This is a genomic window from Sporosarcina jiandibaonis (assembly GCF_013184495.1).
Lineage (GTDB): Bacteria > Bacillota > Bacilli > Bacillales_A > Planococcaceae > Sporosarcina > Sporosarcina jiandibaonis.
Genome location: NZ_JAAOIY010000004.1, coordinates 57672 through 173014 on the forward strand (window position 1 = coordinate 57672; position 115343 = coordinate 173014).

At 40.7% G+C, this 115343-nt stretch carries 110 protein-coding genes and 1 riboswitch (2 of these 111 cut by a window edge); of the genes, 98 read left to right on the forward strand and 12 right to left on the reverse strand.

The features are described 5' to 3' along the window. From glpX to murA, 26 genes are all read left to right on the forward strand, one after another. Positions 1-367, forward strand: the end of a protein-coding gene (glpX, locus tag G8782_RS11610) for a class II fructose-bisphosphatase (protein ID WP_172371335.1). Its footprint begins 599 nt before the window's first position; the window shows 367 of its 966 coding nt (coding positions 600-966); its start codon lies off the left edge, out of view; its stop codon occupies positions 365-367. 150 nt (positions 368-517) lie between these two features. Continuing rightward, positions 518-1801, forward strand: a complete 1284-nt coding sequence (rho, locus tag G8782_RS11615) for a transcription termination factor Rho (RefSeq protein WP_172371337.1) — start codon at positions 518-520, stop codon at positions 1799-1801. A gap of 573 nt (positions 1802-2374) precedes the next feature. Then, entirely contained in the window at positions 2375-2596 is a 222-nt protein-coding gene (rpmE, locus tag G8782_RS11620; RefSeq protein WP_172371339.1) for a 50S ribosomal protein L31, read from the forward strand. Positions 2597-2926: 330 nt separating this feature from the next. Next, the gene (locus G8782_RS11625) at positions 2927-3529 is read left to right on the forward strand and encodes a thymidine kinase (RefSeq protein WP_172371341.1); all 603 of its coding nucleotides are present in this window, start codon (positions 2927-2929) and stop codon (positions 3527-3529) included. A 144-nt stretch (positions 3530-3673) separates the two neighbouring features. Next, positions 3674-4750, forward strand: coding sequence for a peptide chain release factor 1 (gene prfA, locus G8782_RS11630; protein ID WP_172371343.1), 1077 nt, complete (start codon positions 3674-3676; stop codon positions 4748-4750). Then, positions 4743-5597 carry a peptide chain release factor N(5)-glutamine methyltransferase gene (gene prmC / locus G8782_RS11635; RefSeq protein WP_172371345.1) on the forward strand — a complete coding sequence of 285 codons (855 nt, stop codon included), beginning with the start codon at positions 4743-4745 and terminating at the stop codon, positions 5595-5597. Before prfA ends, prmC begins: the two co-directional genes overlap by 8 nt. Before the next feature lie 43 nt (positions 5598-5640). Continuing rightward, entirely contained in the window at positions 5641-6204 is a 564-nt protein-coding gene (locus G8782_RS11640) for a stage II sporulation protein R (RefSeq protein ID WP_172371347.1), read from the forward strand. 59 nt (positions 6205-6263) lie between these two features. After that, positions 6264-7292 carry an L-threonylcarbamoyladenylate synthase gene (locus G8782_RS11645; RefSeq protein ID WP_172371349.1) on the forward strand — a complete coding sequence of 343 codons (1029 nt, stop codon included), beginning with the start codon at positions 6264-6266 and terminating at the stop codon, positions 7290-7292. Between the two features lie 61 nt (positions 7293-7353). Next, positions 7354-7854 (forward strand): manganese efflux pump, encoded by a 501-nt coding sequence (locus tag G8782_RS11650; protein WP_172371351.1) that lies wholly within the window; start codon positions 7354-7356, stop codon positions 7852-7854. A 56-nt stretch (positions 7855-7910) separates the two neighbouring features. Then, entirely contained in the window at positions 7911-8360 is a 450-nt protein-coding gene (locus G8782_RS11655; RefSeq protein WP_172371353.1) for a low molecular weight protein arginine phosphatase, read from the forward strand. A gap of 280 nt (positions 8361-8640) precedes the next feature. Next, a complete protein-coding gene (rpiB, locus tag G8782_RS11660) occupies positions 8641-9078 on the forward strand; it encodes a ribose 5-phosphate isomerase B (protein WP_172371354.1) in 438 nt (145 codons plus the stop codon). Between the two features lie 19 nt (positions 9079-9097). Then, complete coding sequence (locus G8782_RS11665; RefSeq protein ID WP_172371355.1) at positions 9098-9676, forward strand: TIGR01440 family protein; 579 nt, start codon at positions 9098-9100, stop codon at positions 9674-9676. A gap of 15 nt (positions 9677-9691) precedes the next feature. Then, complete coding sequence (locus tag G8782_RS11670; RefSeq protein WP_172371356.1) at positions 9692-10960, forward strand: serine hydroxymethyltransferase; 1269 nt, start codon at positions 9692-9694, stop codon at positions 10958-10960. Positions 10961-11164: 204 nt separating this feature from the next. Beyond that, positions 11165-11794, forward strand: coding sequence for a uracil phosphoribosyltransferase (upp, locus tag G8782_RS11675; protein WP_172371357.1), 630 nt, complete (start codon positions 11165-11167; stop codon positions 11792-11794). 39 nt (positions 11795-11833) lie between these two features. Continuing rightward, on the forward strand, positions 11834-12934 hold the full coding sequence (gene wecB / locus G8782_RS11680) for a non-hydrolyzing UDP-N-acetylglucosamine 2-epimerase (protein ID WP_216667869.1): 1101 nt from the start codon (positions 11834-11836) through the stop codon (positions 12932-12934). A gap of 806 nt (positions 12935-13740) precedes the next feature. Beyond that, complete coding sequence (locus tag G8782_RS11685) at positions 13741-14112, forward strand: ATP synthase subunit I (protein ID WP_172371359.1); 372 nt, start codon at positions 13741-13743, stop codon at positions 14110-14112. A gap of 52 nt (positions 14113-14164) precedes the next feature. Further along, on the forward strand, positions 14165-14872 hold the full coding sequence (gene atpB, locus G8782_RS11690) for a F0F1 ATP synthase subunit A (RefSeq protein WP_172371360.1): 708 nt from the start codon (positions 14165-14167) through the stop codon (positions 14870-14872). Positions 14873-14961: 89 nt separating this feature from the next. After that, the gene (atpE, locus tag G8782_RS11695; RefSeq protein ID WP_172371361.1) at positions 14962-15174 is read left to right on the forward strand and encodes a F0F1 ATP synthase subunit C; all 213 of its coding nucleotides are present in this window, start codon (positions 14962-14964) and stop codon (positions 15172-15174) included. Positions 15175-15373: 199 nt separating this feature from the next. Next, complete coding sequence (atpF, locus tag G8782_RS11700; RefSeq protein ID WP_216667870.1) at positions 15374-15880, forward strand: F0F1 ATP synthase subunit B; 507 nt, start codon at positions 15374-15376, stop codon at positions 15878-15880. After that, a complete protein-coding gene (locus G8782_RS11705; RefSeq protein ID WP_172371365.1) occupies positions 15877-16416 on the forward strand; it encodes a F0F1 ATP synthase subunit delta in 540 nt (179 codons plus the stop codon). The genes atpF and G8782_RS11705 overlap by 4 nt, the downstream gene beginning before the upstream one ends. 25 nt (positions 16417-16441) lie before the next feature. Further along, positions 16442-17950, forward strand: a complete 1509-nt coding sequence (atpA, locus tag G8782_RS11710; RefSeq protein WP_172371367.1) for a F0F1 ATP synthase subunit alpha — start codon at positions 16442-16444, stop codon at positions 17948-17950. Between the two features lie 38 nt (positions 17951-17988). After that, positions 17989-18846: an ATP synthase F1 subunit gamma gene (atpG, locus tag G8782_RS11715; RefSeq protein WP_172371369.1), complete on the forward strand. Its 858-nt coding sequence runs from the start codon at positions 17989-17991 to the stop codon at positions 18844-18846. Positions 18847-18899: 53 nt separating this feature from the next. After that, positions 18900-20315, forward strand: a complete 1416-nt coding sequence (gene atpD, locus G8782_RS11720; RefSeq protein ID WP_172371371.1) for a F0F1 ATP synthase subunit beta — start codon at positions 18900-18902, stop codon at positions 20313-20315. 21 nt (positions 20316-20336) lie between these two features. Beyond that, complete coding sequence (locus G8782_RS11725) at positions 20337-20741, forward strand: F0F1 ATP synthase subunit epsilon (RefSeq protein WP_172371373.1); 405 nt, start codon at positions 20337-20339, stop codon at positions 20739-20741. Positions 20742-20820: 79 nt separating this feature from the next. Next, the gene (locus G8782_RS11730) at positions 20821-21060 is read left to right on the forward strand and encodes a DUF1146 family protein (RefSeq protein ID WP_172371375.1); all 240 of its coding nucleotides are present in this window, start codon (positions 20821-20823) and stop codon (positions 21058-21060) included. 361 nt (positions 21061-21421) lie between these two features. Further along, positions 21422-22726 carry a UDP-N-acetylglucosamine 1-carboxyvinyltransferase gene (gene murA / locus G8782_RS11735; protein ID WP_172371377.1) on the forward strand — a complete coding sequence of 435 codons (1305 nt, stop codon included), beginning with the start codon at positions 21422-21424 and terminating at the stop codon, positions 22724-22726. 36 nt (positions 22727-22762) lie between these two features. Here murA and G8782_RS11740 read toward each other — a convergent pair whose 3' ends face one another. Continuing rightward, positions 22763-22927 carry a hypothetical protein gene (locus tag G8782_RS11740; RefSeq protein WP_172371379.1) on the reverse strand — a complete coding sequence of 55 codons (165 nt, stop codon included), beginning with the start codon at positions 22925-22927 and terminating at the stop codon, positions 22763-22765. 77 nt (positions 22928-23004) lie between these two features. Between G8782_RS11740 and spoIID the strand changes: the two genes are divergently transcribed. The 7 genes from spoIID (at position 23005) to G8782_RS11775 (ending at position 27565) form a co-directional block, all read left to right on the forward strand. Continuing rightward, positions 23005-23961, forward strand: coding sequence for a stage II sporulation protein D (spoIID, locus tag G8782_RS11745; RefSeq protein WP_172371381.1), 957 nt, complete (start codon positions 23005-23007; stop codon positions 23959-23961). Between the two features lie 31 nt (positions 23962-23992). Next, positions 23993-24646, forward strand: a complete 654-nt coding sequence (locus G8782_RS11750; RefSeq protein ID WP_172371383.1) for a M23 family metallopeptidase — start codon at positions 23993-23995, stop codon at positions 24644-24646. A gap of 176 nt (positions 24647-24822) precedes the next feature. Next, positions 24823-25092, forward strand: coding sequence for a sporulation transcriptional regulator SpoIIID (locus G8782_RS11755; protein ID WP_172371384.1), 270 nt, complete (start codon positions 24823-24825; stop codon positions 25090-25092). Between the two features lie 185 nt (positions 25093-25277). Beyond that, positions 25278-26273 (forward strand): rod shape-determining protein, encoded by a 996-nt coding sequence (mreB, locus tag G8782_RS11760; protein ID WP_172371386.1) that lies wholly within the window; start codon positions 25278-25280, stop codon positions 26271-26273. Positions 26274-26332: 59 nt separating this feature from the next. Further along, the gene (locus tag G8782_RS11765; RefSeq protein ID WP_172371388.1) at positions 26333-26653 is read left to right on the forward strand and encodes a DNA-directed RNA polymerase subunit beta; all 321 of its coding nucleotides are present in this window, start codon (positions 26333-26335) and stop codon (positions 26651-26653) included. A gap of 21 nt (positions 26654-26674) precedes the next feature. Further along, on the forward strand, positions 26675-27112 hold the full coding sequence (fabZ, locus tag G8782_RS11770) for a 3-hydroxyacyl-ACP dehydratase FabZ (RefSeq protein WP_172371390.1): 438 nt from the start codon (positions 26675-26677) through the stop codon (positions 27110-27112). Positions 27113-27238: 126 nt separating this feature from the next. Continuing rightward, on the forward strand, positions 27239-27565 hold the full coding sequence (locus tag G8782_RS11775) for a hypothetical protein (protein WP_172371392.1): 327 nt from the start codon (positions 27239-27241) through the stop codon (positions 27563-27565). 296 nt (positions 27566-27861) lie between these two features. Here the strand turns inward: G8782_RS11775 and G8782_RS11780 are convergent, their stop codons facing one another. After that, the gene (locus tag G8782_RS11780) at positions 27862-28299 is read right to left on the reverse strand and encodes a YwpF family protein (protein WP_172371393.1); all 438 of its coding nucleotides are present in this window, start codon (positions 28297-28299) and stop codon (positions 27862-27864) included. 273 nt (positions 28300-28572) lie between these two features. On the opposite strand from G8782_RS11780, the gene G8782_RS11785 reads away from it, so the two are divergent. Both G8782_RS11785 and G8782_RS11790 read left to right on the forward strand, forming a co-directional pair. Beyond that, entirely contained in the window at positions 28573-29013 is a 441-nt protein-coding gene (locus tag G8782_RS11785) for a single-stranded DNA-binding protein (RefSeq protein ID WP_172371395.1), read from the forward strand. A gap of 240 nt (positions 29014-29253) precedes the next feature. Then, entirely contained in the window at positions 29254-29418 is a 165-nt protein-coding gene (locus G8782_RS11790) for a hypothetical protein (protein WP_172371397.1), read from the forward strand. 44 nt (positions 29419-29462) lie between these two features. Here G8782_RS11790 and G8782_RS11795 read toward each other — a convergent pair whose 3' ends face one another. Beyond that, complete coding sequence (locus G8782_RS11795) at positions 29463-32204, reverse strand: DEAD/DEAH box helicase (protein WP_172371399.1); 2742 nt, start codon at positions 32202-32204, stop codon at positions 29463-29465. Continuing rightward, a complete protein-coding gene (locus G8782_RS11800) occupies positions 32201-33781 on the reverse strand; it encodes an SWIM zinc finger family protein (RefSeq protein WP_172371401.1) in 1581 nt (526 codons plus the stop codon). Before G8782_RS11800 ends, G8782_RS11795 begins: the two co-directional genes overlap by 4 nt. Before the next feature lie 253 nt (positions 33782-34034). On the opposite strand from G8782_RS11800, the gene G8782_RS11805 reads away from it, so the two are divergent. From G8782_RS11805 to flgL, 25 genes are all read left to right on the forward strand, one after another. After that, complete coding sequence (locus G8782_RS11805) at positions 34035-34490, forward strand: transcriptional regulator (protein ID WP_172371403.1); 456 nt, start codon at positions 34035-34037, stop codon at positions 34488-34490. Between the two features lie 376 nt (positions 34491-34866). Further along, the gene (locus G8782_RS11810) at positions 34867-35589 is read left to right on the forward strand and encodes a hypothetical protein (protein WP_172371405.1); all 723 of its coding nucleotides are present in this window, start codon (positions 34867-34869) and stop codon (positions 35587-35589) included. Next, complete coding sequence (locus G8782_RS11815) at positions 35586-36890, forward strand: efflux RND transporter periplasmic adaptor subunit (RefSeq protein WP_172371407.1); 1305 nt, start codon at positions 35586-35588, stop codon at positions 36888-36890. The genes G8782_RS11810 and G8782_RS11815 overlap by 4 nt, the downstream gene beginning before the upstream one ends. A gap of 282 nt (positions 36891-37172) precedes the next feature. Then, a complete protein-coding gene (locus G8782_RS11820) occupies positions 37173-40790 on the forward strand; it encodes a S8 family serine peptidase (RefSeq protein WP_246231653.1) in 3618 nt (1205 codons plus the stop codon). Positions 40791-41212: 422 nt separating this feature from the next. Further along, positions 41213-44785, forward strand: a complete 3573-nt coding sequence (locus G8782_RS11825) for a S8 family serine peptidase (RefSeq protein ID WP_343035056.1) — start codon at positions 41213-41215, stop codon at positions 44783-44785. Positions 44786-45218: 433 nt separating this feature from the next. Next, positions 45219-46169, forward strand: a complete 951-nt coding sequence (locus tag G8782_RS11830; protein WP_172371408.1) for a nuclease-related domain-containing protein — start codon at positions 45219-45221, stop codon at positions 46167-46169. Positions 46170-46468: 299 nt separating this feature from the next. Then, positions 46469-48073 (forward strand): gamma-glutamyltransferase family protein, encoded by a 1605-nt coding sequence (locus G8782_RS11835; protein ID WP_172371410.1) that lies wholly within the window; start codon positions 46469-46471, stop codon positions 48071-48073. Further along, positions 48067-48345 (forward strand): YhdT family protein, encoded by a 279-nt coding sequence (locus tag G8782_RS11840; protein ID WP_172371412.1) that lies wholly within the window; start codon positions 48067-48069, stop codon positions 48343-48345. Before G8782_RS11835 ends, G8782_RS11840 begins: the two co-directional genes overlap by 7 nt. Then, on the forward strand, positions 48342-49784 hold the full coding sequence (gene panF / locus G8782_RS11845) for a sodium/pantothenate symporter (protein ID WP_172371414.1): 1443 nt from the start codon (positions 48342-48344) through the stop codon (positions 49782-49784). Before G8782_RS11840 ends, panF begins: the two co-directional genes overlap by 4 nt. Positions 49785-49800: 16 nt before the next feature. After that, positions 49801-50247 (forward strand): flagellar assembly protein FliW, encoded by a 447-nt coding sequence (gene fliW, locus G8782_RS11850; protein WP_172371415.1) that lies wholly within the window; start codon positions 49801-49803, stop codon positions 50245-50247. 3 nt (positions 50248-50250) lie between these two features. Beyond that, the gene (gene csrA, locus G8782_RS11855) at positions 50251-50475 is read left to right on the forward strand and encodes a carbon storage regulator CsrA (RefSeq protein ID WP_172371417.1); all 225 of its coding nucleotides are present in this window, start codon (positions 50251-50253) and stop codon (positions 50473-50475) included. 177 nt (positions 50476-50652) lie between these two features. Next, the gene (locus G8782_RS11860; protein WP_172371419.1) at positions 50653-51483 is read left to right on the forward strand and encodes a flagellin N-terminal helical domain-containing protein; all 831 of its coding nucleotides are present in this window, start codon (positions 50653-50655) and stop codon (positions 51481-51483) included. 134 nt (positions 51484-51617) lie between these two features. Continuing rightward, positions 51618-52328, forward strand: coding sequence for a glucosaminidase domain-containing protein (locus G8782_RS11865; protein WP_172371421.1), 711 nt, complete (start codon positions 51618-51620; stop codon positions 52326-52328). A 441-nt stretch (positions 52329-52769) separates the two neighbouring features. Further along, on the forward strand, positions 52770-53114 hold the full coding sequence (gene flaG / locus G8782_RS11870) for a flagellar protein FlaG (RefSeq protein ID WP_172371422.1): 345 nt from the start codon (positions 52770-52772) through the stop codon (positions 53112-53114). A gap of 28 nt (positions 53115-53142) precedes the next feature. Continuing rightward, positions 53143-54624: a flagellar filament capping protein FliD gene (fliD, locus tag G8782_RS11875; protein ID WP_172371424.1), complete on the forward strand. Its 1482-nt coding sequence runs from the start codon at positions 53143-53145 to the stop codon at positions 54622-54624. Next, complete coding sequence (gene fliT, locus G8782_RS11880) at positions 54624-55013, forward strand: flagellar protein FliT (protein WP_172371426.1); 390 nt, start codon at positions 54624-54626, stop codon at positions 55011-55013. Before fliD ends, fliT begins: the two co-directional genes overlap by 1 nt. A 16-nt stretch (positions 55014-55029) precedes the next feature. Next, on the forward strand, positions 55030-55410 hold the full coding sequence (gene fliS, locus G8782_RS11885; RefSeq protein WP_172371428.1) for a flagellar export chaperone FliS: 381 nt from the start codon (positions 55030-55032) through the stop codon (positions 55408-55410). A gap of 27 nt (positions 55411-55437) precedes the next feature. Next, positions 55438-56235 carry a flagellar motor stator protein MotA gene (motA, locus tag G8782_RS11890; protein ID WP_172371430.1) on the forward strand — a complete coding sequence of 266 codons (798 nt, stop codon included), beginning with the start codon at positions 55438-55440 and terminating at the stop codon, positions 56233-56235. Further along, positions 56222-56968: a flagellar motor protein MotB gene (gene motB / locus G8782_RS11895; RefSeq protein WP_172371431.1), complete on the forward strand. Its 747-nt coding sequence runs from the start codon at positions 56222-56224 to the stop codon at positions 56966-56968. Before motA ends, motB begins: the two co-directional genes overlap by 14 nt. A gap of 18 nt (positions 56969-56986) precedes the next feature. Further along, positions 56987-57409 (forward strand): flagellar basal body-associated FliL family protein, encoded by a 423-nt coding sequence (locus G8782_RS11900; RefSeq protein WP_172371433.1) that lies wholly within the window; start codon positions 56987-56989, stop codon positions 57407-57409. 66 nt (positions 57410-57475) lie between these two features. Continuing rightward, positions 57476-57904, forward strand: a complete 429-nt coding sequence (locus tag G8782_RS11905) for a flagellar protein (protein WP_172371775.1) — start codon at positions 57476-57478, stop codon at positions 57902-57904. Between the two features lie 19 nt (positions 57905-57923). Further along, a complete protein-coding gene (flgM, locus tag G8782_RS11910; RefSeq protein WP_172371443.1) occupies positions 57924-58190 on the forward strand; it encodes a flagellar biosynthesis anti-sigma factor FlgM in 267 nt (88 codons plus the stop codon). Positions 58191-58204: 14 nt separating this feature from the next. Further along, on the forward strand, positions 58205-58690 hold the full coding sequence (locus G8782_RS11915; RefSeq protein ID WP_172371445.1) for a flagellar export chaperone FlgN: 486 nt from the start codon (positions 58205-58207) through the stop codon (positions 58688-58690). A 25-nt stretch (positions 58691-58715) separates the two neighbouring features. After that, on the forward strand, positions 58716-59981 hold the full coding sequence (flgK, locus tag G8782_RS11920) for a flagellar hook-associated protein FlgK (RefSeq protein WP_172371447.1): 1266 nt from the start codon (positions 58716-58718) through the stop codon (positions 59979-59981). A gap of 26 nt (positions 59982-60007) precedes the next feature. Next, complete coding sequence (gene flgL / locus G8782_RS11925) at positions 60008-60889, forward strand: flagellar hook-associated protein FlgL (RefSeq protein ID WP_172371449.1); 882 nt, start codon at positions 60008-60010, stop codon at positions 60887-60889. Positions 60890-60935: 46 nt separating this feature from the next. Here the strand turns inward: flgL and G8782_RS11930 are convergent, their stop codons facing one another. Together G8782_RS11930 and G8782_RS11935 are read right to left on the reverse strand one after the other, a co-directional pair. Continuing rightward, positions 60936-61775 (reverse strand): flagellar hook-basal body protein, encoded by an 840-nt coding sequence (locus G8782_RS11930; RefSeq protein WP_172371451.1) that lies wholly within the window; start codon positions 61773-61775, stop codon positions 60936-60938. A 14-nt stretch (positions 61776-61789) separates the two neighbouring features. Further along, positions 61790-62626, reverse strand: a complete 837-nt coding sequence (locus G8782_RS11935) for a flagellar hook-basal body protein (RefSeq protein WP_172371453.1) — start codon at positions 62624-62626, stop codon at positions 61790-61792. Positions 62627-62886: 260 nt separating this feature from the next. Continuing rightward, a riboswitch (cyclic di-GMP riboswitch) is annotated at positions 62887-62972 on the forward strand. An 83-nt stretch (positions 62973-63055) separates the two neighbouring features. Between G8782_RS11935 and flgB the strand changes: the two genes are divergently transcribed. From flgB to G8782_RS18815, 32 genes are all read left to right on the forward strand, one after another. After that, the gene (gene flgB, locus G8782_RS11940; RefSeq protein WP_172371455.1) at positions 63056-63457 is read left to right on the forward strand and encodes a flagellar basal body rod protein FlgB; all 402 of its coding nucleotides are present in this window, start codon (positions 63056-63058) and stop codon (positions 63455-63457) included. Between the two features lie 5 nt (positions 63458-63462). Then, a complete protein-coding gene (gene flgC, locus G8782_RS11945) occupies positions 63463-63918 on the forward strand; it encodes a flagellar basal body rod protein FlgC (protein ID WP_172371457.1) in 456 nt (151 codons plus the stop codon). A 26-nt stretch (positions 63919-63944) separates the two neighbouring features. Further along, the gene (gene fliE / locus G8782_RS11950; RefSeq protein ID WP_172371459.1) at positions 63945-64241 is read left to right on the forward strand and encodes a flagellar hook-basal body complex protein FliE; all 297 of its coding nucleotides are present in this window, start codon (positions 63945-63947) and stop codon (positions 64239-64241) included. Between the two features lie 33 nt (positions 64242-64274). Then, positions 64275-65915 (forward strand): flagellar basal-body MS-ring/collar protein FliF, encoded by a 1641-nt coding sequence (gene fliF, locus G8782_RS11955; protein ID WP_172371461.1) that lies wholly within the window; start codon positions 64275-64277, stop codon positions 65913-65915. Between the two features lie 11 nt (positions 65916-65926). Further along, complete coding sequence (fliG, locus tag G8782_RS11960; protein WP_172371463.1) at positions 65927-66943, forward strand: flagellar motor switch protein FliG; 1017 nt, start codon at positions 65927-65929, stop codon at positions 66941-66943. Further along, positions 66927-67715, forward strand: coding sequence for a FliH/SctL family protein (locus G8782_RS11965; RefSeq protein ID WP_246231654.1), 789 nt, complete (start codon positions 66927-66929; stop codon positions 67713-67715). The genes fliG and G8782_RS11965 overlap by 17 nt, the downstream gene beginning before the upstream one ends. Next, positions 67712-69031: a flagellar protein export ATPase FliI gene (fliI, locus tag G8782_RS11970; RefSeq protein WP_172371465.1), complete on the forward strand. Its 1320-nt coding sequence runs from the start codon at positions 67712-67714 to the stop codon at positions 69029-69031. The genes G8782_RS11965 and fliI overlap by 4 nt, the downstream gene beginning before the upstream one ends. Before the next feature lie 3 nt (positions 69032-69034). Further along, on the forward strand, positions 69035-69502 hold the full coding sequence (fliJ, locus tag G8782_RS11975; protein ID WP_172371467.1) for a flagellar export protein FliJ: 468 nt from the start codon (positions 69035-69037) through the stop codon (positions 69500-69502). After that, complete coding sequence (locus G8782_RS18695) at positions 69499-70794, forward strand: flagellar hook-length control protein FliK (protein ID WP_172371469.1); 1296 nt, start codon at positions 69499-69501, stop codon at positions 70792-70794. Before fliJ ends, G8782_RS18695 begins: the two co-directional genes overlap by 4 nt. 20 nt (positions 70795-70814) lie before the next feature. Then, positions 70815-71252 carry a flagellar hook capping FlgD N-terminal domain-containing protein gene (locus tag G8782_RS11985; RefSeq protein ID WP_172371471.1) on the forward strand — a complete coding sequence of 146 codons (438 nt, stop codon included), beginning with the start codon at positions 70815-70817 and terminating at the stop codon, positions 71250-71252. Positions 71253-71306: 54 nt separating this feature from the next. Next, entirely contained in the window at positions 71307-72113 is an 807-nt protein-coding gene (locus tag G8782_RS11990) for a flagellar hook-basal body complex protein (protein WP_172371473.1), read from the forward strand. 47 nt (positions 72114-72160) lie between these two features. After that, on the forward strand, positions 72161-72379 hold the full coding sequence (locus tag G8782_RS11995; RefSeq protein WP_172371475.1) for a flagellar FlbD family protein: 219 nt from the start codon (positions 72161-72163) through the stop codon (positions 72377-72379). Between the two features lie 16 nt (positions 72380-72395). Further along, a complete protein-coding gene (gene fliM, locus G8782_RS12000) occupies positions 72396-73379 on the forward strand; it encodes a flagellar motor switch protein FliM (protein ID WP_172371476.1) in 984 nt (327 codons plus the stop codon). Next, on the forward strand, positions 73369-74424 hold the full coding sequence (gene fliY, locus G8782_RS12005; RefSeq protein WP_172371478.1) for a flagellar motor switch phosphatase FliY: 1056 nt from the start codon (positions 73369-73371) through the stop codon (positions 74422-74424). The genes fliM and fliY overlap by 11 nt, the downstream gene beginning before the upstream one ends. Positions 74425-74448: 24 nt before the next feature. Next, a complete protein-coding gene (gene fliO, locus G8782_RS12010; protein WP_172371480.1) occupies positions 74449-75090 on the forward strand; it encodes a flagellar biosynthetic protein FliO in 642 nt (213 codons plus the stop codon). Continuing rightward, a complete protein-coding gene (gene fliP, locus G8782_RS12015; protein WP_216667875.1) occupies positions 75090-75776 on the forward strand; it encodes a flagellar type III secretion system pore protein FliP in 687 nt (228 codons plus the stop codon). The genes fliO and fliP overlap by 1 nt, the downstream gene beginning before the upstream one ends. A 16-nt stretch (positions 75777-75792) precedes the next feature. Next, the gene (gene fliQ, locus G8782_RS12020) at positions 75793-76062 is read left to right on the forward strand and encodes a flagellar biosynthesis protein FliQ (RefSeq protein WP_172371484.1); all 270 of its coding nucleotides are present in this window, start codon (positions 75793-75795) and stop codon (positions 76060-76062) included. A gap of 9 nt (positions 76063-76071) precedes the next feature. Then, a complete protein-coding gene (gene fliR, locus G8782_RS12025; RefSeq protein ID WP_216667861.1) occupies positions 76072-76854 on the forward strand; it encodes a flagellar biosynthetic protein FliR in 783 nt (260 codons plus the stop codon). After that, the gene (gene flhB, locus G8782_RS12030) at positions 76855-77943 is read left to right on the forward strand and encodes a flagellar biosynthesis protein FlhB (protein WP_172371486.1); all 1089 of its coding nucleotides are present in this window, start codon (positions 76855-76857) and stop codon (positions 77941-77943) included. It abuts the gene before it with no gap. A 19-nt stretch (positions 77944-77962) separates the two neighbouring features. After that, positions 77963-80017, forward strand: coding sequence for a flagellar biosynthesis protein FlhA (gene flhA / locus G8782_RS12035; RefSeq protein WP_172371488.1), 2055 nt, complete (start codon positions 77963-77965; stop codon positions 80015-80017). A gap of 47 nt (positions 80018-80064) precedes the next feature. Further along, positions 80065-81120: a flagellar biosynthesis GTPase FlhF gene (gene flhF, locus G8782_RS12040; RefSeq protein ID WP_246231655.1), complete on the forward strand. Its 1056-nt coding sequence runs from the start codon at positions 80065-80067 to the stop codon at positions 81118-81120. Continuing rightward, positions 81113-81979, forward strand: coding sequence for a MinD/ParA family protein (locus G8782_RS12045; protein ID WP_172371491.1), 867 nt, complete (start codon positions 81113-81115; stop codon positions 81977-81979). The genes flhF and G8782_RS12045 overlap by 8 nt, the downstream gene beginning before the upstream one ends. A 30-nt stretch (positions 81980-82009) precedes the next feature. Next, entirely contained in the window at positions 82010-82771 is a 762-nt protein-coding gene (locus G8782_RS12050; protein WP_172371781.1) for a FliA/WhiG family RNA polymerase sigma factor, read from the forward strand. Between the two features lie 18 nt (positions 82772-82789). Continuing rightward, on the forward strand, positions 82790-83194 hold the full coding sequence (locus G8782_RS12055) for a DUF6115 domain-containing protein (RefSeq protein ID WP_172371493.1): 405 nt from the start codon (positions 82790-82792) through the stop codon (positions 83192-83194). Positions 83195-84186: 992 nt separating this feature from the next. After that, complete coding sequence (locus G8782_RS12060) at positions 84187-85131, forward strand: nuclease-related domain-containing protein (protein WP_172371495.1); 945 nt, start codon at positions 84187-84189, stop codon at positions 85129-85131. Between the two features lie 293 nt (positions 85132-85424). Further along, positions 85425-85847 carry a hypothetical protein gene (locus G8782_RS12065; protein ID WP_172371497.1) on the forward strand — a complete coding sequence of 141 codons (423 nt, stop codon included), beginning with the start codon at positions 85425-85427 and terminating at the stop codon, positions 85845-85847. 44 nt (positions 85848-85891) lie between these two features. Next, positions 85892-86620 (forward strand): hypothetical protein, encoded by a 729-nt coding sequence (locus G8782_RS12070; RefSeq protein ID WP_172371498.1) that lies wholly within the window; start codon positions 85892-85894, stop codon positions 86618-86620. 70 nt (positions 86621-86690) lie between these two features. Continuing rightward, the gene (locus G8782_RS12075) at positions 86691-87308 is read left to right on the forward strand and encodes a hypothetical protein (protein WP_172371500.1); all 618 of its coding nucleotides are present in this window, start codon (positions 86691-86693) and stop codon (positions 87306-87308) included. 197 nt (positions 87309-87505) lie between these two features. Further along, the gene (locus G8782_RS12080) at positions 87506-88702 is read left to right on the forward strand and encodes an aminotransferase class I/II-fold pyridoxal phosphate-dependent enzyme (RefSeq protein WP_172371502.1); all 1197 of its coding nucleotides are present in this window, start codon (positions 87506-87508) and stop codon (positions 88700-88702) included. 1014 nt (positions 88703-89716) lie between these two features. Further along, a complete protein-coding gene (locus G8782_RS12085) occupies positions 89717-95119 on the forward strand; it encodes a S8 family serine peptidase (RefSeq protein WP_172371504.1) in 5403 nt (1800 codons plus the stop codon). Between the two features lie 381 nt (positions 95120-95500). Next, positions 95501-96220: an N-acetylmuramoyl-L-alanine amidase gene (locus G8782_RS12090; RefSeq protein ID WP_172371506.1), complete on the forward strand. Its 720-nt coding sequence runs from the start codon at positions 95501-95503 to the stop codon at positions 96218-96220. A 48-nt stretch (positions 96221-96268) separates the two neighbouring features. Beyond that, entirely contained in the window at positions 96269-96391 is a 123-nt protein-coding gene (locus G8782_RS18815) for an LPXTG cell wall anchor domain-containing protein (protein WP_425505492.1), read from the forward strand. Between the two features lie 234 nt (positions 96392-96625). Here the strand turns inward: G8782_RS18815 and G8782_RS12100 are convergent, their stop codons facing one another. The 4 genes from G8782_RS12100 to G8782_RS12115 form a co-directional block, all read right to left on the reverse strand. After that, entirely contained in the window at positions 96626-97735 is a 1110-nt protein-coding gene (locus G8782_RS12100; RefSeq protein ID WP_172371507.1) for a C40 family peptidase, read from the reverse strand. 120 nt (positions 97736-97855) lie between these two features. After that, positions 97856-98947, reverse strand: coding sequence for a CapA family protein (locus G8782_RS12105; RefSeq protein ID WP_172371509.1), 1092 nt, complete (start codon positions 98945-98947; stop codon positions 97856-97858). A gap of 29 nt (positions 98948-98976) precedes the next feature. Next, a complete protein-coding gene (locus G8782_RS12110) occupies positions 98977-100134 on the reverse strand; it encodes a CDP-glycerol glycerophosphotransferase family protein (protein ID WP_172371511.1) in 1158 nt (385 codons plus the stop codon). Positions 100135-100279: 145 nt separating this feature from the next. Beyond that, the gene (locus G8782_RS12115; RefSeq protein WP_172371513.1) at positions 100280-102424 is read right to left on the reverse strand and encodes an N-acetylmuramoyl-L-alanine amidase family protein; all 2145 of its coding nucleotides are present in this window, start codon (positions 102422-102424) and stop codon (positions 100280-100282) included. 394 nt (positions 102425-102818) lie between these two features. On the opposite strand from G8782_RS12115, the gene G8782_RS12120 reads away from it, so the two are divergent. Then, on the forward strand, positions 102819-103847 hold the full coding sequence (locus G8782_RS12120; RefSeq protein WP_172371515.1) for a hypothetical protein: 1029 nt from the start codon (positions 102819-102821) through the stop codon (positions 103845-103847). A gap of 59 nt (positions 103848-103906) precedes the next feature. Here the strand turns inward: G8782_RS12120 and G8782_RS12125 are convergent, their stop codons facing one another. Together G8782_RS12125 and G8782_RS12130 are read right to left on the reverse strand one after the other, a co-directional pair. Then, complete coding sequence (locus tag G8782_RS12125; protein WP_172371516.1) at positions 103907-104662, reverse strand: O-antigen ligase family protein; 756 nt, start codon at positions 104660-104662, stop codon at positions 103907-103909. Between the two features lie 562 nt (positions 104663-105224). Continuing rightward, complete coding sequence (locus tag G8782_RS12130; protein WP_172371518.1) at positions 105225-107354, reverse strand: bifunctional glycosyltransferase/CDP-glycerol:glycerophosphate glycerophosphotransferase; 2130 nt, start codon at positions 107352-107354, stop codon at positions 105225-105227. A 204-nt stretch (positions 107355-107558) separates the two neighbouring features. On the opposite strand from G8782_RS12130, the gene G8782_RS12135 reads away from it, so the two are divergent. The 5 genes from G8782_RS12135 to G8782_RS12155 all read left to right on the forward strand — a co-directional run. After that, complete coding sequence (locus tag G8782_RS12135; RefSeq protein ID WP_172371520.1) at positions 107559-110495, forward strand: CDP-glycerol glycerophosphotransferase family protein; 2937 nt, start codon at positions 107559-107561, stop codon at positions 110493-110495. A 216-nt stretch (positions 110496-110711) separates the two neighbouring features. Next, positions 110712-111773 carry an acyltransferase family protein gene (locus G8782_RS12140; RefSeq protein WP_246231656.1) on the forward strand — a complete coding sequence of 354 codons (1062 nt, stop codon included), beginning with the start codon at positions 110712-110714 and terminating at the stop codon, positions 111771-111773. Between the two features lie 178 nt (positions 111774-111951). After that, on the forward strand, positions 111952-114345 hold the full coding sequence (locus G8782_RS12145) for an SH3 domain-containing protein (protein ID WP_246231657.1): 2394 nt from the start codon (positions 111952-111954) through the stop codon (positions 114343-114345). A 201-nt stretch (positions 114346-114546) separates the two neighbouring features. Beyond that, positions 114547-114951 (forward strand): glycerol-3-phosphate cytidylyltransferase, encoded by a 405-nt coding sequence (tagD, locus tag G8782_RS12150; RefSeq protein WP_172371524.1) that lies wholly within the window; start codon positions 114547-114549, stop codon positions 114949-114951. 156 nt (positions 114952-115107) lie between these two features. After that, a protein-coding gene (locus G8782_RS12155) for a CDP-glycerol glycerophosphotransferase family protein (RefSeq protein ID WP_343035059.1) crosses the window boundary here: on the forward strand, positions 115108-115343 show its 5' portion. Its footprint extends 961 nt past the window's final position; 236 of the gene's 1197 nt are visible here — the first part of the coding sequence; it begins with the start codon at positions 115108-115110; its stop codon lies off the right edge, out of view.

The following is a 115343-nucleotide window of genomic DNA, read 5'->3' on the forward strand; positions in this document are numbered from 1 at the left end:
GGGTGTCGATATTTTATTCGGCCATGGGGGAGCCCCGGAAGGTGTGATTTCGGCAGTCGCGCTGAAATGCCTCGGCGGCGAAATTCAAGGACGCCTTGTCCCTTCGAATGAAGCTGAAATTGATAGATGCAATAGAATGGGCATTGATCTGAAAAAAGTGCTTTACATGGATGACCTGGTGAAAGGCGACGATGCAATTTTCGCCGCGACAGGTGTAACAGATGGAGAGTTACTTCGTGGTGTTCGGTTCAAAGGTTCTTACAGTGAAACACACTCCGTTGTCATGCGTTCCAAATCAGGAACCGTACGCTTCGTAGAAGGACGTCATAGTATGAAGAAAAAACCTCACCTAGTTATGCAAAACTGATCTATCTTAATCTTGCATTTCATAGACTAGCTTCTGCCAGTGTGTCCCGCATTGGCAGAAGCCCCTAACTAAAAATGATTCAACATTGCTTTCCTTAAATAAAACCTCAAAATAATTAAACTCAAAAACTAAAAGAGTGGTGCCAATAAAATGAAAATATTAACGATGTCGGCGCTTGAAAATATGACTTTAAAAGAGTTATATGAACATGCCCGTGAATATAAAGTTGCTTATTATGCAAAAATGTCCAAAAAAGAACTGATTTTTGCTATTTTGAAATTAAGAGCAGAAAAAGAAGGCTTCTTCTTCATGGAAGGCGTTCTTGAAATCATTCAATCGGAAGGGTACGGATTCCTTCGTCCGATAAATTACTCATCAAGTTCCGAAGATATTTATATTTCCGCTTCGCAAATCCGTCGCTTCGACCTTCGAAATGGTGACAAAGTTGCAGGAAAAGTTAGACCGCCAAAAGAATCCGAACGCTATTACGGTTTACTGCAAGTTGAGGCAGTTAACGGAGAAGATCCGGAAGATTCCCGAAATCGAGTTCACTTCCCGGCACTAACCCCACTTTACCCAGATCGTCATATAAAACTAGAAACAGATCCAACAAAACTATCAACAAGAATCATGGATTTAGTCGCGCCTGTAGGTTTTGGTCAACGCGGACTGATTGTCGCCCCGCCGAAAGCCGGGAAAACACTACTCTTAAAAGAGATTGCAAACTCCATTGCAACTAATCATCCCGACACAGAACTCATTGTACTTTTGATAGATGAACGACCGGAAGAAGTGACGGACATTGAACGCTCTGTGAAAGCGGATGTCGTTAGCTCAACATTTGATGAGTTGCCAGAAAATCATATAAAAGTTGCAGAACTCGTTCTTGAACGTGCAATGCGACTCGTCGAACATAAAAAAGATGTCGTCATTCTCATGGACTCGATTACGAGACTAGCACGAGCGTATAACCTCGTAATTCCGCCAAGCGGCCGAACATTATCCGGAGGGATTGACCCAGCCGCATTCCACCGACCGAAACGCTTTTTCGGCGCTGCGCGAAACTTGGAAGAAGGCGGCAGTCTGACAATCTTAGCAACTGCGCTAATTGACACCGGCTCAAGAATGGACGATGTTATTTACGAAGAATTCAAAGGAACAGGTAACCTAGAGCTTCACCTTGACCGCAATCTCGCAGAACGCCGTATTTTCCCGGCACTCGATATTCGCCGTTCAGGAACACGAAAAGAAGAACTGCTCTTACCGAAGGACCAACTCGAAAAGTTCTGGGCCATCCGAAAAACATTCTCCGACGCACCAGACTTTGTCGAACGCTTCCTAAGAAAGCTTCGCCAAACAAAAACAAACGAAGAATTCTTCGAAAAACTAAACTCAGAAATGAAAGCCCATCGCAATGGGAAAGGCCTTTTATAAAACAAAAATGGCATCAGCTCACTAATATTTAGAGCTGATGCCGTTTTTTTTATTGATTGAAAATGCCATTATAGAAAATCTCGCCGTAAAAGTTGGCAACGTTGCGGACTTGCGAAAACGTTTCTTACTTTTAACAAAACGTTTCCTACTTTTGCAAAAACGTTTCCAACAATCGCCGGAACGTTTCCTTCTTCCGGCCAAACGTTTCCTACTCAGATAAACGTTTCTTACTTTGACCAAAACGTTTCCTACTTTTGCAAAAACGTTTCCAACAATCGCCGGAACGTTTCCTTCTTCCGGCCAAACGTTTCCTACTCAGGTAAACGTTTCTTACTTTGATCAAAACGTTTCCTTCTCTCGCAAAAATGTTTCCAACTATCGCTGGAACGTCGATTGCTTAGATTGAATGAAATTGATTCAAATAATAAAGTTGCACCGCTTCACCGGATTTGTTATACTCATTGAGGTATCATAAAAACGATCTGCTGCATATACGGCTGACTTACGGGCCGTGTAAGGCATCAGTCTAATATATTCTGTTCCGGATGGTTCAGAGCGAGAGGAGATAGACCGATGAAAGCAGGAATTCACCCAGAATACAAAACTGCGAAAGTTACTTGTTCATGTGGTAACACATTTGAAACAGGCTCAGTAAAAGAGGATATTCGCGTTGAAGTATGTTCAGAATGCCACCCATTCTACACTGGACGTCAGAAATTTGCTGCAGCGGACGGCCGTGTCGACCGCTTCAACAAAAAGTATGGCCTCAAAGAAGAAGGTCGCGAAGAAGAATAAGCTTTCGCAAAATACCCGTCATGGTGCAACAGCGCCGGGCGGGTATTTTTCTGTTTTTTGTTATTGGTCGTTTCGAGCCGCGCTTTGGTCGTTTTCGTACTTTCTTTAGTCGTTTCGACCGCGCTTTGGTCGTTTTCATACTCTCTTTAGTCGTTTCGCGACACTCTTTAGTCGCCCGCGCACTCACTTAAGTCGTTCCACCAAAAACCTCTAACATATTTCACGAATAAAATAAAGACGTCAAATTTAGTCGTTTTTCGGGTATGATAGAGATTCAAATAGAACTAAACGCAAGATACATAAAAAGCTTCATGAGAAAGGTGATTTACTATGTACCAAGCAGTACAAGGCGGATGGATTGAGGTCATCTGCGGAAGCATGTTTTCAGGAAAATCCGAAGAATTGATTCGCCGTGTCAAAAGGGCGCAATTCGCAAAACAAAAGATAGCCGTCTTCAAACCGGAAATCGATGACCGCTATAGCGATGAAGCTGTTGTGAGCCATAACGGCACCACGGTCATCGCGAATCCTGTCGCAAGCTCATCTCATATCGACGAATTCGACAAATCTTCATATGACATAATCGCTATTGATGAAGCCCAGTTTTTTGATGAAGGAATCGTCGAAATGGTCATGAAATTGGCAGATGAAGGATTCCGAGTCATCATCGCCGGTCTCGATCAAGACTTCCGCGGTGAACCATTCGGACCGATGCCGAGCCTCATGGCTGTCGCAGAACATGTCACAAAACTTCAAGCAGTTTGCACGAAATGCGGCTGCCCAGCGAGTCGAACGCAGCGGCTCATCAACGGCGTGCCCGCGGGCTACGATGATCCCATTATTCTTGTCGGCGCAAAAGAAGCGTATGAAGCAAGATGCCGCAAACATCATGAAGTACCACACGGCATTTCCCAAGCAGTCGCACAAAGTTAATAACACAAGAAAATGTGAGACGTGAAACTATGCGGATCACATTTTTTTATTCCCAAAACCGCGCCACTAGAGAAAAAACTGTATTTACCCATGAAATTCCCGTACAATGAACATACAAAATAGACGTAAAATGAGGTGTGCCCAATGTTTGAACGACTTCAAGCAGTAGAAGATCGATATGACCAATTAAATGAATTACTTAGTGATCCTGAAATTGTCAGCGACATATCAAAACTTCGCGATTATTCCAAAGAACAATCAGGTATACAAAAAACGGTTGAAGTATACCGTGAATACAAGGGAGTAATGGAAGAATATAAAGACGCAAAAGAGATGCTGAGCGAATCTCTTGATGACGAAATGAAAGAGCTCGTGAAACTCGAACTTTCGGAACTCGAAGACAAAGTGGAACAACTCGAAGCCCAGTTAAAAGTGCTGTTAATTCCCAAAGATCCTAATGATGATAAAAACGTCATCATGGAAATTCGCGGTGCAGCGGGCGGGGACGAAGCTGCTTTATTCGCGGGCAATTTGTTCCGCATGTACAGCCGTTATGCGGAGATGAACCACTGGAAAACGGAAGTAATTGATTCATCTCCCACGGAACTTGGCGGTTTTAAAGAAATTATTTTTCTTATCAATGGAAATGGTGCGTTTTCAAAATTGAAATTTGAAAATGGGGCCCACCGTGTACAACGAGTACCTGAAACTGAGTCAGGCGGAAGAACCCATACATCGACTGCGACAGTCGCAGTCTTACCGGAAGCCGAAGATGTCGATATTGAAATTCTCCGAGAAGATTTGAAAATCGATACGTACCGTTCAAGTGGTGCGGGTGGTCAGCATGTTAACACGACAGACTCTGCTGTTCGTATTACGCACCTACCGACGGGAATCGTCGTATCCATGCAAGATGAAAAATCACAAATTAAAAATCGTGATAAAGCGATGAAAGTATTAAAAGCTCGTGTCTATGATGCAGCACAACGAGAAGCGCAAGCAGAATATGCTGCGAGCCGTAAATCAGCAGTCGGTACAGGCGACCGTTCAGAAAGAATCCGAACGTACAATTTCCCGCAAAACCGTGTGACAGACCACCGCATCGGTTTGACCATCCAAAAACTCGATCAAATTATCGAAGGGAATCTCGATGAAATCATTGAAGCATTAACGCTTGAAGAACAAGCGCATCATCTTGAAAGTTTAAATTCAAATGACTGAACGAATTTTCGAAGCTCAAAATAGAGCGATAACTTTATTGGAGAAAAAAGGACTAGATTCCGGGGCGGTTCGAATCCTGATGGAATACGTAACAAACAAAAGCCACGCCGCATTACTTGCAAATCTCCGAGAACAACTGACCGAAGAACAACGAACAATCTTTTGGAATAAAATCGACGAACTCTTAGACGGAAAACCTGTTCAATACGTTTTAGGAACCGAAAGCTTTTACGGCAGACAATTCGAAGTGAATGAAAATGTGCTCATTCCGCGTCCCGAAACCGAGGAACTCATCTACGGCGCACTTGAACGCAGCAGAAATTTATTCGCGAATAAAACCATAAAAATGGCTGACATCGGCACGGGTAGCGGTGCGATCGCCATCACATTCAAAAAAGAGTGGGCAGAAGCAGCGGTGACGGCGACTGATATTAGTAAAAAAGCGCTCGAAGTCGCCAAGAGAAATGCCGAACGACTCGGTGGAGAAATCACTTTCAAAGAGGGCGATTTAACCGACCCGATCAAAAGTGAAACTTGGGACATCGTTTTATCCAATCCGCCCTATATCGCACGCGTTGAAGCCGAATCGATGTCGGAAACCGTTTTGGCCTTCGAACCGCATAGCGCTTTATTTGCAGAAGAAGATGGACTTTTCTTTTATAGAAAACTCGCAGAAAATCTGCCTGCACTTATGAACAAGCCGTCTCTCATCGGATTAGAAATCGGGCACCAGCAAGGCCCGGCTGTGCAGAAGTTGTTTACAGACGCATTTCCTGACGCCAAAGTCGAAATTTTAAAAGATATCAACGGAAAAAACCGAATACTATTTTGCAAGATTGATGAATAAAACATAGCTTCCCCGGCAACAATGCGTTTAAGGGGGAATCGATATGTTACCAGATTACGAGATTAAACAAAAACCATCTTCAATGGGACGAATTATACCGTACGCAGAATTTATTTTAATCTTAATTATCATCCAATGCATTCTCGGGTTATTCACAGGTGCGGAGTCAGCAGAAGAAACGATTCGTTTTAGACTGCTCGCACACTCGAACAGCACGACCGATCAGGCGATCAAAGAAGAAATTCAACTTAAAATCCAACCGCTTGTTGAAAATGCCGTCACAAATTCAACTTCAAAAGAAGAGCTCGCGGAGAATTTGGCCGCTCTAGAACCGACAATTCTTCAAATTGCAACGTCAATTGCGGGCGATAAAGCAGTTACTTTAGAACGCAAAAATGCTTTATTTCCAGCAAAAAGATCCGGGCTCGTTATTTATCCACAATCCGAATACGATGCCTATCTATTAACAATTGGAAGCGGACGTGGGGATAACTGGTGGTGCGCTCTATTCCCGAAAATTTGTTACCCGGAGGAAGAGAAGGAAACGCAAGAAGAGGAAAAAGTCACTTTTTTCCTTTGGGAGTGGATAACTGGACTGTTTTCGTAAGGTTGTTCACAATAATTGTGGATAAATCAAATAAACTGTGTATAAATGAGGTTTAATAGATGGAAACAACAATAATAGTTGTGGATAAAAATATGGATAACATAAAAAACTATAAACAAGCTGTGGACATATTGAAAAGTGGAGGAGTCGTCGCCTTTCCAACCGAAACGGTTTACGGACTCGGCGCAATCGCTACAGATGAAAAAGCGGTTGATAAAATCTTCAGAGCGAAAGGACGACCTTCCGATAATCCACTTATCGTACATATTGGAAACAAAGAAGAAGTAGCGAAATACGCGGCAGACATCCCGGAAAAAGCAAACAAGCTCATGGATTCATTTTGGCCGGGTCCATTAACCCTCATCTTTAACGCAATTCCGAACATCATCGCGCCAAATGTAACGCCCGGCGTAAAAACAGTAGGAATCCGGATGCCCGATCATCCGGTTGCGCTCGATCTGCTTCGCGAATTAAAAGCGCCACTCGCCGCACCTAGCGCAAATCGAAGCGGCAAACCGAGTCCCACTGAAGCGCAGCATGTTGAAGAAGATTTGAATGGACTCATCCCGCTTATTTTAGACGGAGGCCGCACGGGTGTCGGGCTTGAATCCACAGTAATTGACATGACAGTACAGCCGCCGATAATCCTAAGACCCGGCGGCGCAACACGAGAAATGATTGAAGAAGTAATCGGTCCAGTCGCGATAGCAGATGAAAAAGCGCCAGAAAATACTCCGCGCGCTCCGGGCATGAAATACCGACATTACGCACCGGAAGCCCCTTTATTCATCATCGAATCCGATAAGGAAAAAATCGAGAACGCCGTTAAAAAACTTCAAAAAGAACATAAAAAAACGGCCGTCATTGGTCCGGATAACTTGCGAGTTCAGAACGCAGACTGGTATTTCGCAATCGGCTCAAGCGACAGCGCCGAAGAAATGGCTGTGAATCTATATAAAGCGCTTCGTCAATGCGATTTGATCGACGCGGATGTTATTCTCGCAGTTGAAACGGACTTAGCTGGAGTGGGCGCAGCATTTATGAATCGGTTACTAAAAGCTTCAGACGGGAAACGATTTACCGAATAACTAGAATATGAAAATTTCTCTCGCATACGATTAATATATGCGGTATGCGGGAGGTTTTTGGGTGAATGAATTAATTGCTGCTAGTATCACGACACTCGACATTATAGTTGTGTATGCGTTACTGGACTTGAAGGAGGGGAAGTTTGCCTTAGCAATCTGGACTTCCTTCCTCAATATGTTGTTACCGCTCCTCGGATTCCTAACCGGGGAATTTTCAGCATACTTTTTTTCTAGCTTTAGTCATTTGCTGTCTGGAGTCCTTCTCGGGTTGATCGGCCTTCATATGATATTGGAAGATAACGATATGAAAACTTCAAGGAAACTTTCCCCCGCACTTATTGCATTTGCTGTAAGTATCGATGCGTTCTCAGTGAGTGTTTCATTCGGAATGATTCATTTAAATAAAACGATATATATTTTAGCGTCTGGAATTTTTGCTATCATATTTTCTTATGTTGCCCTTACATTTAAAAGACGCCTCGGAATCAAAAGCGGAAAACGAATCCGCCAATTTGCAGGGATTGTGCTAATTATTATGGGAATCATCTCAGCCATGCAATAAATTCGCCCGTTCTTCGAAAATCAGCTATTCTTATATAAGAAGGAGGGCGCCCACCTATGAATATTTATTTACTATGCACGGGTAATACATGTAGAAGTCCGATGGCAGAGGCAATTCTACGCTCAAAAAACATGGAAAATGTGTCCGTACGATCTGCCGGCATACATGCAATGGATGGACTTCATATTGCAGACAATGCAAGAACGCTTATCGAAGAAGCGGACATGCCTTACACGAATAAATCCAGATTGCTTACCCAAGAAGATGTTGAATGGGCAGATTACATATTTACAATGACCGAAGCGCATAAAAGCGTATTACTCCACTTATTCCCGCAACATCAAGAGAAAATATATACATTAAAAGGTTTTATATCCCCCTCTGCAAACGAAGACGTTCACGATCCTTACGGCGGCAGCCTCGAAACCTACCGCGAAACATTCAACGAACTGACGGAACTTATGAATCAGCTTGAGAAGAAATTGCTTGAGGAAGGCGAATCGTAAAGGGGTATAGTAGCCACTATAAAGTCAAAACTTGACCGAGTACTTGGACAATCAATTCGAGTACTCGTTTTTTATATGGTCGTTGATTCCGCTGGAGTCGCCGCCCGGCACTACAGTCAACTATTTTCACTATATAAAGTTACCTGCGGAAAACGGGCGGTCTCAAAGGTTTTCCATATATTGGACAAGTTAATTCCAAAAAATCATATTGCCATGATAACATTTTCAGTCGAAAACTGTTAGAATAAATAATGAATATAATAAGAAAAGAGGAGCGCCAATGAAAATCGCAATATCATCCGACCACGGAGGCAATCGTCTGCGCAAAGAAATTATGGATTTATTGTCCGAACGCGGTGTTGAATTTGAAGACTTCGGACCAAAAAATGATGACTCGGTCGATTATCCGGACTATGCTGCGCCTGTTTGTGAAGGTGTCGCGGATGGTCGATTTAATCGCGGAATCTTAATTTGCGGAACGGGGATCGGAATGTCGATCGCCGCAAACAAAACAAAAGGCATTCGCTGCGCACTCGTACATGACGTTTTCAGCGCAAAAGCAACACGAGGCCATAATGATACGAACGTTCTAGCAATGGGCGAACGTGTTGTCGGACCGGGGCATGCGAGAGAAATTGTTGCAGCATGGTTAGATACTTCTTTCGAAGGCGGTCGCCATGCAGTGCGAATCGAAAAACTGATGAAGCTAGAGGACTAAAACGATGGAGGGGAAGTAAGTGGACGCTCTAAATTTATGGAAACTTCAGTTGGAAGAACTATTATCCGAAATCTCCGAGCAAATACATCTTGAAAAAGGTGGATTTTTCGTTGTCGGTTGTTCTACTTCCGAGGTAGCTGGGAAGCGCATAGGAACGTCAGGGGCAATGGAAATCGGCGAAGTTATATACGAACCTCTAAAAAAGTTCGCTGATAAACACCACTTGCATCTCGCGTTTCAAGGATGCGAACATATTAACCGAGCCCTGACCATCGAAAGGGAGTCTGCAAAGATATTCAACCTTGAACCGGTAACGGTCATTCCATCGCCGAATGCAGGTGGTTCGATGTCAGCATACGCCTATGAGCAAATGTCCGATCCCGTCGTCGTTGAAGAAATCGAAGCACAAGCCGGTATCGATATTGGACAAACATTAATCGGCATGCATTTAAAGCGGGTGGCGATACCGGTTCGAACATCAATTGAGAAAGTGGGCAATGCAGTCGTCACAATTGCGACGACGCGTCCAAAACTAATCGGCGGAGAACGGGCCATTTATTCAAAAATAGAGCCTGAAGACGAAAATATTACAACCTAAAAAGGGGACTAACTAATGGGACACGTTAAAACGCAAACACTTACAGCTGAACTAAATCACGTGAAAGAAGACGAAGTAATTTACAACGCTATCATGGCAGAAAGACAGCGCCAGCAAGCGAATATCGAGCTAATCGCATCAGAAAACTTCGTCACTGAAGCAGTTATGGAAGCACAAGGTTCAGTATTGACCAATAAATATGCTGAAGGCTATCCAGGCCGACGCTACTATGGTGGTTGTGAGCATGTTGACATTGTTGAGGATGTTGCACGCGATCGTCTGAAAGAAATTTTTGGTGCTGAATATGCAAACGTTCAACCGCACTCCGGTGCACAAGCGAATATGGCAGTTTATTTTGCGGCATTAGAGCCGGGAGACACAATTCTTGGCATGAACCTTTCACACGGCGGTCATTTAACGCACGGTAGCCCAGTGAATTTCTCTGGAAAACTATACAACTTCGTTGAATACGGCGTCAGTAAAGAAGACGAGCATATCGACTATGAAGATGTACGTCAAAAAGCGCTTGAACATAAACCGAAAATGATTGTTGCGGGCGCGAGCGCGTACCCAAGAACAATCGACTTCGCGAAATTCCGTGAAATCGCTGATGAAGTCGGCGCTTACCTATTCGTTGACATGGCACATATCGCAGGTCTCGTTGCGGCGGGGGAACATCCAAACCCGGTTCCGCATGCGCACTTTGTAACATCAACAACTCATAAAACATTACGCGGACCTCGCGGCGGATTCATCCTGAGTACTGAAGAGTTTGGCAGAAAATTGAACTCATCCGTATTCCCTGGCGTTCAAGGCGGCCCGCTCATGCACGTAATTGCTGCAAAAGCAGTCGCATTCGGCGAAGCGCAAAAACCAGAATTTAAAGCATATGCGCAGCAAGTGAAGAAAAATGCTGCTGCACTAGGCGAAGCTCTGATGGCAGAAGGAATCGATATCGTTTCAGGCGGAACGGATAATCATTTACTTCTATTAAACCTTCGTTCACTTGGAATAACTGGGAAACTTGCAGAAGCGGTATTGGATGAAGTAGGAATTACAGTGAACAAAAACACAATTCCGTTCGATACAGAAGGTCCATTCATCACATCAGGCATCCGTATCGGTACGCCAGCAGTTACAACACGCGGATTTAAAGAAGAAGAGATGAAAGAAATCGCATCAATCATGGCGAGTCTCTTGAAAAATCACGAAGACGAAAACGTCAAAAAAGAAGCACAAGAACGTGTTACGGCATTGACAAATAAGTTCCCGCTATACGAATAAATAACAATGGGCCACTTTCCTGGAAAGTGGCCTGTTTTCCGTCTTTTAAAATTTGTTATATTTCGAATAAAACCTATGAATCAGCGCCAGTAAATAAAGTAGATACATTCGCACGAAGAAATATATCCCAGTTTCGATACTTATGTGTTAGGATTTAATCAATTCTGTTATACTAAATTGGATATTTCAAAAGGAGCGATTCAAATGCCAAAAGTACATGTTTTAGATCATCCATTAATTCAACACAAATTAACTTACATACGAGATATAAATACGGGAACAAAAGAATTTCGGGAGTTAGTCGATGAAGTTGCGACGCTCATGGCTTATGAAATCACTCGCGATCTTCCATTGATGGAAAAAGAAATTGAAACACCTGTCCGATTGGGGATGTCCAACGTGTTAGCCGGGAAAAAACTCGGGATTGTACCCATTTTACGTGCAGGTCTAGGCATGGTCGAAGGTATTTTGAACTTGATTCCAGCGGCGAAAGTTGGACATGTCGGACTTTACCGAGATCCAGAAACACTTCTTCCAGTCGAGTATTACGTGAAACTTCCTTCTGATATTTCAGAACGCGATTTAATTCTAGTAGACCCGATGTTAGCGACGGGCGGTTCTGCGATTGAAGCAGTCAACTCATTGAAAAAACGCGGCGCGAAAAGCATTCGTTTCATGTGTTTGATTGCAGCCCCTGAAGGCGTAGAAGCAATGACAGAAGCGCATCCTGATGTTGATATATACATGGCGGCACTTGATGAGAAGTTGGATGAAAAAGGCTATATCGTTCCAGGCCTCGGCGATGCGGGCGACAGATTATTTGGAACAAAGTAATGTGAATGGGGTGGCAATGTGAGTAAGAAATGGAAGGTCATGACCATTTTCGGCACGCGGCCGGAAGCGATCAAGATGGCTCCTCTCGTATTGGAACTTGAAAAACATCAAGAAGAAATCGAGTCCATTGTCACAGTGACAGCTCAGCATCGTGAAATGCTCGATCAAGTGCTTGAAACATTCAATATTGCGCCGGACTACGATTTAAATATCATGAAAGATCGCCAAACGCTTATAGACGTTGCAACGCGAGGGCTCGAAGGACTCGATGCGATTATGAAAGAAGCCCGGCCGGACATTGTCTTGGTTCACGGCGATACATCGACAACTTTCATCGGAAGTCTTGCAGCATTTTACAATCAAATTGCAGTCGGGCATGTTGAAGCCGGACTTCGCACATGGAATAAGCACTCGCCTTACCCAGAGGAGATGAACCGTCAACTGACTGGCGTATTGGCTGATTTGCATTTCTCACCTACCGAAAAATCGGCGGAAAACCTGTTAGCTGAAGGCAAACCGCAGGATCGAATTTACATTACTGGAAATACAGCAATCGATGCGCTTCAAACAACAGTGCGCGAAAACTATTCCCATCCGATCTTAGATAGCCTCGGTGACGATAAGTTGATTTTACTAACGGCCCACCGACGAGAAAATCTCGGGGAGCCGATGCGCAATATGTTCCGGGCGATCAATCGTTTGCTCGATAAGCATGAAGACATTCAAGTTGTATACCCGGTACATCTAAATCCGGTCGTTCGTGAAATCGCCGATGAAATACTAGGGGACAATCCACGCGTCCACCTCATAAAACCGCTTGAAGTCATTGATTTTCATAACTTCCAAGCGGCATCGCATATCATATTGACCGATTCAGGCGGAATCCAAGAGGAAGCACCATCACTCGGAAAACCCGTCATCGTACTTCGCGACACAACAGAACGCCCAGAAGGAATCGAAGCGAACACGCTGAAACTCGCAGGGACAGACGAAGAAACCATCTTTTCACTAACTGATGAACTACTCACAAACCCTGAAGAATACAACAAAATGGCAAAAGCCTCAAACCCATACGGCGACGGACACGCCTCCGAAAGAATCGTCGAAGCATTGAAAAAGTACTTAACTTCATTAGAATGAAAGAATAGAGGACAACTTCCAGTACTGGGGTTGTCTTCTTTTTTTATTCATTAAATATTGAAGCTAGTGGTTCGCTGAATTAATAGTGGGGTTTTGGGAAGCACGCAACGTTTTCTCGAAAGAACGCAACACTTTGCTAAAACAACGTAACGTCTATTACTAGCGCCGCAGGTTTGCGATCGAAAACGAAGCGTTTGGGATCACGGTTTTAGCGACGAGGAGACCCCGGTGATGCCCGCAGGAAAGCGTCCCCCGGAACGGAAATCAACGGGCTTGATAAAACAAGTACCTGATTACTGGATCATTCAAGTACCCAATCAAAAACCCTCTAACTCTACCATCATTTTCAATAGAAAAAACAACTAAACTGTCAGTTTAAAGTCGAAACTACGTGTAAAATGTATGAAAATGCAAGTTGCCGGTTACGCTATACGTATTAGTTTTTTAAATTTGTCTATTGTTTGACAAAGTGTTTTGTGAACCGATAAAACAACGGGAATCAATTGACATCAATTTTGGGCTACTGTATGATTGTTAAGGGTAAGAATGATAGTTGTTTCGTACATATAAAGCATGATTTATGGATATTTCGAAAGCGATTTCTATCATCTTTTCACCGATTTTTGAATGTTCAAACCAAATCATGAGTAAATGAGCGGTCATGGCAGTTCATACGCAACTTTAATAGGTTCCAACTTTTTCGGAGTCTACGCCGGTTAAAGGCAGGACCGCGAAACGGGAACCACCCCGCAATTTCAAGAGCTTATTCCAAATTTCAGTCAAACAAAACAGGAGATAAAACAGTTATGCAAACATTGCAGGAAATCCATAATAGGCAGAGAAGGGCTCTCTTTTTTTTGCTTGCTTTTTTCGTACTTGGATGGGCATTTACTGAATGGCAAACTGTATTCGCCGGACTAATTTTAGGTTCTTTGTTTGGACTGTATAATTTTTGGATACTCGTCCGCAGGTTCGAACAATTTGAACGAGCCGTCACGGAAGGGAAAAAGCGCATATCACTTGGGACTGCGATGCGTTTCGCATCTGGTATTGCGGTAGCGGCAATTGCAACTGCGATGCCTGAACAGTTCGACCTGATCAGTGCGGTAATAGGATTCGGAATACCGTACCTTCTACTATTAGGAGAAAGGATCATTTACCACGTAAGACATTATTAAAGCTTTTTGACTCGAAGCTTAATTCCGAATGGACAAGGGAGGTGAACGAAACATGGACCATGAAAACCCGTTATGGACTATTTTCGGCATAACATTCAATCTATCGAACGTCATGATGGTCTTTATAACATGTGTAATTGTTTTCTTAATCGCAATCCTCGCGACGCGTAATTTAAATGTTAAGCCGACGGGAATGCAAAACTTCTTTGAATGGATCATGGACTTCGTCAAAGGAATTATTAAGAGCAATATGGATTGGAAAACAGGTGGGCGGTTCCACGTATTAGGAATTACTCTCATTCTATTTCTTTTCGTATCTAACGTTCTTGGATTACCGTTTGCCGTCGTTTGGAAAGGCGAACTCTGGTGGAAATCACCTACAGCCGACCCGATGATCACGATGACACTCGCGGTAATGGTTATCACATTAACTCAATATTACGGGCTTAAAGCAAAAGGCGCTAAAGGTTACGGTAAAGATTATCTTCAACCGCTCGGCTTTTTACTTCCGCTGAATATTGTTGGTGAAGTTGCCAGCACGATGACACTCGGTCTTCGTCTCTACGGTAACATCTATGCAGGCGAGATTCTTATCGGACTGCTTGCAGGGCTCGCAACATCAGGCGTACTCGGATTTATAGGAGCAATAGTTCCTTCGATCGCATGGATGGGCTTCTCCATATTCGTTGGCGGAATCCAGTCGTTTATCTTCGTTATGTTAACAATGGTCTATATGTCTAACAAAGTTAGAACGGACTAGTAAACATATATAGCTTATTTGGCCGGAGACACGTTACTCTTGCCGTCAGTACCAAAAAAATAACAAGAAATTTTAGGAGGAAATATACTATGGGTCTATTAGCAGCAGCAATCGCAATCGGTTTAGGAGCACTTGGAGCAGGTTTAGGTGCAGGTCTAGTTGTTTCAAAAACACAAGAAGGAATCGCTCGTCAACCAGAAGCGCGCGGCGTTCTTCAAACAAACATGTTTATTGGTGTAGCACTTGTTGAAGTTGTTCCGATTTTCGCAGCAGTAGTTGCGTTCATCGTTATGAACCGCTAATTATAGTTCAATTACAATGGCGAAGTGCGGACAAAATACCTTCGCCATTCTCTTATGTCAATAAATAAATAACCAAATCAAAATAAATTGGATCGTAAAGTCCATATTCAAAGAGACAAGTGCTCTTGAAGGGAGTGAAACAATCGTGTTTTTTGATACCTTCATCCTCTTAGCTAACACGACAGCTGAAGCAGGATTTTTGCAGAAACTAAATAACCCCGATGGTCTAAACCTTGGTGATATAATTGCAACGGTTACAATGTTCCTTCTTCTCATGCTTCTACTAAAGAAGTTTGCATGGGGTCCACTTATGGGCGTCATGGATCAACGTGCCGAAATGATCGCAACTGAAATCGAAGCGGCTGAAAAAAGTCGTCTTGAATCACAAAGTCTTCTCGAAGAGCAGCGCAATCTGTTGAAAGAGGCACGCAATGACGCTCAGGCGATTGTTGAAAATGCCCGTGAACAAGGTGAATCGCAACGTGAAGAAATCGTCATCGCAGCGCGAAACGAAGTCGCACGCTTGAAAGAAGAGGCAGCACTCGAAATCGCTTCTGAGAAAGAAAAAGCTGTTGCAGCAGTCCGTGAAGAATTCGTATCACTCTCAGTTCTTGCAGCGTCCAAAGTACTTGGAAAAGAACTTTCCGAAGAAGATAACCGCGCATTGATTGAAGAGACGATTGCGAAGGCAGGCGATGCACAGTGAGTAAATCCATTGTAGCCAATCGCTATGCCGAAGCACTGTTTGAACTAGCAACAGAAAAGGGACAAACTTCAGTAATTCAAGATGAACTTCTTGAAATTAAAAAGGCGTTCCAAGCTAACCCGGATCTCGGAGAATTACTTGAAAATCCAAGATTCCCATTAGCAAAAAAGAAAGAGCTTCTTGCGACATTGTTCAAGGATGCAAATTCGCTTATCCAAGATACATTATTCGTATTGCTCGAAAAGAAACGCATAAACGAAATCATTAACTTCGTCGACGAATTCAGAGGATTTGTTAACGATGCAGCAGGAATCGCGGATGCGGATGTCTATTCGACACGTCCGCTAACCGATAGCGAAAGCGCGGCGATTTCATCCACTTTTGCAAGAAAAGTCGGAAAGCAATCACTGCGAATTAATAACATCATTGATCCAACTCTAATCGGGGGCATTCGTCTCCAAATTGGAAACCGTATCTTCGACAACAGCCTAGTGAATAAACTAGAGCGTTTGAAACGAGATATGATTGGGTCGTAAATTTGAAATTTGAGGGGTGACATACATGAGCATCAAAGCTGAAGAAATCAGCGTTCTCATAAAACAGCAGATTGAAAATTATCAATCTGAGATGGAAGTAAGTGACGTTGGTACAGTTATCGCAATCGGTGACGGTATCGCACGTGCTCATGGCCTCGATGACGTCATGGCTGGAGAACTATTAGAGTTCTCTAACGGTGTTATGGGTATGGCACAAAACTTGGAAGCGAACAACGTAGGTATCGTTATCCTTGGACCATATACAGACATTAAAGAAGGCGATGAAGTGCGTCGTACGGGCCGTATTATGGAAGTACCTGTTGGTGAAGAACTAATAGGCCGTGTTGTAAATCCATTAGGTCAGCCTGTGGATGGACTTGGTCCGATCGCGACAACTAAATCACGTCCAATCGAAAGCCCAGCACAAGGAGTCATGGCGCGTAAATCCGTTCATGAACCACTACAAACTGGTATTAAAGCCATTGACGCACTCGTTCCAATAGGTCGCGGACAGCGTGAGTTAATCATCGGTGACCGTCAAACAGGTAAAACAACTGTTGCAATCGACACGATTTTAAACCAAGCTGACCAGGATATGATTTGTATTTACGTTGCAATTGGACAAAAAGAATCAACAGTTCGTGGAGTAGTTGAAACTCTACGTAAAAATGGTGCACTTGATTACACAATCGTAGTAACAGCTTCGGCATCAGAGCCGGCTCCGTTACTTTACCTTGCACCTTATACAGGGATTACAATGGCAGAGGAATTCATGTTTGACGGAAAGCATGTACTAATTGTTTATGATGACTTGTCTAAGCAAGCAGCAGCATACCGTGAACTATCCTTGCTACTTCGTCGTCCTCCAGGTCGTGAAGCATACCCAGGTGACGTATTCTACTTGCACTCCCGTCTTCTAGAACGTGCAGCTAAGCTGAACGATTCACTTGGCGGAGGTTCAATTACGGCACTTCCATTCGTTGAAACACAAGCCGGAGATATTTCTGCTTATATTCCAACAAACGTAATTTCGATTACGGATGGACAAATTTTCTTGCAATCCGATTTATTCTTCTCAGGCGTACGTCCTGCGATTAACGCTGGATTATCCGTATCCCGAGTCGGCGGATCTGCACAAATTAAAGCAATGAAAAAAGTTGCGGGAACACTACGTCTCGACTTAGCTGCATACCGTGAACTTGAGGCATTCGCACAGTTCGGTTCATCTCTTGATGCGTCAACGCAAGCAAGACTTGACCGCGGTGTTCGTACAGTTGAAATTTTGAAACAAGATTTAAACAAACCGGTTCCAGTTGAAATCCAAGTTGTTGCACTTTATGCACTAACTCGCGGATTCCTAGACGATGTTCCTGTTAAAGATATTTTACGTTTCGAGTCTGAAATCGCAGCTTGGCTCGAGTCAAACCACACAAACGTTTTAGAGCATATTCGTCAAACGAAGGATCTTCCATCAGATGAAGAGATGGCAGCGGCTATCAACGAATTCAAATCGAAATTCGCAATTTCCGAGTAAGACGATTAACTATAAAACAAAAAGGTGGTGAATGACCAATGGGATCATTACGCGATATTGAAAACCGCATAAAATCTACGAAGAAAACGAGTCAAATAACACGGGCGATGCAAATGGTATCTGCCTCGAAACTAAACCGTGCGGAACTTAATGCGAAAGCATTTGTCCCTTATATGGAGAAAATCCAAGAAGTTGCAGGTGCAATCGCGGCAGGAACGGATACCGAACATCCAATGCTTATTAATCGTCCAGTAAAGAAAACGGCATATGTTGTCATCACAGCAGACCGCGGACTTTGCGGGGCATACAACAGTAATATTATAAGAGCAGTTTCCAAAGCAATCGAAAAGCGCCATGCGTCAAAAGACGATGCAATCATTTTTGCAATCGGCCGACTTGGCTCGGAGTTTTTCTTGAATCGTGGATATAATGTAATCGACAGTGTAATCGGATTGTCCGACCACCCGTCATTCGCCGAAATTAAAGACATCGCTAATAAAGCTGTTGGTATGTTCGCGGATGGTACGTATGATGAAATTTATATGTATTACACCCACTACATTAACGTCATTTCCAACAAAGTAATGGAAGAGAAAGTGCTTCCGCTTACGGATATAGGCCAAGATGCACCAGCATCGACAACATACGAATTCGAGCCATCCGGCGAAGCAATTCTGAAAGTGTTGCTTCCGCAATATGCTGAAAGCTTGATCTATGGCGCATTACTCGAAAGTAAAGCAAGCGAACATGCTTCAAGTATGACAGCGATGCAAAGTGCTACCGATAATGCAGGCGAATTGATTGATTCATTAACGCTTCAATATAACCGCGCTCGTCAGGCATCAATTACACAAGAAATTACAGAAATCATTGGAGGAGTAGCAGCCCTTGAATAAGGAGTGCTACCCCCTTTAATTGCACGGCATATAGTAAGACAGGAGGAAACAAAATGAACAAAGGACATGTTCTTCAAGTAATGGGTCCAGTTGTCGACGTCAAATTTGATAACGCACAATTGCCTGAAATATATAACGCATTGACTGTTACAATTGAGCGTCCAAACTCAGAGCCTGAAGTTTTAACGCTTGAAGTTGCTCTTCACCTCGGCGATGATGCAGTTCGTACAATTGCGATGTCTTCTACTGATGGACTTCGACGTGGAGCTGAAGTAATCGACCAAGGAGCTGCTATTTCCGTTCCAGTCGGCGACGTTACACTTGGCCGCGTATTTAACGTACTAGGTGAGACGATCGACCTCGCGGAAGAAATTCCGGCATCTGAACGACGTGACCCGATTCACCGTAAAGCGCCAACTTTTGAAGAACTTTCTACAGAAGTTGAAATCCTTGAAACGGGCATTAAAGTTGTTGACTTATTAGCTCCGTATATTAAGGGTGGTAAAATCGGTCTCTTCGGTGGAGCTGGTGTAGGTAAAACAGTTCTAATCCAAGAATTAATCAACAACATCGCACTTGAACACGGTGGAATTTCCGTATTCGCTGGTGTTGGAGAACGTACACGAGAAGGAAACGACCTTTTCTTCGAAATGACGGACTCTGGTGTTATTAAAAATACAGCAATGGTATTCGGTCAAATGAACGAACCGCCTGGCGCGCGTATGCGTGTTGCGTTAACAGGGTTGACGATGGCTGAATATTTCCGTGACGAACAAGGCGCGGACGTACTTCTATTCATCGACAATATTTACCGTTATACACAAGCAGGATCTGAAGTATCAGCGCTTCTTGGCCGTATGCCTTCAGCAGTTGGATATCAGCCGACACTTGCAACGGAAATGGGTCTTTTACAAGAACGAATCACTTCAACAAATAAAGGTTCTGTTACGTCAATCCAAGCGATCTATGTACCTGCGGATGACTACACGGATCCAGCTCCAGCAACAACGTTCGCTCACCTTGATGCGACGACGAACCTTGAGCGTAAACTTTCTGAAATGGGTATTTACCCAGCGGTTGATCCGCTCGCATCAACTTCACGTGCACTAAGCGCTGAAATTGTTGGAGCAGAACACTATTCAGTAGCACGTGAAGTACAATCTACACTTCAACGCTATGCTGAATTACAAGATATTATCGCAATCCTGGGAATGGATGAATTAGGCGAAGACGACAAACTTGTTGTTAGTCGCGCGCGTCGCATTCAATTCTTCCTATCACAAAACTTCCACGTAGCTGAGCAGTTCACTGGTCAACCTGGTTCATACGTGCCGGTAGCTGAAACGATTAAAGGATTTAAAGAAATCCTAGAAGGTAAATACGATCATATTCCTGAAGATGCATTCCGTCTTGTCGGTCGTATTGAAGAAGTTGTCGAAAAAGCGAAATCTATGGGTGTCGAAGTCTAAAAAGGGACCAGGAGGGAAAAAATGAAAACAGTAAAAATTCATATCGTAACTCCCGACGGCCCTGTTGTTGAAACTGAAGCGGACATGATTATCGCGATGACAGAATCAGGCGAATTGGGAATTCTTCCAGGCCATATTGCAACGGTCGCGCCGCTTCAAATCGGCGGGCTTCGTATTAAAAAAGGTAATGAAACAAAAATTGTCGCTGTTCATGGCGGATTCATTGAAATTCGTCCAGAACTCGTTACAGTTCTTGCTCAAAGCGCAGAAACGGCTGAAAACATTGACTTAGCGCGTGCTAAGCATGCTGCAAAGCGGGCTGAAATCGCACTTCAAGCTAAAAAAGATGAAGCAAGCTTTTTGAATGCAGAACTCGAACTGAAACGGGCAATCAATAGAATTAAAGTTTCGGAAAACAGGTACTAATTATTGAGTTAAGATGATAAAGTATGGGCAGAGGAAGTAGTTTCTTCTGTCCTTTTCTTTAATGGAAGGAGTCAGGATTATGGATGGCATGTTCGGTTTCCAACCATTGCTTGCAATCATTTCCCATATATTTTTTGTGGGTGTTTCTTTTTATGCACTTCAATCATTAATGCCGGAAAAAATCATTCGTAAAAACAAAGTATTTCAAGCGCAAATTTTATTTATTTTTTTAAGTATAATGATCGGAACTTCTGTATCAAATTTCTTTCTTGAGATATCCTATTGGTCAGGAAGAATTCCTATAATGTTTTTTCGATAAATTCGACGATTTCGCGAATTGATTTAATATAGTATTTTTGTTGGTACCTGTTATCGCCGCGTGTATAAGGATTTACCTGCTGTACGTGGGGCGATGGCATGTAAGCTGTCTATGTTTAAATTCGATATCGTAGGGAATTAAACGAACAGATAACCCTGCTCAGAAGGTATAAAATATAGCAATGACACAAAAAATCAAATAAATACATACGATAGATTACACCAAGATAGTTATTTCGTTCCTTGTAAATAAAAGTCGAACACTGTAAACTAATGTGAGTTTTTGTTATTACTATACAATTTTTTAAGTAAAATATAAAAGTGATTTTTATTAGCACATTTTAAAGTCGGAGGGACTAATTATGGATAAGATTATTATAAACGGCGGACGCGTATTAAAAGGCAGTGTCCGTGTTGAAGGAGCAAAAAATGCCGTTTTGCCTGTATTGGCAGCTGCATTGCTCGCATCAGAAGGAGTTAACGTCATTCGAGACGTACCAAATCTCTCGGATGTCGGTACAATCAGTGCAGTTCTAAAAAGCTTGAATGCAAAAGTAGATGCGGTGCCAGAAAGAAACGAGGTCATCATTGATTCATCGGGGACGTTATCAAGCGAAGCCCAATTTGAATATGTACGTAAAATGAGAGCTTCAATTCTTGTCATGGGCCCGATTCTTGCTCGAAACGGTTTTGCGCGTGTCGCATTACCTGGCGGATGTGCAATTGGTTCACGTCCAATCGACCAACACTTAAAAGGTTTCGAAGCAATGGGAGCTGAAATATCGTTTGGACACGGCTATGTTGAAGCGAAAGCTGAAAATGGCCTTCATGGTGCGAAAATCTATCTCGACTTCCCAAGCGTCGGTGCAACTGAAAATATCATGACTGCCGCAGCTCTTGCAAGAGGAACAACAATTATAGAAAACGCAGCGAAGGAACCGGAAATTGTAAACTTGGCAAACTTTATTAACGAAATGGGCGGTAAAGTTGTCGGTGCCGGTACTGATATGATCCGAATCGAAGGCGTAACGAAATTATACGGTACCACACATCATATTATCCCGGATCGTATCGAAACAGGCACATTCATGGTAGCTGCTGCAATTACAGGCGGCGACGTTATCATTGAAAATGCTGTACCGGAACATAACGCGGCACTTATTTCGAAAATGGGTGAAATGGGCGTCAATATCATCGAATTGGATGAAGGCGTTCGCGTCCATGCGAAGTACCCGCTTAAATCGGTGAACTTAAAAACAATGCCGCACCCAGGTTTCCCGACAGATATGCAATCGCAAATGATGGCGCTTATGCTTACTGCTACAGGAACTGGCGTCATTACGGAAACTGTTTTTGAAAACCGCTTCATGCACGTAGAAGAATTCCGTCGCATGAACGCAACTGTGAAAATCGAAGGCAAATCAGTTATTTTAGAAGGCCCATCAAAGCTGCAGGGCGCTGAAGTAGCTGCTACAGACCTGAGAGCAGCTGCAGCACTCATACTTGCAGGATTAGCTGCAGAAGGCGTCACACGCGTCACAGAGCTGTCACACCTTGATCGAGGCTATGTAGACTTCCATAAAAAGCTCGAAGCACTCGGTGCAGACATTGAGCGTGTCACATCTGACGAAGAAGTCGAAAGCAGATCGAAACAAGAACTCGTATAACGAGCTGATAATATAAAGTAAAAAGGGTCATCGATGCTACAATCGATGGCCCATTTTGAATTTTATTAGTTGGATTGGTCGTTTCCGTAGCTGTTTTAGTTGTTTGTCGGTCAGCTTTGGTCGTTTCGCAGGCAGCTTTAGTCGTTTGCGAATCAACATTGGTTGTTTCGGGAGCTGGTTTAGTCGTATACCATTCAACATTAGTCGTTTCTCCATCTTATCCAATCAAACCACGCACTCCATATGCATAAAAAGAGGTGAATTTCATATAATCGACTATGACAAAATTATGGGCTAGTTCAATATTATTACTCATTGTAATGTTTTTTATTCCAGTAATTTTACTAAGAGGACCGGGCGCTGAGCTACAGAAGGAGGAGAAAAAAATAGAACAATCTTGTCCGATCGACATCAAAGTTGTCGGTGTGGACGAGCCATTAGCGCTTGAGGAATATGTAAAAGGAGTCGTCGCAGGCGAGATGCCGATCGGGTTCCATGTAGAAGCTTTGAAAGCACAATCAATCGCAGCCAGGACTTTCGCGCTTAAAACCACCAATTACGGTGAAACTCCAATTGCCCGTGATGTCTCCGCTCAAGTATATAAATCAAAAGAAGAGCGGAAAAAACAGTGGGGGAAAAAATTTAAAGAGAATGAAAAAAAACTTGCCACCGCAGTCCAAGCGACAACTGGCGATGTATTACTGTATAATGCCGAGCTAATTTCCGCAATGTTTTTTTCGACATCCAATGGCCAAACGGAAGCTGCTGAAAATTTTAGCGGAAGCGACATTCCTTACTTGCAAAGCGTCGACAGCCCGGGTGATGTGAAAATAGCGCCCACATTTGAAGTGAAAACGGAAATGCCTCTCAAACAATGGAACGAAGCCTTCGGGATTGAGTGGAATGCCGATATGTTCAAATCTCTTCAACTCATTCGAAATCCTACAGGCAGAGTTCAACGCGTCGCAACTTCAGGGTTTGAATCAAATGGCCGCGAAATACGTGAAATTTTAGGACTCAGATCAACTGATTTCGATATCGCCTTCGATGTCACGAACGAGATTGTTATTATAAAAACGCTCGGTTATGGACACGGTGTCGGAATGAGCCAGTACGGTGCCGAAGCGTTTGCACAGGATGGATGGACGGCAGATAAAATTGTCCAACACTATTATACTGGCACAGAAATAAAAAATTTGATTAATCTTGAGAATGTATGTTTAAAAGCACCTTAACTTGCAAACAATAGCGAGTGAGGTGATGATTATGCGAGAAGAAAAAACGAAATCTCCTTCTCAAAAGAATAAACGCAAGCAAACAAAGAGTTGGTTTTGGCCTGCTATCTATTCGGGTATCGCAATTGTATTTGTAGGGATGATCTGGGGTTATACTGCACTAATAAAAGATGCCCCGGATAAGACAGACAGTGCGAAGGATAGTGGCGAAGTAGTCGTGGATGTCAACGCATCAAAGGAATCTTTCAAATACCCATTTTCTGAAGAACTCCTTAATGATGTAGCCATTCTACAAGATTACTATGACATGGAAGCCGACGAAGCCATGCGAGAAAATGCACTACTCGTCTTTAATCAGTCATATGTAACGAATTCCGGAGTATCGATTTCGATCGACGGAAAACCGTTCGAAGTGCTCGCAGCAATGAGTGGCGTCGTTGAAGAAGTTACTACGGATGTCTTCAGCGGAGATGAAATCGTCCTTTCACACGCGGACGGCCAGAAAACCGTCTATAGTTCACTTACTGGAATTCTAGTGAAAGAAGGCGACGAAGTGGCTCAAGGAGATCCAATCGCGACAACGACACAAAACGAATGGAATCCAGCAGCCGGTGTGCACCTGCTTTTTGAAATCTACGTTGATGGCGAACCGGTCAATCCAGGGAAGCATCTAGCATTTAAGTAAAGTATAATCAAAAAGGCCACCCTTCGGGGTGGTTTTTTAATTTTTCGAAATTATTTTCAAATAAGTCCTTAAAAACCGCCATAAACCAAGCCTTCACGCACTAAACGCGGTCATAACGCCTTAATCTGTCGCATACAGTAAGACAAGATTCGGAGTCGATAGGAAAGGAAGAGGGCGTGCACGAGCAAATACGGAGGCGATGCGTGCGCCTCGGGGAGTTATTGCTGGAGACTGAGGTTACCGTGCGAGGACTAGCGAAAGCGACGGGTTATTCGAAAAGCACTGTTCACAAGGATTTGACAGAGCGATTGCCGAACATCGATGTTGGCCTGGCGGAAGAAGTTGCAAAAATACTTGCTTACCATAAATCTGTCAGACATTTAAGAGGCGGTGAGGCAACCAGACTCAAATGGATGAATGAAGCGAAGAAGGTTGAAAAAGAATAGTTGAACGAGCGGAGCCGAATCCGGATTGGGGCGCCGCTTTTTTACTTAATTAGGAGATTTCAATATAATTAGAAATTAGTTCCTAAGTATGTTCATTTACCCGGCACTATGGTAAAATTACGAAATAAGAGCGTGCAAAAGAAAGAGAAAATGCCACGAAACAGTTGGAAGGGGAAGCGGGAATAATGTTTGCAAAAGATATTGGGATTGACCTTGGTACGGCTAACGTCCTGATTCACGTCAAGGGAAAAGGGATTGTCTTAAACGAACCGTCTGTTGTTGCATTAGATAAAAAACATAATAAAGTTCTTGCCGTCGGTGAAGAAGCATGGAAAATGGTGGGCAGAACACCAGCGAATATCACGGTTGTCCGTCCTTTAAAAGACGGCGTAATCGCAGACTTCGATGTGACAGAAGCAATGCTCCATCATTTCATCGAAAAACTTAATGTGAAAGGCTTTTTCACAAAACCTAGAATACTTGTCTGTTGCCCGACGAATATTACAAGCGTTGAACAAAAAGCGATTCGCGAAGCAGCAGAAAAGTCCGGGGGAAAGAAAGTATATTTAGAAGAAGAACCAAAAGTTTCCGCAATCGGCGCCGGGATGGATATTTTTCAGCCAAGTGGTAATATGGTGATTGATATCGGTGGGGGAACAACCGATGTTGCCGTTTTATCAATGGGTGATATCGTCACATCCGAATCCATTAACATTGCCGGAGACACATTAGACAACGACATCATCCAATACATTAAAAACCAATATAAATTGCTCATTGGACTGCGCACCGCGGAAGACATTAAATTTAATATCGGCACGGTTTTCCAAGGATCTCGCAATGAAAAAATGGATATCAGAGGCCGGGATATGGTTTCTGGACTTCCACGCACGATTACGATTGATTCAGAAGAAATTAGATTTGCATTGAGAGAATCTATGTATCTCATCGTTCAAGCCGCAAGAAATGTCCTCGAGAGAACTCCGCCTGAACTTTCTGCAGACATTATCGACCGTGGGATATTCTTAACTGGCGGAGGCGCGCTGATTAACGGGATTGACCAATTATTAGCTGAAGAATTGAAAGTGCCCGTGTTTGTTTCAGATAGTCCGCTCGACTGTGTTGCAAGAGGGACAGGCATTTTACTTGAAAACATTCAAAAAAGTTCAAAAGGATTTTAATTCTACATAAAAAAACGAGTTGGTTGTTTTGCAATTCGTTTGTATAGGGAGTACTGACAATGGATAATTTAAAGCTTCAAAGTTTTCTTAGAAAAGTGAAATCAAAAACAATTGACAAGCCAAGCGTTGAAACTAGTTCGAGAAGAGAACTAAGAAAGGCTAAACGCGGTGAAACTGATGAACCGAAAAAAACATTTTGGGTTCAAATCCGTATTATCCCAATCTGGCTTCGTCTTATTTTGATCATTTTACTACTAGCTATCGTTGCTGTAATCGGATTGCAAATTGGGTATAGCTATATTGGCGACGGAAATCCAGAGGACGTACTAAAAAAAGAAACATGGACACATATAATCGATATTATTAAAGGAAAAGAATAAATAATTTTTAGGAGGATTCACATGCTATCAGCAGAACAAATTCAGGCAATTTTGCCGCATCGCTATCCATTTTTGATGGTCGATAAAATTATAGAAGTTGAAGAAGGCAAACGCGCCGTCGGAATCAAAAACGTTACGATAAATGAAGATTTTTTCAACGGGCATTTTCCAGGTTATCCAGTAATGCCAGGTGTTCTTATTGTTGAAGCGCTTGCGCAAGTCGGAGCCGTTGCTTTATTGAAAAAAGAAGAAAATAAAGGGCGACTGGCATTTTTTGCGGGCATCGACAATTGCCGTTTTAAACGCCAAGTCGGACCTGGCGACACATTGACGCTCGAAGTTGAAATTACAAGACTGCGCGGCCAAATGGGCAAAGGAAAAGCAATCGCAAAAGTCGGCGACGAAATAGCTTGTGAAACAGAAATTCTATTCGCGCTCGGTCCTGTCGTTGAACAATAGTATGTCTAAAACAGTTAATAAAAATCAATATAAAAAATAATGGATAGTTCCCTTCATTTCGTACAACCTACAAAGACCATGCAGATTTGTGTGGTAAACGGCTTGTGGAAAGGAGGGAATCTTTGCATGTTGAAAAAAACGATACCATTTTTTCTAATTTCGGCTCTCGTACTAGGCGGCTGTATGAACAACGGGAATGATGATGCAGTGCCTAACAATAACGAAACACCGATGCAGGATGATGTGCAAGATCGTGACAGAAACTGGACTCCTAATGCCAACGATAATAATCAAGGCGGAATGGATCTAGATGGGATTGACGAAGGTGTCAACGGGAACGGTGGAAACAACGGTTTCATTAACGGCGACAACGAAGTCGATAATGGAGAAGGAGCACCAAACGACACAATTCTCGATGACGAAATGGACGGAAATGGAAACAACAACCGCTAACCGCAAGCCGTAAACACCGCCTCGAAGAAAAACGAGGCGGTGTTTTGTTTTGAAGAAAACGTGAAACGACCAAAACGGTAGCGGAAACGACTAAAGCGGTTTTGAAACGACCAAAGCGGATGCAGAAACGACTAAAGTGGTTGTGAAAACGACTAAAGCGGTTTTGAAACGACCAAAGCAGCCGTCAAAACGACTAAAGCCACTCCCAAAACGACTAAAACACCCACCGAAACGACCAAAGCCCCGCCAGCCAATAAAAAAGTGCCGCCCAATTAACGCAGGGCAGCACCACAAAATTAATCCTCCGAAGTATCCCGTTTCAACCGCGGGCGTGAACGCATATCTGTTTCAAAACGTTGAAGCAAAGTTTGGCCTTCTAAGCCTTCACCGATCAATTCCTCCAACAAATGTTCAGCATATTGCGTACGAGCACGTTTTAATCTGCCTTTCAACAAAACCGAAATATTATTTCCGATTTGTTTCACCGCGCTCACAGCTACGCGGAAAGCGGCGGGTTCGTTTTCCGGATACGAAATGACTACTTTTGCTTCGAGCAACTCATCTTCACCTTTAAATGATTCGAAAAAATCTTTATACTTTTCCTCGATAAACATCTCAAGAATCCACATTCGGTGGCTATTCTCTTGATTAATAATAATTCCATCAATTAGCGGGAAATCTATAACTTGTCCTTCGTGCAAGATTCCAACTGACAACATCTTAAATGTTTTCATCATGCGCACCACCTTCAAATTTCCTTGATTATACCATATTTATCACGATGGAATAAATAAACTAGAAAACTCCCAAAGTTAATTTATCAAAAAATCGACACCAAGCGACAAAATGCATATCCCTGTCGTTCAACGGCATAAAATAGAAAATATGTAAGTTGAAAAGATGAAATTCATTGCGAAAAAGGCATCAAAATTGAAAAATCCGCTTTTGCTAAAAATCGACTCCCCATCGTATTATGGGACTAATTCAAAAAGAAAGGAGGGTGTTGGTTGAATCAAGTCGCACTTGTAGGGCGTATAACAAAGGATCCGATCCTTAGGAAAATATCTCGAGATCGGGTCCAGACAAGTATTATTCTCGCAATAAATCGTAACTATAAGAACGCGAAAGGAGAAGTCGAAGCGGATTTCATATTATGTTCATTATGGGGACGACTTGCGGAAAACACAGCGAAGCATTGTGGAAAAGGTTCATTAATAGGACTGAGTGGTCGAATCCAGTCCAGAACGTACGAAAGAGAAGATTGTAGCCGTGTTTTCGTAACAGAAGTAATTGGAGAAGATGTTAGATTTCTTTCAACAAAAACAAGATCAAATGACGATTTATACGCGAATTCTACAGTGTCGAACCAGCGAGCAGAAATAGCGGAATCGGAAACTGATCACTTTGAATTACCAAAAGAAGAAAGCAAGGAATTGCCAATCATGTAAATCCACAAGGAGGAGATTTACCGGATTACAAGCCGGGGCTGGAAACTACAATTATATGAATAGCTGTGAAGGAAATTACTTACAAGTTGTAAAGGCCTTTTGGGGGATCGGCCTTTCGGTTATACGGAAAATATCATAGGGAAAAAAACTTGATTGCTAATTAATAACCGCGTGCAGGTACCTGAGAGAAGACTGCCTTTCAGGTGCCATCATCGTGGAAATGAAAAGGAGATGATGGCAATGACGAAACTTGAAAAAGAAATTATACGAATGGAGCTTCAAATTAGCGAATTAATTCGAGTAGTGGCGAATTTAAACGAACGCCTAAAAATGGTAGAAGACAAAAAGACAGGCAAGGGCAAGGACTTTATCAAAAAAGTGCCGATAGTATTAAAAATAACGTAAAAATCCCAGAGCGGAATAACTTCGACTCTGGGATGAAAATATAATTATCCGAATGACAATAAATCATCAAGTTCTCGGTCAGAAAGCTCCGTCAACCATTGGCTAGATTGAATGAGATCAGCAGATAGTGCCGCTTTTTCGGTAAGCATCTTATCAATCTTTTCCTCGATCGTTCCAATCGTCACGAATTTATGGACGTGGACGAACTTCGTTTGCCCGATTCGATATGCGCGGTCCGTTGCTTGATTTTCCACAGCGGGATTCCACCAACGATCTGCATGCAATACGTGATTGGCAGCCGTTAAGTTTAAACCGGTTCCTCCTGCCCGCAGCGATAAGATGAAGACGGGGAATTCACCGTTTTGAAAAGCATCCACCAAATTATCGCGTTGTCCCTTCGGCATGCTTCCAGTCAAGAAAGGGACGTCAATATTATGCATTTCAGACAAGCAATGCTGGATGAGTTTTCCCATCCCGATATACTGCGTGAAAATAATACATTGTTCTCCGTTATCCGCGATATTGCCAGCCATCGACACGATTCCGCTCAACTTGTCAGAACGTGCAATTAATTGCTCAGCCGGACCGTGCGGTTCTTTCAGAAACAGCACAGGGTGATTGCATAATTGTTTTAATCGACTAAGCATCGTCAAAATGAGCCCTTTTCTCTCAAAACCAGTCAAGGTTTGCAATTTGTATTTGGTCTCATCCAAGAAACTTTCATACAAAGCGGCTTGTTCAGTCGTCAGCGGAACATACTCATTTTGCTCCAACTTCTTCGGAAGATTCAACAATAAATCTGGATCGTTTTTCGTTCGACGCAATAAGAATGGTCTGATTTTTGCTCGAAGTTTCTGCTTATCGCGCTCCGAATCATCCCGCTCGATCGGAACGATAAAGTTATCCGTAAACGCCCGGAAGTTCCCGAAATACCCTTTATGAACAAAATCAAAAATCGCCCACAACTCGGACAAACGGTTTTCAATCGGCGTACCCGTTAAAGCAATATGATGTTGGCCGCGCAATTTGCGAATCATTCTAGATTGTCTCGTTTGCATGTTTTTAATATTCTGGGCCTCATCAAGTGTGATGCTCGTAAACTCAGTTTCGGCAAGCATCTCGCCATCCTGGGAAGCCGTGCCGTACGTCGTTAAAATGACATCAGGACGGAGATGAGCGATCAGCCCGGTAAACTCCTCGTCTTTTTCACGGGATGGACCGTAATGCGTATGGACAGAAAGAGTAGGCGCAAAACGTTCAATTTCCTTTTGCCAGTTACCAAGAACACTTGTCGGGCAAATAATGAGTGATGGTTTTTCAGTTTCAGGACGAGCATGGACATTCAATAAATAAGCGATAAGTTGAATCGTTTTTCCAAGCCCCATATCATCGGCAAGGACTGCTCCGAATTGATTATCGCGCATGAAAATAAGCCAATCATATCCTTCCTCTTGATAAGGCCGAAGCTCTGCGTTTAATTGCTTCGGAATACCGGCAGACGGCAATCCTTTTTTATCGGCAAGAACTTCCATATAGCTTTTCAATGATTTTTGCATCGAAAATTCAAAGAGCGGATCATCTTCGTCCTCATCGCTTTCAATCGGAACAATTTCCTCGGGGATGTCTTGGAATAAAAGGTCTTTAACAGTCCACTCGCCTGAATCGGCACGGTCCATGATATCTTTGATCTTTTTCAACCAAAGCGGGTCAATATGGAACCACTCATCGCCAGATCGAATATACTCGCGATTTTCCTCAACTAGTTTTTGGAAAGCGTCGCGCCCGATTTCTTGTCCGCCGAGAGAGAAATTCCAGTCGAAATTAAGAACTTCGTCTAGATTCGTCGCCGAGTTGTAAGACTGCACACTCGCGCTCGTTCGGATTCTCATTTTTGACTCCGTGATCGATTTTAACCATGCTGGCAAAATAATCGTGTAATTAAAGGATTGAAGCAACGGCAAATCTTCTTGGATAAACAACCGAACTTCTGAATCATGGATAGGAACAGACAAAAAGCTTCCATCCGATTCAATTTCGATAGATCGAAGAAGAGAAATCATTTCAGACTGCCTTTCAGCAATTTCATCCGCATACGCAGCCCATCGCTCAGGAAGTGCTTCGGTAACGGGAAGATTTCTTTTTCGAACTGCCGGCGTCCAATGTCGTTCACGTTCGCCGACCACAACTGTTTCGAGTAGCCATTCAGCAGAGTCCGAGTCTTCCTCGGGTTCAGTTAGCCGGAAAGCCACACGCACCGGTATCGTTGACACCGACTCGCCCGGCCAACCATATTTACGTAAATGTGGAAGCAGTGCAGGCAATTGGTCCGGACCAAGCGCAGAATCAGCCAATCTACCGTACACCGCGGATTGAATAATTTGCACGGATTCTTCTGAAAGAGCGATTTCATCCGTATTAAAATGAATTCCGGTTTCATTCGTCTCCACATAGTTCCAGATTTTCGGATTGCGCCAAGCATCCGCAGCTTCTCGAATCGATTGGAGCGTCTGCTCATCATCCTCTGTTTGACCTTCAAACTTTACGTAAGGATGCGATTCAGGAAACGAAAGCAGCAATTGATCGGCTCGAAGGTGAAGTTCGTCTTCTTTTATTTCTGCAAGAAGACCAAAAAATGTCCGTTCATCATTAAAAAATAAATATGAAACTAATTCTTCTGGATCGACGGGGTAACCGTTACTATCTTCTGTAGAAACGGCATATATGTTTCCGTCAATCGGTTTTATTCCAATACGGAGAAGGTGTTCCAATGTAAACGTTTCATTCATAAGTACAAATTCCCTTTCTCCATTTCTTCCATTAGTGCACGGAGGCGGCGATTTTTTTCGCGCACTGTATCAATATAACGGTTCCAAAACTCATGTTTACCGCTTTTTTTACTACCGGCCTTCATCTTTCTGAATAAATTCACAGCGCGGCGATAACTTTGTCGATTCCGTTCCTTCATAAAATTTGTGGCATACACATGAAGAAGAGGAAGGACAGCCGCCGGGTCTTGGGCTAACGCAATTTTCAAACCGCCCGCTTCAGCAACTTCATATGACATACGATACCGGTGCATCAAAGCAGCCCATTCGCGGAAACGACCGCGTTCGACAAGAAAATCAGCATAGACATCGACACCGGTTTCGCCGTAATAGGAAAACATTTTTTCACGTTCATCTTCCGGGAAATCCGCCGCTTCTAACAAGCCGTCAATTTTTCGCACAAAAGTGGGACGTTGTGAAACAGCTACGTTTTGCTTTAAATAATCGCCGATGAACGGAAGCAAGGCTGACATGATAACAGCAAGGGATTCCATATTATCGTCTCGTTCAGCAAGATTCGCCAACGGCAACCATTTTGAAAAATCCTCAAATGTGATATTTTTCGAAAGCTCTTCTAATTGTTCATTCTGCCCTTGTATGACATAGAAAAATGCGACCAAAGTTGAAGCTTCTGGGGAATCGCTATCTTCAAGCTTTTTCTGTTCATTTTGCCTAGTGAATTTATCGGTAAATAACTTTTGCCAAAACGTTTGGTAAACCCGAAAACGTTCGTCAAAAAGTCCTTCATAGTCCAAAGCGAGATTTCTCACAAGCACTTTCAACTGGTCATGAAATGGGTCTGTTTCAAAAAGTCTAGGTTTCGATGAAATGGATTTGACGCTATCCGCTAATTTTCCAAGTTGATCGGTCAACCAGTTTTTGACGTACCATTTTCCGTAAGTAAAATTGGAGCCGCTACCTCCGAGATGGAAGTAAATATACGGCCAAGCCGCTTCAAGTGCATGTAAACGATAATAGACGTCAAATAACGGTTTCCATTCATACTCGAAAGGTGTCAGGGACCGGGATTTTTGATCTATCAACTCGAATTTATGGATGAAGACTGCAGGATTTTCATTCAAACCAATGATGCGAATGGGGTTCATTAAACGTGATAATACTTCACTCCAAGCTTTCGGAGTGCGATCTGTGATTTTAAAAGCCATTTGTTCCGTTTCCATTCTCCTCCATTCGTGCATCCAATCAGATAAAGAATTAAACTGTAGATATAGATGGAAGATAACTGCTGCACGATGTGAACACCATCCTGGCTTTTCGCAAGTGCATGTAGCTGCTAATTTGCCAAACGATAAAGTTACTTCTTCTAAGTCTTTACCAATGATTTCAGCGTGTACGGTTAATCTTGAAGAATCATACGAATAGGATTCCACTGACCCACTACGAACCAGTGTTACCGCTTTTTGGATTTCTGATGCTTCTTCTGGTATATCAGAACGGAATGAATGTTTAATTTCATTCATAAAATTAGTAAGTTCGGCCTCGTGCAAGTAGGATACACGTTCAACAGTCATGTGCATCGGACCACTCTCCTCAAAAATGCATTCCTTCTAGTATAACGCTTTTTGCATCAATACGTAAATAATTAAATTCGAATTCTTTTCACTAATTTATTTTTCATTTGAAAACTTTCCTGTATTCTTTCCCCGGTTTCCCGTAAATGGAAGAGAAGGAATAATGTTATAGGAAGAATCGTGCAAACTATTCACATTTCCTAGTATAATGTGATAGAATGATAGTAATAATCAGAATGTTCCATAAGGAGGGAGCCAAATGCTATCAGTTCAGCGAATGACGCCGTTTTTCACGAGGAAAGAAGAATTTCGATTACGTCTTGTCTTTGCTTATCAATACTTCTCAATTGTAAAAGGAGATGAGCTATTTCATTTCATACCTACCGAAGGGAAGGAAATCGTCATTAATATGAAAAGCCTTCAAGTGGAAAATCTCGGGGAAGTGTTTGTATTCCAGCGTGGAAATCGATTTATTCGCTTGCCACTCTATCAATTACTTCTGATTTCAGACCTTCATACGCACTTAAAAACCATTATGGAAGGGAGCCTCGATGTGGGCATGGAGATACAAGTGGAACTGGCAGAAGAAGTGCTTGTGGAATCCAGAGAGTTAATTGAAAGCCTTGAAAACGAAAATCGTCGTCGAATGATCGACTATGCATTGGAAACAAATGATTTGGAACTCTTTAATGAACTAACGGAAGGAATGCAATAACTTTGAATATGAAAAAGTAAAGAACACCCATCGTAGTCTAAACGATAGGTGTTCTTATTTTAATAGCTATTTAATAGTTCATTAGACAATAAAAGCTTGGAGAATGAAAATTATAATGGAAATCCCTGCTAGACCAAACAGAAAGTCTGTCCAAGTAAATACTTCTGTATCGAACTCATTCATTTTTTCCATTTAAAAGCACCTCTTTGTCGATTTCCTGGGAAATAAGGAGAATCCTGAATTAGTATTAATTACCTTCTACATATAATATACAAAAATCACCAATCCTAAACCTGAAAGAGGGGATAAAGTAACTTTTTAGCAATTAAAGTTACAACTGAAGGAGTATTTGGTAGTATAAGGAATAATGCATGTAATGATAGATTATCAGGAAGGGATTGTAGTTATGTTCTTTAATTTCACTTTTCGGCAGTACTTAACTAATCCACATCGCTTAGCCGATGATCTTCAAACTTCCACAATTCGCGGATTTAGAAAACGAATCGTCTTTGTTTTTCTAGCGGGGCTGCTTCTATTCGGAGCCCGATCATGGTGGGGAATGGGGACGGAAGCACTAACGCCTTTAGTAGTAACAACGACAACCGCGAATTTCACATTAGCGAGATTTGCATCTTTCATTGGTTCGCTCGGTTGGTCAATCGTCTATATATCTTTTCACTTTTTTGGATTCGCATACATAGTTCATTTATTGACAAAAATCCCTTATACCAAACTATTACCGTTACAGCTCCTGGTAACTAGTTTGCTGTTGGTGGAAAAAGCGCTTATCTTCCTCGTATTCTTGGCGAAGGGAGCTACAGCTAATTACTCATTCTTATCTTTCGGTCCATTAGCTGCTACTTATCTCGAATCAAAATACCTTATTCTTTTTTTAAACCAATTAACAATTACAACCGCAATCATTATTGCGCTTCAACTCAGCTTTACTTTGAAATTTTTGGATGAATCAAAAAGAAAACCTCTGCTGTGGTCGCTAATTGGAATTCATCTCTTACTCGCTTTATTGACTGCGGCAGTAGGTTTTATTCCGATGGAAACATTATTCAATCTAATCTTTGATGGAGGTGGCGGCCGATGAGTAAATTAGGCAATATCACCGTCGCTATTGTTATCAGTTTATTTTTAGGATTCAACTTTTATTTGCTGTTCAATAAAGACAGTAAAATTAGCAAATCACTATATGTCAGCGAGTTTGAAAGATTATCCGCTGGCGATTTCACCGATAAAATGCCGAAAGAAGGGCTTATTGCTCCGCTAGAAATGTCGACAGTGTATGTCGGGAACGAGGATGAAGTCGAAAATTGGCTCGTTACAGAAGGCGATAAAGTCAAAATTGGCGATGAGCTTGCGTTATTGAATACAGAACGCTCGGATGAAGAAAAAGAACTTTTGAATACGAAACATCAAGCGCTTCTTCAACAAAAAAGGGAAATCGAATCATTGATCACAGATTTGAACACTTCAAAATCCAAAACGGGTACAGGCAGTTCATCGAATGTCAATCGAGATGAAAACGTAACCGAAGTTGAAGGCGGAGCAAAAATCGAACTCGATTTTAAAGTCGATTTCACAGTCGATGTGACGCAAGAAGGCTCTTACGCACAAGCGCATGCGGCGGCAGAACAACAATTAGCAGAGATTTCCAAAGAACTTACCGTCGTCGAAGCCCAAGTGGCGCAGGAATCTTTAAATACCGCGATTATCAGTCCGGTTTCAGGCGTTGTTTCCAATGTCATTCGACACGGTTCGAAATTGGCTGTTGATATTTATAGCACAGAAAAAATTGTCACGACATACGCCAAAGATCACGAATGGCAGTTAATTGAAGAAGGCGACCGCGTTACGATTCAAGGCGCTGGACTCGAAGGTGTAACAGAAGGAATTGTCACGTTCGTTTCAGAGTTGCCCGCGACTGAAAATGAGCTGATCGAAACGTACAAGAAAATAGATGAAGAAAAGGCCGTTAATCCGCTAGCTTATTACGAAGTACAAATTACGACACCGGAGGAACTTTCAACAACGCCATACGGGCATAATGTAAATACGGCGATAATTATAGATGAAGCGTCAGGCGCTGTTTCTGTGAATGAAGACTGGGTAAGCCGTTCCGACAAGAAAACGGCAAAAGGAAAGGTCATCGACAAATCCGGAAAATCAGTTACCGTTAAACTTAGCACGCCGTTCATGGAAGACATGCGTCTTATCGTCACTGAAGGTCTCGCTTCTGGACAAGTAGTTTTTCCAATGCCGAAGCCGACCCATGACATCTATAAAGGCAATCCAAACGTCTTTATAAAAATGCCAACAGATATGCCGACGAAAAAAGAATGGAAATCATGGACCTGGAAGGAATATATGAAATATATGATTTTGAAATGAGGGGAAGGCCACTTGAAAATTAGTGGTCTTTTTTTGTTTTTCAGGAAAATGTCAAAGGGCCTTCGAAATTTCCGAAATATTACAAGGTGGTAATAAAGTTTTGATTATTAGGATACATGACATCTCTTTTTAACTACTAAACAACTTAATGAGAATAGTACTTAAGAATGAATTTTTAATATAGTCAGAAAACGACATTTTTTTCAGTTTATTTATGATAGATTCATATTGTCAGACACTTCTGGACAAGTGTCCTGAAAGATGAATTAGGGAGGAATGAACTTGAAGAGTAAGAACAGGGTTAAGTTTTTTAGCAGTTTATTAACATTCATCATGATCTTCACACTCCTAACACCTGCATTTGCTTCGGCCAATTCGGGAAGCAAGCCGTTTAAGCCATCTGGTACAAATGAAAGCATTATGCAGATGAAAATGGCGATTGCCGAACAAGAGCAACTTCAAAAGCAACTGCCAAAGCTTCATCAAGATTTGCAAAAAGAAAAAGGTCAACACGAGGTTGAGGTCATCATTCAACTTTCTGAAGACCCGGTTGCATTATCAGAAGGAAAACAGAAAGTGAAGCAACTTCCTTTTACTGCTTCCGAACGGGCTAAATCTCAACAAAAAGTAAATGCGCAACAAAAGCAAGTTAAAAAAGAAATGAAATTACAGAAACTTCTTGTTAAAGAAGGCTTTACTTATGAAACGGTAGTAAACGGATTTTCAGCAACAGTGAAAGCGGACGACCTTGAGAAACTTCTTGAAATCAAGGGCGTAACACTCGTCGAGCCGGTTGTTGAAGTTCATGCCTATGAAGATTCATCACTAAATGCAGGCGGAGAAGTGAGCCCGGCGATGGATACAAGTCATTCATTCCTCGGTATAGAGAGAATCTGGAACAAAGGCATTAAAGGCCAAGGAATCAAAGTGGGGGTTTTAGATACAGGAATCGATTATCATCACCCTGAATTCGAAGGCATTTACAAAGGTGGTTGGAACTTTATACCGCATGATGCTAAGTACTCGAGCCCGCGTGAAGATAACGATCCTTATGAAACAACGCCATCTGAACGAGCGCCCGGTGTACCAGAATTTAATGCAAACGGAAGTTCATTTTATACATCTCACGGGACGCACGTAGCTGGAACCATTGCAGCTCTTGGGAACAATGAATACGGAATTTCGGGACTTGCTCCTGAAGTTGATTTGCATGCATACCGTGTTCTCGGCGCTTACGGTAGCGGATCGAACGCTGGTGTAATTGCAGGTATCAACAAAGCGGTTGAAGAAGGTATGGACATTATCAACCTTTCTCTTGGCGGCGGAAATAACTCATCAACTACTGCAGATACAGTTGCGATTAACAATGCAATGCTGGCAGGTACGGTATCTGTTTCAGCAACTGGTAACTCAGGTCCTAACCGCGGTACGATTGGAACGCCGGCAGCGGCGGCACTTGGGATTGCAGTTGGTAACACGACAAATCCAGAGGCCATGCACGATGCAAGCGTATCAGTTGCGGCAGGCAGTTATGCGAAAACCTCAAACATTAAACTAATGGGAACAACTTACGGCGCGGATCTCGCTGCTCAACTTGCTGGAGAATTTGAAGTCGTCGCGGTCCCGGGAGTCGGAAAACCGGCAGATTATAACGGAATCGACGTAACCGGAAAAGTCGCACTCATTTCCCGCGGAGAAATTCCGTTCGTCGATAAAATTGCAGCGGCAAAAGACGCCGGGGCAGTTGCGACATTAATTCACAATTTCGGTGGAGGTACAGGGGCACCTGGACCATCAAACGTTTTCCTTGGAGATGATTTCGGGTTCATTCCATCATTCGATATGTCTCAGACGGATGGCGATGCATTACGGGCGGCACTAGCATCAAACAGCGGCACGGTTTCATTTTCGAATTTTAACACAGAGTACACGGCAGGCGATGAAGTGAATAATTCAAGTTCACGTGGACCTACAACTCCGCACTTCGATATCAAACCTGACGTATCAGCACCAGGGACGAACATTATGTCGACAATTCCGATGTACGGAAAAGAAGTCCCGAATGCAGATTACTCGAAAGCATTTACACGTAAAACAGGAACGTCAATGGCAACACCGCATATTGCAGGAGTTGCGGCGCTTATCATGAACGCGAATCCAGATTGGAACGCATTTGACGTAAAAGTCGCGCTATCCAATACGGCGAAAGTATTAAATACAACGAAATACGACGTCTTCGCTCAAGGTCCTGGCCGTGTCCAGCCATACGAAGCGGTATATCCTAACGCGCTTGCATATGCCCTAGACACAGTTGTATCTGACGGCGTTGAAGTTATTAACACGAAAGGAACTGTCACATTTGGACACCATCCTGAAGTCAAAGACGGCGCTGTTTCAGTAACGAAGCAAATTAACGTGAAAAACCTTTCCGGTAACGCAAGTGATTACACGGTATCGGTTCAAGTGACGAAAAAGTTCGGCAATGCGACTGTCACTGTCGATAAACCGACGTTCACGCTTAACGGGGAGCAATTACTTAACGTCACACTGAATGCACCAAGAGCGAGTACACCACCAGCTGGAAGTGAACTTCTCGGATACATTCACATTTCAGACGGTGAAACGAATCTATCATTGCCGTTTGCAGCGGACTTCTCGCCACCGCCTTTTCAACCTGTACCTCATTATGCCTTAACAGAAACGGATCTTTCATTTAATAATGACGGCATTAAAGATGTTGGTGGTTTAGAATTTACGCTTAGAAATAATGTGGGAACAAACTACATTGAACTATGGGATATAATGAATCCTGACGGCGGCTTTTACGGTGACGGCTACATCGGTTATTTACACGCGGGTAACTCATTGGCACCAGGTAGCTATTCCCTTCCTATTGACGGACAATATGCTCCTTGGGGAGGCACCGGCATTGCACAAATACCCGATGGAATTTACACAGTTGATTTCACGGCAGTTAATCGTGGGCAAGGTCCTGCTGTTATTGAAGTATGGGATGGACCACTCTTCGTAAAGAGCACGCCTGCTGAAATTGAAGCAGCAGAAGAACATGTTGCAGAAGAATCAACGTACGAGTTTACAGGTAATATCGTAGATAAATATATCGAGTACCAAGTTGAGCTTGCAGATTATGGACTCGGTTACAACCTTAATACTAAACTCGCAACAACATTCGAAGCGAAAGATGCTGACGGCAACGTAGTATCTAGCGGCCCAGTGAACCTTGCGCAGAATGGTTCATTCGCATTCGATGTAACTGGACTTGCTGACGGCGATAACACGGTTACTATCTTCGTAAACGACGCGGCAGGCAATAGCGCTGAAGCTTCTTATGTAGTTTCATACGAAGAAGTCATTGTTGACCCAGAACCAGAAGATCCAGAGTACGTTGTTTCTCCAGGTGAAATCGAAGATCAAATTGGGGGCGATTCAAGAGAAATCACAATCGCTGTACCAGCGTTCGATGATGCCATGAATATCGAAATCGACGAAGCAATTGTCAATACAATTGTTGAATCAAAAATGGACGTAGTCGTCGAAAGTGAAGGTTTCTCATTCACGCTTACTAGAAAAGCAATCGAGAAACTTGCAAATGGAATAGAAGACTCGTTAACGATCGCGTTGACAAAAGAAGCAGCTTCTCAATCGAATGCAATTTCAGATGTCTACTCAATCAATTTTGTAACGGGTGACGGCTCTGTAATTGGTATCGGCAAAGAGAAAATCGACCTCACAATCCCGGTCGACGTTTCAGACGTCGAGAAAACGAATAAACTTACTGTTCTCGACCTAGAGAATAATAAAACGTACAACTTGAAATACAAAGACGGCGTCGCATCATTCAAAGCCGACGGACCAGGCAAGTTTGTCGCAGTAGAATAATTAAAACAGTGCCACTCCGGAGATCCCTTCGGAGTGGTTTTTCTTGATTAACACTCAAAAACTAGCGAAACGACTAAAGAAGCCGCCGAAACGACCAATACCGGCCTCCAAACGACCAATGCAGTTCCCCAAACGACTAAAGCCCACACTCAAACGACTAAATACGCCCACCAAACGACCAAACCACCCCTCCTCCTAAATTACAACACCTTATAACTCCCCCTAGCTAATCCCACCCGTTATTCCCCACGCAATAATCCAAATTAACCAAAATTACCCAAACCACCAAGTGCCCAAAGACGCATTTCTTAACAATTGAAAACTTTAGTAACTGATTCTATTAATTTCCAATACTCTTATGTTATGATTTTGTCGTCGTATAATTTCTATTAATGCAAATAAAATAAAGGGGGTAATGAGAATTGAAGAATAATAATATCATGAAGTTCGTCAGCACTTTCCTAGCATTCGTCATGGTTCTTTCCTTATTGACACCAATTTCATCCGTGTCAGCAGAAAAGACAGAACCATTTCAAAAGGACCAGCAAAGTGAAAGCGTCTTGCAACAAAAAATGGCGATTGCTGAACAATTACGATTGACAGAACAAGCGCCAAAATTACATAAGAATCTCGAAAAATTAAAAGGGAAACAGGAAGAAGTAAATGTAATTATCCATCTATCTGAAAAACCTGTTGCACTAGAAAGAGGAATCACAGAAGTAGCAGGAAATAAATTCTCAGCAGCTCATGAAAAATCAGCAAGAGCAAGAATAGCATCGCAACAAGGCATGATGAAAAAAGCAATGAATGCCAACAGAATACTTTTCAAAGAAGGCTATAGTTACGACACCGTTTTAAACGGATTCGCGGCAACGGTTAAAGCAGACGATCTCGAAAAACTAATCGAAATCGAAGGCGTCACGCTTGTTGAACCGGACACTGAAGTACATGCCTATGAAGATAATTCAGCAACTGCAGACGGCAAAGTTGGAATCGCAATGGATACCAGCACTTCATTCCTAGGAATTGAACCGCTTTGGGCTGAAGGCTATGAAGGCCAAGGAGTCAAAGTGGCGGTACTCGATACGGGAATCGATGCGGACCACCCTGATTTCGCAGGAATTTACAAAGGCGGAAAGAATTTTGTTCCCAACTCATCAACCTACACGATAGAACGAGCAGACAATGACGCATCTGAAACATCACCAGCAGAACGTCCAGAAAATATGCCGGAATTCGATGCCAATGGAAGTTCGTTCTACACATCCCACGGTACGCACGTGGCAGGAACAATCGCGGCTATCGGCAACAATGAATATGGCATTAAAGGAATCGCGCCAAAAGTAGACCTATACGCATACCGAGTTCTCGGCGCTTATGGAAGCGGTCAGACTTCCGGAATCATAAAAGCAATCGAAGAAGCGGTAATTCAAGATATGGATGTTATCAACCTTTCATTAGGCGGCGGAGCAAACACTGAAACAGACGCGAGTTCATTCGCGATTAATAACGCAATGCTTGCTGGCGTTATTTCAGTAATCGCAACAGGTAACTCCGGACCGAACCGCGGAACGATGGGAACACCGGCAACTGCGCCATTTGGAATCGCAGTTGGAAACACGACAAATCCAGAAAAAAGATATAACGTAAATGTTTCAGTTGAAGCAGGCGATTACAACCTTTCTTCACAACTGAATTTAATGTCAACAACTTTTGGTGCAAACCTTGAGGAACAACTTGCAGGAGAATTCGATCTTGTCGCAGTCCCTGGAGTAGGGAAAGTGACTGATTTCGACGGCCTAAACGTCGACGGAAAAGTAGCACTGATCGCACGTGGGGATATCCCATTCGTTGAAAAAATCGCAAACGCGAAAGAAAAAGGTGCAGTCGCTACAATTATTCACAACTCTTCGGGCGGATCAAATTCACCGGACATTTCGAACGTATTCCTCGGTGACGACTTTGATTTCCTTCCGACAGTAGATATGTCTTACACGGATGGATCTGCAATTCGCGCCGCGCTTAAAAATGCGGATGGAAAAGTTACATTCACGAATGTAGATTTTACAAAAACTGAAGGTGACGCAGTAAATGAATCAAGTTCACGCGGGCCTTCCGTTCCCAATTTTGACATCAAACCAGACGTAAGTGCGCCGGGAACAAACATTATGTCAACAATCCCGATGTACAAAGCCGACTTTCCGGAGGCAACGTATGAACATGCCTACACTCGAAAAACGGGTACATCCATGGCGGCGCCTCATATCGCAGGAATCGCAGCTCTTATCCAACAAGCAAATCCTGATTGGAATGCGTTTGACGTCAAAGTAGCTTTATCAAATACCGCTAAAATACTAGATACAGATAAATACGATGTATTCGCACAAGGCGCAGGACGTGTAAATGCATACGCAGCGGCACATGCAAACGTCCTTGCATATGCAGTAGACGAAGCATTGCCGGAAAGTGAAAGCGAAAAAATCGAAAACTTAAAAGGCACCGTCACTTTCGGTCCCCAATCACTAGAAGAAGATATAGCTGTAAAGAAAGAAATTCTCGTCAAAGATCTTGAAAACGTTGGCGGAAAATTTGAGGTATCAGTTGATGTAACAAAAGGATTCGCGGATGCAGCTGTGAAGGTTGACAAAGAATCATTCACATTGGACGGTGAAGAAGTAGTAACCGTGACGCTGACAGCTTCCCGAAATGCGGAAACGAAGCCAGGCGATGAAATTCTTGGATACATCCACATCAACGGCGGCGATTCCAAACTTTCATTACCATTCGCAGCAGATTTCGGCGGAGTAGAAGAGGTTACCATTGAAAATATGAGCATTTCAGAAACAGATTTATCATTTGACGGCGATGGCTATAAAGATTCCGCAGAACTCGCATTCACGCTAACAGGCGATGTGGAAGAAAACTATATCGAACTTTGGGATATCATGAATCCTACAGGCGGCGCATACGGCGATGGATTCATCGGGTATTTACATGCTGGTGCTGCATTAGGAGCGGGATCTTACACGCTACCTGTCACGGGGCAATACCAACCGTGGTCGGGGGACCCAGCAACAACAATTCCTGACGGCTTATACACCATCAACTTAACAGCCTTAACGGATGAAATGGTAATCGGCGACTTTGCCGGTCCAGTCGTCGTTAAATCTTCAGCAGGATCCATTGAAGGTAGGGTCGAAGGCACGACGGCTACTGGTAAAATCGTAGACAAATACGTAGACTACCAAGCTGAACTCGAGAAATACGGACTCGGCTACAACATTAATACGAAACTCAAAGCAACATCTGAAGTAACCATCGAAGGCGAAACCGTTTCAAAACCAATCACGCTTAAACAAGACGGTTCATTCACATTCGATATCGGCCACAAAAACGCAGACAAAGTCGTAGTGAAATACGTAGATGCGGCAGGCAACTCAGCGGAAAAAGTGATTTTTGTTGGCAATAAAAAGCCGGATGACGTAATAACCTATATCGTCCCTGCAGATGAAATCGAATCACAAATCGGGGATGAAAAAGCAAAAGAAGTAACAATTTCAGTACCACAACTCGAAGATGCATTGAATCTCGAAATTGATGGCGCGCTTGTAAAAGCTCTAGAAGATTCGAAGAAAGATCTCGTCATCGAAAGTGACGACTTATCCTTCACACTAGCTAGGAAAGTTGTTAAGAAATTGTCTGAAGCGACAGACGAAACACTATTGATCGCTCTAACTAGAGATGAGTTAACAATCAAATACGCAGTTTCCGACGTCTATTCCTTCCGCTTTGCAACAGGCGAGGACCTAACGGAAATCAACATCGGCAAAGAAAAAATCGACATCACACTCGCAGTCGATGAATCTAAAGTAGATAAAACAACTCAACTATGGGCCCGAGACTTGGCTAACGGAAAATTATACAAAGTGAAATACAAAAACAACACCGCAACATTCAAATCAAACGGACCAGGCAAGTTTGTTGTAGTAAAATAATTATTGTTCAAGAACCGCTTCGAAATAAAATTCGGAGCGGTTTTTTTGAGTATTCATTCCTGCGCATAAATCCATTTATCCGCGCATAAACCAATCACCGCGCGCAATAACTTAAAAATCCGCGCATAAACCTTCTGCCATCAATAGAAAAAGCTGTTTTCGCGCATAAATCCATTTATCCCGCGCATAAACCAACCACCGCGCGCAAAAACCTAATAATCCGCGCATAAAATCCACCACGCGCGCAAAAGCATTCAACCGCATATTTCCTATCTAAATAATCACCAGTAGAATGGTCGAATATTTAGTTTTTGCTTTAAAAACCTATCCAAAATTCATTTTTAAGCCTAATTTCGACATGAAAATTCAAACTTACAGAATACTCTATTAAATAACGACGTTTTTTGCTATACTCAGCTTGAGGTGATGCCATTTGATTTATAAAGAAAGGACGACTCCCAAAAAACTTCAAGGACTACTTGCACTTGAAAAGCGATTGATGTCGGAGCACAAAGAGTTCGGAAATATTCAAAGTCAATTATACAATCGAAAAGCAGGGTTTGGAGGAGAACAACATTTTGATAAAAAAATGCTCGAATTTAAACCGATATATCCTCACGCAATTCTACATGGCATATGTTTGAAACAAAATGGTATATATTTTGAAATGGATTCAATTTTAATAACCCCAGCATTCATTATTATTTTCGAAGCGAAAAATATCGGAGACAAATTAATTATTTCCTCAAATCCAACCCAATACATCAAAGAATCAATCGATGGCAGAAGGAAAGCGTTGACTAGTCCTGTTGCAGAGTTAGAACGGAAGGAATTTCATCTAAAAGAGTGGCTAATTGAACGTGGAATACATATACCCATTTATAAAGTTGTCGCTTTCGCTTACTCAAATGAATTAACTGTAAACAATGTAACAGGAACGAAAATAGCATTTGCCTACGAAATTCCAGATTACTTAAGATCGCTGCATGTTATAAAAACAATTCTAAACAAAAGTGAAATCGGTAAACTTGCAAATGAGATGATACGACATCATGACGAATACAATCCTTTTCCCATGGCTTCATCGATGAAAATAAAACCCGCAGAAATAATACCAGGCGTCATCTGCCCGAAATGTTTACACGTAGGTATGAAGTGGAGCGTGCAAAAATGGAATTGTCCACGATGCAAATACACGGGGCGGACTGAACACGAAGGTGCTGCGATGGATTGGTTTATGTTAATAAATAGTAAAATGACGAACCGCGAATTTCGCTACTTCACCAATACACCAAACCGGAATATTGCCAGAAGGCTATTAGTAAAATCAAATCTTGAAATGAAAGGCAGAGGAAAAGCGGCATACTATATATTGAAAAAATAGAAGACACTTTGCAAAATGCGAGGTGTCTTTTATATGGAATAAATTATGATTACATGTACCGAGCAGTATGAAAGAGCATAATTCTTAAAATCCGCGCATAAACCACCGCTCGCGCGCATAACCCACAAAATCCGCGCATAAACCACCGCTCGCGCGCATAACCCACAAAATTCGCGCATAAACCAAACCAATCCCCCTCCCCAATTTCACTCCCCACGCCACCCACTCTTTCTGTATAATGAATACACATACATAAATCAAAAACACACCAAAACAGCACAAAAAATGGAGGAATGAAAATGGACTACTTATACAATCCTTACCCTTCAATAAAACACACCGCATTCGCAAAAAACGGAATGGTAGCAACGTCACAACCGCTCGCCGCGCAAGCTGGAATTGAAATCATGCGCCAAGGCGGAAACGCTATTGATGCGGCGATCGCAACGGCGGCGGCACTGACCGTAGTCGAACCGACATCAAACGGAATCGGAGGCGACGCATTCGCACTCGTTTGGGTAAATAACAAACTTCACGGACTAAACGCATCCGGTCCATCACCAGAAGCACTCACGATCGACGTAGTAACAGCAGCCGGCCACGAAAAAATGCCAACACACGGCTTAACGCCAATCACAATTCCGGGTGTCCCGGCAGCTTGGGCTGAATTATCAAAAAAGTTTGGTAAACTATCTCTGAAAGAATCACTCGCACCAGCTATTCGCTATGCAGAAGAAGGATACCCGCTTACGCCAATTCTAGGCAAGTACTGGAAGCTAGCGTATAAGAGATTCAGCACTTCATTCACAACAGAAGAATTCGACGCTTGGTTCGAAACGTTTGCGCCTGATGGCCGCGCGCCGGAAATCGGGGAAGTGTGGAAATCACCAGGACATGCTGAAACCTTACGTTCCATTGCCGAATCAAATGCAGAGTCCTTCTATAAAGGAGAAATCGCCGACAAAATCGAAGACTTCATGGTACAACACGGCGGGTATTTGCGAAAATCAGACTTAGAAAAGTATAAAGTCGAATGGGTAGAACCGATTTCGACAAACTACCGCGGCTATGACGTATGGGAAATCCCGCCGAATGGCCAAGGCATGGTGACGCTCATGGCGCTCAATATTTATTCCCAATTAAGCCCGGCAGTCCCTGGAGACACGAAAACGCTCCATGAACAAATCGAGGCTATGAAACTAGCATTCATCGACGGGAAAGCGTTCATCACCGAGGAAAATGAAATGCCGATCGATGTCGAACATTTACTTTCCGATGAATACGCTGAAAAGCGTGCAGAAAAAATCACTAAAGAAGCATCAATTCCGGAACCGTACGACCTCCCGAAAGGCGGCACCGTTTACCTAGCGACAGCAGACGGAGAAGGGAATATGGTCTCCTTCATCCAGTCAAATTACATGGGCTTCGGTTCCGGCATCGTAATTCCAAATACAGGAATCGCGCTTCAAAACCGCGGCGCTGATTTCTCGCTTGATCCAACAGACCCGAACGCGTTAAAACCGGGAAAGCGCTCCTATAACACGATCATCCCGGGATTCCTGACAAAAGACGGACAAGCAGTCGGTCCTTTCGGAGTCATGGGCGGTTACATGCAGCCGCAAGGACATTTCCAAATGATCATAAATACGATTGATTATGAATTAAACCCGCAAGCCGCACTCGATTCACCGAGATGGCAGTGGATCAAAGGAAATACCGTTCACGTCGAACCGAATTTCCCGAATCACTTAGCGCAAGCCCTTACTCGATTAGGGCACGACATCCAACCGACGCTCGATAACGGGTCATTCGGACGCGGCCAAATCATATGGCGCAATCCTGAAACGGGCGTATTATCGGGAGGAACTGAAACAAGAACAGATGGAGCGATTGTCTTATGGTAAATAAAAGCAATACAGATTGGCGGTTCAAAATTGCGCACCGCGAAGCGCTAATCGGCGTGGTGCTCGCAATTTTCAACTTCATTTGGTGGTTCGGGTTCGCTTATGGACTCGGATCGCGTCCGGTAGAGGAATACACGTATGTGTTAGGACTACCGGCATGGTTTTTCTATAGTTGTGTCGTCGGCTTTATCCTGATTTCGATTCTCGTCATCATAATCGCAAAGTTCTTCCTCACAGAAGTACCGTTTGAAGAGGAGGAAGAAGAGTTATGAACATCGGCGTTATCGCACCATTAGTCATTTTTCTCGTAGCGATCTTTGCGATTGGCTTGATTTCATCGAGGAAAATGGAGTCGGACAAGGGCTTTCTGCAAAACTATTTCCTGGGCGGCCGCGAACTCGGCGGTTTTGTACTGGCGATGACGATGGTTGCGACGTACGGAAGCGCATCGAGTTTCCTCGGAGGACCGGGAACCGCTTATACAGTCGGTTTTGGTTGGGTTTTACTCGCGATGACGCAAGTCGTCACGGGGTATTTTGTCCTTTTAATCCTTGGAAAGAAATTCGCCATTTTAGCACGGAAATACAATGCCGTAACGATGATCGATTTCTTGAAAGTTCGCTACAACAGCCCGGCTGTCGCGATCTTATCGGCTATTGCCATCATTATCTTTTTATTTTCCGCAATGACAGCGCAGTGGGTCGGAGGCGGTCGCCTCATTGAATCGCTCACCGGACTTCAGTACACGTCGGCGCTATTCATTTTCGCGATTTCGGTCCTCGTCTATGTCGTCATCGGCGGTTTCCGCGCGGTTGCGGTGACCGATGCCGTGCAAGGGGCGATCATGGTCATCGGAACGCTTATTTTACTCGTCGGCGTCATCATCGCAGGAGGCGGAGTGCCAGCGATCATGCAAGACTTGTTGAATGAAAACCCGCGTCTCGTCACGCCATTCGGAGCGGATGGAAGTTTAACAGCTGCCTATGTATCCTCTTTCTGGATATTAGTCGGTGTCGGCGTCGTCGCGCTTCCTCAAATGGCGGTGCGCGCAATGAGCTACAAAAATTCACGCTCCATGCACCGTGCACTCGTTATCGGAACCATCGTCACCGGATTTATCATGCTGAACATGCATTTAATCGGGATCTTTGCACGTCCTGTTTTACCGGGAATCGATGTCGGGGACAAAGTGATTCCGCTACTAGCGCTCGAAGTTTTACCGCCTTGGCTTGCAGGAATCGTGCTCGCAGCCCCGATGGCAGCCATCATGTCGACTGTAGATTCACTACTTTTGCTCGTGAGTTCAGCTATCGTCAAAGATGTTTACTTGAATTTTATTAAACCAGACGCAAAAGAGAAAACCGTCAAATGGTTGAGTTTTGGCGTGACTGGAATACTCGGAATCATCGTATTCCTACTCGCGTTACAACCGCCCGAACTCTTAATCTTCTTGAATCTATTCTCATTCGGGGGGCTCGAAGCCGCCTTCATCTGGCCAGTCGTCATGGGCCTCTATTGGAAATACGGCAACAAATACGGCGCAATCGCATCGATGATCACAGGAATGGTTTCCTATATCGCGCTACATTATTACAACGAAGCATTCGGTAACCTGCTCGGCGTGCACACCGTCACATTCCCGATCGTCTTCTCGTTCGTCGCCTATATTGCGTTTAGTTTGCTAATCAAGAAGAAGGAATTTTTGTTTTAAATGAAAGGAGCTACCTATGAAAATTCAAACAACCCGTTTCGGTGAAATCGAAGTAGCAGATAAAAGCATCATCACATTCAATAAAGGCATCCCAGGATTCGAAGACGATAAGAAGTATGTATTAGTACCGGCGGACGCCAGCGATGAAACGCCATTCTTTTTCCTGCAATCAATCGAAGCAGAAGAAGTCAGCCTATTTTTAGTCGATCCATTCACTTTTTTCAAAGACTACGACGTCAAACTGGCAGAACAAATGGTGGAGCGGCTTGAACTAGAAGATCCAGCTGACGCCATCGTCCTAACAACCGTCACAGTCCCGGGGGAAATAAATAGCGCAACCACAAACCTGAAAGCACCATTAATCATTAACAATAAAAAACAACTCGGCATGCAAATCGTCTTGGACAATAAAAGCTACGCCATCAAACAGCCTTTATTCCAAGCGGCTACAGGGCAGGTGTAAACGATGTTAGTACTTGGTAGAAAAAAAGGCGAATCCATTATAATCGACGACAACATCGAAATCACAATAACCGCAATCGATGGCGAAACAGTAAAACTGGGAATAGAAGCACCCAAACAAATCACCATCCACCGAAAAGAAATCTACTTGGAAATCCAAGAAGAAAACAAACAAGCAGCTTCAAATACTATTAACGTAAGTGATTTATTAAATTTCACGAATAAATAACAAGGAAAGACCTGCGATTTTTGCAGGTCTTTCTACGTTGTAATAAAAAGAAATAAAACTATTTACAAAAAAACACTAAACATTCCCAGAAACCATCCGATAAAGATAATGTAAGGAAGTTCAAACGGAATTGGACCCTTGCAAAAATAAAAAAACATTACACGGAGGTAATACACAATGATTATCAATCACAACATCGCAGCACTCAACACACATCGTCAAATGGGTCAAGTGAGTGGAGCAGCTCAAAATTCAATGGAAAAACTTTCTTCAGGAATGCGTATAAATAAAGGTGCAGATGATGCAGCTGGACTATCGATTTCTGAAAAAATGCGCGGCCAGATTAGAGGTTTAGACCAAGCTCAACGTAACTCTCAAGATGGAATCTCAATGATTCAAACAGCTGATGGTGCACTTGGTGAGGTTCATTCTATTTTACAAAGAATGAGAGAATTGACTGTCCAAGCAGCTAACGATACTAATAGTACTGATGAAAGAGAAGCTATTGGCGGTGAATTAGCTGAACTTGGTAAAGAAATTAAAGCAATTCAGGATAACACCGCTTTTAATGGTCAGAATATATTAAAGTTAGATGGTGCAATTAACCTTCAAACTGGTGCTAATAACGCAGAGCGAATGGAACTTGCTTTCGAAACAGAAGGGATTAATATTTCAACTATCCTAGATGCGGTTGGAACTTTAAGTGAAACTGATGTTACAGATTCAGATACTGCAACAGCATTGATTGCAACTATTGATACCCAAATCAAAGCTGTCTCTACAGGTCGTTCAACACTTGGTGCTTATCAAAACCGTTTGGAACACACGATTAATAATTTAGCGGCATCATCTGAAAATCTAACTGCCGCTGAATCACGTATTCGTGATGTAGATATGGCAGCTGAAATGATGGAATTCACTAAAAATAATATCTTAACGCAAGCATCACAAGCTATGATGGCTCAAGCTAACCAACAGCCACAAGCTGTTCTTCAACTATTACGTTAATTTTAAACCTAAAAGGAACTCTAGTACCGCTAGAGTTCCTTTTACTTTATTCTCTTTCAAAGTCCCTCTATTCATTTCGCAACTTCTCCTGTAAACTAAATGCATAACAATTCAATTAAGGATGTGTAACAAAAGTGACGAGTCCGATTTCTTCGAATTGGTTTTATTACACGACAATGGCTTCAATGGCGAAGGCCATGCCTGCTATAAATAGGGCAGACGCCGCCAATCATTCATTAAACAATATGCAAGACGTGAGTTCTTTGTTTTCGATGTTATTGGAATCAATGATGCAAGGTCTAGAAACAAATAAATCAGCGACAGGTTTTACACAAGAAAATCAAAGCTTTTCACAGCTTACAAATACGCCATTTCCATTCAATCTCAAACAATCAAGCGGTGAAGAAGTTTCAACAATTCCTTCAGTATCTACGGACCTGAACTTTCAACCGGTACAGTTCCTAAAATTGGATAGCACATTAGCCGGCAAATTAAGCGATTCGGCAATTCATTTCATCAATGCCGGGAAAAAATACGACATAAATCCGAATTTACTTTCTGCAATCGCAATCCACGAAACGGGCAATGGTTCATCAAAAGCCGCCCACGAGAAAAACAATATCGCGGGCATGATGGGAAGAAATGGCCTCAGAAGTTATGATTCCGTCGAAGAAAGCATTTTCGACATGGCACGTAATCTTAGACAAAACTATTTAAATCTAGGAAAAACTACAATTACTGAAATTGGAGCCAAATACGCCCCAGTAGGCGCAGCCAATGATCCCACAGGTCTGAACAACCACTGGACAACAGGCGTCAGCCGCCAATTAAATAAACTCACATAAGAATAAAGCAGTCCTAAAAGACGTAAAGGTATGGGAAGAATTGACACCAATTCAATTCCGTATCTTTTTTTATTCTCTTAATAACCTGAAAAATAAAACGGAATCTGTAGTTGATTGCAGTGTAGGGTGGCGACTCCTACGGGAATAGAGGGTAAAGATGGAAAGAGAAAGTTCACTCTTTCCTTATCAACCGAAAGCCCCGCAGGAAGAGCCGTGACGAAGAACGGCTTTTGCGACCGAAAAGCGAAGCGTTTGGGAGCACGCTTTTAGTGACGAGGAGATTGAGGTGATGCCCGTGGAAAGCGTCCGCCCGAAACGGAAATCAACGGTATCAAAGAAAAAATAGTTATATTGAAAAACCCCTAAATAATCCCCGATTTATGCCGATATATAAGTTATAGTGCTTTAACGTCCATTACAAACAGATAAGGGGATAATCAAATGGAAGTGACAAACACACCGACCATTCAATTTCCAAAAGTAGCATCACAGAAAGATCCTATTAATAAACAAACCGAACTAACAACTAACCTAAAACAAGAAGATCTCCAAGAAAAGATTACAAAAGACATGCTCTTTAACAAAGTAGAAGGCATGAATGATTTTTTAGAACCGACTTCCACAGCTGTAAAATTTCAATTACATGAAGAACTGAATGAATATTACATCCAAGTAATCGATTCAAAAACAAACGAAGTCCTAAAAGAAATCCCCAATAAAAAATTCCTCGATATGTATGCCTCTATGACAGAAATGATGGGATTCATGGTGGACGAGCAATTATAAACGAGAATAAAAGGACGGAGTGAGATAAATGCGTATTGGTGGTTTAGCATCTGGTATGGATACGGATTCAATTATCAGAGACTTGATGAAGGTGCAAAAAATGCCATTGGATAAATTGATGCAAAAAAAGGCATTTACAGAATGGCAACAAGAAGCCTTTCGTGATACCAACTTGGCGTTATCAAATTTACGAACGAGCGCTAGTAACTTGCGACTACAATCTTCTTTTAATGCGTACAGTGCGACGTCATCAGATTCAAGTGGCGTAACTGTATCAACAACCGGAAATGCGGTCAGTGGTACATACAAAGTTCAAGTGATGAGTCTCGCAAGTTCAGCAAAAATGCATTCGATAAATGCAATAGAAAAAGAACCGGGTGTAGCTGCAAAATCAACGGACCAAATCACGACCAATGGAATCATGACAGTCAAAGGCAGTGGTGGCGACATTGAAATTGAGATAACAGAAGGCATGACCTATGCCGAAGTGGCAAAAAAACTCCAAGATTCAACAGCAGGACAAGTACCCGAACTACGAGTCAGTTTTGACGACACCACTTCCCGGTTCTTCATTTCCACAAAAGGAATGGGAGCAGAACAAAACTTCACATTGGATTTTAATGGGAACGCAGCGCTTGCCAAACAAATTATCAACGATGGCGACGCAACAAGTCTAACAACCACAAACGCCACAGATGGCGCAGTGAAATTCGACGGCATTGAAATCAATGGACTCAAAACAAACAGAACAACAGTCAACGGCCTCATTTTGGATTTGAAACAAGCCGGTCCAGAAACAACGGTCACAGTCCAGTCTAATCCGGAAAAACCATTGGCCATGATTAAAGACTTCGTAGAAAAATACAATGAAACGATTTCGACTATAGAGAAGCAATTGATTGAAAAACGTTATCCCGATTTCCAACCGCTTTCGGATGCACAAAAGAAGGACATGACGGAAAATGAAATTGAATTATGGGAAGAAAAAGCACGAAGTGGATTGCTTCGGAATGACCCAACATTAAGAAAAGCTATGCAAGATCTAAGGCGTGCATTTATGGACCCAGTTGAAGGCATTGTTGCTGGAAATATCAGCCTGCTGTCTCAAATCGGCATCAACACAGGGGCATACACAGAAGGCGGAAAGCTTTTCATTGATGAAGTGAAGTTAACAGAAGCACTAAACAAGAAACCCGACGAAGTTATGCAATTATTCACCAATAAATCCGAAGATGGAACTGGCCTTGGAATTGGTGACCGTGTTTATAAAGAGCTGAATGAGATTGTCAAAAGTCTGAGCAGTCAGGCAGGAAGCCCAAGCAGTTCTGTTGATAACAGCATAATTTCCAAAAAAATCAGAAGAATGAACGAAGAAATTAGCAGATGGGAAGACAAAATGATTCGGTTAGAAGACCGCTATTGGAAACAGTTTACGGCAATGGAAAAAGCGTTAAGCCAAATGAATTCACAAAGCATGTGGATGCAGCAGAATATGTTCGGTGGCATGTAATGAGCGGTTACGAAAAAGAGCTCGATACACTTCTAAAACTGACTGAAGAAGTCTATGTTCAAGCACTATCCATAAATTCAAATATGGAAGAAAACGAACCTGAAGAATTAGAAGTCGTACAAAGACTTTTTGAAAGACGTCAAAAAGTCATCGACCAACTTGAAACGTATACAAAACAACCCAATTTTCAATGGGCAACTACCGATCGTGAACAAATTAAGAAATTACAAGACTATGAACAAAAACTGCAACCGTTATTGAATCGGCTTCATCAGTCTTTTCTAGCAAAAATGAACCGGATCAATCAAAATAAACAAGTTTCCCAAAAGTATTTCGGCGCATATCAGAATACAAGTACAGAAGGTTCATTTATCGATAAAAGGAAATAGAAGAGGGGGATTTAAAATGGTAATGACCAATCCTTATCAAACATATCAACAAAACTCAGTCATGACAGCTTCGGGGCAGGAGTTGACGCTCATGCTTTATAATGGCTGCTTAAGGTTCATAAAGTTGGCCAAACGAGCGATGGAAGAAAAGCAATTCGAAGAAAAAAATACGAATTTAATTAAGGCGCAAGCGATCATTCAAGAACTTCAAATTACGTTGAATCGAGACGTCGAAGTGGCAGACAATATGGCGCAACTATACGAATATATCCATAATCGCCTGATCGAAGCGAATATGAAAAATGACCTAACCATTCTGGAAGAAGCGGAAGGGCATGTTTACAAATTAACGGACACATGGAAGCAAGTTATCAAGCTCATGAAAGAAAATAATTAATTTAAGAATTGAAATGAGGGTACTGATTTGGATAAAACATCATGGATAGGCCTAATAGTAGGTTTTGTCGTATTGGTAGGGGGTCTGATATTAAAAGGTTCGGATCCAATTGCTTTATACAATCCGGCTGCATTACTTATTATTTTTGCCGGGACCGCTGCATCTATCCTAATTGCATTCCCGATTAATGAAGTGAAGAAAATACCTAGCCTATTTAAAGTGATTTTTAGTGAAGTAAAACTCATTCCGGTAAAAGAATTAATACCGATGTTTACGGAATGGGCAATTGTGGCGAGAAAAGACGGGTTGCTTGCTTTGGAAGAACAAGCCGAAGAAGTGGAAAATCCTTTCTTGCAACGCGGATTAAAAATGCTCGTCGACGGGCAATCTCAAGAATCTATTAGAGAAATGTTGGAAGAAGAAATATCTGCAATGGAAGAAAGACATGATGTCGGTGCGAAAATTTTCACACAAGCAGGTACTTATGCGCCGACTTTAGGCGTACTTGGTGCGGTCATCGGTTTAGTTGCGGCACTTGGCCATTTAGATGATATTTCATTACTAGGTAAATCGATTTCTGCAGCGTTCATTGCTACGTTGTTTGGAATTTTCACGGGATATGTATTATGGCATCCATTTGCAAATAAATTGAAGCGGAAATCGCAGCAAGAAGTAACGAACAAACTGATTATGTTAGAGGGGCTTCTGGCTATACAAGAAGGTCTGCCTGTACGAGTCGTGGAAGAGAAACTGCTCACCCATTTATCTTTAAAAGATCGAGTACTGGAGACAGACGAAGGGGAAGGTACCCATGTCGAAGCGTAGAAAAAAGGATGAGGATCATGTCGACGAGTCCTGGCTAATCCCTTATGCCGATATTTTGACGCTATTACTCGCCCTGTTTATTGTTTTGTTTGCTGCGAGTGAAATAGACGCACAGAAATTTAAACAAATATCTGACTCATTCAATAGTGAGCTTCAAGGCGGAAAAAATATACTAGACCATGAAGCCGCTGTTGAAACGGTTATTCCTCAAGAATTAATAAAACAAGAGGAAGCCAGAAACTCCGATATTTCGATGGAACAAGACTTTAAAGAATTAAGCGAACTTCAAGAGAAAATCGAAGGCTATATTGAAGAAAAAGGTTTTTCACCGAGACTACAAACGACGCTGACAAGCAAAGGGTTGGTGCTGAAAATCACTGAAGGAATTTTGTTTCCGCCAGGCGGAGCAAATATTTCCGCAGAACCGAGAAAAGTTGCTCAAGAAATTTCTAATTTGCTTGTCACCGACTTGCCGCGCGAAATACTGATTGAAGGTCATACCGATAACGTCCCATCGCATTCAATAGAATATCCAACCAATTGGGAATTAAGCACCGCGAGGGCAATCAATTTCATGAAAGTGCTTCTTGAAAACCAGGATTTGAAACCGCAAAACTTTAGCGCAACTGGCTACAGCGAGTATCGTCCAATCGCTACAAACAACACGGCAAAGGGTAGAGCGGAAAATCGTCGAGTAGAAGTTTTAATCTTGCCTTATCAAAAGCCAAACTAATTATATAGAGGTGTAAGTATGAAGAAGTTTTTAATAATTCTGTTTTCCACAATAATTTTAGCCTCAATTGGCGCAGGAGCAGTTCATTTCTATGACATAGGAGTGCTAGGTTCTAAAAGTGAAAAAGTGAAAACAGTTGAAGATCTGACAAAATTAAGTATAGATACCGATATCATCACGACTAATTTAGCTTCAAGTAATTTCGCGGTTGTCCAATTTAATTTGTTGTTAAGTAATGACGCAGCAAAAGAAGAAATGGAAAAGCGAACGCCTGAAGTACGAGCGGCTATCATTTCGACCGTAGCTAGTTTTACAAAAGACCAGCTAACAGGAGAAAAAGGAATTGTCTCACTTGAACAAGAGTTGTTGGCAAAACTCAATAATACTTTCGATGCAGGTAAAGTGGATAGAGTATTGGTAACAGAATTCAAATTACAATAATGTAAAGTTCCGCTAAACAATCTAAATGAAATGCCGATATATATAAGGAGGATATAAGTGAGTCACATGATTTCAGAGCAGTTGGATAATTGCCGGTTATGCGGAAGTTTATTTTTGAAGAATTACACTGATTACTGCAAAGATTGCTGTAAAGAAGTTGAAGAAAAATATAATAGCATTGCCGAATACTTAAAAAAAGAACAAAACCGCAATGTCACGCTGGAAGATGTCAGTGCGAGTACGGGTGTTTCATTAAAACAAATAGCTGAGTTCATTCGTGATGGCCGCATTTATGCTGAAGATTTTCCCAATCTTGGGTATTCATGTGCACATTGTAGTAAACTAATAAAAAAACAACTTTTATGTGTTGACTGTTTCGACCGATTTTCAACAGATCTCAATAAAACATTAAAAATAGATAAATTGGAGAAAGAAATCGGAAGCGAACAGTTCACAGCCTCAAGGGAATCAAAATACTGGCGTTTAAAAAAATAAGAGACAGGGCGGTGAAGGAATGAATATCGATAAAGTTAATAGTTCTTCCTTTATTCAATCATATCAAAAACAAATGCAAGTATCTAAAACAGAAAAAATGAGACCAATACAAAAAGAAGATGAACTACAAATTTCCAACCAAGCAAAAGAGATGTATGGAAAGAATCTACAAGAAGTTGAAAGACAAGAAAAAATCAACGCATTAAAGGCTCAAATTCAATCAGGTGAATATCAAGTAAACAATCAAGAAGTTGCAGATAAAATCTTTGGATATTGGTTCAAGTAAAGAGGAGTGGTCGAGTGATTAACTCAGTAATCACGACGATGAAAGAATTAATTCAAATACAAAAGAAACTGATACGCTATGCCGAACAAAAGAGAACGGTATTAATTGAACGGAAAATTGATGAATTAAATCAACTGGTGACGGAAGAAGCAGTTCTAGTGAAGCAGCTTGAACAAGTCGAAAATGAGCGCATTCAGCTTGTAGATAACCTACTGGAAGAACATCCATCTCTTAACTTCAACCAATTCGTCGAACAGCTTACAGATGATTTATTAAAAGAGAAAATAATAGCACAACTTCATACATTAAGGGGCCTTATGGCAGATTTGCAAACGAAGAATCGAGTAAATGAAAGACTTATAGAAGATTCGTTAGGCTTTGTTCATCACATGGTTGACCAAGTTGTCAAATCGAAGCAACAACATTTCAATTATCAATCCCCTTTAGATAGACAAAAATCGCAAACAATCAATCACGGATTTTTTGATAGTAAAGCTTAAGTGCAGATAGAAGGAAGGGAAGCATATGGTTTCGACATTTCACGGGTTAGAGCTTGGAAAGCGCGGACTAATGGCTGGTCAAGCAAGCATTGCCACAACGGGCCATAATATGGCAAATGCCAATACCAAAGGGTACTCGCGCCAACAAGTGAATGCAACAACTTCAGCATCATTAGACATTTGGACAAGTGGTCAAATAAATCCTGGTCAGCTAGGTTCAGGAGTCTCAATAGACTCCATTACGCGTGTGCGTGACCGCTTTTTAGATCATCAATATCGAGACCAATCCGGAACACTCGGGGAATGGTCCGTTAAGCAAGAGACATTAGATCGTCTTGAAACGATTATTAATGAACCAAGCGAAACGGGACTTCAATCGGCAATGGACCAATTATGGGGTGCTTTTCAAGACTTAACGAATGATCCGGGGAGCCTTTCAGCGAAAGTGGTCATTAAAGAACGTGCCCAGGAATTTGTAGAAACGGCCCAGGCAATAAATCGTTCAATGACTTATTTAAACGACAGTTTAACCAATCAAATCGCGGAAAAGGTTAGCGAAGCAAACGGTTATTTAAGCCAGATAGCACAATTGAATGAAAGTATTAAACGCAGCGGCACACAGGCAAATGACCTGCTAGATAAGCGTGATGTACTGGTAGAAGAATTATCAAAAATGGTCGCAATCAATGTTTCAGAACAACCGAATGGCATCTATAACATCAGCTTGAAATCGGATTCTACAAATACCCCTTTGACGCAGATTGACATTCCAACTGCTGATGATGGTGGTGAACTATTTGGCGGCGAATTGTCCGGGCTCATCCAATCAAAAGAAATTGTTAACGCCTACCAAGAAAACTTTAGCACAGTAGTTACGGATTTCGTCGTAGCAAGTGAGATGTCTGGTACAGATGACAATCCCGGTGTGAATCTGTTTGCCGGTGATGGTATCGACTCACTCGCAGTTAATCCTGTGCTTGATGAAAATATTGATTTAATTGCACCTTTTAGTTCGTTTGATGAAAATAATTATGAAAGTGTAAAAAAAGACTTTCGTTCAATCGTCAGTAAACTGGGTGCAGAAAGCCAAGCTGCTATAAACTTTAACGCTAATTACGAGGCTGCATTACAAGCGACGGACAATCGACGCCAATCAATGACAGGAATTTCTCTGGATGAAGAAATGGTTAATCTAGTTAAATACCAACATTCTTATAACGCGGCGGCGCGCATGATTTCAACCGTCGATCAAATGCTTGATACGATTATTAACCGGATGGCCGCACGTTAATCAATGGAGATTGGAGGGGAAATAGAATGAGAGTTACACATCAAATGCTTCATCAAAATTCAATAAATAATATGAATCAAAACTTGAGTCGTTGGGAAAAAACGAATAACCAAGTGTCATCCGGAAAACTACTTCAACGCCCTTCAGATGACCCATTCGGTGTAAGCAAGGCCATGAACTTGAAAAGTTCTCTTGCCACAAACGAACAATACGAACGAAATACAAACGAAGCGACCTTATGGCTCGACGAAACAGATCAAACCATCAATTCAATGGTGAGTGTCATGCAACGTGCCCGGGAATTAGCGGTCCAAGGAGATACAGGCACTCAATCTGAACATGGACGCACGGTCATCGCAGCAGAAGTAGAAGAATTAACCGAGCAAATTCGTCAATTCGCTAACATAAGAGTAAACGGCAACTATTTGTTCAATGGACTTAATACAAAACAGGCGCCATTCCCTGATCCTAATTCATATGAAGAAAATACATTTGATACAGGCACCAAAACAGTTTCCATCGGCGACGGCGTGTCAGTTAAAGTAAATGTGACGGCGGACCAGTTATTCGGAAATGCAGAAGCTGAAGCCAATCTATTTAAAACATTGAACGATCTTGCTGAGAAAATCCGTTCCGGTGAATCCGTACCATTAGAGCAACTTGATCAAGGAATCGAACGAATTTTAACAGTAGCAGCAGAAGTCGGCGCTAGGCAAAACCGAGTTGAAGCAATTAACAATCGGATCAAAGATAGCACAATGGAATTGACATCAATGTTATCAAAAACCGAAGACGTCGATTACTCAGTAGCCATTACAAAACTAAAGAGCGAAGAAAGCATCTACCAAGCAAGCCTCGCAGCTACCGCAAAATTGATTCAACCAAGTTTATTGGACTTTCTTAGATAGAAAATAAAAAAGGGGCAGATGCGTTATGCATCTGCTCCTTTTTTAATCATCTAATCGTATTAACTAACCCCATCATATCATCAGCAAACGAAATCGCCCTACCTTGAGATTGAAACAATCGCTGCGTAGCAATCAACTCCGTCATTTCATCCGTTAAATCAACATTCGACGTTTCAAGAGCTCCTTGACCGATTCGAATGGACCCATTATTTTCAGCCGATAAGTTTACCATCCGCAAAGTACCATTCGCAATTTGCTCTGCTTCCGTACCTGGAAGTTGATAACGATTAGCCCCGACCTTTTCAAGTAAATTCGGTTTATTAATATCCGCAATGCTCAATTGGAATTGGGTAGGTTGCCTCGTAGAATCTTTATACGAGATTTCGAGCATCCCATTTTCATTGACCTTCATAGTGTCGTAATCTCTATCAAAAGCAATCGGAACATTATTGGTGTCGAGAACAGAATCCCCGGTTGACGTCACCAAGTTGACTTGGTTTGAATTGAGAATTGGTTGTACTTGAAACGAACCATTTCTTGTATAATACGTATTTCCTTCCGAAGCCACCCGGAAAAATCCACGATCTCCCTGAATCATAAAGTCCAGCGCACGATCTGTCATCATAACGGATCCTTGTTCTGTACGAAGAGCAGTTTGAGTCACTTTTGTACCTGAACCAACTCGTATACCGTTAGGCGTCATTCGCCCAATTTCATACTGTAATCCAGCCTGTCTTTCGAAAGATTGTGTGAGTGCGTCGGAAAAATTTACTTCCTGACGTTTGTAGCCAGCTGTATTCACATTGGAAACATTATTTGCGATAACATCAATCTTTTTCTGTAGTTCGCGCATCGATGTTGCCGCTGAATTCATTTGGATATTCATATTTACAGACCTCCTTAATAAATTCTGCCAATCTCATTGACGGCTTTTTCCATACTTTGATCATAAGCTTGGATTACTTTTTGATTCGACTCAAAAGCACGAAAGGTGTTCATCATTTGCGTCATTGTTTGAGTCAGGTCAACATTCGATTGTTCGATAAATCCTTGTTTAACAAAGGAGCCCGTATTATTAAGCAGACCAACTTCGTCAATAAATTGTGGAGTTTCAGCTGGGTTTCCTCCCCAACGCATTAATCCATGACCTTCTTTAATTAATTGTGCAGGTTCTTCGGTATAGCCTAGCCATAGGCGATTTGTATTAGAACCGTCATTTAAGATGACCCGACCATTATCTTCAACCGTAAATTCTGAGGAATTAACCTGAATAGGTTGTAAATTTTGATTTAACACATTGTAACCTTCGCTTGTTGTGAGGAAACCATCTTGATTAACAGTAAATTGTCCATTTCGAGTATAGCGAACTTCATTATTATCTATTTGAACAGCAAATACTATCGTCCCTTTTTGCTGTGTGACTGGATTGATAGGTAAACTGTCTTCAAGAATCGAGATGTCGGTTCTATTCCCTGTATCTTTTAATGCACCTTGAATGAAAGATGGAATTGCTTCTTGTGCATAAACACCTGTATTTAACGTGCCAATTCTATTCTGGGTAGCGCTATTGTTTCCAGTTCCCATCGCCTTTATTAATTGGGCAGGAAATGAACGCAATACAGTTTGATCTTGTTTAAATCCTGGTGTATTTGCATTTGATAAATTATTTGTCAGAATTTGTTGGTTTCTGTTATTCGCCATCATCCCTGATGTGGCAGTATATAGACCACGAAACAAAGTAGATCCCATCCTTTCAAAAACCGATATTTACCAGTATACCATTATTTTGGAGAAAGAAGGAAGAAACAATATAAAATATGGTGAATAATATTACTAGAAAAACTTTCGGACTTTTTTGTGAAGAAATATTAGGCAAAGGGGGATAATTGTGGTAAAGTATAACTATGATTTGTTGTATTTTGTCGAAATGGGTAGTTGATTAGTAATAGAGCAGAAAATTGATAAATAAATTAACTTAAAACTAAATAATGTTATCGTCACGATAATGGCAAACTTATTCGAAAGATAAGGACGCAAAGCCACGGGCCTAAATATGTAAATATACGGCAGCCGGGTTACCGAAAGATGGAATATATCTAAACTCCATCCTTTAGGGCGGAGTTTTTTGTGTGGAAACAAATATTTTTGGTCAAAGGGGGCTTAATGGTGAACATATTTCCACAATCTTTTCAATCATTAGAGCAAGCTTTATCCACTTCAACATTAAAACAGAGAGTTCACTCAGCGAATATTGCGAATGTCGACACGCCGAATTATAAGACTAGACATGTTAGTTTTCATGAAACATTGAATGATGCACTAACTAAACAGTCCATTTCAAGCTATAAAACAAATTCTAAACATTTTTCATTCAGCAATGAAACTTCACATAATACACCGAACATTAAGGTGAACAACACAACAGCTTATAAGCCCAATGGCAATAACGTTGACATGGACTTAGAAATGGCAGAGTTAGCGAAAAATCAATTATGGTATAACGCATTAACGGAACGAGTAAATGGGAAATTCAATACTTTACGAACAGTCATCAACGAAGGGAGATAGGAGAAATGAGCTTATTTAACGGCTTTAATATTAGTGCGTCCGGATTAACCGCAAATCGGTTGCGCATGGATGTTGTTTCTTCGAATATAGCCAACGCAAATACAACTCGAGCTCAGCTTGTAAACGGCGAATGGGTGCCATATCGCCGAAAATCTGTGGAATTAACCCAAAGCGGAAAATCACCTTTTGCACTTCAACTCCAATCTGCACTTCAAAAAGAATCTGCAAAAGTTTCTGGGGTAATCGTAACTAGAATTAGGGAGGATCAAACCCCATTCAATCTCTCCTATGACCCTGCAAATCCAGATGCAGACGAAAACGGTTATGTACAATTGCCAAATGTGGACCCGATTAAGGAAATGGTTGATCTTATGTCTGCAACACGTTCCTACGAAGCGAATGTTACAGCGTTAAATGCATCGAAAAATATGTTTATGAAAGCTTTGGAAATCGGTAAGTAATTCACAAAATCACTAAGGAGGGTCCCATGGAAAAATTAAGCCAGATTCAAACCCCATTTATTCAATCTCAATCAATGCCTAAATTGAAGCAAGATGAAAAGATGGTCGATTTTGGGCAAGTATTTAAACAGTCATTAGAAAAAGTAAATGCCGCACAACAAGAATCAGACTTGCTGACGGATAAATTAGTTAGAGGCGAAGTAAAAGATGTCCATGAAGTGATGATTGCAGCACAAAAAGCAAGTCTTTCCTTACAACTTACCCTGCAAGTTCGCAATAAAGTTGTAGAAGCATATCAAGAGGTTATGAGAATGCAAGTATGATTCTTAAAATCAAGAATTAGGATGAAGTGATAAATGAAGGAAAAGTTAATTTATTATAAAAACAAAATAATTGATTCCAACTCATGGGGAAAGATTCCTAGCAAAACAAAATGGATATTGATAAGTTCTTTTTTTCTTACGATTCTATTAATCTTTGTGCTGGTTTTTTTTAGTTCAAGGTCGAATTTTGTTGCTTTGTATTCGAATTTGACACCTTCCGAGGCTGGTGAGATAAAAACTGCGATTGAAGAAAAAGGAATTCCAGTTCAAATCTCAACAGATGGGAAAACGCTCAGCGTTCCGAACGAAGAACTTGCAAATTTAAAGGTTGGTTTAGCGGCAGAAGGAATTCCAAAAAACGGAAATGTGAATTACAGCATTTTCAGTGAAAATATGGGATTGGGTATGACAGATCGACATTTTGATGTTGTTGAGCGCGATGCAATGCAAAACGAACTTGCCTATTTAATTCGGCAAATTAGTGGAGTAACGGATGCAAATGTAATGATTACACTTCCAAAAGAAAATATTTGGATTACGGATACAGACCAAGCCGCAACTGCATCAGTAATTGTGAAAAGTGAGCCATCCTTTCAATTGGATCAGAAGCAAATTAATGGTTTGTATTATCTGATCAGCAAAAGTGTTCCAAACCTGCATACGGAACAAATTGTAATCATGGATCAAAATGGACAAGTATTTGAAATGCAAGAAGAAAATCAGCTGGACACATCGTTGTCCCTTTATCAGCAACAACGGGAAATTAAGAAGGGAATTGAGCAAGATATTCAGCGAGAACTTCAGCAAATGCTAGGTTTGCTTCTTGGTCGTGACAAAGTTGTCGTGTCCGTCATGGCGAGTGTTGATTTTACGAAAGAAAAGCGGGAAGAAGAACTAGTTGAACCCGTTGATTTAGAAAATAATCAAGGAATTGAAATCAGTGTTGAACGAATCATAGAGTCTTTTTCAGGCGAAGGAAGCACTGGTGATACGGGTACCGGTACTGGTGAGGGCGAAATCGCCAATTACCCAGGCGAAGGTGAAAGTGGAAGTAGCGATTCAGAGAGAACTGAAGAGCGGATTAACCGTGAAGTTAACAGGATACATCGCCAGATTGAATTATCTCCATATGTCATTGACGACATTACGATAAATGTTGGGGTGGAGCCACCTACACCGGATAATTTAGCCAGTCTAACGCAACAAAATATAAATGATATTAGTAACTTGCTTAAAAATGCAGTCAGTACTTCTCTAAGTATGAACGGGGCAGAAGTGACTGAGATGGATTTAGATGACAGAATTTCCGTATTTGCTACCGAGTTTCAAGGTAAACCGGATTTAGACATTGAAAAACCAAACGATACGCTCTTAAATATTAATGATTTATCAATCAATATTTGGATGCTCATAGCGGCTGGAGCAGCTTTAGCTATAATCGTTCTTTCCATCATTCTGTTTATTCGCAAAAAGAAACGCGATAGGCTAGAAGAAGAACTTTCTCTAAATATGTACGAACAAACACCATTCCCAGGTCTAGAAGACGAGGAAGAAGAAATTGATTTATCGGATTTCAATAAGACAAATCCAAAGCGGAAAACAATTGAAAAGCTTGCAAAAGAACGACCTGAGGATTTTGCTAAATTATTAAGAACTTGGATGTCGGAAGATTAGGAGGGGTGCAAATGAGTAGGGGAATGAAAACAAAGTTAAGCGGAATTCAGAAAGTGGCTGTATTGCTCGTTGGATTGGGGCCAGAAGTTTCCGTAGAAATATTTAAACAACTATCAGAACCAGAAATCGATCGATTGACAATGGAGATTTCGAATGTTCGACGATTAAAAAAGAGTCAAACAGAACAAGTACTTAATGAATTTTATGGGATGATTCTTGGCCAGGATTACATGAGCGAAGGCGGCTTGGATTATGCAAAGGAAATTTTGGAGAAGGCTTTAGGGAAAGAAAAGGCAATGGAAACAATTGGACGGTTAACGAGCAGATTACAAGTGAAACCATTCAATTTTGCAAGAAAAGCTGACCCAAAACAAATCTTGAATATTATACAACAAGAGCATTCACAGACCATTGCACTCGTACTCACCTATTTAGATCCAAATCAATCATCACAAATACTATCTCAACTTCCGCCTGAAAAACAAACGGAAGTCGTACAAAGGATTGCCTTAATGGAAAGTACTTCTCCTGAAGTAATTCATCAAGTTGAGCAAATTATTGAGCAAAAGCTATCCGTCTCAGGTGGTCAAGATTATACTTCGACTGGCGGAGTGGAAGCAATTGTCAAAGTGTTGAACAAAGTGGATCGCGGAACAGAAAAGTCAATCCTTAAGAAACTAAGTATCGATGCACCAGAACTTGTCGAAGAAATTAAAAAGCGGATGTTTGTATTTGAAGATATTGTCAAACTGGATGTCCGTTCAATTCAACGAGTTATTCGTGAAGTAAGTGATCTAGATTTAGCGTACTCGTTAAAAGCGGCTAGTGATGATGTGAAAAATAGTGTCTATCAGAATATGTCAGCTAGAAGAGCTGAAGTAATTCAAGAAGAAATCGAAATGATGGGTCCTATGAAATTAAAAGACGTCGAAGATGCGCAGACAAGCGTTGTTACTTTGATTCGTAGTTTAGAGGAGAAAGGCGAAATTATTGTCTCCCGAGGAAAGAGTGATGAAATTTTTGTCTAATATTATTCGCGGCAATCAACTCTCACAAGTACCTAAAAAGATTATTTACACAAAGAAAATAGAAAATAAAAGATTAGATTTAAATGAGTCTGAAATAGATCATGCACAAAAGAAAAAAAGTTTACTAGAAGAAATTGAAATTCTGGAGAACCAGTATCAACAACTGCAGGAGAAAATAAAGAACGAACATGAAAATGCCCGAACAGAGATTGCAAATTGGTGCGATAAAAAGAAAGAAGAAGCTGATTTGAACGCAAAAAGATTGGCGGAAGAAGCATCTGCACAAGGTTTTCAAGCAGGATATGATATGGGCATCAATCAAGCAGAAGAAGAGTTTCGGGGGCAAAGACTTGAAATGCAAGAGTTGATACAACTCGCTTACGAAGAAAAAGCGAAAATCATTCAACAATCAGAGTCATTCTTATTATCTCTTAGTATAAAAGTAGCTGAAAAAGTGATTAAAGAAGAACTAAAACAGCATGATGACCAATTGCTTAACGTCGTTAAACAAGCGTTAAAACATATCGAAGAATCCGAAGATGTTGTCATGCAAGTTTCACCTGATGATTATCCGATTGTTCTACCCTTTTTGGATGAACTTCAAACCTATGTCAGAGATGATTCAGAATTAAAATTAATTCCTTTAGCCAATTTAAAAAAGGGTGGTTGCATGATACAAACCGCGAATGGATCATATGATGTCACGGTGGACGGTCAACTACAAGAAATCAAAAAGCAACTTCTTGTTTACTGTGAGGAGAGGGCTGATTGAAGGACCTTAAAAAAGATGAATATCTTCAGTTGCTAGATGAAATCGAGCCAGTAAAAAAGCACGGGAAAGTAATTCAAGTTATTGGCTTAACAATCGAGTCAAGAGGACCAAATGCGAAAATCGGTGAACTTTGTCTATTATACCCGAATCAATTCGAACCGCCAATTGAAGCTGAAGTTGTAGGCTTTAAAGAAAATAAAATATTACTTATGCCCTTAAGTGATCTATCCCAAATCGGACCAGGTTGTTTAGTTGTCGCAACTGGGTTTCCGCTTCAAATTAGAGTGGGTCCTTCGATCTTGGGAAAAGTTTTGGATGGAACGGGAAAACCATTGGATGAAAGCATACTTCCAAGAGGTTTGAAAAAGTATTCGACCGATAATACGCCGCCTAATCCATTGCAAAGACCTAGAATTGTCCAGCCGTTGGAAGTTGGTGTACGAGCCATTGATGGATTGTTAACAGTAGGACAAGGACAACGAATTGGTGTTTTCGCAGGAAGCGGCGTCGGGAAAAGCACGTTAATGGGCATGATTGCTCGTAACACAGAAGCCGACATAAACGTCATTGCTTTAGTCGGGGAACGGGGCAGGGAAGTTCGTGATTTTATTGAGCGTGATTTGGGCCCGGAAGGTTTGAAAAAGTCTGTTGTCGTTGCAGCAACTTCTGACCAGACGCCCTTGCAGCGCATCAAAGGCGCACTGACAGCGACAGCAATCGCTGAATATTTTCGCGATCAAGGCAAAAACGTCATGCTTATGATGGATTCGGTTACACGTTTTGCAATGGCCCAGAGGGAAGTGGGGCTTGCAGTTGGTGAGCCGCCAACAAGTAAAGGGTACACGCCGAGTGTTTTTGCCATGTTGCCGAAGCTATTAGAACGTTCCGGTACATCAAGCAAAGGATCTATTACCGCTTTTTATACAGTTCTCGTCGACGGTGATGATATGAACGAACCAATTGCAGATGCCGTACGAGGAATACTCGATGGACATATTGTATTAGACCGGAAAATAGCCCAAAAAGGACAATTTCCCGCAATAAATATAATGGCAAGTGTAAGTCGTGTTATGCATGATGTTGTTTCACAGGAACATCAAAAAGCGGCGGTAGAGTTTAAACGATTATTAGCGGCTTATGAAACATCCGAAGACTTAATTAATATTGGAGCATATAAAAGTGGCGCAAACAAAGAGATAGATGACGCCATTCGTGCTTATCCGAATATAAAGGATTATTTACAGCAAGAGATTTATGAAAAAACCAAGATGGAAGAAAGCGTTGAAAGGCTTTCAACGCAATTCGGGGGAGTTTAAAACGTGACGCAATTCAATTTCCAATTTCAGAAGATACTAGATATAAAAGAAAATGAAAAAGACTTTGCACAAGTCCAAATGGCAGACGCCATCAAACGACATGAAGCGGGTTGTCAAAAAAAAGAATCGATACTCAGTAGAATTATCCGTTCAGAACAAACAATGAGAGAAAAGCAGCAAGTAGGCATGAATATCTCGGAATTAAGAGAACTTGAGAATTATATTTATCAGCTTCAAACGCAATTGATGGATTCCCAACGTGAACTAGAGCATTTGCAAAAAAATGTATCGAAAACACAAAATCATTTGCAACTAAAATCGCAAGAACAAAAAATATGGGACAACCTCAAAGAACAAAAAATGAACCAGCATATAGAGAGAAGTAAAGTTATCGAACAGAACTTTTTTGATGAGTTGGCTAGTACTAGGTTCTACCGTACAGCTAAAGCTAGTTTAGCAGAAAGAGGGTGAGTAGGATTGACGCATTAAATTTGTCTTTCCAGCCATCATTCATTCAACCAACAAGAGAAATTACAAATACAAACGCAGTAAAAGAAACAATAAACTTTGCGGAATTACTTGGTTCATTAACGATTGAATGTCAAGCAGTAAACGAAGAAATAGTAAGTGAAAATCCGCATGTGGAACTGATAGAAAAACTTGAAGAAATCGTACAGTACTTGCAGGAACTACCGCAAGAAATGTTGTCAGTCGAAGAAGAAGAGATGGTTTATGGAATTTTACAGACCCTATCTCCTCAAATAATCCCTGAAGAAATCCAGCTAAGTGAGCAGAATTCAAGCGAGAATAAACAATTAGCTAGTAATCCTGACCAGGAAAAACTGATTAGCTTAAATCAACAGGTTAGTCAGGAACTTCAAAAGCTATTGAATGGCACTCCTAGCATTATAGACAAGCCCGCTGCTACAAAACGTTTAGCGGATCCTATAAAACTAGAACAGGTATTTCAACAATTAGTTCTACCCCTTCAAAGTATTGGAAAAGAGCAACTTGGTGTAGATAAACCGCTGGTGCTGGAACAACTGTTACAACAACTGACTGGTCATGATCAAGAAACAAAAAATCCTAAACCTGTAATGACAAACCCATTAAACAATGGACAGAATGCAGGTCCAATTGGACTAATTACTCAACAGGCAGATGTAGGTGGGAGGACCCTACCAATCCAGTCGGCTTCAACACAAACCGAGTTTAATAACCAACATCAGGCCTTAACTATAGATATTGTACAAGGTTCACCAAAGATAGCTCAACCAACTGGACGCGGGGAAACGACCGAACCAACTCCAACAGTTCGGATGTCTAATCTCATCGAAGAGTTGGGGAGCGTGCTCCGAGGTTCAATTCGACTAGCAGGAAGCCAAGAAGGAACACAAATCAGAGTAAACATAACGCCGGATCATCTTGGTCATCTAGATATTCGTTTCACAGAGATAAATGGGAAAATCGCAGCCCATATTTTCACGAGTACCTTAGTCGCGAAAGAAGTGTTAGACCTGCAAATGAATCAGATGAGAAGTTTACTGCTTCAGCAAGGTATTCCAATCGATAAAATTGATGTATCGCACCAAAATTTGCAGTCATTTGGACAACAAACAGAGCATCGTTTTTCACAACAACGCCGTGAAAAACAAGAAGCTGCTTCACATGGAAAAAATGAGTATGAACGAATAGATGAGGAAGTGGCTGTGGAACGTAATCAGTTATCAGACCTCTCAATGAACGTAAATTATACAGTTTAGGATAGGAAGGGGAGGGAACCATGCAAGTAAACGCTCCTGAAACGGTTAACACATATGCCACAAATCAAAACAAACCGAAAGAACCGCAAAACGCACTTGGACAAGATGCTTTTTTAAGAATATTAGTGACACAAATGAAAAACCAAAATCCTTTAGAACCTCAAAAAGATACTGAATTTATTGGCCAAATGGCTCAGTTTAGCAGCCTAGAACAATTAACAAATTTAAATAAAACAATGACCCAATTTGTCGGGCTTCAAAAGCAGCATCCTTTAACAGAACAAGCGCATCTACTCGGCAATAAAGTTCATTGGCAACAAGAGATTGACGGAATCGAGCAGTCTGGTGAAGGCATTGTCAAAGCGATATTTATCAAGGATGGAGAGTTAACTGCGGAACTTGATAATGGTGATTTAAAGATCCCGCTATCTTTTATTCAACGAATTGAAAAACAATAACAAATATGAACAGGAGATTGTCTGAAAAAGACAATACTTGAAAGGGGAAAAATTATGCTTCGCTCAATGTATGCAGGTGTATCAGGAATGAAAGGTTTTCAAACAAAGTTGGACGTCATCGGGAATAACATCGCGAATGTCAACACTATCGGATTCAAGAAAAGCACGATTAATTTTCAAGATTTACTAAGCCAAAACTTATCAAGCAGCGGGGTAAACCCAATTCAAGTCGGGTTAGGTTCTACGATTGCTTCTATCAATACCCAACATACTCCAGGATCAGCGATGACAACGGGTGTTGGTACAGATTTATCAATTATGGGAAATGGATTTTTTGTTGTCCAAGCCCCGGATGCAACAGGCGATGAAGGACAATATTTAACACGGGCCGGAAATTTTGTTGCCGATCAAAACGGATTTTTAGTAACTGCACAAGGTTATAACGTGCTTGACAGTACGGGTGCAAAAATTAATATTGATCCGAATACGTATGATTCATTTACGATTAACCGAGCGGGCCAAATCATGGGTAAACGATCGGATAATGGCGTTGAAGAACAGGTTCTACCTGCGAATGAAACAATTGGTATTGCTTCACCTCCCAATCCAGCTGGACTCCGTAAATTCGGCGGTTCCTTATACGAAATGACTACGAATGCTGAGCCCACCGGAACGATTATACTTGGGACTGTAGCTGGCATGAACACTGAAATCGCTTCTGGGCAATTAGAAATGTCCAATGTCGACTTAACTGAAGAATTCACAGAAATGATTATCGCGCAACGCGGTTTCCAAGCAAACTCTCGTACAATTACAACTTCAGATGAGATTTTACAAGAAGTTGTTAACTTAAAACGATAACGTAAGGGGGCTAGGTTAGAGGGAATAGTCCCTCTAACCGCTTTAATATGATTCGATTAACAAGGTTAAACCAAACGTCTATTGTCTTAAATGCGGTTTATATTGAAAGAATAGAATCGACGCCAGATACAGTTATCACCTTAGTGTCAGGTAAGAAAACACATGTATTAGAAACGGTCGAGGATGTTATGGATAAAGTGACAGCCTACTATCGGGAAATAAATATTTTACCTGATTTGCAAAAACCGAACTACGAACAGCATTGATTGAGGGGGTGCAACTATGGGAGATTTCTTATCAACTGAAAATATTGAGTCGATTCTTTCGTCCATAAGAAAAAAAGAACCTCAACAAGACAACGAGACAAGAAATGTTCAAACATACGATTTTAAAAAGGCATTTCGCTTTTCACATGATCAAATTCGTACATTAAATCGAATCCATGAAAACTTTGCAAGATTATTAACTTCCTACTTTTCGACACAACTTCGGACATTGGTGCACATTAATGTTTTTTCGGTAGAAGAGTTTTCATATGAGGATTTTATCGATAATGTGCAAGAAAAATCAATTTTAGGTGTCTTTAAAGCTGCTCCACTTCAAGGGAGTATGGTAATGGAGTTCTCACCTGATATCGCATATGTCATGTTTGACAGAATGCTCGGTGGCCAAGGAATTGTTTCGCACAACAGTGATGATTTGACTGAAATTGAAGAAAGTGTGATTCGAAGAGTTATTATAAAGGCTTTAGAGAGTTTCCAAGAAGCATGGTCGTCAGTCGTTAAACTAACGCCGGAATTGCAAGAAATTGAAGTGAATCCGCAGTTTTTAACAATGTCACCGCCAAATGAAACCGTGGTTCTGGTTTCATTACAAGTGAAAATTGGAGATGTGGATGGAACAATTATCATTTGTTTACCCTATGTTGGATTGGAGCAGGTCTTACCTAAGTTATCTGCTCGTCATTGGTTAGCAAATCAGAAAAAAACAATCGAAAAGCATGAAATGGAAGCATTGGAGAGAAATGTTCAAGCTGCAAAACTTAATGTTAAAGCGGTTCTTGGAAGAACTACAATTCAAATTGGTGATTTTTTAAAGATACAAAACGGGGATGTCATTCGCTTGAATGAGTCCTATGAAGATCCAGTTACAATATTGGTTGATGAAAAGCAAAAGTTTTTTGCCCAACCTGGTATTTCAAAAGGGAAGATGGCCGTGCAAATTACTGATGTTCACGGAGAAGGTGAAGAATTCGATGGCATTTGACAAGTTATCTTCTGAAGAAATTAATGGGTTATTAGGTCAAAATGGTACGGAGGGAAATACAATGTCCATGAATTCGCTATCAAAAGCTGAAATCGAAGTAGTAACAGAGTTATTAAGTGTTTCACTAGGAAGTTCATCAGCCGTCCTTTCAGAATTATTGACAGAGACGATTGCATTGACAACGCCAGAGCTTCAACTAAAACAAAAAGAGGATGTATTAGCTACTATAAAATCACCTTTTTGCGTTGCGTTAGGAGAATTCACGGGTGGAATAAAAGGCGCACAGATTCTAGCCATAAATAATGAAGATGTCCAAACAATTAGGGAGCTAGTTGATGGAGAAGAAACAGAAAACCAATTAGAAGCTGTACAAAAAGTGATCCAGCAAATGTTTATTGCAGTTTCACAATCTATGACGACTTTGTTAAATCAGGAGATTGCTTACTCTTTGTCGGGGATAGATGTAGTTGAAAAGCGAGAGGATTTATCCTTAGAGCACTTTATTGAAGGAGATACTTTTGTAGAAGTTACTTTCCAACTAAACCTTGGCAATCAAAAAAACCTTAGCTTTCACCTATGTATTCCGATTCAACTGGTGAAGCAAATCGTCACAATCGTAAACGATTCAATCGGAGTGAATAAACCGGTGGAAACAGAAGAAATGGAATCTCAGTCCAGCAGTCAATCTAATCATACACAGCAAACATTGAATCCAGGTACAAAAACGAATATCCAACCTGTTCAATTTTCTAGCTTTGATGAAACGGCTTCCGCACTCATGGAACCAAACAATCTTGATATGCTGCTAGACATACCCCTGCAAGTTACAGTGGAATTGGGACGCACGAAAAGAATGGTGAAGGAAATTTTAGAAGTTTCCCAAGGCTCGATTATCGAACTCGATAAATTAGCAGGCGAACCAGTTGATATTTTAATCAATAATAAGCTAATTGCAGTGGGAGAAGTTGTCGTCATCGATGAAAATTTTGGTGTACGCGTGACAGATATTTTAAGTACAGCCGAGCGTATTTCCAAACTACGCTAATCCCCTAAGTAAGGAGTACATCAGTTGATTCGAAAAATCTCTAAATGTGTTTTAATCATTTCACTCTTCTTCTTATTGGTAGCTTTACCTATTTCGGTTAATGCGTCTGAACCTAATGTAAACGACTGGATAAACGACGAAAAGTCACAACCCCAGCCGGGTCAACTGGAAAAAGAGGAAAGCATTGATTTGAACACGACTAATACAAGTATCACTAAAATCATCGGGAAACTAATATTATATACATTTCTAATTCTAATATTGATTTATGCCCTAATTAAATTCTTAGCTCTTAGACAAAAGAACCTGCAACCCAATCAAGCAATAAAATTAATGGGCGGCACGCCGTTAGGGAATAACAAATCACTTCAACTCGTGAAAGTCGGGGATCAGTTGTTATTAATCGGCGTGGGCGATCAAGTTACTTTATTAAAGGAATTCTTGAACGAAGATGAGATAAAAAGTATCGAGGAAAACTTGACCAATCAACCAAGTGACCTATCCAACTCGTTAACGAATTTTATAAAAGAAAAAATAAATGACCGAAAGAAAAAATCTAACAGTTTCGAGAACATATTCAGTCAGAGCCTCGACAAAATCAAGGGAAAACAAGATCAGTTCGAGCAAGATGTGCGCAAAAAAGACGATGAAGAAGGTCGTTTGTGATGGTGAACATCCTATTTTTAGTAGCGATTCCCGGGATTAATTTTGGAACTGAATCTCCGCAGGATGTGTCTGTAACGCTTCAACTTCTATTGTTGTTAACGATTTTATCATTAGCACCTGGAATATTAATCATGCTGACAAGTTTTACGCGAATTATTATTGTCTTGTCTTTTGTTCGGACAGGTTTAGGGACACAATCCATGCCGCCGAACCAAGTGTTAGTCGGACTCGCACTTTTTCTCACCTTTTTTATCATGTCGCCAATTTTTGTAGACATCAATGAAAGCGCGGTTCAGCCTTATTTCGCAGGTGACGTAACGCAAGAAGAAGCATTTGACACAGCGGTCGTTCCGATAAAAGAATTTATGTCAAAACATACGCGAGAGAAAGATTTGGCATTATTCTTCAAATATAACGGGCTTGAAAAGCCTGAAAGCATTGAGGATATTCCATTGACCGCACTTATTCCCGCATTTGCGATCAGCGAATTGAAAACCGCTTTTCAGATCGGATTTGTGATTTTCATTCCTTTCCTAATTATCGATATGGTTGTCGCGAGTACGCTCATGGCAATGGGAATGATGATGCTTCCGCCGGTAATGATTTCATTGCCGTTTAAAATCTTATTATTCGTCTTAGTGGATGGATGGTACTTAATTATAGAATCTTTACTTCTGAGCTTCTAACGAAAGGGAGAAATCAATGACTCCGGATATGGTAATTAAACTCGCAGAGCAATCGATTTATACGGTGATTATAATAGCCGCTCCTATGCTGTTAGTTGCACTGGGTGTCGGATTGCTTGTCAGTATTTTTCAAGCAATGACACAGATTCAAGAACAAACACTGGCATTTATCCCGAAGATCTTGGCCGTTTTTATTGCTCTTGTGATTTTCGGTCCATGGATGCTAACAATCTTAATGGATTATACTGAAAACTTATTTCAACAACTCCCGCGAATAATTGGATAGTGAGCATATATGATAAACATCATTTTTGAAACATTACCGTATTTTCTACTGATATTGATTCGATTAACGAGCTTTTTCCTAATCGCTCCAGTATTTTCAATGCGGGGCGTTCCAAACCAATTTAAGATAGGTCTAGGTTTTTTTATCTCCTTAGTCGCAGTCATTAGTACACCAATCGACGAGCCGATTTTACTGGATTCCACCTATATACTTTTAATCGTGAAGGAATTTGGTATTGGAATCTCACTTGGTTTTACAGCTGCCTTACTTTTATATGCGGTTCAAATTGCCGGTGCATTCATCGATTTTCAAATGGGCTTTGCGATGGCAAATGTAATGGATCCGCAAACGGGATCACAAGTTCCAATCATTGGCCATTTTAAATACATGATGGCTTTGCTTTTCTGCCTCACTGTAAATGGCCATCATATGATGCTAGACGGAGTCATGATGAGCATCGAGCTTTTTCCAGTTGAATTAACCTCATTTTCAATTAAACCGGAACAGCTTGCCCAGTTTATGACAAAAGTCTTTATCGAAATGTTTTTGATTGCTTTGCAAATCGCCATTCCGATAGTCGGGTCCTTATTACTCATCGATATTGCGCTTGGCATTTTAGCGAAAACAGTTCCGCAGTTAAATGTATTTGTTGTCGGGCTTCCAATCAAGATATTCGTTGGTTTTATCCTATTATTTTTGACATTGCCGATATATTTTTACCTATTACAAGTCCTATTTGGAAAAATCATGTCTAGCATGTCGCAGCTAATCGGGCTACTAGGGGGGATATAAATGGGAAAACTATATTCTCTCGATTTACAATTTTTCTCTGGAGAAAAGACCGAAAAAGCTACACCTCAGAAACGGCAAGAGTCTAAACGAAAAGGACAAGTAGCGAAAAGTGCAGAAATACCTTCAGCTTTAATTATGCTCGGTGGTATTTTAATGCTTTATTTTTCAGGCGGTTTCTTGCTCGATCAGCTTCAATCGATTTATAGAGTGAATTATACGCAGTACATCAGTTGGGAAATCACACCGAAAAGCATACGCACCTTATTTGAACAGATGGCGTTTAATGCCGCGAAAATTATGGCGCCAATCATGGTAATCGGATTAATTTTCGGCATATTGGGTAATTACGTTCAAATTGGTTTTCTATTTACAACAGAACCATTAAAAGCGAAGCTCGAACGCTTAGATCCGATCAAAGGCGCGAAAAGGATATTTTCGGTTCGCGCATTAGTGGAATTAGCAAAGTCCTTATTGAAAATCGCCATCATATCCACAGCAGCCTTTACTGTTTTGTGGAATGGGAAAGATGAGCTGTTTTTACTTTCCCAGAAAAGCATTTCGCATGCAATCGCTTATATTGGATCGCTCATCTTTAAAATGGGTTTGGTCGCTTCAATTATTTTATTATTCTTAGCGGTTTTGGATTATATGTATCAAAAGTACGAATTTGAAAAAGGCATTAAAATGTCGAAACAAGACATTAAAGAAGAATACAAGAAAGCCGAAGGAGATCCTTTGATCAAGTCGCAATTAAAAGATCGGCAACGGCAAATGAGCATGAACCGCATGATTCAAGATTTACCAAACGCGGATGTGCTCATAACGAACCCGACACATTACGCCATTGCGATTCAATACGACGCGGAAACAATGGAAGCGCCGATGGTTATCGCGATGGGAAAAGACCATCTCGCTTTGAAAATTAAAGAAAAAGCGAGAGAACTTGAAATTATCACTATGGAAAATAAACCTCTAGCCCGCGCACTCTATCATCAGGTTGAAGTAGGAGACTATGTACCTGAGGATTTATTTATAGCGGTCGCAGAAGTTTTAGCATACATTTACAGATTAAAAGGAAAGATTCAATGAAATCGGGAGGGGAAACAGCTTGAAAATTAGAGATTATGCTATTTTGGTATCCGTTATTATGATTGTTGCAATGATGGTTATTCCTCTTCCGCCACTTTTATTAGATATCTTGATTATGATAAATCTTAGCCTTGCTTTAACAATTATCCTAGTCGCAATGAATACGAAAGAAGCACTGGAATTTTCCATATTTCCTACATTATTATTACTGACCACATTGTTTCGACTAGGTCTTAACGTGTCGACAACTAGATCGATACTGACAAATCAAACAGGTGGGCAAGTGATTGAAACTTTTGGTTCGTTTGTTGTCGGCGGTAGCGCCATTATCGGTTTTTTAGTTTTCTTAATACTAGTTATCATTCAGTTTTTGGTCATTACGAAAGGATCTGAACGAGTTGCAGAAGTGGCCGCTCGTTTTACGCTAGATTCAATGCCCGGTAAACAAATGAGTATCGACGCTGATTTAGGCGCGGGAATGATTTCTGATCAAGAAGCTCGAATACGCCGGGAGAAGGTCGGTCACGAAGCAGACTTCTACGGGGCGATGGATGGTGCCAGTAAGTTTGTTAAAGGAGATGCGATTGCCGGGATTATTATTACCATCATTAATATAATCGGTGGTTTATTAATCGGGGTCATTGTTCATGGACTACCTGTCGGGGAAGCCGCAAAATTATTTACTTTATTATCGATTGGTGATGGCTTAGTCAGTCAGATTCCTGCGTTATTAATCTCTACTGCAGCCGGAATCGTTGTCACGAGAGCTGCTTCCGAAGGGAATCTAGGGTCGGACATCACGAGACAACTCTTTGCTTTTCCGAAAATGCTCTATGTAGTTGCAGTAACACTCGCCTTGTTTGGTTTCTTTACACCAATCAATCCTTTTTTGGTGCTGCCAGTCGCTGCATTGGTTGCCTACGGCGGCTATAGAATGCAACAAGCGCTTGTCGCTGAAGAAGACGATGAGAAGCAAGTTGTCAAAGAAGGACAAGAGGCGGAAACTTCGAAAAGTCCTGAAAGCGTCATTGATCTTTTACATGTGGATGCGATTGAATTTGAATTCGGTTACGGTTTAATCCCGATTGCTGATAAAAATCAAGGCGGCGATTTACTAGACCGCGTCATCATGATTCGAAGACAATGCGCAATGGAACTGGGAATCGTTGTCCCGGTGATACGAATACGAGACAATATTCAACTTTCACCCAATCAATATATCATTAAAATAAAAGGGAATCGAGTTGCTTCTGGCGAGATTATGCTAAATCATTACTTGGCAATGAGTCCTGGAGTCGATGATGAAAGCGTTGAAGGTATTGCTACCGTTGAACCGGCATTCGGCATGCCTGCACTGTGGGTAAACGAAGACATGAAAGAGGAAGCGGAAATGGCTGGATATGCCATTGTCGATCCGCCATCCGTAGTATCAACGCACTTAACAGAAGTGATTAAGCGGCACGCCCACGAATTAATTGGTCGCCAAGAAGTTAAGTCACTAGTCGAAAACATACGAGAGAATTCACCAGCAGTGGTCGAGGAGCTAATCCCTAATTTGATGACAATTGGTGAAGTGCAAAAAGTGTTGATGAAACTACTGAAGGAAAAAGTGTCCATTCGAAATTTACTCAACATTTTAGAGGCATTGGCTGATTATTCATCTCAAACGAAAGATACGGATGTATTAACGGAGTATGTAAGGCAATCCCTATCCAGACAGATTACTTTGCAATACACAAATCCGAATGAGCCTTTACAGGTGATCACGGCAGGTGCTAGTCTCGAGAAACAGTTTGCAGATTCAGTTCATCGGACAGAGCAAGGAAGTTATTTATCGATCGACCCGGAAGCTTCACAAACAATTCTTCAAAACATTACCGAACAAGTATCAAAGCTTCAACAATCTGGAGTTCAGCCGGTGTTATTGACATCACCTGCTATTCGCATGTACATGCGGCAGTTCATAGAACGTTTTGCCCCTGAACTTCCAGTGCTTTCATATAACGAACTAGAACCGGACATTGAAATCCAAAGCGTCGGGATAGTGAATATGGGTGGAGTGGTTAATATCTAATGAGGCTAAAAACATATCATGTTGGGAACATTTCCGAAGCAATCCCAATGATTAAAAGAGATTTAGGTGAAGACGCATTAATCTTAAATACAAAGAAAGTCAAAACAGGCGGTTTCTTAGGTTTTTTCCAGAAAGAACAACTAGAAGTCATTGCTGCCGTCGAGAATGAAAAGCCTAAGAAAATCGAAGAGGTTAATCCGGTTGATCCGGTTAAACTAGTTAAACCTGTTAATCCGGAACCAAGTGACCTTATTGAGGAATTAAAAAATATTAAACAATTTATGATGCAAGTAGTTGAAGAGGATCATTTACCTGGTTCATTGAAAGCCATCAGTAAACGATTAACAGATGAAGAAATCACCTCTGAAATTCATTCGGAATTAATATCTAAACTAGTGGTCGCTGTTGGACAAAATTCGGATTTCACTGATGAACAAGTGTATCGGCTAGCACGTGGTGAAATGATGAAGTTCATTCAAGAACATCAACAACCGATTGAAAATAAAAACCCCGACATCATTTGTTTCATCGGACCGACTGGAGTAGGAAAAACTACGACAATCGCGAAAATCGCAGCGGATTATCTATTAAGAAAAGATAAAAAAGTAGGGCTCATCACATCAGATACCTACCGAATCGCTGCCGTCGAACAATTGAAGACCTATGGGGAAATACTTAATATACCGGTTAAAGTTGTGGAAACTGCAGCGGATTTGGAAAAATCCATGTCCGAACTCCGAGATTGCGATATCGTCTTAATGGATACAGCAGGCAGGAACTATCAACAAAAACAATACATTGATGACTTGGAACAATTATTGCCGGACAAAACGAAAATACAAATCAATTTAGTGTTAAGCCTTACCTCAAAATATCAGGACATGGTAAAAATCATTGATAATTTCCAAACGATTACCATGGATCAATTGCTGTTAACCAAACAAGATGAAACGAGTACGTCGGGAGCTATTTTAAATTTGATTTATCATTATTCCATACCAATCCCTTATATTGCGAATGGTCAAAATGTGCCCGATGATATCATCTCGCTAACTCCTGAATTATTAGTAGATTTCATATTAGGAGATGATAAGCATGATTGATCAAGCAAAACTATTGAGAGAACTAGTCAAAGAAAAGAAATCGAAATCCAAAGCTGCAGAGAAAAGACAAACTCGCACGATCGCTGTCACGAGTGGAAAAGGCGGCGTCGGAAAATCAAACTTCGCGCTAAACTTCGCATTAAGCCTAATCCAAAAAAATAAAAAAGTGCTGATTTTCGACGTTGACTTAGGTTTTGCGAATGTGGATGTATTATTAGGCAGATCTAATAAAGAATCGATTGCGACAATGCTGGAAAAGGATTTTTCGATTTGGGATATTATCGAAGAAGGACCAAATGGGTTGTTGTTTATTTCAGGCGGTTCAGGTTTTAAAGATCTATTTCAATTGGATGAAGTGAAGCTGAATAAGATTTTTAGTGAATTAAGTTCGCTTCAAGGATTCGTAGATTACATTATTTTGGACACGGGTGCGGGGCTCTCTTATGAAAATCTGCGTTTTATCCTAGCAGCGGATGATGTCATTTTAGTCACCACGCCTGAGCCTACTTCGATAACGGATGCTTATTCCATTGTGAAAATGCTTCATTCAAGAGACCAAAATATACATATAAAACTAATCATCAATCAATGCTCAAACGAAAAAGAAGGCAAACAAACGGCTGAGAACTTTACTGCAGTAACCGAACGATTCTTGGAAAAACAAATTGGCACGCTCGGGTTCATCCCAAGTGATGCAAATGTATCGAATGCCGTAAAAAAACAACAACCATTTTTGCTTGAATTCCCAAACTGTCAAGCTTCACGAGCATTACAAAAAGTGTCTAGCAAATATCTTCAAACTCCATTGCCGTTCAAACTTGGAATTAAAGGATTTTTAATAAAGATGCTCTTTAAGTAAGCATAGGTGGTGAAACTCAAGTTGAAAAAAATGACGAAAAAAGAACTGAATCACTGGGAAATATGGCAACAAGAACGCGAACCCGAATCAGGCGAGTATTTGGTCGAAAAATATCTTCCGCTGGTTGACTATGTCGTCCAACGGTTCATGATTAGTTTGCCGAAAACTGTCGAAAAAGACGACATTCACAGTCTGGGATTAGAAGGACTTCTTGATGCGTTGGACAAGTTCGATCTAGCAAGAGATTTAAAATTTGAGACATATGCCTCCTGGCGAATTAAAGGAGCAATCATCGACGGCCTCCGAAAAAGCGATTGGCTCCCTCGTTCTGTCCGGCAACAAGTGAAAAAAATCGAGCAAGCATATGTTGAATTAGAACAAAAAAATAATCGCTCGGTAACGGATAAAGAGGTTAGTGACCATTTAGGCATTACAAAAGCTGAATTGAACAAAACGGTTTCAGAAGCCGCTTTATCGACCATGATTTCAATCGATCAAACGATACAAGACGACACCGGACAAGTCGCACTTGCCAATACAATCGAAAATAACAACGCAGAATCTCCAGAACGTCAGCTAATGGAGAATGTTCTTAAAGAGACATTAGCAAACGCAATCGACCGGTTACCCGAAAACGAAAAATTAACCGTCTCCCTCTGTTATTTCGAAGAATTAACACTAACAGAAATTGCCGAAGTGCTAAACCTAAGTGTTGGCCGAATTTCCCAACTCCATTCAAAAGCCATGCTACGCCTACGCGCAGCCATCGTATCGGTGCATGACAATTATTAAGTAAGTAGGTGATCATTAATGGAATGGGTTTTATTTGGATTAATAACTGTACTATTAACCGGTTCATTAGTAATTCTGTTTCAGATTAAAAAAATCAAAGAACATTCTGCTGAAGAAACCTATGGAATGATGAATGAATTTGTAAGTAAACTAGAAATAGAAAATGATGAACTTTATAATAAAATGGTTGCCTATATTAAGTGGAAAGAAACTAAGCTAGAAGAAAGAATTCAAAGCTTGGAAGAAAAGATAGAACCACACCCTAAAGAGAAAAAGCCCAGCAACACCGACCATAAAACCGAAATTACGCAAATGCACAAACAAGGCTTTTCCCCCACACAAATCTCGAAACTACTCCAAGTTGAACTAGGAAAAGTCGAGTTAATTATTAATATGTACAAGAAGAGTATAGCAATTAAGTGAGCGTTTCCAGGTTCGTGGTCAACGTTACCTAGTTTGGGTGAAACGTTTCCAGGTTTTCGTAGAACGTTTCCCAGTTTGAGCGAAACGTTTCCTGGTTCCATGTAACGTTTCCTAGTTCCAAGTAACGTTACCTAGTTTGGGTGAAACGTTTCCAGGTTTCGATGTAACGTTTCCCAGTTTGTACGAAACGTTTCCTAGTACCATGTAACGTTACCTAGTTTGAGTGAAACGTTTCCAGGTTTCCATGTAACGTTTCCCAGTTTGTACGAAACGTTTCCTGGTTCCGAGTAACGTTACCTAGTTCGGTTGAAACGTTTCCAGGTTTCCGTATAACGTTTCCCAGTTTGAGCGAAACGTTTCCTAGTTCCAAGTAACGTTACCAAGTTTGGTTGAAACGTTTCCAGGTTTCCGTATAACGTTTCCCAGTTTGAGCGAAACGTTTCCTGGTTCCGAGTAACGTTACCTAGTTCTGTTGAAACGTTTCCTAGTACCAAGTAACGTTACCAAGTTTGGGTGAAACGTTTCCAGGTTTCCAGGTTTCCGTAGAACGTTTCCCAGTTTGAGCGAAACGTTTCCTGGTTCCGAGTAACGTTACCAAGTTTGGGTGAAACGTTTCCAGGTTTCGATGTAACGTTTCCCAGTTTGGGCGAAACGTTTCCTGGTTCCAAGTAACGTACCTAGTTTTGCTGAAACATTTCTAGGTTTACAGCTATCGTTTCCCAGTTTGTACAAAGCGCTTCCTAGTTCACACACGCACGTTTCCCAGCTATAAAGTGAAGTGAACACGAATCTATAATTCCAACTCCATATATAATCATGCGCCTCTCTTATTAACTCTAAGAGAGGATTTTCACTTCAAGTACTCTGCATATCCAAAAAACGTTGCTTATTCAGAGAAGGCTTGGTAATATTATGTAGGTAAATGAACATTCAGTCTAAAGGAGGGAGTTTATATTTACACTAAACGCGAACCACCGAACGAATTAATTCTCTTGCAACGTTTATTACCAAGGCTATCCGAAAAACACCCACAGAACAAAGCAATCAGTGAAAAGTTGTACCAAGTAAAGGCCGGATATTCCGGTGAAGTTGACGTCGATCGAATCCTTCCAGAAATCGGTCTCCCCCAAGACGTTATCATTTTAAAGGGCTTAACTTTAGAAATCCTCCCCAATTTCTTTGCTCAACTCGACACCCTAATTCTAACCCGAAAACGAATCATTCTATTGGAAATCAAAAAATACGCAGGCACTGTTATTTTTGATGTAGACTCAGGTAAAACAATAAAAATTTCTCCAAATGGCGAAATTGAAAAATTCGATTGCATCCTACATCAACTCGATCGTGCTGCCCATGGAATTAAAAGCTGGCTTAAAAAGCTCCAAATAAATATTCCAATAGAACCTATACTGGTCATGGCCAATCAACGAACAATAATACAAGAAATACCAAAACCCTTCACAGTAAAATACGGTAAACAATTGCCAAAATATATTCGCGAATTGCCAAATATACCAGACAGCCTTACACAGCAACAAATTACCAATCTGGCCAATCAATTCAAAAGCAGTCAAATCCATTGGAAACGAATTCCCGCATGCGAATTATATAACATTCCCCCATCGGACTTGGAAATCGGCATACTTTGCCTCGAATGTAATACCAAAATGAAAAGAATTCCTGGCCGTACATGGAATTGCGAATCATGCGGAAAAATCAGCAGCGTAGCAATCGGACAAGCAGTTGCCGATTGGTTCCTCCTAATCAACCCAACACTCACGAATAAACAACTCAGATACTTTCTGGAATTAAAATCGAACACAGCCGCCAGCAAAATCTTTAAACAACTCTACCTAAATCGAACCGGAAAACCACCAAGGACAATATACACCTGGAATTATAAAATGCCCTTATATAAACAAAAATTAAAGAAATAGATTTGTTAAATGCAGCCGCCAAGTTTACTAGGCGGCTTCTTTATGGTCGTGTATTAAAATGAAATCACAACAAATCAGTTATTACCATCTGCTACTAAAGTGTACCGCCCTTTCTCCAAAAGTAGAAACCAAAGTAGACTATCGATATCAAGAAATCACCCTTTGGAGTGAGGATGACTCACAGGAATCCTCCTATACTAAGGGTGGATACAAAATAAGCAAGAAGCTGAAAAAAAGTATTGGAGGAGATCTTTGCATGAAGAAGTATGAAATTTACTAGAGAGGTGTTAACGGTGAAAAAAGTATTGAGCATCTTTCTGCTTTTCACCCTCTTATTAAGTGCAGGAACGATCTACGCAAGTAACAATTCGGGGCAAAACCTTTCTGACTGGTATAAGAAAGCATTTCAGAAAGAGAGTGAAGAGTTAGGTGCAGCTACTGCAACGGGTATGATTTTGATCTTTAAAGAGGTCAACGCCTTTTTGAGAGATTTAAAAATCGACATTAGTACCACAATTGCAGATTTCAGTAACAAACACGTAAATAATGCAAAGACCGGAATCGGTGAGTACCAGGCTGAAATGATAAATAGTCTGAATAACGCGGTCACCGAGCTTGAAAACGTAAATTTCGATGAGTACGTAAAAGGTCTGAACATTGAAGAAGAAATTAATCAAGATTTTGAACAAATGGTACAAGAAGTATTCAGCGAGTAAGGCATTCATACAAAACAGTAAAAGGTAAAGTAATCGCAGGAACATTGGCTTTTGGACTTGTAGCAGGAACTGGGGTAGCGTTTGGAGCATCTGACGCTGGTCAAAATCTCCAAACTTGGTACAATGGGCTATTTAAACAATCAACTCAAGAAGGGATCACCGAACTAACAACATATGCGAATGGTAAAATCCCAGGATTAGTAAATGAATACAACGGGTTGAAAAACACTGCTACAAATAGCATTAATACTTCAGGAGAAACAGGAACAGCTGTAGCAACATCAAGAATTAATGAACAAAAGGATGAACATATTACTGCTATTAATAAACAAAAAACAGCCATCGCAGAACATATGGCTACTCAATTTAATGAACTTTCAAGCTATGCAGAGGGATTAATTAACGAAGCTGGCGCTGCGGGATTGCAGTATGCTACAACTGATTTAACTACACACACTGGAGCAAAGGGTGAAGCGGCCGTTAAGGCATTAAAGAATGATTTGGAAATTGTAAAAGGTGAGGCCGTTAGTCAATTACAGTCTGCAATCAACAACGCAAAATCAGAACTTCAAGCTCAATTAGCAACAGAAAAAGATTCGACTGTTGAAGAAATCAAAGGCAAAATTGATGCTAAAATCATTGAACTTCGGGGGTTAATCACAACAAAGAAAAACGAATTAGTTGCTGCACAACAAACACTTATTAAGAATAAAGCAGCCGAACTTGAAAATGCTGCAAAAGAAGAAATGCAAGGTCTAGTAGACGGTATTTAACGAATGGTACAATTGCTTCATAGGGACCTCATCCAGTGAGGTCCTTATTGTTTTAAATGGAGGTGCAAACATGTTAAATAAATTCAAAAAGTATAACAGTAACTTCAGTATTAAAAAGATTGGCATATTACTCGGAGTTCTCGTGTTAACAATTGGACTAGGAAGCGGTATGAATAATGTCTTTGCAGGACAGGATGCGGGGAGTTCATTAATCAATTGGTTTGAAGCTAAAAAGACGGCATCTGAACAAGAGATATCCGAGGCAATCGCTGCAGTAAAGAACCGTCTTATGGATGAACTAAGAATAGCTATGCAGGAAGAAAAGAAAAAAGCCGAAGATGAGTTGGCTGCGTTCACTCAGGAAGAAAAAAAGAAACGTACAAAAGCATTGGAAGAGTATGCTGATACCTTAAAAGCTAATTTGAAAATTGATAACACTAAAGAAAAAGCAGGGATCAATGCCAGTCTGGATGCAATACAAAAGGAAGCCATTGAAAAGATGGATAAAATTACAGCCAAAGGCAATCCAGGACCGAAACCAGGGGGGAAAGTAAAATCGACTCCAGATTCTGTGCCGGTGGTAGAACCAGATTCAACACCTGAACCCGAAACGCTGACACAACCGAAGTCGGCGCCTGAACCCGAACCCGAACCCGAAACAACTCCAGAACCAGAATCAGCCCAATAAAAGCGGATAAACTCCTTGCTCATTTGTATTGAATGAACAAGGGGTTTTCTAGCGTTTGATTGTTGAGATTACCTGGATGATATGCACATCCAGAGATATCCCCCCACAAAATTCCCCCTACCACTCATATCAAAAATTCTGTAAACTATACTTAAGTAAGCGATCAAAAAAATCGCTTCGTAAAAGGGGGAAGTGTATTGACGTTATCAGCTAGTTCACGGATTCAGGGTATTGAACTTTCAGGAATTCGAAAAGTCGCAAATATGCTCAGCAACTATCCAAATGCCATTAACCTTACGATTGGCCAACCTGATTTTACGACACCGGAATTAATTAAAGACGCTGGAATAGAAGCTATCCAAAACGACAAAACGACGTACACGCCAAACATGGGGATTTTAGAATTGCGTGAAGCGATAAGTGACTTCTTCACGCAAAAATACGGATTTACTTATAATCCGCAAACTGAAATTCTAGTGACCGCGGGTGCAAGTGGGGGGATGGATGCTACATTTCGCACGATTTTAAACGAAGGGGACGAAATCGTAATACCCGCGCCCATTTTTTCGGGGTATGATCCGCTTATTTCATTAACAGGGGCGAAGGCGGTATATTTGGATACGACGAAAACGAACTTCATACCGGATCCAGCCCAACTCGAAGCACTGATAACGCCGAAAACAAAAGCGGTGGTATTTAGCTTCCCGTCAAACCCAACAGGAGTAACCATACCGAAACAAATGATGGATGCGCTTGTCGAGATGCTGACTAGACACGACATCTTCATCGTTTCAGACGAAATCTACAGTGAAAATACATTTGAAGGGGAACATATTTCATTTGCACAGTACCCGCAACTCAAGGACAAACTTTTTCTCATTCACGGTCTTTCAAAATCGCATGCGATGACAGGGTGGCGCGTCGGTTTTCTACTAGCTGCCGAACAGTGGATGAAACATGCGGTCAAAGCCCACGCGCATAATACGCTTTGTGTCAACGCGCCAGCTCAATATGCGGCCCTCACCGCGCTTACAAAATGCCAAGACACGCCGACAGCGATGAACGAAGAATATATTAAACGGCGAAATCTCGTATACAATCGACTCACTTTCATGGGACTCGAAACCGTCAAACCGACCGGGGCATTTTACATTTTCCCGTCAATCAAAGAATTCAATATGTCATCCGAACAATTTGCCCTCACAGTACTAAAAGAAGCTGATATCGCGGTTGTTCCGGGCAGTGCATTTACTCCGCTTGGTGAAGGATACATCCGAATTTCGTACGCCTACGCGTATGACCAACTCGAAATCGCGATGAATCGCCTGGAAAATTGGGTTGTGAATTGGCGAAGAAATCAACGCCATATGGTGCCAGATCCACCCTTGGTTTAAACCCACGCCCCTGAGATTCAAACGGGGCGTTTTTTAATGTGCAGAAGGGGGAAACGACCAATGCGGTCACCGAAACGACTAATAAGCTTATCCAAGCGACTAAACTAGCTTCACAAACGACTAAAGCACTCCATGCCACTTGAAAGGCAGCTGAAAAATCCGTATACTAGAAAAAGCAAAAATCCACCATATTACACGATGTCATATCCCGTAATAATCACAAGAATACACACTGAATTTCCATGCAAGTTTCCAAAAAATCCACACTATTTTACAAATGCTACAAAAATTTCATTTCCAATAATCTGTAAAACCTCCATTTTACTAGGTTAAAAGATTCGCCTCATCGACTAGTCATTTAAGTCTAATCAATACAAATCACCACATCACACATCAAAAACACCCACCACCTCAAACAACTCAGTAAATTCAGTAAACTATTCAATCGGAAGGTCGTTTTAAAGAAATTAACCCCAAAACACGCCAACCAATAAACTGGAAAACCACACCGACTTTCTGTCTAGGAACATCGTCTAAATAGCCAAAAACCAGTATTCACGCCATTTTCGACTGGTTCTTTTATCTAAAATGATGTGTTATATTTGTTGTTTTACTGCAATAAATGTCGAATTGTTAGTATGATAATACTGATTTGACATAATAGTCAACATATTGTATTGACTTATGAAAATATGTATTTTAAGCTCTAGTTGGTCAAAGAATAGATTTTAGTAGAAAAAGGGGGGGCAATGTGCAACTGGTAAAGAAAATGTAGAAAGGAGGCAAATTGCGATAGTAAACTTCAAATTTCTTTGATCCGTTAAAAATTAGATAGTAGCATAAAATTGATCGACACCTTGAGAACCTCGACTATCAAAATAGCTTAGGATTTTAGGTGTTTTTTATATGCTCATTTATCTAATTACAGACGAGCACGCCCAGCAAAGCAACTCACTAGCAACTCACTAACAAATCACGACTCAAAATCTTCGTCAAAAAAGGGAGGAAATCTTATTGAGGAACAAGAAACGCACTCAGAAAAGGGCGTTTAGCATGTTCGCCACTTTTCTTATGGTTCTTTCATTAATCACACCCGGATTTGCGGCAGCAGAGTCATCCAGTGGGAAATTGCATCAGTCTGTAAATGAAACCCAAGCAACTCCAAAAGAAAAAATGGGCAAACGTTTACTAGGTGAATTCGAAAAACAAGAAAAGTTAACCTTTCTCGTAAAGTTTAAAGAGCAATCAGATTCGGCAAAAGTTGCAAAAGAAGCTCGGGCAAAAGCAGAGAAGAATAAATTGTCCGCGCATGACGCGAAATTTCAACAACGTTCAGCTGTCGTATCTGATCTAAAATCCGTTGCAATTGAATCGCAACAAGGCGTTGTCGAGTATTTGGAAGGCGAGATGGCGAGCGGAAATGTGGATGAATACAATTCATATTTTATCGTCAACGGAATGGCAGTTACAGCAACAAAAGAAGTTGCAGAGAAAATTGCAGCTTTTGCGGAGGTTGAAAAGATTTTACCGAACGAGGAACGTCAATTGCATGAAGCGGTTGTCAAAGCTGATGAAGTTGCACCACAATCAGAACTGGCAAACGTCGAGTGGAACGTCGAACGAGTAAATGCACCTGCAGCTTGGGCGCTTGGAATTGACGGATCGGGGACTGTAGTTGCAAGTCTCGACACGGGTGTTCAGTGGGATCACCCGGGATTGAAAGCGAAGTACCGCGGATACGATGCGGGTACAGGAGCAGTAAATCACCAATATAGCTGGTTTGATGCTTCGGGCGGAAAAGCTGCTCCATTAGATGATCACGGCCACGGAACTCACGTGACAGGAACGATGGTTGGCAGCGAACCGAATGGGGCGAATCAGGTCGGTGTAGCACCAGGCGCTAAATGGATTGCGACAAAAGTATTTAACGCAGCAGGTAGCACAACCGATGCGATTTTATTAAATGCTGCACAATGGATTATTGCTCCAGGCGGTGATGTAAACATGGCGCCAGACGTTGTCAATAACTCATGGGGCGGCGGACCAGGTCTTGATGAATGGTATCGTCCTACGGTTATAGCTTGGAGAGCGGCGGAAATTTTCCCTGAGTTTTCAGCTGGGAATACAAGGGTAGGGAATCCTGGTGGACCGGGATCAGTAGCTGTGCCGGCTAACTATCCCGAGTCATTTGCAACAGGTGCAACTGATATAAATAATAAGGTTGCTAGTTTCTCGTTAAGAGGCCCCTCTCCTTACGGTGAAATTAAACCAGATATATCAGCACCAGGGGTCAATATTCGGTCAACTGTACCAGGAAGCGGATATGAAGGCGGTTGGAATGGCACTTCAATGTCCGGACCAGCTGTTTCAGGGGTTGCGGCATTATTACGTCAAGTGAATGCCAACATAACCGTTGATGAAATGGAACAGCTTTTATTGGATACAGCGACTCCTTTAACTGATTCCCAATATCCTGAATCTCCAAACCACGGATATGGATACGGGCTTGTCGATGCGTATGAAGCAGTATCGTCAATTATAGATGGACTCGGAACGTTAAAAGGACAAGTTATGGTAGACGGTGAAGATGCAGAAGCACCGACATTTGAGCATAGTGCGCCAGCAGAAACATACGCAGGCATGGACTTGAATCTATCTGTCTTTGTCAGCGATAACGTCAGCATTACCGGCGTTCAACTAATGTACAAAACAGGTGATGAGTGGACAACTGTTGATGCAACTCGCAAATCTGGCGACTTCAAGTCAGGAGATTATGCAGTGAAAATTGCAGGCGACGACATTGCGGTGCCTTCATTCACTTACAAATGGGTGATTAACGACTACGGCAACAACACAGTTGAAAGTGGCGAGTATTCAATCGAAGTTAAAGCCGGAATCACAACTGGCTATTTCGAAAACTTCGATACAAGTCACTCACCAGTTGGTTGGTATTCCAAGGGAGCAAATGATGCGTGGCAATGGGGCGCACCAACTTCCGGACCAGGTGAAGCATATTCAGGTGAAAACGTTTATGCGACAAATCTAGCTGGAAACTACAATAGCAGCATGAACGCAACGCTCGTTATGCCGCCAGTAGATCTACCAGAAGGGCCTTCCTTCTTGCAGTTCAAACACTGGCATAACTTTGAAGAATCATCGGCAGGAAGAGCTTGGGATTATGGACATGTCGTCATCTCCACGGACGGGGAGAACTGGACAAACTTAGAAATGTTCCAAGGCTTGTCAGATGGTTGGAAAGCGACGGAAATTGACTTGTCAGAATACAGCGGGCGCGTTTACCTTGGTTTCCACATGTTCTCTGACGGAAGCGTCGTGCGAGAAGGTTGGTATATTGACGATGTAGGTTTAGCCGAAACATCGCAATACAGCGATGACAGCGAAGCGCCAGTCATCAACCATACCGCACCGCAAGAAGTGTATTCTGAAATGGACTTAGTACTGAAGGCAAACGTAACTGATAACTTGAGAATTTCTTACGTGAATCTTCATTACAAAGATACAGAAGGCGCTTGGCAACAAGTGCAAGCGACACAAGATTCCGGAAACGAATCAAGCGGAACATTCAGCGCAACGATTCCTGGGAATCAAGTTACAGGCCAGTCAATCACTTACTACTTCGAAACTAGCGACTACGGTGGAAACGTCGTAGCAACTGAAGAGTACACAGTCGAAGTGAAACCGGGCATCACGGTAGGGTACTTCGAAGACTTTGAAGGCTCGCCATCCGGTTGGTATTCATTCGGAACGAACGATACTTGGCAATTGGGCGTTCCGACATCGGGTCCAAACGGGGCGGCATCCGGTGAAAAGGTCTATGCAACAAATCTTGCCGGACCATATTTATCAAATATGAACGCGAAACTAGTCATGCCGGCAATCGATTTGCCAGAAGGAGATGCCTACCTGACATTCAAAAACTGGCATAACTTCGAACAATCTACAGCGGGCACAGCTTGGGATTACGGTCATGTCGTGGTTTCTACAGATCAGGTGAACTGGACTCGACTGCAAAAATTCCAAGGACTGACAGCCAATTGGACGGATGTAGAAATCGACCTTTCCGCATATAGCGGTCAACGCGTCTATGTCGGGTTCGAAGCATTCTCCGATGGCAGCGTGGTCAGAGACGGTTGGTATATTGATGATGTCGGACTTTCAAACACGTCAAATCAAACAGCCTCAGCCGATTCGGTCCAAAAAGCATCTGCTAAAAAAGAAAGTACAGCACCAACAGCACTTCCAATTCGCGCACAAGTAAGTGTCCTCGAAAACGGAAGAACTGTCTTTACAAATCCGGCCGACGGATCCTATTCGCTCACGCTCCCAGTTGGAGATTTCACAGTTGAAGCAGGAGCCTACGGGTACGAAACAAAACAACAAACAGTATCAATCGCGGACGGCGAAGAAACTCTCGCTAATTTCACATTAGACGAGTTAGATCAAGGCACTGTCACTGGACAAGTTACAAACAGTGAAACAGGCAACGCGATCGCGAATGCAACACTTCTATTGATCGAAGATGCAAATATTCAACCAGTAGAAACGGATGAAAATGGAAACTTCTCACTGACTGCGTATGAAGGAACCTATACGCTAAAAGTTATGGCGCTTAATTTCCACAGCCAAGAAGTTGAAATCACGATCGGTTCAGATCCGATCGAAGTCAATGTCGAACTCGATCCGTACTACACGTATCCAGGCGGCGAAATCGGTTATGACGATGGAACTCCTGAAAACGCACGTGCTTTCTACGATGCAGGAAACGGTTGGGCAGTGAAGATGTCTCTGCCTGAAGGAAGAGATTCCGCAATCGTAACGGACGGCGTATTCCGCTTCTGGGATACAGAATGGCCTGTACCGGGCGGAACTGAATTCGCAGTAGAAGTATGGGATGCAGGTTCAAACGGCTTGCCAGGCAAAAAGTTAGCAGGTCCAATTGCCGGAACAGCAAAACGCGACGGAACGTGGACATCAGTGAACCTGAGAGATCACAACATCATTGTTGATGGCGATTTCTATATGGTTTACATTCAAACGAAGGCAAATCCGAATGCACCAGGTCTCGCAACGGATGAAAGCAGTACGAATGCGAAAAGAAGTTACCAATATGTTGGCGGAGCTTGGTCTGCATCTCCAGCAGAAGAAGGGAACTATATGATTCGTGCGCGCGTAGATTATGAAATCGCGAAGCCGGTCATTACGACTCCTGAATCCGGCTTGGTCACGAATCAAGAAACAGTGACAATCGAAGGGACAGCTTCACCAACGACGACAATCCAGTTGAAAAACAACGGCGAAGAAGTCGGGTCGGCTGAAATTGGCGATGACGGTACATTCTCATTCGATGCCAACTTAACAGAAGGCGAGAACAAGTTTGTTGCAGTGACACTATTTGGCGGAGATACAGCTGGATCTTCTGAACCAGTGACAGTCACGCTAGATACAGTTGCTCCGGCATTAACAATCGATAGTCCGGAAGACGGCGATCTAACAAATCGTGAAACAGTCACTGTTGAAGGGACTGTCTCAGACGAACATCTCGATTCCGTAGAAGTTAACGGAGTGCCGGTAACGGTCACAGACGGAAACTACTCGAAACGAATTCTGCTTGACGAAGGCGCGAATGAAATCACAGTCGTAGCGTCCGACTTAGCTGGAAACTCGGAAACGAAAACAGTTACCGTAACAGCGAAATGGAACGCGCCGACAATCGAAAACCTACAACCATCGGCCAATCGAACAGTCAAACCGGGCGATGAAGTAGATATTTCATTCTCGAGTGATGCAGAAGGCGGAGCAGCAAGCTTCACAGTACAAATTCCAGCACAAGGGAATCTACTATCTTCAACAAGCTTGCCGATCGAAGAAGTATCACCGGGCGTTTACAGCACAACTTGGGTTGTTCCGAACATCACAGTTGACGGAGCAGTCATAGTTGTCGAACTCACAGACGCTGCAGGCAATACAGTTAGACAAGCAGCTGACGGCACAATTACTGTCAAAGGTTCTGGCAGCGGCGATGAAGAAACTGGCGGCTGGTACTACGAAGGTGGTAAAACGTATTATATTGTCGACGGTAAGAAAGTCAAAGGTTGGTATGAAATTGATTCCAACATGTACTACTTCGACAAGAATGGCGTCATGCAAACGGGCATGGTAAAAGTTTCAGGCGACACTTACTATCTCGGTGACGACGGCATTAGACAATCCGGTTGGGTTGATCACCAGTCGAAAAGATATTTCTTCAGCCGGGATAATGGCAGCATGCAGTTCGGTTGGATCACGGACGGCGGACACAAGTACTACACCGACAACAAAGGCGTCATGCAAACAGGTTACGTGAAGATCAAAGGAAAAACGTATTTCTTCGATGACGAGGGAAGACTAGTAGAATAATAATCGAAGAGAGACTATGCCCAGGCGGCGTAGTCTCTTTTACTTTGGAGTAGCCAACAACCTCGCGGAAGTCGAAACGACTAAAGATGCGTCTCAAACGACTAAAGCCACTCCCCAAACGACCATAGCCATTACCAAAGCGACTAAACCCACTAAACCCACCTACTCCCTTAATTACTATAACAAGGTCTATAGACATAATTTGTTGGCTTTGGTACATTATAAAGTAACTATTTCCATTGCTTTCACACGAAACAAAAGAACTAATTAGAAAGACTAAGTTCACTAACCCTAATTAACAGATACATACAGTAATAAAACTACCTTAATTAAAGCGGGAAGCGGCATTTTGGGGGCTATATGAAAGGACTACAATAAAATATGAAACAAAGAACATGGATTATTTTACTCGCAACATTATTTCTTATCGCAGGATGTTCCAATGAAACAACAAAAGCGGAGGATATACCAACTTTAAGAATTGGACAAGCATCAAATAAAGGGACAGGTAACCTCAACTTTGCCTCTCCAATGACAATAACAAGTATTCCAACGATTAATTATCTCCTCCCGCAGAAAAATTCTGAAGATAGAATAACACCAATCACACATATCGTATTTCATTTCACCAGTAATGCTGCGCAAAAGCCCGAGGACCCTTACAACCCGAATGACATTCGTGAGACCTTCGTCGATTACGGGATTTCCGCGCATTATATGATTGGAAGAGAGGGTGAAATTTATCTGCTGGTCCCGGAGAATCGAATTGCCCATCATGCGGGGGAAGGGGATTTAAAGGACTTTCCACACTATAAAGACCAGCTAAATAAGTATTCAATTGGAATTGAAATGCTGGCAATTGGAACAAAGGAAGAAATGAATTCAATGGTGCCTGCTAATATATATGACTCCATCCCCGGGCTCCACATTGGATTTACTGAAGCACAGTACCAATCCCTGCGAAGATTAGTCAATGATATAGTCAATAGAAACCCAGCTATAAAGAAAGATAGAGCGCATATTATTGGCCACGATGAATATGCACCAAGCCGAAAAACAGATCCAGGCTCTCTGTTTAGTTGGTCCGAAATCGGGTTTTAAATAGTTTGGGAACCTCTTTCCATACTCGGGATATTAGTCGCATGCACAATACAATTTCATCCGAAAACAGCTACAAACGGCTTTAATTTACTAGCAATTGGCTTACTATTTACAGCAGCTGGTGGAATCCTTTTAGTAGCAAGAAATAGAAAATCAGAAGTAATAGCTTAATAAAGAAAGAGAGACTTAGCCGTGGTAGCGTAGTCTCTTTTTAAAAATTAAAGTAGCCAACGACCTTGCGGACGTCGAAACGACTAAAGAGTCTCCCCAAACGACTATAACAGCCGTCGAAGCGCCCATTACCGCCCCCGAAACGACCAAACCCACCACCAACCACACGAATAAACCCACAAAAAAGGCCCACAGACGGATTCCCCGTCCATGAACCTCTATAATCTTCAAAAATTAATTCGCAACGCTATAAAGACGCTTATAACTATCAAACTTCGTTTTCCAATAGCTATCATTTACATTATTGATAGCAACTCCGCTAGAACCTGCGTGAATGAAGTTGCCATTTCCTAAATAAACACCCAAATGAGAAATGCCCGCTCGGTATGTATTTTTGAAAAATACTAAATCACCAGGTTGTGGCGTTTCGACATAAAATGATCTGTTAAAATAGCCAGTCGAATTTGTACGTGTCATGGAAATACCAGCTTTGTTGTGAACGTAGTGGATGAACCCGCTACAGTCAAAGCCGCTTGTCGTTTGTCCTCCCCATACATAAGGAATTCCTTTTAGCGTTTGTGCAGTAGCTATTAAATTCGCATAAGCACCAATGCCCGATGCAGATGCAGAAGGTACAGCCGGTTTAGGGTTCGAAACCTTATCCGTAGACGTTCCGCCATTTAACTTAAGCTTTTGCCCGATATGAATGATATGTGTCGTAATGCCGTTCGCTCTCATAATCTCGCTGATCGGCACACCGAAACGCGCACTAATGTGTGAAAGCGTATCGCCGCCCACAACCGTATACGTCGTCGCTGTAGTAGAAGGAGCCGTTGCAGCAGGCGCAGGTACCTTCGGTGTTGTCGTAACAGGCGTTGTTTGCGCCGGCGGAGTCGTTACAGCCGCTGCAGCATTTTCAACCTTCAATACTTGTCCAACACTAAGGACGTTGACATTTCTAATATTATTTAAAGATGCCAACTTCGCAACCGTCGTTTTATGAGCCGAAGCAATCGCGCCAAGCGTGTCGCCGCGTTTAACCGTGTACGTACTGCTCGTCGTCGCAGCAGCAATAGGCGCAGTAGCCGGTTTCTTAGCTGTGCTTGTCGCAGTAGCAGTCGTGCTCGCAGACAACACAAGTTTTTGATTCGGGAAAATCAAATCTCCATTTAAATTATTCCAAGTCTTTATATTATTAACAGAAACATTATGATTCAGAGCAATTTTCCAAAGGGAATCACCTGGTTTAACATTATATGTATCTGTTGAAGCTTCCGCGTCGCCAACAGCAATCATCGTTGCAAGGGCAGTTGTCGCCATTACAGAAAAAACGGTTTTCTTCAATTATGTTCCCCCTTTTAAGGTTGTAGATATATCTACCTCTCTCTAATTCTACCTCAAAAGGAAAATTTAACAAGAACATTTTAATTACAAATATATTACAAACAGAGCGAATTCGACAGTTTACTCCGCAAACAGTGTGGCATTCATATGATCGATGACCCAATCATTCGATACAATCTTTTCCTTTTCGACGCCTTTCAGCGGCACTACCCGGGAAACCCCTTTCTCATCTTTCACGACAGCCGTCGGAAAAAAGGACGGATGACTAATCGTAATCGGTGAGATCGTGTTCGATTCATCTTTTTCAATCGTCAAGCGCGCGATACCGCCGATATCCGTATACTCGAACTTTTGCCCGGAAAAGAAATTCCCCAGCGAATAAAAAACATGCGTAGGATTTCCATTTTCGCCTTCCAGCATATCGAACTGCTGCAACACATGAGGATGATGTCCGAAAATGATATCGCCGCCCGCATCCGCAATCACCTGCGCCAAATCCTTTTGCGTTTGATTTGGAGAAAGCTCGTACTCATTTCCCCAATGCATCGAAACAACTGCAACATCCACCAATTTCTTCATTGCTTTCACTTCCTGTGAAATGCGTTCCGGGTCGATTCGCGCAACCAAATAATCTTTCCCTTCAGGCGTCGGAATCCCGTTCGTCCCGTACGTATACGCCAAAAATCCAATCGTAATATCATTGACCGTTACAATTCGCAACTCGTCTTGATCCTCGAAAGACGTATAAGCACCGACATAAGGCATGTCGTAAGACTTAATATTTTCAATCGCAGCCAACGTCCCTTTTTCCCCGCGGTCCAATGTATGGTTATTCGCAATCGATACCATATTCACACCCGCATCCTGCAACCCTTTAATAATATGCGCCGGGCTATTAAAAGCCGGATACCCGCTATACTCAAAAATATCACCCGCAGGCATTGACTCTTGATTGGCCAATAAAAAATCAATCGACTCCATCGACGATTTCACTTCTGCGAAAGAATACGCATAGTCATCGTATGTGTATAGCGGATTATGCAATAAAATATCTCCGATCATCCCGATGGTCATTCTGGTTGGGGGAGTATTATAGGTGACTTCTGGTGTTTCTTTAACGGTAAAATCGTCTGGAACGCGTACCTCATTATGATCAGAAAAGGAGCACCCAGCTAAAAACAATAGAACAAAGAACAGTAATAGCCTTTTCATATAATTACGCCCCTTCATTGAGATGTTTGTTATTGCTTTAGATAATCTATCAGAGCACGGGAGGACTGTCCCGCCGAATAGCGATTCCAACGATTAGAAAACTCAGCTATTTCCTCCAGATCAAAATCATCCTGGCGAATTAATTCAATAATCTCATCTGTCGATTGAACAATTGGCCCCGGCACGACCTCATCATAAGAAGCCCAAAAGCCGCTTTCTTTCTCATAGTCTCTCAAATCATATGGAAAAAAGATTTGGGGACGATTCAATAATGCGAATTCATAAGGCATCGATGAATAATCGGATAGTAAATAATCCGTCACCAACAAAAGATGATTGACATTCGGATAAGCCGAAACATCAAGTACACCGTCTATGCGAGAGTCTACATAATTCATCTTAACTGCTGGATGCATACGAATTAACAACATAAACTCCGGTCCGAGCGCCGTTGCCATTTTCTCAACCTCGAGTCCGATTTCCTGACCTTCCAATTCATCACGTCGAAACGTAGGCGCATATAAAATAACTTTCTTCGATTCGATTTCCGGATAGGTATTATAGACCTTGCGAATAGCGGCAGACTTCGCCGTTTCATCATAGAAAAAATCAGTACGCGGGATTCCAGTTTTCAAAAACTGGTTATCATTTAAATTAAAAGCTTTTTTGAAAATAGGAATCATCGATTCCGATCCGACAACCACCTTGTCGAAACGCGAATACACTTGCTTGAATCGTTTCTGCGCAGACGTAGATCGGTCATAAAATGTCGGGTCTTCCATCCCGAACTTTTTCACGGCCCCCGCAGCATGCCAAAGTTGGATGCATTCGACACCTGGCTTGAAATTCATCACGCTTAAAAACGCAAAGTAATTATCGACAAAAACATGGCGTGCTGTCGCTAGATGGTAAATACTCATCACATACTGAATTATATTCAAACTATCAAAAGAAATGATTCGTTTCTCATCTATATTCAATTGAGCATATGAATAATTACTTTTTCGAGACCGCAAAATCACAACGTCAGCTTGTTGCTGGCGAAGAACCTCACGCGCCACATAATCAGCGTTATCCCCAAAACTAGAAACGAAAACGTATTTGTTTTGGATAGGGAAGAGCTTGGCGATTGTGAAGATTGATTTTGTCAGGAATAAATACATAGCGATTAGGAATTCTTTAGACAAGTGGGCACCTTCTTTACAATTAAATCGTGCTTTTAATTATAACAGATATGTTAATAACTAATGAAAGACGTGGAAATGTTTATTTGAAAAATAGCCGTTCTCGTTAGCTTAAAATAAAGCTTACGAGAACGGCTATTGTAATTGATCACTTGAAATAATCCAATACGCCAAGCATAATCCCTTCGGCGGCCAGTTGTCTATATTTACTTTGTTTCAATTTTGCCGCATCGCTTGGATTATCTATAAAACCAACTTCCAAAAGAGCACTGGGAATTGCTGTTTCTCGGATGACATGAAAATTCCCTTCAGCAACTCTTCTATGAGAAATGTTCGTTTTACTTACTACATTATATTGCAATAAGTTAGCAAGGCGATTACTATTTGCTTTCTCAAATTTTCCATACCAGAATGTCTCAACACCACGAGCAGAGCTGTTAAATGCATTTCCATGAATGCTTACGAAAATATCAGCTTTCAAGTTATTAGCAATCGCAGCTCTTCCTGCCAATGAAACATAAGTATCTGTTGTTCTTGTCATAAAGACGCTAAAGCCGGCATTCTCCAATAATTTCTTAGTCCGAAGAGCGATATCCAAGTTTAGTTCCTTTTCAATGATGCCTAATGCTTTTGCACCGGAATCCGAACCGCCGTGACCAGGATCTAAGACGATTTTCTTCCCAGTAACATTAACGACATGACTTTTATGGATATATCCCGTAGTAGGTTTTCCGTTAACATAGACTGTCGCTTCATACCAACTATCGGTAAAAGTGCGATAAATTAATCCTTTACCAAATGAATAGCTTTTCAAGCTTTTAGACAAAGTAGATGCCTTCGAATAAACTCTTGTTGGACTATTAACTGCAATCCCTCTAACGGATTTTGAGTTAGTCACAACATTTTCAACATCATTACGATTAATATAACCAGTTCGAGCTTTACCATTAACATAAACTGTCGCCTCATACCAAGCGCTATTAAATGGTCGATAAAGTAAAACACGTCCTTGAGAATAAGACTTTAATTTTGCTGAATTCGTAGATGTTGTGCTATACACAGAAACAAGTTTGGATACGGCTACTCCTTTTATAGGAGCCTGGGTTACGGTTGGTACAGGTAATTGAGTTACGTTTAATAAAGGTAATGCAGGTCCTACATCATTTACATGAATGTAGCCGGTCCTTGCTTTACCGTTTATAATTACTGTCGCTTCATGCCATTGCGACGAAAAAGTTCGGTAAATGAGCCTAGCCCCACGCTTATAACTCTTTAAAACCCCATTATTTCGCGTTGGGCTTTGATATACATGTACCGGTTGAACTAATCCATAGCCTACAAGTCTTTGCTGCTCTACAAGGACGTCCACATCATTTACGTTAATATATCCTGTTTGAGGTTTACCACCTATGTAAACTGTTGCAATATACCAATTAGAATTATGTGATTGAAATAAAAGTATATGACCTTGTTTATAAGATTTTAAAACAGAAGATGCCGTTGACGTTTGTGAGTAGATTTTTGTTGAAGTGTTTAGGGCTACCCCTTTTAAAGTAATTTTTGAAACAGCTGGAACAGCTGCAACAAATGTTGATGAAAATGTACTAACCATGAAGTTTTTATTTGTATTAATTTCATTCTTTTCTGATTGGATCACTTCAAGTTGATCCTCTGTCTTCTTTTTCAGAACTTCTGGTCTATCTAAATCAATATCTTTATTAACTTTTTCACTAAACTCCTGCTTTGTTTCTATTAATTCTTCAGTTTTTGCCTGTAGACTCGGCTCTTTTTTAATAGTTATCTCTTTATTCTGATTTTCAAGTTCAAGCTCATTTATTAATTCAGATGAATTATTTACTTCTTCACTGAGCATATTCTCCTCAAAATTATCTTTTCTGTAGCCTTCCAAAATAAAGTTTTCATCTTTTCTTTGTTCTAGAAAGTCATCTTTGTCTAACAAATTTACTACATGGATAGTTTGAACAAAACCTGTCAATGCAGCTTGACTTGAATTTGATTCATCATCGGAAATAACTGGAATCAAAAGAACTTTTGAATACTCCTCTTTTAAATCAAGTAATTCTACTGTAGTCGAATCTGGAATAATGCTAATGACTTTTTCAGCACTTTCATCTTCAAACAATTCAATATGTCCGTCTTTTTCTGCCGCAAATAATAATACTTCCGTGACCGATTCAGCCTCGAAATTTTGTGCAAAAGTTATAGCAGGAAACAATTGCATTAATAACGAGAAAATCATAATAAAAATACTTGCCTTTAAAAATTTGTCCATTCATGATCCCCCATAAAAAACTAATCTCATAAAACCAACAATAAGTAGCGAATTTCGTCTATAAATAATAGTTCTTTTTCCCTGTAATAATATCGCCTCCCATATTGGTCTATTATACTACATTAGAAATGAATTTACTGGAAAAATTTTAAAATATTAAATTGGATTTTTGTGAGCGATACTTTAGATGAAGGATTATTCTTTACGCACTAGCCTGAGGAGTGACTATTCATGTCAAAAATAAATTGAAAATATCTCTAACACTTAAGTATAGACATTAAGAAATAAATAGGACATTGCATTTTGTGGTTGCTTTAGATACTATTTAACTAATACATAGTAAAAATGGATGACCATTCTATACTGAAAAATTGATAAAAAGGAGTGAAAAATAATGAACACAAGCATATGGACAAAAACGGTCGGGATAGTAATTCTAATTTTTTTATTTAAAACTCCTTTATTAATGGTAAGTAGTATTGAAGGAAGCCCGACATCAATTCAATTTCTATCACAGATAATAAAGCCTTTTGAGAATATGACGGCTTTTGCTGATGAGGTAGAGCCAGAAACAGATTCAGGTAATTTACCCGATAAAGAGCTGGATTTAGATAATAATTCGAATACTAGCCCAGAACCGCAGATTCAAGAACCGAATCAAGAATCAGAACCAAAAACAGAACCAAAAACAGAACCAAAAACAGATTCAAAAACAGATTCGAAAACAAATCCGCAAACAATTCCAAAAACAGAACCAAAGTCAGATTCAAGGCCGACCGCCAAACCAGATTCAAAATCTCCTAAGCCCCTTAAACCAGTAGTAAAGGAAGATGCCTTTAAAGGATCCGGAACATCAAATAACACTAAGGTGAAAAGTACCCCTATAAATTCCAGTAATACAAATAACACGAATAACGCAAGCAACACAAGCAACGCAAGCAACGCAAGCAACGCAAATAACACTTTAAAAACCACAAATGAATCACCAACACCAGACGAAAATAACAAAGGGTTAGAAGAAGAAATAGTGTTAGAAGAGGTTAATGAGGTAGAAGTAAATATAAATGAACTTTCTATTGAGCAATTAATTGATATGCTAGAAAAAGGCGAACTTAAATGGGAATCGAATGAAGATAAGTATTTAATAATGTTAACAGAAGGCGAAGGGCATCGTGAGTTAACGGCAGGAGAGGCAATTAAATTAGGCATAGTCGAAGAAGATTCCGAAAAGGATGAACTTGTTGAGGACCAGAGCGAGTTAGAAGAAATTGATGATGCAACGTCGGATAATATAGATGAAGTACAACTGCTTTCTGAAAGTAAAAGCAATAATAGAAAAGCCCCTTTTTATATTAGCGCCATCGGTTTAGTAACTGTACTAGCAGGTTCATTAATGTATTTTATTCAGTGGCGAAAAGACTAAAAAAAGCGACTCTATCAAGTAGTTTAATACTAAAATAGAGTCGCTTTTTTTATTTAAAATTAACTAATAGTACTTTCATTGTTGAGATTTAACATAAGAATTTTATTTACGAAAAGAGCAATTATTATCCAGCATAACATAGTAATAATTTCAAATTTATATATGAGATGTCCTTCAAATATTTGTAAAACAAGTATTCCGACGAAGTAAGCAAACAAGATTTTGAAATTATGATCAATCTTATGCGTTTTCACTTTCATTGCTATAAAAGCAATTGCCAATATAAGTGCAGAAATCAATAAAACCCCGATGAATCCTGATTGATAAAATAGTTGAACATAAAGATTATGTAAATAACCATTAAATCCATCGTACTGTGTATTGTTTCCGACGCCTGTCCAAATTCTATTAGAATGAACAACATCATCGATGGCTTCTCCCCAAATACGCTCCCTGCCAGAGAACAGATTTTTTCCAGTGTACTTAACTGTTATATCATTTAAAACTGTTCCCAACGAAGTGTTTTTAGCCTTTGTATAAATAAATATAAAAGCTTGACTGGCAATGATTATAGATGCAATAAAAGAAAATATATATTTGTGCAGCTTTTTAACAATAAGATATATAAAGATGACAACTACAAACGCTAACATCGCAGCCCGCGACGTCGCGATGAAAAGAGCCGCAATTAAAAACAACGTATTATAGATGTTCATAATTCTAAGTATATTATTGGATTCTCTAATATTGATAATGCAAAAAAACAGTAACAAAAATGCAATTATGCCGTTAGAATTCGCATTTGTAAAACTCATGTATGAAATCAATCTAGGAAGAAAAAGTACATTTATATAGAGAAAAACAAAGATAATTGAAACAGGGAATAAAATAACTTCATTTTTAAATGTACTTATTAATAGAAAGGTTAATAAAATAATCGTTAGATATAACATATAGTGAGGTTTTAAAGGAACTTGCATATTGATGTTTAATATATAGTAAGTAAAGAAAATTATAGTTAAAGAAATTATTAATAATGAACTTTTAGAGACGATGAAATCTCTGTTGAAGATTAAGTAGTATATTAAGATAGCTATTAAAATCACGAGAGGACCAATCAATGATTCCTTGCTCATAAATTGAAATGGCGTAAACTGCATTCCCATTATGAAAAGACTACCTAAAATAAAAACATTTAGAATCAACTTTACTAGATAAATCTGGTGATTTTTTAGCATTTTATACCTCCATTATATGTGAATATTGATTCTTTAAGGATACACCAAAAAACAAAAAATGGTAAATGTAATGATTTTGAGACATTGAAATAGCAAAACGATCCAATAATAACCATTGGATCGTTTTTATAAGTTAGCGCTATTTTCCTTTAAACACAGCATTAACCGTGTTTTTAGATGCATTACCATTATCCCAAGCACAAAACCGCTTATAAAAGGAATCATATTTTGATTGATATTCCTTTTGAACATCCTCAATCGTAGCAATAGCATCAATAATTTCTTCTGTCGTTCTCAGTAAAGGCCCTGGGACTTCATTTTCGATATCAAGATAAAAACCTCTGAGTTTATCACGATAATTTTCCAAATCATATGTGTAGAACAGAATTGGTCTCTTTAAATTCGCAAAATCGAAAAACACTGAAGAGTAATCCGTTATTAATATATCCGAAACTAAGTATAGTTCGGCAATATCATCATAACTCGAAAAATCGTAAACAAAACCGCTATATTCCGATATATCCAATTGATTGGCAATGAAATAATGCATTCGCAACAATACAATATAATTATCACCAAGCTCAGCCTGCAACTTATCTAATTCGAGTTGTAAAGTGAATTTATATTTACCTGCAGAAAAGAACTCATCATCCCGCCAAGTAGGGGCATACAAAACAACCTTTTTATCAGTCGGTATACTCATCGAATTCTTTAAATCATTAATATTGTCCGGATTATTTTTCGTATATAAAATATCATTTCTCGGATAACCGAATTCCAACATTTCTTTCTCGTATTTAAACGCCCTGCGAAATATTTCAGATGAATAGGCATTTGGTGAACTTAAATAATCCCATCTTCTAGATTGTTTATAAAAATTCGGCTTATAATTTGGATCTGCCGAATAAACATCCTCCATGTCAAACACCAATTGTTTTAAAGGTGTCCCATGCCAAGTTTGCAAATATACATTTCCTTCTCTTTTATTTAACGTGATAGGAAGTCGCGAATTACTCACCCAATACTTTGCTCGTGCAAGGTAATAAAAATACTTCAAACTAAATCTTTTTACTTGAATTGCATTACCAGGGATATTCTTCTTCTCATTAAAAATCCAAACATAATTATAGTCCATCTTATTATTGATCATGTATTCATAAATGTACTTCGGGCTATCGGAGTAGGATTTCCCTAGAAAACTCTCGAAAACGACAGTTTTCTTCTTCATTGGCATCTTCATAAACAAAGAACGATACAATTGAATATAAAGCCGTCTTCGCCCCTTTAAAGCTGTTTTGAGATTTCTTAGCCGCTGATGTCTTAGGTTTATTTTTTTATATCGCGCTATGTTTCCTTTTCGGAGCTCACGAATTTCTTTTTTTGTATGTGCCGGGATTGTCTTAACAAGATTTGAATTCATTCTCCTCGCTGAGTCGCTTAAAACAGGGAAAACTTTATCAACCTTATGGTTACTGTCCAAATACTGTACAATTGGCCCGCGATAAAAACTGAGTAATTGATTATCCAAAAATAAATTGATGTTTTTATCGTCAATGTACTTGTCTTTTAATTGCATATAGACACGCATAAAATCAGTAATCTGGACTTCCATGCTTGTCTGGTTGAGGGAAGGATTCGAAATAGGGTCATTACGTCTTCGTTTATAATAAACGCTCCCTTTGACATAAGGAACTTCCTTTGTCGCTGAGAAGGCATGAACTAAAAACGGTAAATCTGAGAAACACTCCAGATCTTCAGAAAATCTTATGTCATTATTCAATATAAAACTTTTTGAAAACAACCGATTTAAGACCGAACTATTGCGAATTAAATCATATTTTTCTTCCGTATATATTTTAATTTCATTTTGATCTGGAAGATTGCTGTCATCCTGTTCTTGGCTTACATCTGCTAGCACTTCATTTCCGGATAGCAAATCAAAGTTTTTACTATTTTCTATGAGTAACTGCAGCGTATTAGGGGGCAAAAAATCATCGCTGTCGAGAAAATAAATATAATCACCCGTAGCCATTTCAATGCCTGAATTACGAACAGCGCCAACGCCATGTCTTTCGGTAAAGTGATGTGTTTTAATTCGGGAATCGGATTTTTGGAATTCATCAATAATTCCCTGGCTATTATCCATACTATTATCGTTGAGTAATAGCAATTCGAAATGTTGATAAGTTTGTTGCAGGACAGATTGTATACTTTGCTCTAAAAATTCTTCTGTGTTGTGTATAGGCATTATAATGGAAATCGATTTCATGGTAATTCTCCTTGTACATAAATTATTGATACATGTAAAACGAAGAGTTAAATTTGGTATTACAGGCGAAAAAACAATTTTTATGTTATTCTCTTATGAGTAAAATAAAAGTGAATTAAGTATATCATTAATATTTAATAATCATGATCAGCGAATAAATAGTTAATTGGTATTTCTGTCTTGGGGAATTATAGGAGGATGAACATGATACGCAGACGAAGCATAGTAAAAAAAGCTAAGAAAATACTAAGAATCATGAACAACCAAGTTCGTCATTTGACAATCGGCGATATTAAAGTGTCTTCACTAAAATTTATTGGCAATTTGATGCAAGTGAGATTAAATGGTCGCGGAGTGAAAAATAACGATAGCAATTACAGATTTATTGTGAAAGACATGCATAACTCCAATAAGACTTATAAATTTAATTGCACGCTCACTGAGGATAATGAGTTAATTGCTGAAGTAAATCTGACAGAAATAACTAGCTTAATGGAAAAAGAACTAGGCAAATGGAGTTTTTTCGTAGCTATAAATAATTTTGAAATCCGTTTATCGACTGAAGCTAAAGCCCAAATTGAACTACAAAAACATTCTATCACAGAAAATAATCATGAACTAACAATTCAACCATACATCACTAAATACGGAAACATAAGTATCACATCGATGAAAGTCGATGAATCTGGACATTTATATGAAATGAATAACGTGTTAAATGCCTTTACTTCAAAAAAGTTACCTAACCATGTAAATAGGGTTTCTCATAGTGCAGAAGGTATTCTGATTGAAGGTTCGGCTAAGGTTACTAGAGAATTGCAAAAATATGTTTCATTAGTAATGAAGAAACGAGCATCAACACTACAATACGAATTTCCAATCACATGGCTGAATGAGAACTCATGGCAATCAAAAGTGGATGTTCATGTACTTGAGTCGCTAAAAGGAATATACGACTATTATTTACTATTAGCTGATGAAAGAACTTTCAGGATGAAATTACATGAGAACGCAATGATTGATGCGGATCCGTTGTTTCGCGAAACTGAAAAAGAATCTAGACAACTGATTAGTTACCGAACAAAAAAAGATTCGTTATCGCTTCAATGCAAAATATCGAATATCTTTGTACAAAACTTGATTGGAAAAGTTCAATCTGATATCGTTTCGCTCCAAGGAGTCATTAATAAAGAAGATTTACCAAAACATAAAAAGCAGAATAAATATTGCTTGATATTAAGGCAGAGAAATACAGACGAATTATCGTCGTTTCCTGTCACTTTGAACGAATCGAAAAATGGCTATGATCTTAGTTTTCAATTGGATTACAAGGACCTTTTACCAAGTGATGAACTTGAGAATTATCGTTGGGATGTCTATTTGCAACTTAATATCCGCGGCTCTGACCATTTATTCCGTTTCCGTGTTAAAAAAGATCAGGAAACAGATTCGCTTGCATATGATACCCGTAAAAAAATTGAAGATGAAAACCTCTATCAAATATTCTTTTATCGAACACGTCATGGTCATGTGTCGATCTCATTAAGTTCTTTGACGATAAATCGAGATTTAAGTTCATATCGAATTAGAAATAAAAAGTTATGTTTGGGCGGTTATGCATACCTAGAGGCGATAAGCTTCAATAAGAAAAATAAGATGAATCGCTTCTTAGTTATTAGGAACAGAGAAAGCGATTCGGAGTTGAACATACCTCTAGAAAATATAACGAGCAAAAAGAAATTATCAGGTGGGGGATTCGACTATAAGTATGCTGGGTTCTATGTAGAAATCCCGCTTGAAAGCATATGCGATCTCCAACAAAATAGTAAAGATATTCTGGACTTGTATATTCAAATTCATTACAAAAATGAAGTAGCTGAACGAAAATTAGGATTACAGAATTATAAATACTATAAAGATGATTATCGCCTAAAGTATTCTTATCAACAAAATAACCAATACTATAAAAACTATTTAACGCTAACACCACGAGGAAATATAAAAATCGAAAGCTATTCGTATACCAAAGAAATGATGCGATATATTAAGTACGGCGTTCATATGGACAGATTCAAAAATAGAAACGAAGATGTGTGGATAATCGGAGAACGTCCGGATACCGCGCAAGACACGGGGTATCATTTCTTTAAATATTGTCGAGAAAACTATCCAGAAAAAAAGATTTACTATGCAATTGATGAAAATTCGGCAGACCTGAAAAATATTAAGGATTTAGGCAACGTTTTACTTCTGGGATCTATGGAGCATTTAAAAACATCATTAATCGCCACGACTTTTATTGGCTCACATGATATAGAATATATTTTGCCTGTGAAAAGCACTGTAATGGACAATTACAGGAAGGGGAAAAGAGTTTTCCTCCAACACGGCGTACTTGGACGAAAAAACGTTGAATATCATAAATACTATTATATTGATCCGTTTCAAATGTTTTGCGTTAGTTCTCAATCTGAGAAGGAAATGGTGATAGATGAATTCGGCTACGATGACGAGGAAGTTATGGTCACCGGACTATCCCGTTTCGATGCATTACTCGAAAAGAATAATGCAGAAAGATCTATTTTATTAATACCGACTTGGAGAGAATGGTTAAATACGGAAGAAGACTTTATGGCATCGGAATATTTCGAGCGATATAAAGGTTTAATATCAAATGAACGACTTTTGAAATTGTTAAACCAGCATAGCGTAAATTTGAATGTTTATCCGCATTACCGTATGCAACAATTTATCGAGCATTTTGAGAAGTTAGAAACAGACCGAGTTTCTATTATCGAGTTAGGTGAAAAAAACGTTCAAGATTTATTAATTGAAAACATGCTAATGATCACAGATTATTCTTCCGTGTCATTTGATTTCAATTACATGTCCAAGCCGATTATTTTTTACCACTTCGATTCGGATACATTCTTTAAAAACGGTATTTTAAGACCTATCGAAGAAACATTTTTAGGTGATATTTGCAAAACAGAAGAAGCAATAATCGAATCAATCGAATATTACTTGGTGAACGAATTTGAAGAAAAACAAGAAGTTACCGATAAAAAACACCTAGTATTCGACCAAATCGATGCATCCAACAACGAAAGAATTTACAACGAGATCATTAGCCTACGTTAATAATCTAGGCTAATGTGTAATGTAAATAACTAATAACTTTCTCAGTTTAATGAAAGTAGTTGATTGAAGTGTAGGGCGGCGACTGCTGCGGGAAAGCATCCGCCCGAAACGGAAATCAATGGATCGTATAAGAAACGGGTACTTGAATAATGCTTGTACAAGTACTCAATAATAATGACCGGACTTTTTCAAAAATTGTAGGGAGAATACATACTATTGAATACACCAATGAATACACCAAAACAACACTTAAATGAAATAAATCTAATACGAGCAATCGCATGTATTTTTGTCGTAGCCACACATGCTATTTCCAACTATTTGAAAAATGTCGATGTGGATTTAACTTCTGATCGATATATTGTGCTTATACGATACGCGCTGTTATGCTCCACACCGATTTTTATACTAATTTCAGAAACGCTAATATCTAAAAATTATCCAGAAAAGCTTCCGAAAGGATTCTTTCTAAAAAGATTGCGTTATATTTTCATCCCTTATGTTCTCATTGGTGCAATCGTGAGTTACCGAGCATCGGCAAGAGATTGGAATTCCTTTTTGGAGGTCTTTACGCATAAAGTAATATTTGGCCATTGGTACGGATTTTTCGTATTAGTCATTTTCCAGTTTTACATTATCCACTGGTTAGTAGGGAAATATTTATCAAAGATAAATCCGATAGGCCCACTGCTGCTATCGTTTATAATTTCATTCATACATATATATTCTTATGTACATATTCCCGAGTATGGAGAGTTTATTGAAGCGAAATTTCCATTTTGGTATCGAGTACATATTTTTTCTTGGCTATTCTACTTCATTGCTGCATTTTATATCGGGCAATACTATGACCGTATCTTTAATTTCTTAAATAATAAAATCTGGATTCCTATCGTCGCCACTCTTTTCTCATACTCCATAATTCTTTATGATATTAAAGTGCGAGATTATACCAGAATATCTAGTGACCGATATGATATGATGCTTTTTGCAGTGTGTGTCTTCTTCTTGTTAGTCGTGTTAATTCGAAAGTTTAATTTCAATAATAAAGTGCTCGGTATGATCAGTCACTTTTCATTTTTCATTTATTTAACCCATATGATTACTATTTCATACTTCGTAAAGCTGTCGTTGACATTTGGCGAAAACTTTTTCAGCTACGTTATCATAATGGTTTTCCTGACAATCTCAACTTCGATAGGATGGGCTTTCCTATTTTATCAAACTAAGCCTACGCAGTTCTTTACAGGGAGAATAAAGTATTTAGATAACAAATAAAATGTTTTTTTTTAAAAAAACAAGCGGGAGTTAAGTCAAACTCCCGCTTTTGTAATGCGAAAAAACAACGTGTTTTGATAAAAATCTGCAAATTTTAACAAAATCCTTTACATATTGCGTATTACTTTCCATAATGAATCTAGAACCAGATTATAAGATGAAGGAGGAGTTTTGTTTTTTGAGTAGTGTTAAAAATAGAATAATTGTTGTTATTAGCTTTTTTATGATTACCTTGTCATTGGTGTTAGCTCCAATTGGAGGAAGCACAGCGCAAGCATCTGTAGTCTTAAAAGGTGTGGCGCTGAAAAGTCCGACAAACGTCTATGATGACGCTAAGTCCGGCTCTAATGTATTGAAGTCGTATAACGAAGGCTCAATTATGCTGTACAGGGCGTATTCTGCAGATTGGTATACGACAACAGTTACGGTGAAGGGGAAAAAACACAGCGGATTTATCAATAAAGCTGATGTAGACACTTCAGTCGAAACCCAAACATTATTACAAGGGATTGGTTTGCAAGATTTCACAGCCGTTTATGCAACTGCATCTACAGGCTCCAAAAAATTGAAAACCTATCCAATTGGATCTCTGCTATATTACAAGACTTTTTCCAGTGAATGGTATGAGACCTCTGTAATAATTAATGGAAAGCGAACTCCAGGGTATATTCATAAATCTCATGTTGAAAACGGTGTAGAATCCGATGAGGTTTTGAAAGGACTTGCTATCCTCAACCCGACAGCTGTTTACTCTAGAGCTTCGACCAATTCCGCGGCATTAAAATCATATAACGGCGGAACAATTCTACAGTATAGAAACTATACGAGTAATTGGTACAAAGCGACTGTTTACGTTCGCGGAAAAGCAAGAACCGGTTTTATCCATAAAAGCCATGTTGACGCGACTGTAGAGAATCAGATTAGTTTACGAGGAATCGGTCTTCAAAACAGAACGTCTGTCTATGCAACCCCGTCAACGAGTGCACGAGCACATAAATCTTATGCGCAAGGGTCAATTTTACAATACAAAACTCTATCAAGTAATTGGTATGAAGCAACTGTTGTTGTAAATGGCAAGCGTGTAAAAGGTTATATTCATACAAGCCATGTTGAAGGGGTTTTTGATCAGAGCGAATCACTTAGAGGAATTGCTGTAGCATCGCCTACAAATGTTTATTCGAGAGCAGCCAAGAGTTCAGGAGCAATAAGGAACTACAATAAGGGGCATTACATGGAATTTAGAACTTTTTCCCCGAACTGGTACGCGACGACAGTCTCAGTAAATGGCAAGTCAGTCACTGGATACATACATCAAAAAGATGTAAGTACAGATCGCGTGATTACAAAAACAACGCAATATAGCACAGATTTTAAAAGAGCTGTCGACATCCAGATGGGCAGAGCACCTCAGGTCTCCGGGAAAAGCGGCGGCTGGGTAAATGCTTCAAGACCGCAAGTTGAGTATTATATTAACTCGTCCAATTTTGATATCAATTCAAACGACTATTATCAGTTTTTAGTATTATCTCAAACAGCAGCTTTGAATGCGCTTGAGGTAAACCAAAAGATATTAAATAATCATGGAACGCTAACAGGTAATGCACAAGCATTTATTGATGCAGGTACAAAGTATGGCGTCAATGAAGCTTACTTAATTTCTCATGCTTTATTAGAAACCGGCAACGGTCGATCTACATTAGCGCAAGGAGTTCCAGTTGATGGTAGAGGAAAAGTCGTTGCGCCAAAAGATGCTGTATTTACAGTTTATAATATGTACGGGATCGGTGCTGTAGATAATTGTCCTATAGAGTGCGGTGCAAAAAAAGCATTTGAAGAAGGATGGTTTACGCCAGAAGAAGCGATTATTGGCGGCGCAGGATTTATCAATACGTATATTGCGAGAGGTCAAGATACGCTGTATAAAATGAGATGGAATCCTATTAATCCTGGTCATCCACAATATGCAACAGATATTGCTTGGGCTCAAAAACAAACTTCTAACATTAAACGAATCTATGATTTGTTAGATAGATATGTATTAATTTACGATGTTCCGAAGTATGTTAATCAGCCAGCAAAATCGGGTAATCCTGATTATTACGATGGCGGGACACCGAAGCCGAATCCGGGTACCACAATTGATTATCCAACTGAAGTTTACGGGTTGACCAAAACTCCAAATAATTTAAACTTGCGTGAAGCTCCAAGTACAAGTTCGAAAACTCTCGGAAGTATTCCAAACGGCTCTAAAATCGAGATGTTCGGCACGAACGGAACTTGGTATAAGATAAAGTATGATGGGAAAACTGGTTGGGTCCATGGCGACTATGTAACATTGTTGAATTTACTAGAAGTATCAACAGGCAGTGCGACATTAGCGATTCGCCCAGAACCGAAGACATCAAATACGCCGATTGCGCGTGTGAACAGCGGTACTCTTTTAGCCGGAACTTTGGATAAGAACAACAACCTAATCCGAAGCAACGAATGGTACCAAATTTCATACAATGGCAAACAAGCTTGGGTAAGCGGCGGGAAAACCGGAACAGAATATATAAAAATCAATAACTAATATCCTAAGGTCATATGCGATTGTAATCGCATATGACCTTTTTTTGTCGGATTATGGTGGAAATTAGTACTATATGAATTACTGGAGAATTCATGTATAATAAAGAATGTATGTTAATATACCAAATTCCAATATCATTTAATAAACTACTAATAACGATATATATTCCGAAACTCATACTTACTAACGGAGGTTTAAAACGTGAGAAAAGTTATCACATACGGAACATTCGATTTACTACACACAGGCCATATAAATATTCTGCGTCGCGCGAAAGAATACGGCGACTATTTAATTGTTGCAATTTCATCTGATGAATTCAATGCGCTAAAAGGAAAGAAAGCTTACTATAGCTTTGAACAACGTAAATTAATTCTCGAAGCAATTCGTTATGTCGATGAAGTAATTCCTGAACATACATGGGAACAAAAAATACAAGATGTAAAAGATCATGAAGTTGATGTCTTTGTAATGGGTGACGATTGGAAAGGGAAATTCGACTTCCTGGAAGAACACTGTGAAGTTATCTATCTTCCTAGAACTGTAGGCATTTCGACAACTAAGATTAAGCAAGACTTAACAAAAGTAAAAAAGGCCAATCAATAGAAATCTATCCGTATCCTCGTTACTTTTTCGGAAGCGACGGAGATGCGGTTTGTTTTTTTCTGAAGCTAAAACCTTTAATACTTATGTATGAAACATCAGATATTCTCTGATATAATTAGCTTTGCGATTTACAAGGTCGGAATTGAGGGATTATACGTGTTAACGAAAATCAAAAAATCCAAAGTAACTCTATTGCTCTTTAAAATTACCTTTCTAGTACTTGGTTTATTGCCAAAAAAGAAGGACTTGATAATTTTTGAAAGCTTTCACGGAAAACAGTATAGTGATAGTCCCCGTTCAATTTATGAATATCTAGCGCAAAAACACTCAAACTATGAATTAGTATGGAGTATTGACCGCGGGAGCGAATCTCTTTTTAATGCACATGAAAT

Excerpts from the sequence above, each read along its gene's own strand:
- fliW (WP_172371415.1), top strand. The coding sequence starts at position 49,801 with ATGAAAATTCAAACAACCCGTTTCGGTGAAATCGAAGTAGCAGATAAA.
- G8782_RS12075 (WP_172371500.1), top strand. The coding sequence starts at position 86,691 with ATGTTAAATAAATTCAAAAAGTATAACAGTAACTTCAGTATTAAAAAG.
- G8782_RS11625 (WP_172371341.1), top strand. The coding sequence starts at position 2,927 with ATGTACCAAGCAGTACAAGGCGGATGGATTGAGGTCATCTGCGGAAGC.
- G8782_RS11795 (WP_172371399.1), bottom strand. The coding sequence starts at position 32,204 with ATGAATGAAACGTTTACATTGGAACACCTTCTCCGTATTGGAATAAAA.
- G8782_RS12050 (WP_172371781.1), top strand. The coding sequence starts at position 82,010 with ATGACGAAAAAAGAACTGAATCACTGGGAAATATGGCAACAAGAACGC.
- G8782_RS11725 (WP_172371373.1), top strand. The coding sequence starts at position 20,337 with ATGAAAACAGTAAAAATTCATATCGTAACTCCCGACGGCCCTGTTGTT.
- atpD (WP_172371371.1), top strand. The coding sequence starts at position 18,900 with ATGAACAAAGGACATGTTCTTCAAGTAATGGGTCCAGTTGTCGACGTC.
- G8782_RS11780 (WP_172371393.1), bottom strand. The coding sequence starts at position 28,299 with ATGAAAACATTTAAGATGTTGTCAGTTGGAATCTTGCACGAAGGACAA.
- fliQ (WP_172371484.1), top strand. The coding sequence starts at position 75,793 with ATGACTCCGGATATGGTAATTAAACTCGCAGAGCAATCGATTTATACG.
- atpE (WP_172371361.1), top strand. The coding sequence starts at position 14,962 with ATGGGTCTATTAGCAGCAGCAATCGCAATCGGTTTAGGAGCACTTGGA.
- G8782_RS11645 (WP_172371349.1), top strand. The coding sequence starts at position 6,264 with ATGGAAACAACAATAATAGTTGTGGATAAAAATATGGATAACATAAAA.
- G8782_RS11765 (WP_172371388.1), top strand. The coding sequence starts at position 26,333 with ATGGATAATTTAAAGCTTCAAAGTTTTCTTAGAAAAGTGAAATCAAAA.
- fliS (WP_172371428.1), top strand. The coding sequence starts at position 55,030 with ATGGTAATGACCAATCCTTATCAAACATATCAACAAAACTCAGTCATG.
- G8782_RS11655 (WP_172371353.1), top strand. The coding sequence starts at position 7,911 with ATGAATATTTATTTACTATGCACGGGTAATACATGTAGAAGTCCGATG.
- G8782_RS11905 (WP_172371775.1), top strand. The coding sequence starts at position 57,476 with ATGATTTCAGAGCAGTTGGATAATTGCCGGTTATGCGGAAGTTTATTT.
- G8782_RS11740 (WP_172371379.1), bottom strand. The coding sequence starts at position 22,927 with ATGTTGAATGGTATACGACTAAACCAGCTCCCGAAACAACCAATGTTG.
- fliD (WP_172371424.1), top strand. The coding sequence starts at position 53,143 with ATGCGTATTGGTGGTTTAGCATCTGGTATGGATACGGATTCAATTATC.
- flaG (WP_172371422.1), top strand. The coding sequence starts at position 52,770 with ATGGAAGTGACAAACACACCGACCATTCAATTTCCAAAAGTAGCATCA.
- murA (WP_172371377.1), top strand. The coding sequence starts at position 21,422 with ATGGATAAGATTATTATAAACGGCGGACGCGTATTAAAAGGCAGTGTC.
- rho (WP_172371337.1), top strand. The coding sequence starts at position 518 with ATGAAAATATTAACGATGTCGGCGCTTGAAAATATGACTTTAAAAGAG.
- G8782_RS11990 (WP_172371473.1), top strand. The coding sequence starts at position 71,307 with ATGCTTCGCTCAATGTATGCAGGTGTATCAGGAATGAAAGGTTTTCAA.
- G8782_RS12055 (WP_172371493.1), top strand. The coding sequence starts at position 82,790 with ATGGAATGGGTTTTATTTGGATTAATAACTGTACTATTAACCGGTTCA.
- G8782_RS11750 (WP_172371383.1), top strand. The coding sequence starts at position 23,993 with ATGCGAGAAGAAAAAACGAAATCTCCTTCTCAAAAGAATAAACGCAAG.
- G8782_RS11670 (WP_172371356.1), top strand. The coding sequence starts at position 9,692 with ATGGGACACGTTAAAACGCAAACACTTACAGCTGAACTAAATCACGTG.
- G8782_RS11815 (WP_172371407.1), top strand. The coding sequence starts at position 35,586 with ATGAGTAAATTAGGCAATATCACCGTCGCTATTGTTATCAGTTTATTT.
- atpA (WP_172371367.1), top strand. The coding sequence starts at position 16,442 with ATGAGCATCAAAGCTGAAGAAATCAGCGTTCTCATAAAACAGCAGATT.
- fliE (WP_172371459.1), top strand. The coding sequence starts at position 63,945 with ATGGAAAAATTAAGCCAGATTCAAACCCCATTTATTCAATCTCAATCA.
- flhB (WP_172371486.1), top strand. The coding sequence starts at position 76,855 with ATGGGAAAACTATATTCTCTCGATTTACAATTTTTCTCTGGAGAAAAG.
- rpmE (WP_172371339.1), top strand. The coding sequence starts at position 2,375 with ATGAAAGCAGGAATTCACCCAGAATACAAAACTGCGAAAGTTACTTGT.
- wecB (WP_216667869.1), top strand. The coding sequence starts at position 11,834 with ATGACCATTTTCGGCACGCGGCCGGAAGCGATCAAGATGGCTCCTCTC.
- spoIID (WP_172371381.1), top strand. The coding sequence starts at position 23,005 with ATGACAAAATTATGGGCTAGTTCAATATTATTACTCATTGTAATGTTT.
- G8782_RS11840 (WP_172371412.1), top strand. The coding sequence starts at position 48,067 with ATGGTAAATAAAAGCAATACAGATTGGCGGTTCAAAATTGCGCACCGC.
- G8782_RS11730 (WP_172371375.1), top strand. The coding sequence starts at position 20,821 with ATGGATGGCATGTTCGGTTTCCAACCATTGCTTGCAATCATTTCCCAT.
- fliR (WP_216667861.1), top strand. The coding sequence starts at position 76,072 with ATGATAAACATCATTTTTGAAACATTACCGTATTTTCTACTGATATTG.
- G8782_RS12105 (WP_172371509.1), bottom strand. The coding sequence starts at position 98,947 with ATGAAAAGGCTATTACTGTTCTTTGTTCTATTGTTTTTAGCTGGGTGC.
- G8782_RS11810 (WP_172371405.1), top strand. The coding sequence starts at position 34,867 with ATGATAGATTATCAGGAAGGGATTGTAGTTATGTTCTTTAATTTCACT.
- flgC (WP_172371457.1), top strand. The coding sequence starts at position 63,463 with ATGAGCTTATTTAACGGCTTTAATATTAGTGCGTCCGGATTAACCGCA.
- prfA (WP_172371343.1), top strand. The coding sequence starts at position 3,674 with ATGTTTGAACGACTTCAAGCAGTAGAAGATCGATATGACCAATTAAAT.
- G8782_RS11985 (WP_172371471.1), top strand. The coding sequence starts at position 70,815 with ATGCAAGTAAACGCTCCTGAAACGGTTAACACATATGCCACAAATCAA.
- rpiB (WP_172371354.1), top strand. The coding sequence starts at position 8,641 with ATGAAAATCGCAATATCATCCGACCACGGAGGCAATCGTCTGCGCAAA.
- fliM (WP_172371476.1), top strand. The coding sequence starts at position 72,396 with ATGGGAGATTTCTTATCAACTGAAAATATTGAGTCGATTCTTTCGTCC.
- G8782_RS12130 (WP_172371518.1), bottom strand. The coding sequence starts at position 107,354 with ATGAAATCGATTTCCATTATAATGCCTATACACAACACAGAAGAATTT.
- flhF (WP_246231655.1), top strand. The coding sequence starts at position 80,065 with ATGATTAAAAGAGATTTAGGTGAAGACGCATTAATCTTAAATACAAAG.
- csrA (WP_172371417.1), top strand. The coding sequence starts at position 50,251 with ATGTTAGTACTTGGTAGAAAAAAAGGCGAATCCATTATAATCGACGAC.
- fliP (WP_216667875.1), top strand. The coding sequence starts at position 75,090 with ATGGTGAACATCCTATTTTTAGTAGCGATTCCCGGGATTAATTTTGGA.
- G8782_RS11860 (WP_172371419.1), top strand. The coding sequence starts at position 50,653 with ATGATTATCAATCACAACATCGCAGCACTCAACACACATCGTCAAATG.
- G8782_RS12045 (WP_172371491.1), top strand. The coding sequence starts at position 81,113 with ATGATTGATCAAGCAAAACTATTGAGAGAACTAGTCAAAGAAAAGAAA.
- flgM (WP_172371443.1), top strand. The coding sequence starts at position 57,924 with ATGAATATCGATAAAGTTAATAGTTCTTCCTTTATTCAATCATATCAA.
- upp (WP_172371357.1), top strand. The coding sequence starts at position 11,165 with ATGCCAAAAGTACATGTTTTAGATCATCCATTAATTCAACACAAATTA.
- G8782_RS11805 (WP_172371403.1), top strand. The coding sequence starts at position 34,035 with ATGCTATCAGTTCAGCGAATGACGCCGTTTTTCACGAGGAAAGAAGAA.
- G8782_RS12090 (WP_172371506.1), top strand. The coding sequence starts at position 95,501 with ATGAAACAAAGAACATGGATTATTTTACTCGCAACATTATTTCTTATC.
- fliT (WP_172371426.1), top strand. The coding sequence starts at position 54,624 with ATGAGCGGTTACGAAAAAGAGCTCGATACACTTCTAAAACTGACTGAA.
- fliG (WP_172371463.1), top strand. The coding sequence starts at position 65,927 with ATGAGTAGGGGAATGAAAACAAAGTTAAGCGGAATTCAGAAAGTGGCT.
- mreB (WP_172371386.1), top strand. The coding sequence starts at position 25,278 with ATGTTTGCAAAAGATATTGGGATTGACCTTGGTACGGCTAACGTCCTG.
- fliF (WP_172371461.1), top strand. The coding sequence starts at position 64,275 with ATGAAGGAAAAGTTAATTTATTATAAAAACAAAATAATTGATTCCAAC.
- fliY (WP_172371478.1), top strand. The coding sequence starts at position 73,369 with ATGGCATTTGACAAGTTATCTTCTGAAGAAATTAATGGGTTATTAGGT.
- G8782_RS11685 (WP_172371359.1), top strand. The coding sequence starts at position 13,741 with ATGCAAACATTGCAGGAAATCCATAATAGGCAGAGAAGGGCTCTCTTT.
- G8782_RS11790 (WP_172371397.1), top strand. The coding sequence starts at position 29,254 with ATGACGAAACTTGAAAAAGAAATTATACGAATGGAGCTTCAAATTAGC.
- prmC (WP_172371345.1), top strand. The coding sequence starts at position 4,743 with ATGACTGAACGAATTTTCGAAGCTCAAAATAGAGCGATAACTTTATTG.
- G8782_RS12115 (WP_172371513.1), bottom strand. The coding sequence starts at position 102,424 with ATGGACAAATTTTTAAAGGCAAGTATTTTTATTATGATTTTCTCGTTA.
- fabZ (WP_172371390.1), top strand. The coding sequence starts at position 26,675 with ATGCTATCAGCAGAACAAATTCAGGCAATTTTGCCGCATCGCTATCCA.
- flgK (WP_172371447.1), top strand. The coding sequence starts at position 58,716 with ATGGTTTCGACATTTCACGGGTTAGAGCTTGGAAAGCGCGGACTAATG.
- flgL (WP_172371449.1), top strand. The coding sequence starts at position 60,008 with ATGAGAGTTACACATCAAATGCTTCATCAAAATTCAATAAATAATATG.
- G8782_RS11995 (WP_172371475.1), top strand. The coding sequence starts at position 72,161 with ATGATTCGATTAACAAGGTTAAACCAAACGTCTATTGTCTTAAATGCG.
- atpB (WP_172371360.1), top strand. The coding sequence starts at position 14,165 with ATGGACCATGAAAACCCGTTATGGACTATTTTCGGCATAACATTCAAT.
- G8782_RS11800 (WP_172371401.1), bottom strand. The coding sequence starts at position 33,781 with ATGCACATGACTGTTGAACGTGTATCCTACTTGCACGAGGCCGAACTT.
- G8782_RS11930 (WP_172371451.1), bottom strand. The coding sequence starts at position 61,775 with ATGAATATCCAAATGAATTCAGCGGCAACATCGATGCGCGAACTACAG.
- G8782_RS12120 (WP_172371515.1), top strand. The coding sequence starts at position 102,819 with ATGAACACAAGCATATGGACAAAAACGGTCGGGATAGTAATTCTAATT.
- G8782_RS12135 (WP_172371520.1), top strand. The coding sequence starts at position 107,559 with ATGATACGCAGACGAAGCATAGTAAAAAAAGCTAAGAAAATACTAAGA.
- G8782_RS11965 (WP_246231654.1), top strand. The coding sequence starts at position 66,927 with ATGAAATTTTTGTCTAATATTATTCGCGGCAATCAACTCTCACAAGTA.
- G8782_RS11900 (WP_172371433.1), top strand. The coding sequence starts at position 56,987 with ATGAAGAAGTTTTTAATAATTCTGTTTTCCACAATAATTTTAGCCTCA.
- G8782_RS11775 (WP_172371392.1), top strand. The coding sequence starts at position 27,239 with ATGTTGAAAAAAACGATACCATTTTTTCTAATTTCGGCTCTCGTACTA.
- panF (WP_172371414.1), top strand. The coding sequence starts at position 48,342 with ATGAACATCGGCGTTATCGCACCATTAGTCATTTTTCTCGTAGCGATC.
- G8782_RS11640 (WP_172371347.1), top strand. The coding sequence starts at position 5,641 with ATGTTACCAGATTACGAGATTAAACAAAAACCATCTTCAATGGGACGA.
- G8782_RS11835 (WP_172371410.1), top strand. The coding sequence starts at position 46,469 with ATGGACTACTTATACAATCCTTACCCTTCAATAAAACACACCGCATTC.
- atpG (WP_172371369.1), top strand. The coding sequence starts at position 17,989 with ATGGGATCATTACGCGATATTGAAAACCGCATAAAATCTACGAAGAAA.
- motB (WP_172371431.1), top strand. The coding sequence starts at position 56,222 with ATGTCGAAGCGTAGAAAAAAGGATGAGGATCATGTCGACGAGTCCTGG.
- G8782_RS12125 (WP_172371516.1), bottom strand. The coding sequence starts at position 104,662 with ATGAGTTTTACAAATGCGAATTCTAACGGCATAATTGCATTTTTGTTA.